Origin of the sequence: Kitasatospora sp. NPDC052868 (assembly GCF_044547105.1) — a bacterium.
Lineage (GTDB): Bacteria > Actinomycetota > Actinomycetes > Streptomycetales > Streptomycetaceae > Kitasatospora.
This window is the reverse complement of sequence record NZ_JBITZW010000004.1, coordinates 337,280-424,537: the sequence shown is the minus strand read 5'-3', so window position 1 is coordinate 424,537 and position 87,258 is coordinate 337,280. Positions and strand designations below refer to the sequence as shown.

74 protein-coding genes and 2 tRNA genes (1 of these 76 running past the window's edge) are annotated in these 87,258 nt (G+C 72.5%); 35 read left to right on the top strand and 41 right to left on the bottom strand.

All coding sequences use genetic code 11. The annotated features are described in order from the left end of the window. Positions 1-326 precede the first annotated feature (326 nt). The 3 genes from ACIGZJ_RS10585 to ACIGZJ_RS10575 form a co-directional block, all read right to left on the bottom strand. Positions 327-950, bottom strand: coding sequence for an HAD-IA family hydrolase (locus ACIGZJ_RS10585; RefSeq protein WP_396456856.1), 624 nt, complete (start codon positions 948-950; stop codon positions 327-329). A 226-nt stretch (positions 951-1,176) separates the two neighbouring features. Continuing rightward, the gene (locus ACIGZJ_RS10580) at positions 1,177-2,418 is read right to left on the bottom strand and encodes an MAB_1171c family putative transporter (protein ID WP_396456855.1); all 1,242 of its coding nucleotides are present in this window, start codon (positions 2,416-2,418) and stop codon (positions 1,177-1,179) included. A gap of 142 nt (positions 2,419-2,560) precedes the next feature. After that, positions 2,561-2,992 (bottom strand): hypothetical protein, encoded by a 432-nt coding sequence (locus ACIGZJ_RS10575; RefSeq protein ID WP_396456854.1) that lies wholly within the window; start codon positions 2,990-2,992, stop codon positions 2,561-2,563. A gap of 538 nt (positions 2,993-3,530) precedes the next feature. Here ACIGZJ_RS10575 and ACIGZJ_RS10570 point away from each other — a divergent pair. After that, positions 3,531-4,613 carry a helix-turn-helix domain-containing protein gene (locus ACIGZJ_RS10570; protein ID WP_396456853.1) on the top strand — a complete coding sequence of 361 codons (1,083 nt, stop codon included), beginning with the start codon at positions 3,531-3,533 and terminating at the stop codon, positions 4,611-4,613. A 20-nt stretch (positions 4,614-4,633) separates the two neighbouring features. Continuing rightward, on the top strand, positions 4,634-5,218 hold the full coding sequence (locus ACIGZJ_RS10565) for an HD family hydrolase (protein ID WP_396456852.1): 585 nt from the start codon (positions 4,634-4,636) through the stop codon (positions 5,216-5,218). A gap of 16 nt (positions 5,219-5,234) precedes the next feature. Here the strand turns inward: ACIGZJ_RS10565 and ACIGZJ_RS10560 are convergent, their stop codons facing one another. Together ACIGZJ_RS10560 and ACIGZJ_RS10555 are read right to left on the bottom strand one after the other, a co-directional pair. Beyond that, on the bottom strand, positions 5,235-5,735 hold the full coding sequence (locus ACIGZJ_RS10560; protein WP_396456851.1) for a GNAT family N-acetyltransferase: 501 nt from the start codon (positions 5,733-5,735) through the stop codon (positions 5,235-5,237). Further along, on the bottom strand, positions 5,732-7,168 hold the full coding sequence (locus ACIGZJ_RS10555) for a hypothetical protein (protein ID WP_396456869.1): 1,437 nt from the start codon (positions 7,166-7,168) through the stop codon (positions 5,732-5,734). Before ACIGZJ_RS10555 ends, ACIGZJ_RS10560 begins: the two co-directional genes overlap by 4 nt. A gap of 352 nt (positions 7,169-7,520) precedes the next feature. On the opposite strand from ACIGZJ_RS10555, the gene ACIGZJ_RS10550 reads away from it, so the two are divergent. The 11 genes from ACIGZJ_RS10550 to ACIGZJ_RS10500 all read left to right on the top strand — a co-directional run bounded on the left by ACIGZJ_RS10550 (position 7,521) and on the right by ACIGZJ_RS10500 (position 17,006). Next, positions 7,521-8,168, top strand: a complete 648-nt coding sequence (locus ACIGZJ_RS10550) for an rRNA adenine N-6-methyltransferase family protein (protein WP_396456850.1) — start codon at positions 7,521-7,523, stop codon at positions 8,166-8,168. A gap of 2 nt (positions 8,169-8,170) precedes the next feature. Continuing rightward, complete coding sequence (locus ACIGZJ_RS10545; RefSeq protein ID WP_396456849.1) at positions 8,171-9,373, top strand: metallophosphoesterase; 1,203 nt, start codon at positions 8,171-8,173, stop codon at positions 9,371-9,373. Continuing rightward, complete coding sequence (locus tag ACIGZJ_RS10540) at positions 9,370-10,173, top strand: TauD/TfdA family dioxygenase (protein ID WP_396456848.1); 804 nt, start codon at positions 9,370-9,372, stop codon at positions 10,171-10,173. Before ACIGZJ_RS10545 ends, ACIGZJ_RS10540 begins: the two co-directional genes overlap by 4 nt. Then, entirely contained in the window at positions 10,170-10,727 is a 558-nt protein-coding gene (locus ACIGZJ_RS10535; protein WP_396456847.1) for a dCTP deaminase domain-containing protein, read from the top strand. The genes ACIGZJ_RS10540 and ACIGZJ_RS10535 overlap by 4 nt, the downstream gene beginning before the upstream one ends. Next, positions 10,724-11,284: a dCTP deaminase domain-containing protein gene (locus ACIGZJ_RS10530; protein WP_396456846.1), complete on the top strand. Its 561-nt coding sequence runs from the start codon at positions 10,724-10,726 to the stop codon at positions 11,282-11,284. Before ACIGZJ_RS10535 ends, ACIGZJ_RS10530 begins: the two co-directional genes overlap by 4 nt. Next, the gene (locus ACIGZJ_RS10525; protein WP_396456845.1) at positions 11,268-11,966 is read left to right on the top strand and encodes a PIG-L deacetylase family protein; all 699 of its coding nucleotides are present in this window, start codon (positions 11,268-11,270) and stop codon (positions 11,964-11,966) included. The genes ACIGZJ_RS10530 and ACIGZJ_RS10525 overlap by 17 nt, the downstream gene beginning before the upstream one ends. Next, entirely contained in the window at positions 11,963-12,709 is a 747-nt protein-coding gene (locus ACIGZJ_RS10520) for a WbqC family protein (protein ID WP_396456844.1), read from the top strand. Before ACIGZJ_RS10525 ends, ACIGZJ_RS10520 begins: the two co-directional genes overlap by 4 nt. Further along, on the top strand, positions 12,706-13,818 hold the full coding sequence (locus ACIGZJ_RS10515; RefSeq protein ID WP_396456843.1) for a glycosyltransferase family 4 protein: 1,113 nt from the start codon (positions 12,706-12,708) through the stop codon (positions 13,816-13,818). Before ACIGZJ_RS10520 ends, ACIGZJ_RS10515 begins: the two co-directional genes overlap by 4 nt. Then, entirely contained in the window at positions 13,815-15,488 is a 1,674-nt protein-coding gene (locus tag ACIGZJ_RS10510) for a proline--tRNA ligase (RefSeq protein WP_396456842.1), read from the top strand. Before ACIGZJ_RS10515 ends, ACIGZJ_RS10510 begins: the two co-directional genes overlap by 4 nt. 140 nt (positions 15,489-15,628) lie before the next feature. Further along, positions 15,629-15,702: transfer RNA gene (locus ACIGZJ_RS10505), tRNA-Thr, on the top strand. A 209-nt stretch (positions 15,703-15,911) separates the two neighbouring features. Next, a complete protein-coding gene (locus ACIGZJ_RS10500; protein WP_396456841.1) occupies positions 15,912-17,006 on the top strand; it encodes a UDP-N-acetylglucosamine--N-acetylmuramyl-(pentapeptide) pyrophosphoryl-undecaprenol N-acetylglucosamine transferase in 1,095 nt (364 codons plus the stop codon). 12 nt (positions 17,007-17,018) lie between these two features. On the opposite strand, the gene ACIGZJ_RS10495 is transcribed toward ACIGZJ_RS10500, so the two are convergent. The 7 genes from ACIGZJ_RS10495 to ACIGZJ_RS10465 form a co-directional block, all read right to left on the bottom strand. Continuing rightward, positions 17,019-17,384, bottom strand: coding sequence for an HIT domain-containing protein (locus tag ACIGZJ_RS10495; protein WP_396456840.1), 366 nt, complete (start codon positions 17,382-17,384; stop codon positions 17,019-17,021). 181 nt (positions 17,385-17,565) lie between these two features. Then, a complete protein-coding gene (locus tag ACIGZJ_RS10490; RefSeq protein WP_396456839.1) occupies positions 17,566-18,285 on the bottom strand; it encodes a class I SAM-dependent methyltransferase in 720 nt (239 codons plus the stop codon). A 52-nt stretch (positions 18,286-18,337) separates the two neighbouring features. Beyond that, positions 18,338-19,168, bottom strand: coding sequence for a hypothetical protein (locus ACIGZJ_RS10485; protein ID WP_396456838.1), 831 nt, complete (start codon positions 19,166-19,168; stop codon positions 18,338-18,340). A 3-nt stretch (positions 19,169-19,171) separates the two neighbouring features. Beyond that, complete coding sequence (locus ACIGZJ_RS10480; protein WP_396456837.1) at positions 19,172-20,020, bottom strand: hypothetical protein; 849 nt, start codon at positions 20,018-20,020, stop codon at positions 19,172-19,174. Continuing rightward, positions 20,001-20,846 carry an aldo/keto reductase gene (locus ACIGZJ_RS10475; RefSeq protein ID WP_396456836.1) on the bottom strand — a complete coding sequence of 282 codons (846 nt, stop codon included), beginning with the start codon at positions 20,844-20,846 and terminating at the stop codon, positions 20,001-20,003. Before ACIGZJ_RS10475 ends, ACIGZJ_RS10480 begins: the two co-directional genes overlap by 20 nt. Further along, positions 20,843-22,033 carry a cupin domain-containing protein gene (locus ACIGZJ_RS10470; protein ID WP_396456835.1) on the bottom strand — a complete coding sequence of 397 codons (1,191 nt, stop codon included), beginning with the start codon at positions 22,031-22,033 and terminating at the stop codon, positions 20,843-20,845. The genes ACIGZJ_RS10475 and ACIGZJ_RS10470 overlap by 4 nt, the downstream gene beginning before the upstream one ends. A 13-nt stretch (positions 22,034-22,046) precedes the next feature. Beyond that, a complete protein-coding gene (locus tag ACIGZJ_RS10465) occupies positions 22,047-22,187 on the bottom strand; it encodes a hypothetical protein (RefSeq protein WP_199839802.1) in 141 nt (46 codons plus the stop codon). A gap of 253 nt (positions 22,188-22,440) precedes the next feature. Between ACIGZJ_RS10465 and ACIGZJ_RS10460 the strand changes: the two genes are divergently transcribed. Beyond that, positions 22,441-23,478, top strand: coding sequence for an NAD-dependent epimerase/dehydratase family protein (locus tag ACIGZJ_RS10460; RefSeq protein ID WP_396456834.1), 1,038 nt, complete (start codon positions 22,441-22,443; stop codon positions 23,476-23,478). Between the two features lie 59 nt (positions 23,479-23,537). Here ACIGZJ_RS10460 and ACIGZJ_RS10455 read toward each other — a convergent pair whose 3' ends face one another. Next, entirely contained in the window at positions 23,538-24,869 is a 1,332-nt protein-coding gene (locus tag ACIGZJ_RS10455) for a DNA-binding protein (RefSeq protein WP_396456833.1), read from the bottom strand. A 365-nt stretch (positions 24,870-25,234) separates the two neighbouring features. Here ACIGZJ_RS10455 and ACIGZJ_RS10450 point away from each other — a divergent pair, with 365 nt between their 5' ends. From ACIGZJ_RS10450 to ACIGZJ_RS10410, 9 genes are all read left to right on the top strand, one after another. Beyond that, complete coding sequence (locus ACIGZJ_RS10450; RefSeq protein WP_396456832.1) at positions 25,235-26,212, top strand: hypothetical protein; 978 nt, start codon at positions 25,235-25,237, stop codon at positions 26,210-26,212. 70 nt (positions 26,213-26,282) lie between these two features. Next, positions 26,283-27,776 carry an amino acid permease gene (locus ACIGZJ_RS10445; protein WP_396456831.1) on the top strand — a complete coding sequence of 498 codons (1,494 nt, stop codon included), beginning with the start codon at positions 26,283-26,285 and terminating at the stop codon, positions 27,774-27,776. Continuing rightward, positions 27,773-29,185 carry a glutamine synthetase family protein gene (locus tag ACIGZJ_RS10440; protein WP_396456830.1) on the top strand — a complete coding sequence of 471 codons (1,413 nt, stop codon included), beginning with the start codon at positions 27,773-27,775 and terminating at the stop codon, positions 29,183-29,185. The genes ACIGZJ_RS10445 and ACIGZJ_RS10440 overlap by 4 nt, the downstream gene beginning before the upstream one ends. Before the next feature lie 87 nt (positions 29,186-29,272). Then, positions 29,273-30,802 carry a Mur ligase domain-containing protein gene (locus ACIGZJ_RS10435; protein ID WP_396456829.1) on the top strand — a complete coding sequence of 510 codons (1,530 nt, stop codon included), beginning with the start codon at positions 29,273-29,275 and terminating at the stop codon, positions 30,800-30,802. Positions 30,803-30,834: 32 nt separating this feature from the next. After that, entirely contained in the window at positions 30,835-31,353 is a 519-nt protein-coding gene (locus tag ACIGZJ_RS10430; protein ID WP_396456828.1) for a LuxR C-terminal-related transcriptional regulator, read from the top strand. Further along, positions 31,350-31,592, top strand: coding sequence for a hypothetical protein (locus ACIGZJ_RS10425; protein ID WP_396456827.1), 243 nt, complete (start codon positions 31,350-31,352; stop codon positions 31,590-31,592). The genes ACIGZJ_RS10430 and ACIGZJ_RS10425 overlap by 4 nt, the downstream gene beginning before the upstream one ends. Positions 31,593-31,663: 71 nt before the next feature. After that, positions 31,664-32,197 (top strand): hypothetical protein, encoded by a 534-nt coding sequence (locus ACIGZJ_RS10420; protein WP_396456826.1) that lies wholly within the window; start codon positions 31,664-31,666, stop codon positions 32,195-32,197. A gap of 32 nt (positions 32,198-32,229) precedes the next feature. Next, entirely contained in the window at positions 32,230-34,122 is a 1,893-nt protein-coding gene (locus ACIGZJ_RS10415) for a glycoside hydrolase family 15 protein (protein ID WP_396456825.1), read from the top strand. Positions 34,123-34,136: 14 nt separating this feature from the next. Beyond that, complete coding sequence (locus ACIGZJ_RS10410; protein WP_396456824.1) at positions 34,137-36,248, top strand: hypothetical protein; 2,112 nt, start codon at positions 34,137-34,139, stop codon at positions 36,246-36,248. Positions 36,249-36,296: 48 nt separating this feature from the next. Here ACIGZJ_RS10410 and ACIGZJ_RS10405 read toward each other — a convergent pair whose 3' ends face one another. Then, positions 36,297-36,569: a hypothetical protein gene (locus ACIGZJ_RS10405; protein WP_396456823.1), complete on the bottom strand. Its 273-nt coding sequence runs from the start codon at positions 36,567-36,569 to the stop codon at positions 36,297-36,299. A 92-nt stretch (positions 36,570-36,661) separates the two neighbouring features. Between ACIGZJ_RS10405 and ACIGZJ_RS10400 the strand changes: the two genes are divergently transcribed. Both ACIGZJ_RS10400 and ACIGZJ_RS10395 read left to right on the top strand, forming a co-directional pair. After that, a complete protein-coding gene (locus ACIGZJ_RS10400) occupies positions 36,662-37,321 on the top strand; it encodes a helix-turn-helix domain-containing protein (protein ID WP_396456822.1) in 660 nt (219 codons plus the stop codon). Beyond that, a complete protein-coding gene (locus ACIGZJ_RS10395; protein WP_396456821.1) occupies positions 37,318-38,952 on the top strand; it encodes a tyrosine-type recombinase/integrase in 1,635 nt (544 codons plus the stop codon). The genes ACIGZJ_RS10400 and ACIGZJ_RS10395 overlap by 4 nt, the downstream gene beginning before the upstream one ends. Before the next feature lie 72 nt (positions 38,953-39,024). On the opposite strand, the gene ACIGZJ_RS10390 is transcribed toward ACIGZJ_RS10395, so the two are convergent. From ACIGZJ_RS10390 to bldG, 14 genes are all read right to left on the bottom strand, one after another. Beyond that, positions 39,025-41,619: a DEAD/DEAH box helicase gene (locus tag ACIGZJ_RS10390; RefSeq protein ID WP_396456820.1), complete on the bottom strand. Its 2,595-nt coding sequence runs from the start codon at positions 41,617-41,619 to the stop codon at positions 39,025-39,027. A gap of 333 nt (positions 41,620-41,952) precedes the next feature. Then, positions 41,953-42,026, bottom strand: a tRNA-Thr gene (locus ACIGZJ_RS10385). Positions 42,027-42,107: 81 nt separating this feature from the next. Next, complete coding sequence (gene leuE, locus ACIGZJ_RS10380; RefSeq protein WP_396456819.1) at positions 42,108-42,767, bottom strand: leucine efflux protein LeuE; 660 nt, start codon at positions 42,765-42,767, stop codon at positions 42,108-42,110. Positions 42,768-42,843: 76 nt separating this feature from the next. Then, positions 42,844-44,553: an alpha/beta hydrolase gene (locus ACIGZJ_RS10375; RefSeq protein WP_396456818.1), complete on the bottom strand. Its 1,710-nt coding sequence runs from the start codon at positions 44,551-44,553 to the stop codon at positions 42,844-42,846. Between the two features lie 85 nt (positions 44,554-44,638). Further along, on the bottom strand, positions 44,639-45,787 hold the full coding sequence (locus tag ACIGZJ_RS10370; protein ID WP_396456817.1) for a hypothetical protein: 1,149 nt from the start codon (positions 45,785-45,787) through the stop codon (positions 44,639-44,641). A gap of 210 nt (positions 45,788-45,997) precedes the next feature. After that, the gene (locus tag ACIGZJ_RS10365) at positions 45,998-47,209 is read right to left on the bottom strand and encodes a DNA polymerase III subunit delta' (protein ID WP_387949940.1); all 1,212 of its coding nucleotides are present in this window, start codon (positions 47,207-47,209) and stop codon (positions 45,998-46,000) included. A 286-nt stretch (positions 47,210-47,495) separates the two neighbouring features. Then, positions 47,496-50,873, bottom strand: a complete 3,378-nt coding sequence (tmk, locus tag ACIGZJ_RS10360) for a dTMP kinase (RefSeq protein WP_396456816.1) — start codon at positions 50,871-50,873, stop codon at positions 47,496-47,498. A 157-nt stretch (positions 50,874-51,030) separates the two neighbouring features. Further along, positions 51,031-53,889: a type I DNA topoisomerase gene (topA, locus tag ACIGZJ_RS10355; RefSeq protein WP_396456815.1), complete on the bottom strand. Its 2,859-nt coding sequence runs from the start codon at positions 53,887-53,889 to the stop codon at positions 51,031-51,033. A 467-nt stretch (positions 53,890-54,356) separates the two neighbouring features. Then, complete coding sequence (locus tag ACIGZJ_RS10350) at positions 54,357-54,818, bottom strand: DUF3592 domain-containing protein (protein ID WP_396456814.1); 462 nt, start codon at positions 54,816-54,818, stop codon at positions 54,357-54,359. A 194-nt stretch (positions 54,819-55,012) separates the two neighbouring features. Beyond that, entirely contained in the window at positions 55,013-56,545 is a 1,533-nt protein-coding gene (locus tag ACIGZJ_RS10345; protein WP_396456813.1) for a methyltransferase, read from the bottom strand. A 206-nt stretch (positions 56,546-56,751) separates the two neighbouring features. After that, positions 56,752-57,477 (bottom strand): small secreted protein, encoded by a 726-nt coding sequence (locus tag ACIGZJ_RS10340; protein WP_396456812.1) that lies wholly within the window; start codon positions 57,475-57,477, stop codon positions 56,752-56,754. A 142-nt stretch (positions 57,478-57,619) separates the two neighbouring features. Beyond that, positions 57,620-57,988: a cyclophilin-like fold protein gene (locus ACIGZJ_RS10335; protein ID WP_396456811.1), complete on the bottom strand. Its 369-nt coding sequence runs from the start codon at positions 57,986-57,988 to the stop codon at positions 57,620-57,622. 232 nt (positions 57,989-58,220) lie between these two features. Next, positions 58,221-58,640 (bottom strand): ATP-binding protein, encoded by a 420-nt coding sequence (locus ACIGZJ_RS10330; RefSeq protein WP_396456810.1) that lies wholly within the window; start codon positions 58,638-58,640, stop codon positions 58,221-58,223. Between the two features lie 159 nt (positions 58,641-58,799). Next, on the bottom strand, positions 58,800-59,141 hold the full coding sequence (gene bldG, locus ACIGZJ_RS10325) for an anti-sigma factor antagonist BldG (protein WP_387949816.1): 342 nt from the start codon (positions 59,139-59,141) through the stop codon (positions 58,800-58,802). Positions 59,142-59,363: 222 nt separating this feature from the next. On the opposite strand from bldG, the gene ACIGZJ_RS10320 reads away from it, so the two are divergent. After that, entirely contained in the window at positions 59,364-61,850 is a 2,487-nt protein-coding gene (locus ACIGZJ_RS10320; RefSeq protein WP_396456809.1) for a DEAD/DEAH box helicase, read from the top strand. Here ACIGZJ_RS10320 and ACIGZJ_RS10315 read toward each other — a convergent pair. The 7 genes from ACIGZJ_RS10315 to ssd form a co-directional block, all read right to left on the bottom strand. Further along, positions 61,845-62,327 (bottom strand): Rv3654c family TadE-like protein, encoded by a 483-nt coding sequence (locus ACIGZJ_RS10315; protein WP_396456808.1) that lies wholly within the window; start codon positions 62,325-62,327, stop codon positions 61,845-61,847. The two genes, ACIGZJ_RS10320 and ACIGZJ_RS10315, sit on opposite strands and share 6 nt — an antisense overlap. Beyond that, on the bottom strand, positions 62,315-62,776 hold the full coding sequence (locus ACIGZJ_RS10310; protein ID WP_396456807.1) for a TadE family type IV pilus minor pilin: 462 nt from the start codon (positions 62,774-62,776) through the stop codon (positions 62,315-62,317). The genes ACIGZJ_RS10315 and ACIGZJ_RS10310 overlap by 13 nt, the downstream gene beginning before the upstream one ends. Beyond that, entirely contained in the window at positions 62,766-63,038 is a 273-nt protein-coding gene (locus ACIGZJ_RS10305) for a DUF4244 domain-containing protein (RefSeq protein ID WP_396456806.1), read from the bottom strand. Before ACIGZJ_RS10305 ends, ACIGZJ_RS10310 begins: the two co-directional genes overlap by 11 nt. Positions 63,039-63,140: 102 nt before the next feature. Continuing rightward, a complete protein-coding gene (locus ACIGZJ_RS10300) occupies positions 63,141-63,728 on the bottom strand; it encodes a type II secretion system F family protein (RefSeq protein ID WP_396456805.1) in 588 nt (195 codons plus the stop codon). Between the two features lie 272 nt (positions 63,729-64,000). After that, positions 64,001-65,050, bottom strand: coding sequence for a type II secretion system F family protein (locus tag ACIGZJ_RS10295; protein ID WP_396456804.1), 1,050 nt, complete (start codon positions 65,048-65,050; stop codon positions 64,001-64,003). A 144-nt stretch (positions 65,051-65,194) separates the two neighbouring features. Beyond that, positions 65,195-66,529, bottom strand: a complete 1,335-nt coding sequence (locus tag ACIGZJ_RS10290) for a TadA family conjugal transfer-associated ATPase (RefSeq protein WP_396456803.1) — start codon at positions 66,527-66,529, stop codon at positions 65,195-65,197. Continuing rightward, on the bottom strand, positions 66,529-67,653 hold the full coding sequence (gene ssd / locus ACIGZJ_RS10285; protein ID WP_396456802.1) for a septum site-determining protein Ssd: 1,125 nt from the start codon (positions 67,651-67,653) through the stop codon (positions 66,529-66,531). The genes ACIGZJ_RS10290 and ssd overlap by 1 nt, the downstream gene beginning before the upstream one ends. Before the next feature lie 699 nt (positions 67,654-68,352). Between ssd and ACIGZJ_RS10280 the strand changes: the two genes are divergently transcribed. Further along, positions 68,353-69,354, top strand: coding sequence for an HAD-IB family hydrolase (locus ACIGZJ_RS10280; RefSeq protein ID WP_396456801.1), 1,002 nt, complete (start codon positions 68,353-68,355; stop codon positions 69,352-69,354). Positions 69,355-69,829: 475 nt separating this feature from the next. Here ACIGZJ_RS10280 and ACIGZJ_RS10275 read toward each other — a convergent pair whose 3' ends face one another. Next, positions 69,830-70,723, bottom strand: coding sequence for an oxidoreductase (locus ACIGZJ_RS10275; protein WP_396456800.1), 894 nt, complete (start codon positions 70,721-70,723; stop codon positions 69,830-69,832). A 240-nt stretch (positions 70,724-70,963) separates the two neighbouring features. Here ACIGZJ_RS10275 and ACIGZJ_RS10270 point away from each other — a divergent pair, with 240 nt between their 5' ends. From ACIGZJ_RS10270 to acs, 3 genes are all read left to right on the top strand, one after another. Further along, positions 70,964-71,956: an ATP-binding protein gene (locus ACIGZJ_RS10270; protein ID WP_396456799.1), complete on the top strand. Its 993-nt coding sequence runs from the start codon at positions 70,964-70,966 to the stop codon at positions 71,954-71,956. Positions 71,957-72,457: 501 nt separating this feature from the next. Continuing rightward, the gene (locus ACIGZJ_RS10265) at positions 72,458-74,908 is read left to right on the top strand and encodes a SulP family inorganic anion transporter (protein ID WP_396456798.1); all 2,451 of its coding nucleotides are present in this window, start codon (positions 72,458-72,460) and stop codon (positions 74,906-74,908) included. 211 nt (positions 74,909-75,119) lie between these two features. Beyond that, positions 75,120-77,075, top strand: a complete 1,956-nt coding sequence (acs, locus tag ACIGZJ_RS10260; RefSeq protein WP_396456797.1) for an acetate--CoA ligase — start codon at positions 75,120-75,122, stop codon at positions 77,073-77,075. A 107-nt stretch (positions 77,076-77,182) separates the two neighbouring features. On the opposite strand, the gene ACIGZJ_RS10255 is transcribed toward acs, so the two are convergent. Beyond that, positions 77,183-78,517 (bottom strand): serine hydrolase domain-containing protein, encoded by a 1,335-nt coding sequence (locus ACIGZJ_RS10255; RefSeq protein WP_396456796.1) that lies wholly within the window; start codon positions 78,515-78,517, stop codon positions 77,183-77,185. 413 nt (positions 78,518-78,930) lie between these two features. Between ACIGZJ_RS10255 and nhaA the strand changes: the two genes are divergently transcribed. The 4 genes from nhaA to ACIGZJ_RS10235 all read left to right on the top strand — a co-directional run bounded on the left by nhaA (position 78,931) and on the right by ACIGZJ_RS10235 (position 82,802). Beyond that, positions 78,931-80,418, top strand: a complete 1,488-nt coding sequence (gene nhaA / locus ACIGZJ_RS10250; RefSeq protein WP_396456795.1) for a Na+/H+ antiporter NhaA — start codon at positions 78,931-78,933, stop codon at positions 80,416-80,418. A gap of 280 nt (positions 80,419-80,698) precedes the next feature. Further along, a complete protein-coding gene (locus tag ACIGZJ_RS10245; protein ID WP_396456794.1) occupies positions 80,699-81,175 on the top strand; it encodes a phage holin family protein in 477 nt (158 codons plus the stop codon). Between the two features lie 168 nt (positions 81,176-81,343). Next, entirely contained in the window at positions 81,344-82,447 is a 1,104-nt protein-coding gene (locus ACIGZJ_RS10240; RefSeq protein ID WP_396456793.1) for an alpha/beta fold hydrolase, read from the top strand. A gap of 145 nt (positions 82,448-82,592) precedes the next feature. Beyond that, positions 82,593-82,802 (top strand): hypothetical protein, encoded by a 210-nt coding sequence (locus ACIGZJ_RS10235; protein WP_392930844.1) that lies wholly within the window; start codon positions 82,593-82,595, stop codon positions 82,800-82,802. Between the two features lie 46 nt (positions 82,803-82,848). Here the strand turns inward: ACIGZJ_RS10235 and ACIGZJ_RS10230 are convergent, their stop codons facing one another. The 4 genes from ACIGZJ_RS10230 to ACIGZJ_RS10215 all read right to left on the bottom strand — a co-directional run bounded on the left by ACIGZJ_RS10230 (position 82,849) and on the right by ACIGZJ_RS10215 (position 86,835). Next, positions 82,849-84,033, bottom strand: coding sequence for a MarP family serine protease (locus tag ACIGZJ_RS10230; protein WP_396456792.1), 1,185 nt, complete (start codon positions 84,031-84,033; stop codon positions 82,849-82,851). Between the two features lie 46 nt (positions 84,034-84,079). After that, positions 84,080-84,841 (bottom strand): NUDIX hydrolase, encoded by a 762-nt coding sequence (locus tag ACIGZJ_RS10225; protein WP_396456791.1) that lies wholly within the window; start codon positions 84,839-84,841, stop codon positions 84,080-84,082. Further along, positions 84,838-85,713 carry an endonuclease III gene (gene nth, locus ACIGZJ_RS10220; protein WP_396456790.1) on the bottom strand — a complete coding sequence of 292 codons (876 nt, stop codon included), beginning with the start codon at positions 85,711-85,713 and terminating at the stop codon, positions 84,838-84,840. The genes ACIGZJ_RS10225 and nth overlap by 4 nt, the downstream gene beginning before the upstream one ends. Before the next feature lie 285 nt (positions 85,714-85,998). After that, complete coding sequence (locus ACIGZJ_RS10215; protein WP_396456789.1) at positions 85,999-86,835, bottom strand: isocitrate lyase/phosphoenolpyruvate mutase family protein; 837 nt, start codon at positions 86,833-86,835, stop codon at positions 85,999-86,001. Positions 86,836-87,000: 165 nt separating this feature from the next. Between ACIGZJ_RS10215 and ACIGZJ_RS10210 the strand changes: the two genes are divergently transcribed. Then, positions 87,001-87,258 carry the 5' portion of a DUF5937 family protein gene (locus ACIGZJ_RS10210; RefSeq protein WP_396456788.1) on the top strand. 753 nt of this gene lie beyond the right edge of the window, so the window shows 258 of its 1,011 coding nt (coding positions 1-258); the start codon lies at positions 87,001-87,003; the stop codon falls past the right edge of the window.

The following is an 87,258-nucleotide window of genomic DNA, read 5'->3' as shown; positions in this document are numbered from 1 at the left end:
ACGCACCGCGCCCGGCGCCGCTCGGGAGCGGGTGGCACCAGCGGCGCCACCGCCACCCGCTCCCACAGGTCGTCAGGAACAAGATCAGCACGCACTTAGTCCCGGAGCGGGTTCCGCTCCACAGGTGCCGGTGTATGACTGCTGCCGACGGGCAACCGGGCTTCGAGCAGGCCGGAACGAACTTTCACCGCCAGGCCATGCTGGTAACACCGAAAGGGGCTGAGTCCCGCCCCGGTAAAGGGCGGGGACTCAGCCCCTTTCGGTGTTCATGGCCTCGGTGCACCAAGGTCGAGCCCTTGCTGCACCGAGATATCGGCTCCGGTCTGTTACGCGGCGAGGTCCACGCCGAGCAGCTCGGAGAGAGTGGCCACCGTCTGCTTCGGGTCCTGGTTGTGGACCCCCGCGAGCCCAAGCTGCTCTGCCGCCTGAACGTACGCCTCGGTGTCGTCGACGAAGATGCACTGCTCGGCCGGCAGATCCATGAGCTTGAGCGTGGCCTCGAACAGCGCCGGGTCGGGCTTGCGCATCAGGTGGTTCTCGGAGATCACCACGACGTCGTACAGGCGCTCAAGGTCGTAGCCGTCGTACAGGTCCCACGGAGCGAGGCCCACGCTGTTGGACAGGATGCCCACCTTGATGCCGGCTCGCCGCGCTGCGGCAGCCGCGTTGATCAGCAGGGGCTCAGGGCGAAGGTCACCGAAGATCCTGCCCATCAAGTTGTCAGGGGACACGCCCAGCATCTTGCCGGCGAACTCGTTCCACTCGGTCTGGCTCACCGCGCCGCGCTCCAGGTCGCTGGTGATCCGGACGCCCGTCTCGTCCTTGTACAGAGCCGTGAGGCAGGCACCCTGCGGGAGCCCCTCGCGCTGCTCGAACGCCAGCACTGCGGGCAGGAGCGGGGTGGTGAGCACGCCTCCGAAGTCGAGGATGAGGCCGGTGCGGTTGGACATGCGGAAACTCCATTGCTGAGATTTCGTACGCGCATCCAGATCGGACGGCGTTACGCACCCAGCCGCACAGAGAGCGGCAACAGTGGCTGTGCGTCACAGCCCCGGGTGCGCTTACGGGACAGGCAAGACCTATGAGTCCACATCACCCACGGTACCAGCCCAGTCCATAAACCGGATGGTGCTGAATCTCACTCGCCAATGACCATTCAAGATCGCACGAGGCCGATTACAGGCTATCCACCGGTTCGCCTTCCATCACTGCGGAGTGCAGAAGAAGATCTCGCGCCTGCTCTGCCGTGATTTCCGAATAGGCCGTACTGACTCGGGCTAGCCACGCCGCCTCACTGTCGGTGTCGACGAACGGCTTCTCTCTCAGAGGGGCAGTGGCCCTCTGGCTGGGCGGGGCGGTCTCAGCAGCGAGGAGCGCGGCCTTGATCCAGTATGCCTCTGCTGCCGGCTCGGGGTCGGGGTGCGAAGCGGTGAAATCCTCCGCCGCGAACATCAGATCTCGCGGTGCGTAATAGCGCAGCTTTTCGCAGGCGTCAGCAATATCCTGAGTCCATCTATCGAGCCGAACATCATTGGGGACGCGGATTTGCGCGAGTTCCGAAAGGCACCGCCCGGGTGGGTACAGACTCGTCCCCGGAAAAGCCTCCACCAGGTCGAACCAGATGGGATAAATCCTGTAGAGGGTCCGCCAATTGTTCCACTGGGCCGCCGCCGCACGGGTTGTGGGGATACTCGCGCCTACAGCAACGATCAGGAAGAGCAGGTCCATCCATATCGACGTGGCGTCTACGAGCAGCTGCACCATGGAGGGGCTCATAGGGAAGGCCACCGCAGACCAAAGGATGGCGATACGGGCCAACGTGTGAGCCAGCCCCATCCACATCGAGATGCCCATCAAGCTCAGCCCGATACGCATACTCGCGCACTCGGCCTGGCGCGCTGCCCGCGTCCACTGATATCCGCAGATAGCAGTCGTGACAAGCGGGAAGAAATAGAAAACGGTCATGTAGACCGCGACTCCCCACTGTCCGGCGTGGTCGATGAGGAAATTCTCACTCGGCCTGCGACGGTCCACCACGGTGAAAAAGAGAACCGTGAGCAGAATGACGCCTATCGCGCCGGCCTTGTAGGACGCGCGGGCGATCCAGCGGGAGACGGCCACGTGGCGGGGCACGACCGCCGCAGAGCTCTTCCCGTAGCTGGTAGCGACGTAGGTCAGGGCCGCGATGATCGCTGCCGTGCTAGCGAAGTGTCTGAGCAGGGCACTCAAATCCACCACGGGAACATGATCCATCGTATTCATTACTGCTGGCGTATAGAGCCACAGGGCTACGGCGAATCCGGCATACCCGCCCCAGAGCGCCCTGCGGTGGGAGTCGCCGTACCGGACGGCGGGAAATCTCCACACTACGATGACAGTCATCACTGCCGCAGTCAGGTATTGAAAGTAGTGGAACATCTAACCAATGACTATCTGCGCAGGCCGCGCGCTTTTTTCGCCACGAAAGGCGACCACTACGACCTTAATTACCGGTGGGAGACTGTTTGCTCGACGGAAGCCGTCGGAAAATTACATGTCTATAAGAGCCGTCCAACTGCGATTAACGGCGGCGCCGTGGCGGAGCCACCGGATGCACAAGCGAGGACTCCAGCAGGCTGACCATGTCGTCCCCGGTGAAAGCCTGGCGCCGCGCCAGACGCTTTATCAACGAGGCCGAAATCTCGGCCTGCTTCTCCTCGGGGCTGCCAAAGTCCACACGCCCCTGAACCAGAGCCGATGGAAAACGCTTCAGGACCTCTTGGCGGACTCGCTTTGGGACGTATCGCTCGATCTCGGCAGGCGTCAGCGAGGTCCCATGATCCAGCCATTCATGCGCAAGCTCATGGAGAATTACGTGCTCGGTGTTATTTCGACTTGAACGACGGCGGTAGAGAATGACCGTGAACTCTGGCGTTTTTACCCTAAGGCCGCAAGCTGTACCCAAGCCTCCGTCAGGGTCATCCAGTGGCAACAGCCGAATCTGGCGATCCAACGCAGTCTCCATGTTCCGCACCAGCGCCTCGGCGCTGAAAGGAGCAGGAATAGGAAGATCGGCGAGCAGCCTCTCGCACTCCTTGACAAGGGCACGCTGCGACGGATCCCTACGCCAATGCATACTCGCTCCAGTTCACTGCCAGCCCCACCCTGATGCTCGTACGCAAGGCGTTAGCAGCCGGGAGCCACTACTTTCCGTGTGCGACAGTCTCCCGCACATCTCATCCACAAACGATCGTACAAGGCGCAATGTGTGGTACGCGCAGGGTGGGCATGTAGCGAAGGTCACCCAACGCGGATAGTGGCGCTACCCGCCCACCAAGATCGAAATTGCGTAATGCCGCCATATTGAGCTTCGGAGCGAGGCTGGCCCACCACCTCCGCTCGAACAGCCCAGCCAGGCGGAACCACGGGCCGACCTGACGGCTCGCAGCGGAGGCTGGCGGCGTTGGGCGGTACGCCTTGGAGCCGGGTCACGACGGACAGTGTCCGTTCCACCGTAGGCTGAGGGGTCTTCAGTGCGAAGGAGGGGCTTCGTGGCCGCGAAAGCGCCGTCGGCCGGTCTGGTCTCCGGCTACCTGCTGCGTCTGGCACGCGAGAGCATCCCGCGAACGCAGGAGGGGCTGGCGGAGGACCTGGGTGTCGATGTCGGCACCGTGCAGGGCTGGGAGTCCGGCCGCCGCCCGCTGACGCACACCCGCGCCGGCGACTACCTGGACCTGCGCCGCCGAATGGCCCTGCTGGGGGCCGACCCGCTGCTGCTCGCGCACAGCGAGGCGGCGCTGGACGCCGACCGCGTCCTGGCCGCCGTCCTCGACCCGCCCGCCGAGGCCGGCCGCCACCCGCTGGCGGGGTGGGTCCAGCCCCGCGACTCCGCCCTCCTGGTCGCCTGGGCACTTCACGGCACTCCGCCGCCGACGCTGGCCAACCTCGCCTCGCGGCCCAGGCGCGGACCGGCCCGCCCCGGCCCGCTGCTGCCCGCGGACGACCGCGCCCGCTTCTTCGCCAACCTGCGGACCACCACCGAGCGAGCCACGACCGACGGGCACAGTAGCCTGCTGCACCGTCAGGCCCTCTACCTCGCCTCCTACGACACCGCGCCAGATGCCGCCGCCTGGTCGGAGCAGGCGCTGCGCGGTATGCGGCCCGCGCTCGGCCGGCGCGGCTACAGCGCCCGCTCGATCGAGGCCCGTACCGTCGCCACCGTCGCCGCCCGCCAGGGCGATCCGGACCAGTTACGGCACTTCATCTCCACCGCGCTGCTGGACGACGAGCACGGCGAACTCGCGAATTTGTCCTACTGGGCGCTGTGGCTGGGCGCGATGCCCGCCGACCAGACTGACGACACCTTCATGCACCACCCGGACCCGGCGTCCTGGGATCCGATCCGCCTCTTCCGCGCCCTCGTTTCTTCCTTCCACCTCGCCCCCGGCACCGTCGACTTGTACGTCCACTCGATCAGCACCCTGCTGAACCTGCACCCGTGGCTGCCGCACGCAGCGCCAGATGCCGCCCAGGCGTTCGACACGGTCACGGCCGAGCTCCTCGACGGAAGTCTCATCTCGGCGACGTCCCGGCGCGACCTGGACCGCCTGCGCTACGGTCGGGACGACGGGTGACATGCGATCAGGAGGACCCTGTGGTGCAGCTCGACGGTGAACAGGCAGCGGGCATCGCCCGCCTCCTCTTCGAGGCCGGCTCCCTTCGCGCGCTGCCCCGCACCGGCTGGCGGCAGGACGGCATTCCCCTGTCCGCCACCGAGAGCGTCGCCGAGCACAGCCACCGCACCGCCGTGACCGCCGCCACCCTCGCCGGCCTGGAGGGAGCCGACCCGGCCCGCACCACCCTGCTGGCAACCCTCCACGACGTACCCGAAGCCCGTACCGGCGACCTCACGCCCCTCACCCGCCGGTACGTCACCGCCGCAGACCCCCGCAAGGTCACGGCCGACCAGACCGCGGCGGCCCACCCGGCCGTCCAGGCCCTCTTCGCCGACGTGATCGCCGAGTTCGAGGACGGCACCACTCCCGAAGCGCGCTGCGCCAGGGACGCCGACAAACTGGACTGCCTGCTGCGCGCTGTCGAGTACCGGGCCGCCGGCGTCCCCGCGGTGCAGGGGAAGATCGACCGCTGCCGTGCCGCCCTCACCACCGCCTCGGCCCAGCGGATCGCCGACGCGGCGCTCGCGCTCGACCCCACCGACTGGCAGTCCGCACCGACCTGACGGGACCGCCCAGTGCCTACGCTGCAGTGAGCTGCTTGGCCATCGCGCGGTTCACGAGCGGGTCGCGGCCGGGAGCGTACGAGGGGATCGGCTGGTAGCCGAGGTGTTCGTACAGGGCGAGCGCGGCCAGATTGCGGCTGCCGGTCTCCAGGATGGCGCGTCGTGCGCCGAGCTCGTACGCCTGGCGTTCCAGGGCGCGCAGGATCCGGCTGCCGAGGGCGAGCCCGCGAGCCTCCGGGGCAACGTACATGCGTTTGATCTCGATCGTGGCCGGAGCGACGAGGTGCCAGCCACCGCAGGCGAGCGCCTCGTCATGGCCGTCTGAGTGGGCGATGAGGAAGAGGCCATTCGGCGGCGCGAAGAGCTCCGGCTCGGTGGCCGCCGGGTCGTCGGCGAACCCGTACATCGCGGTCTGCTCCGCATGGAGGGCAGTGGTGAGGCGGCGGGCTTCCGGGTGGTCGTAGGGGACGGCGGAGAGCGCGGCGGCAACGGGGCGGGCAAGACCAGTCGGCGTCATATGCCCGATAGTGCCCTGTCCACTCGGTTCAGCGCATCCTTGCCGCTCGCCGACTTGATCCGGGTTCCGGCGTGCCGGCGGATCCCGAGCAGCAGGTTGCGGCAGCGCACGGACTGGACTTCGGGCAGATGGGCGGTGAGTCGTCCGAAGGTGGCGAGGGTGGCCTCGGTGTCGTGGGCGAGAAGGTGAGCCCTGGCGAGGTGGACACCGTGCAGGAAGGCGGAACGGGTGTAGCCGGTGGTGGGCCCGTGCGCGGTGATCGGTGACAGGAGGCTGTGCGCCTCCTCCAGCAGTCGGCGGCCCTTGGCGCCGGGGTTGGCTGCGGCCAGATCCACCAGCCCCTGCCCGCTCTCAGCGGCCACCTGGTCGGCGGTGAAGTAGTAGAGCGCAGGCGGGTCGTCATCGCGACGGTGCTCGAGGAACGCGAGGCAGCGGTCGGTGGCCGATCGGAAGGCGTCGATGTCGCCGGCTGCGGCGTGGGCGGTGGCGAGCCGTCCCAGGGCGCGGGCCCGGACGGTGGGCAGGCTCCTGGCGGCTGTTTCGACGGCGGCCTCTGCGAAGCGGATCGCGGCCGTGGGGTTGCCGGCCGCCGCGTGCTGGTAGGCGAGCATCCCGAGCACGTTGGCGACGGTGTCGTGGTCGGCGCTGGCGCGGGCGAGGCGGATCGCGACCAGCTGGTAGCGCTGGCCCGAGGCCGAGAGATCGGCATCGAAGGCCATCCACCCGGCGAGCTGGGCGAGGCCCCCGGCGGTTCGCAGGAGCCGGGTACCGATGTCCGGCGTGTAGCGGCTGTTCTGCAGGAGCGAGAGCACGCCGTCGAGGGCGATGCGAACGTACCGCTGGGAGATGGCGCCCCCTCCGGCGGCGTCGTCGAGACGCCGTAGGTCGGCGAGGTGGGACTCCAGCAGGGTCATCATCGGCGGCAGTACGTGGTCGGTGCCGCTTTCGCGGCTGAGGCTGTGGGGCTGCTGCCGGTCGGCGTCCCAGACTGCGGTGAACAGGTCACCGGACGGACGGAGCGTTGCCTGGGATGCGGGGTCGGTCGCGTTCCAGGCGGTGGCTGTGGCCAGTACGGCGGCCAGCGAGCGACGCCCGACCAGGTCGTCGGTGACGGTCCGCTCGTCCCTGCGGGCGTCCGGCTCGGTAGTACCCCAGAGCATGGTCTGGGTGTAGGTCCGGCCGGTCCTCTCCGTCAGCACTGCGGCGGCCAGGCGGCGGACCGTCTCGGAGCGTGGCACCGAGCCGCGGCTCCAGGCGTGGGCGACGGTGAGGTCGAGTCGTCGTTCGCCAAGGCCCGCGAGCCTTCCGTTGATCTCGCGGACCAGCTCGCGCGGCGACCAGTTGGCGTATCCGAGGGCCTGCACCAGAACCGCTCCGGGGCGGTCGCCGGAGGGTGCCGTCTCGGCCCCTAGCTGGGAGTCTCCGAGCGTCATCACGCGGCGACGGTACGTCAACCGAGCTGTTGTGTGTGCGAATTCGCGGCTTTTCACGCCGACCGCGCGAAGTTCTCAACGATCGCGGCCTCCGCCTCTGCCGGTCAGCCGACCCAGGGTGTGTTCTTGTGCATCCGCGCGGCACCACCGGCGCGGAGGAGCACGAACCCGTACTGCCGGTGAGTGTTTCCCGACTTCGGTGATTCCTAGCGTAGTTGGCACTTCAGAAGCCCGACTTGGCACCGGAGCGATTCCGGCCTGCCCATCTGCCGAGCAACCGCAGTCGCGGCCCCGCTGCCGGCGAGCAGGCCCTCTGCGGACGCTCCGGCTCACATCTTGCGGAAGGAGAACCATGGCAACCTCTGTCAGGACGCGCAGCCCGGAGCTTGCGGCGGCGCCCTCGGCGGCCACGCTGCAGACGGCGGAGAGCGCGGTCGTCGCGGACCTGCGGGACAGCGACTTCCAGACCCGAACCGACCTGGGGCAGCACTTCCTGCGTTCCCCGGCAGTCGCGGAGCGGCTGCTGGAGCTGGCGGGCCTGCGCGTCGGCGACGCGGTGCTGGAGGTGGGCGCGGGCCTGGGCACGCTGTCCGCTGCGGTGGCGAAGGCCGGGCACCGGATCTGGGCGGTCGAGAAGGACCCGCGGATGGCCGAGGTGCTGTGCCCGGCTCTCGAACCGTACGGCGACCGGGCCCGGCCGCTGGTGGCCGACGTCCGCGAGGTCGACCTCGACGGCGAGCTGCCCGTCGGCACGGTGTTCCTGTCGATCCTCCCGTTCGACTGGACGCTGGCCTTCGGGATCACCGCCCACGTGTTCGCCTCCACCGCCAACGTGGCGCGGGGCCTGGCGGTACTCCCCGCCGTCACGGCCGACCGCAACGCCGCCGGGGCCTGGTTCGGGGCGGGCCTGCGGCTGGAGGAGGTCGACGGGATCTCGCGCGGCGAGTTCTGGCCCGAGGCCGCCGTGCCGCTGCGCGTCGTGTCGATCACGAGGTGCTGAGCATGGACAGGGAATTGGCCATCAACACCGTGACGGTGGCGGCGACGGGCTGCTTCCACTCGGCGGTGCCGGACGGCGCGGGGATGCTCGCCGCAGTCCAGGCGCTGCGCGAGCTGGGCGCGCTGGTCGTGGACGTCGGCGACTTCTTCGGCGGCAGTGCCTTCCACGAGTACTCCCGGGGGCGCACGGAGGAGCGGTTGCTGGCCGACCTCTACGACGCGGTGGTGCCCGGCAACCACGACCTGGCCGACCTGATGCGGCTGCACGAGCCGGAGCGGTTCCCCCCGGTGGTGTGCGCGAACCTGACACCGCCGCCGGCCTTCGCCGGGCGGTGGGAGCGGGGCCTGCTCCTGGAAGCGGCCGGCCGCTGCATCGGGATCGTGGGCGTGCTCGGGGCCCAGGCGTTCGGGGCGGTGCCGTCCGCCGAGCGCGCTGGGTTCGTGTTCGAGGAGCCGACCGCTGCCCTGCTGGCCGCCGAGCGGGACCGGCTGCTGGAGGCGGGCGCCGAGGTGGTGCTCGGCCTGAGCCACAGCGGCTTCGAGACGGACGTGGCGCTCCAACTCGCCGACGGCCCGCTGGAGGTCATGGTGGCCGGGCACTGCCACAGCCCCATGGGCCACTGGGCGCTCCGGCCCCGGTACGTGGCCAAGCCGCCCGAGTGTGGTGCCGGCCTGCTGCGGATCGACCTCGGCCCGGCAGGGCCCTCGTTCACCTTCGACTACACCGGCGGCCGGGAGGTCCCGCGCGGGTCGGTCCCGGGCTATGTGCGGGAAGCCGTCGGCGCGTTCCGGGCCTGGGGAAGCACGACGATTGGCCGACTCGCTGCCCCAGTGGACGACCGGAGCCAGCTCGCCGAGCTGCTGGCCGAGCGGGGCCGGTGCGTGGCGGGGTCCGACGCCTTCGTGCTCAACCTCGCCACCTTGCGCACCGGGCTCCCCGGGCACGTCGACCGGCAGGCGCTGGTGGCCGCCGCGCCCTTCGACGCCGAGCTGGTCGTTCTCGACGGCGCGCACACGGCCAGGGAGATCGCCGCCCTGGCCGATGGCCTGGGCGAGAGCCCCGTCACCGCCGGGGCGGCCGACTGCCGAGGCGCCGTCGCCACCACCGCGTACCTGGCTGACCGCCTCGGCCTGCCGGCCAGCCCGCTCGACCCGCCGCGCACGCTGCGCGGCTTGCTCACCGACTACGTCAAGGAGGGGTCATGACCCTGCAGTCGCTGCCCGCATCCGCGTTCCTCGACGGCCCCGTCGCACCGCACGGCTTCGCCGAGCACCTCGCCGGCGAGGGCGACGGGCGCGCCCTGGTCGCCTTCGACCCCGCCGATCACCGCCTGAACCAGGAACTCGCGCTCTCCTTGCTGTCCGCGCTCGGTCCCGTCCTGGCCGTCTACCCGGCCGACGGCTGCTGGAGCAGCCTCAAGGTCCGCACCGAGGCCGACCCGGGCCGCACCCACGGCACCGGGGAGAACCGGCTGCACGTCGATCTGGTCGACCGTGACCTCATCCCGCGCTACATCGCGCTGTACTGCGAGCGCGACGACCCGGCCGGCGGCGGGTCCTCGGCCCTGGCCGACCTGTGGGCCGCCACCACCGAACTGGGCGACGCCGAAAGGGCGCTGCTCCAGCAGCCGGTGTTCTCCTACTGGACCGACGAAGGCGTCCACGGCGTCGGCCAGGGACTGGAGCGCTTCGCGGTCCTGCCCGAGCAGCTGGAGCCGGGCCTGCCGGTGCGGTTCACCAGCAAGATGCACCCCCACCTGCTGCGCGGCGAGCTCGTCGACGGCACCGACGCCGCCCGCCAGGAGGCGGCGACCGCGTTCGGCACCCTCGCCGACGCCGCCCTGCGCCACCGCACCACGGTCCGGCTCCGCCCCGGGCAACTCCTGGTCTTCGACCAGCTGCGCTGGGCCCACGGCCGGATGCCGCTCGGCGAAGGCCAGGAGGCGATCGAGCCCGGCCAGCGGCGACTGCTGCGCCAGACCTACGTGCAGGGCGGCACCCGGTGATCCTCACCGGCCCCGCAATCCGCGAAGCGGTTGCGGCCGGCCACATCACCATCGACCCGTACCTTCCCCAGCAGTCGAACCCCAACAGCCACGGCTACCGGCTCGGCGACACGCTCAAGGTGTTCACCCGCACCCCCGTCGACCCGCACACCAGCCCGCCCACCCGGACGATCACGATCCCGCGCCGCGGCTTCCGGCTGCGGCCCGGCCGGGTCTACCTCGGCTCGACCGTGGAGCGCATCGGCTCCGACCGCTACGTCACCAGCCTGATCGGCCGCTCCTCCGTCGGCCGCCTCGGCCTGTTCACCCAGATCAGCGCCGATCTCGCCCAGCTCGGCGCGGTCCACTGCTGGACGCTGGAGATCGTCGTCACCCAGCCGCTCAGGGTGTACCCCGGCATGGTGATCGGCCAGGTGTCCTTCTGGGACGCGGTCGGCGACCACATGCCGTACTCCGGCTACTACGGCACCCTCAGCGACCCTTCCCCGTTCGCTCCCCACGCCCTGGCCGGCGGCGGTGCCGTCGGCCCCTCTGCGGAGGTGACCGCCGCGTGATCCTCACCGGCCACCAGATCAAGGACGAAGCCGAGGCGGGGCGGATCACCATCACCCCGTTCGACGCCTCGCTCCTGAGCCCCAACTCCTACGACTTCCACCTCAGTTCGGACATCGGTTGGTACCGACGAAGCTGGTGGGGAGGCCGGACCCTCGACTGCCGCCGGCCCAACCGGTTCACGCGCTCGACCATCCCCGAGGAGGGCATGGTCCTGCGCCCCGGCCGGATCTACCTCGCCTCCACCGCCGAGACGATCGGCTCCGAGCACTTCGTCCCGATCATCCGGGCCCGCTCCTCCACCGCCCGCACCGGCCTGTTCGTCCACTGCACCGCCGACCTGATCGACCTCGGCTCGCTCGGCCGCCTCACCCTGCAGTTCCACGCCGTGCAGCCGGTCCGGGTCTACCCCGGCCAGCGCATCGGTCAGGTCACCTTCTGGGTGCCCACTGGCCGCCGGGAGCTGTACCGCGGCAAGTACCAGGGCAGCACCCTGCCGGAGCCCTCGCAGATCTGGCGCGACTTCCGAGAGGAGGACGCCCGTGGCGTCGCCGCGTGAGCATGTCGTCGCGGTGGTCGCCCACCCCGACGACGCCGAGCTGATGTGCTACGGCACCCTGCGGCGCTACCGGCAGCAGGGCGCGGCCGTCACCGTGGTCGTCGTCACCACTGGGGTCAACGGCGTCTCCCTCGCCGACCGCGACCGAGGCATCAGCCTCACCGACCGGGACCGGGAGGCCGAATCGGCGGCCTCCTACGCCGGCCGCGGGATCGACCTGCTGGTCCTGGGCTTCACCGACGGCGCCCTGGTGCCCGACCGCCAGCTGGTCTCCGGCGTCGAGGCGGAACTCGTGCGCCTCGGCTGCACCGTCCTGATCACCCACAGCCTGCACGCCGGCCCCGACCACCAGGACCATCTCGCCGTCGCCCAGGCCGCCGTCAACGCCGCGACCCGCGTCGGCACCTGCACCACGATCCTGCACGGCCAACCCCACGCACCCCGGGGCGGCTTCCACCCCACCGTGCTGGTGGACATCACCGACCTGCTCCCCGACAAGGTCAAGGCCCTCGCCGCGCACCAGAGCCAGGCCGGCCGCTGGTACCTCGGCGAGGAGTACACCCGCCACCGCGCCGCCGACGCCGGCTGGACCCTCGCCCCGGTCCGCGCGGCCGACGGCCGCCGCTTCGAGGCGTTCGAGACCTCCCTCATCACCCTGCTCGCTCCCAAGGAGGACCGGTGAAGCACCGGCTCTACATCGAGCAGCCGCCGTTCGCGCCGTGGCTCGGCTTCTGCGAGGCCCTGTTCGCGTGCCGGACCGTCGCCCTGTACGACAACGTGCAGTACGAGGACGGCGGCTTCCAGAACCGCAACCGGATCAAGACCCCCAACGGCGTCCAGTGGCTGACCGTCCCGGTGGTCAAGAGTCACGGCCAGCTGATCAAGGACGTGCGGATCGCCGACACCTTCGACCCGCAGGGCCTGCTCCGCCGGATGCGGCTGGCCTACGGCCGCAGCAGCCACCTCGACGAGGTGCTGCAGGTGCTCGCCCCGGCGCTCACCGCCGGGCACCGGTGGCTGCTCGACCTCAACACCGAGTTGTCCACCGGCCTCGCCACCGCCCTCGGCGCACCCGCCGAACTCACCCTCACCTCCCAGCTCCCGGTCGAGCCGACGGCCGACCGCACCGGGCGGATCGTCCGGATCTGCCGCGCGGCCGGGGCCGACGAGCTGTGGGCCGGCTCCGGAACCCGCGGCTATCTGGACCCCGCCGACCTCGCCGCCGACGGCATCGCCGTCACCTGGAACGAGTACCTCGGTCGGCACCCGGCTTACGAACAGGCGTGGCCGCAGCAGGGGTTCACGCCGAACCTGTCCGTCCTCGACGCGGCCAGCGCGATCGGCTGGGCCGGGACCTCCGCCCTGCTGCGCTCCGGCCTCGCCGCCTACCTCGACTCCCTCCAGCAGGAAGGACAGCCCGCATGACCAGGGTGCAGATCACCACCGGTATCGACCTGCCGCTGGAACCCTCCTGCGGCTCCATGATCTTCTGCTCCGACCTGTACGGGGAGATGGCCGACCGCGCCCGCACCACGTTCCTCGCGCTCCCGCCCGCCGACCCGACCTGGCAGCACGGCTTCGAGGAGACCGTGCTCGCCACCGCCGCTAAGGCTCCCTACGGCCCCGGGTTCGGCGCCTACGTCGACGTCTTGACCACCGAGGTCCGCCGGCGCCTCGACCAGGCCCGCCCGGACGCCATCCACGCTCAGCACCTCGGCTTCGGTCTCGCCCTCGCCTTCGTCCGCGCCGCCCAGGGCACCCCGGTCGTCGCCATCGCCCATGGCACCGACGTCATCGCCGCCGCCTCCGACCCGCTCGCCCGCGACGTCCTCACCGAGATCGTCGCGGGCGCGACCACCGTCGTCGCCCCGAACACCGCCCTCGCCGAGAAGATCGGCGAGCTGACCGGCCACCGCTACCGCGACAAGACGGCCCTCGTTCCCTGGGGCATTCCCCTCGCCCGCGCCGCCCGGCCCCTGCGGCCCACCCACACCCACACGCTGCGGCTGCTGCACGCCGGCCGCCTGGACGCCAACAAGTGCACCCGCACCGCGATTGAGGCGATGGCGCTCACCGGCGACCGGCACGAACTGACCATCATCGGCAGCGGCCCCGAGCGGGACGCCCTCCAGCAGCTGACCCGGGAACTCGGCCTGAGCGAGCGCATCCGCTTCGCGCCGTTCCAGCCCCGCCAGGCACTGTGGGAGCGCTTCGCGGACTTCGACGCCTTCCTGTTCACCACCTCCGGCGTGGAGGCATTCGGCTTGGTCGCCATCGAGGCCCAGGCCCACGCGCTGCCCGTCGTCTACTCCGACGTCGCCGGCATGGCCCAGACCCTCGGCGCCGCCGGCCTTCCCTACAGCCCGGGCGACGCCGCCGAGCTCGCCCAGGCGATCGACAAGCTCGCCGCCGACCACACCCTGCGCACCGACCTGAGTACCGCGGGCCTGGCCAACGCCTCCTGTTACGACATCGCCCACAGCGCCCAGCGGCTCACCGCCGTCACCCGCGACGCGATCGGAGCCGCCGCGTGAGCCCCTCCACCTCCGCCCCGATCTACACCTCCCGGCTGTTCCCCGCGCCCCGTCCTCGCGCCACCGACCCCACCGCCCCGACGTGGGAGCTGCTCGAACACCTCGGCCTCGTCGGTCGGACCGACGCCGCCGGCGTGCACACCCTGCTCCCGCTCGGCCTGCGCGTGCGCGACCAGCTCGACCGGATCACCCGAGACGCCTTCGAGCACCACGGCTTCAACAGCGTCTCCCTGCCCACCCTGCAGAGCCGGGCCCTGTGGGAGGAGTCCGGCCGGTGGAAGGTCTACACCGACGAGGGTGCGCTGGTCACCACCCGCGTGAGCGGGACAGACATGTGCCTGGCGCCGACCTCCGAGGAGATGGCCGTCGCCACCGTCCGGCCCCACCTTCGCTCGCACCGCGACCTGCCGGTGCGCCTGGCCCTCAACACCAGGAAGTTCCGCGACGAGACCTCGCCCCGCGGTGGCCTTATGCGCGGACGCGAGTTCACCATGGCCGATGCCTACACCTTCGACGCCGACCGGGCGGGCATGCTGGAGTCGATCGGCCTGCTCAACCGGGCGTGCACCGACGCCCTCACCGGCATCGGCCTGCACGGCGTCTTCCAGGCCGCCGCCGACGGCGGGGCCATCTCCGCCGGCCCGACCACCGAGCACCTCGTCCTCGCCGACTTCGGCCAGAGCAGCATCCTCGCCTGCGACCACTGCGGCCACCGCGGCGACGGAGCCATCCTCAGCGCCACGTTCCCCTCGGCCTCCACCTCCGGCGAACCCGTCGTCAACGTGATCGTCTTCGCCGTCACCGGCCCGGACGGCACCACCAGGCCAACCGCAGTGTGCATCCGCTCCGACCTCACCATCAGCACCCGCAAGCTCGCCGCCGCCCTCGGCCCCGGCCAGCACATCGAACTCCTCGACCCCGAAGACCTGCCCGGCCTGCTCGGCAAGAGCGCCGGCACCCTCACCCCCTGGGACTGCGCCGGGATCGACGTCGTCCACGACCTCTCCGTCAGCGGCCTCGACCGCTTCACCATCGCCGACGGCCCCGACGACCTGCGCACCGGCGCATCGTGGTCCGGAGCCGCCAACCTGCCTCCGCTCGACCTCCACCCCGCCGACGTCCACACCGCCGCCGACGGCCTCGACTGCGGACGCTGCCCCGCCGGCCGCTACCGCGCCACCGAAGCCGTCGAGGTCGCCCACGTCTTCGAACTCGGCACCCAGTACTCCGCCAAGATGGGCCTGACCTTCACCGGCGACGACGGCACCCCGCACACCCCCCTCATGGGCTGCTCCGGCATCGGCCTCACCCGCTGCATCCAGACCCTGGCCGGCGTCCACCGCGACGCCGAGGGCCTGCGCTGGAAGCACGGCACCGGCCCTGCCGACGTCCACCTGGTCGTCCTGCGCTCCGACCTGACTGAGCAGCAGGAGCGCGCCGACCGCACCGTCCAGCAGCTCCACCGCCTCGGACTGCGGCTCCTCGTCGACGACCGCCCCCTGCCCGCCGGGGAGAAGTTCCGGTACGCCCAGGCGCTCGGCGTTCCCACCGCCCTCGTGCTCTCCCCCCGGCACGCCGAGGGCGAGCTGGAGACGGTGGACCGCTGGACCGGGCGCAACAGCCCCATCGCGACCGACAACCTCCACACCCTGCGGAGGACCAGCCCCTGACCTGACGCTCAGCTGAGGCGATTCCGGCATCGGATAAAGAAATGCCCGATGCCGGAATCGCCATGCCTAAATTCAATTCCCGACCCCGCAAATTCGGCATTGACCTGCGCCACACCAATGCGGTAGCTTTCTTTTCACCACGGGCTGGAGCTCAACGGAAGAGCACGGCATAAGTGTTGCCGAGGAGCTGGTTCGAATCCAGCCAGCCCGACCACTGCACGCCCCGCACCATCCACACCTGCTGAGCGGCACCGCGAGGCCCCTTACCAGGAGGCCACGCCGCCCCACCATGCCAGCCAGACAGGACCCATGCCCCACCGCCGATCCCACTCGGCACCCGGCCGGAAATTCAGCCACCAATGCAGAAGCCAGGATTTCCAAACGAGGGAAGAATTCCCCTCGAATCCTGTTACGCTCTACCGCGTGAAGCTGAAGATTGGAATCACCGGGGGCGCGAGCGCCGGCCATGTCGTTCCCGCTCTCGCGGTGGCCGCCGAGCTACGGCGCGCAGAATGCGAGCTGGTCTATTTCGGTCGCGCCGACAGCATCGAAGCAGACCTTGCGGCGAAGGCCGGGATCCGGCTCGCGGCCGTCCCCTCCGCAGGGCTGCAACGCTTCCGGTCCTGGAGCAACGTCACCATGCCGGTGACCGTCGCCCGCGGGGTGTTCGCCGCCTGGCGGGCGATGCGGCGCGAGCGGCCCGACGTCGTCTTCAGCAAGGGCAGCTACGTGTCGGTGCCGGTTGGCGTCGCCGCGTGGCTCAACGGCATCCCCCTGGCCATCCACGAGTCCGACCACACCCTCGGCCTGGCTAACCGGATCCTCGCCCGCTTCGCCACCACGGTCTTCCTCGCTGATGAGACACCCGGTCTGCCCCGTTGGCTCCAGCGCAAGGCGGTGGTCACGGGACTTCCCCTGCGCGACGACCTCGCCGACGGCCGGCCCGAGGACCTCCGCGCCCGGCTCGGCGTCCCGGCCGGACCGCCGGCCCTGCTCGTCTTCTGCGGCAGCAGCGGCTCCCGGCGTGTCAACGAGGCCGTCCGCCGCCAACTCGGAGCGCTGACGGCGCACTTCTCCGTCGTGCACATCTGCGGTCGCGGCAACCTCGACCCCGCGCTGGCCTCCGCGCCCGGCTACTGGCAGCTGGAGTACCTGCACGGCGACATGGTCGACGCCCTCTCGCTCGCCGACCTCGTCATCGGGCGCGCTGGCGCCACCACCCTCGCCGAGCTAGAGGCCCTGTCGAAGCCTGCCGTGCTCGTCCCGCTGCCGGCCTCCGTCAGTCGCGGCGACCAGCTCGACAACGCGAAGGCGTACGCGGGACGCGCCACCTGCGTCGTCGTGGCCGACGAGGAGATGGCCGACGGAACGCCCCTCCTGCGCGCCTGCGAGCAGCTGCTGCCCGCGCTAGGAGGCGACCGCCGTCGCCCCGACCCCGAGGCCGTCCGCCGCACGGCGCGGGACATCGCGACCAGGACGATCGCTCTCGCCCGCCCGCGCGGCCGGCACGCCCGCTGAGCCGCCCGAGTCTCAGGCCAGGCCCTCCGGAAGGTCGCCGCGGAACAGTACGTGCCAGTGCATGTGCTTCGACTCCTGGTACGCGCCTTCGTTCGTCACGACGCACACTGCGCCGTACTCCTCGCGCACCTTCGCCGCTACCTTCCGGACCACCCGGACAACGTCCGCGAGGTCTTCCTCGGTGCCGTCGCCGAGGTCCACCAGCGACGGGATGTGCTTCTTCGGGACGACCACGATGTGCACCGGGTAGGACGGCTTGGTGTGCTCGAACGCGAGCACGGTGTCGGTCTCCTCCACCACCTTCACCGGCGTACGGCCGTTCAATGCCTCGTTGCAGTAGAAGTCCGAAACCGTCGCCGGGGCCTCTGTAGTCGTCACGGTGCACCTGTCCTTGGTTCTGCGGCGAACCCGGGCAGGAAGTGCCGGCGGCACCGCAGTCATTGAAGTAGACCAACCAGCGATCCAGAGTACAGCCGAGACCTGATGATCACTCACTTTCCCTTGCCGGCAGGACAATCAGAAGAGTCCAACCAAGGGCTACTAATGCTGCTGCTGTTGCTCAAGCATTGGCCACCCACAATCCCTTGTACTGGATCTTGGGGTGCCGGTGGGCTCTTACGGTGGCGCCGGCCGGGGTGAAGCCGCAGGACCGCAGCAGGTCCTCCGTTGTGGCCTGGTCACGTTCCTCGTTGTAGACGCCGATGATCAATCGGCCGCCCGGGGCGACGACATGGTCCAGCAGGTGGGCCACGTACGCTCCCCGCAGGTCCGCTGGCACGTAGTCCAGGCCAGTACGGACGGCGTCGAAGCGACGTGGTGGCTTCCAGCCCATCGCGTTGGCCGTCCAGATCCGATGCGCCCACTTCGGGCAGCGGGTTCGGGCGAGGTCTGCGAGGGCTGGGGAGATCTCCACCCCGTAGGGCTCGATGGTGATCCCGACTTCGGCTGCCCAGTCGGTCAGGGTCTCCATGAGGTGGCCGTTGGCGCATCCGATGTCGAGGAACGTCCCACCGTGGGGCGGGAGCAGGTCGACGAGCAGGCTGCGGGCTTCGCGCCAGCGGGTATCGTCGCCGCTGTGGCCGGACTGGGCCCGCGGGTTGCCGCCGTTGAGGTAGGCCGGTTCGATGACGCCCAGGACGGCGGCGTGCCACTCGGTGGCCGTGATCTCGCCCGCCTGGTAGGCGTCGTCGACGGGTGCCAGATCGCTCCAGCCTCGCTCCTTCGCGCTCGCGATGTCCTCGGCGTCCTGGCCGGCCGGACCGCGCGTGGAGGGATCCATGCGTGTTCCTTCCCTGTTCGCTGACGTTGGTGCCTTGCCGGCAGGTAGACGTTCAGTCCCCCTGGAGAGCGCGGATCAGCCGGGCAGCATCCCGGTGCGCCAGCCCCGTTCGCGGGTCGTTCGGACCGGCGTGTGGTCCGACGATCTTCGCCAGCACGAACAGCTGCATCACCATCCCGTCGCGGCTCTCAAGGTCTGCCCGGCGCTCCTCGCGCACCCGGTCCGCGAGCGCCGGTACGGCGAGGGAGGCGGCGTACAGCGACGCCGAGTCGAGTCCGCGTGGCGCCATTCCCCAGTCCTCCCAGTCGAGCATGCAGAACTCACGAGGGCCGGTGATGTTCGCCCAGTTCAGGTCGGCGTGAGCAGGACACCACTGGTTCACCCGAGTGTCGTGCGCTCCAGGAAAGGCGGCCTTGATTGTGTCGTCGACCAGCTGCTGCGTGATCTGTTCGGTGTCCGGGGCCGCCACGCGGGCCGTTCGTTGAAGGGCCAGCTCTGCCAGCGAGGCGTTCAGCGAGCGCCACCAATCGTCCGGCAGCTCCGGGTCGACGTTCACCACCGCGGCTCCGACCGGGAGGTCGGGCAGCAGCGAGGTCTCGTCCACGTGCCAGATCGCCCGGTCGTCCGGGTCCTGCCATGTCGTCGACCCGTGCCAGCGGGGCATCGCCACGCCGGGCAACGCCGCTGCGGCTTCGTATCCGTCCCAGCCCTGTTCCCGCGCCCGCTCCCAGGGCCGGCGTTCGACCCGGGCCCAGGTGCCGCGGTCGGTGCCAGCTCCGACCGTCCGGCGCTTACGCACCACGCTTCGCCGGTCCAGCCTCGTGCCGAGGCTCTGCTCCACCTGGTCCAGGACGTGATCGACGGGCTCCTGCCGGAGGTCCACGGTCTACCGGACGAGGCCGGCGTCGGTGCCCTGCGGCGGGGCGACACCGGTCAGCTCACGTGCCCGCTCGGCGAGGAGCGGGGCGAGTTCCGGGTAGTACCCCCGGTCAACGGCCTGGAGCATCTCCGCAATTGCGATGAGCTGACCCACGCGCCCGGCCGAGGTGTCGAGGATGTCGGCGAACTCCGTACGGATACGGTCCGCGACGGCGGGCACGAGGAGGCTGCTGACCCACAGGACCGCCGGGTCGTAGCCCACCGGCACCTGACCCCAGCGCTCCCAGTCGAGGATCTTGAGCGGCTGGGCGGTCAGGTTGGCCCACTGGAGATCACCGTGCCCGGTGGTCCGCTCGATGTCGGCCGGGGCCGGGATGCCGAGGTACTTCGGGAAGACCTCGTCAACCCACGTCTGGCGCAGCGTGATCTTCGTGCCCGGTGCTTCCGCGATGCCGGCCAGTGCGTTCCGCAGCCCGGTCCACCAGCTGTCGCCCAGGCCGGGGTCGGCGCGGAGGTCCGGGGTCGAGGAGATCGCGGGACCGACCAGATCGAAGACGTCGGCCTGGTAGAACCAGTCGGCCTCCGTCCAGTCAACGGTCTCGTGGAGCCGGGGGCGCGGGACGGAGGCGGGTACGAGCTGTTCAGCTCCGAGGGCGCCCTGGCCGGTCGGCCGGGGCGCCCTGCGGCGGCTGCTTCTGGAGACACGGAGCCAGACGTTCTCGGCCGGGCGGCCGACGGTGATTCCGGAGGTGCCGAAGACCGCCGGTCCGGTGCACACCAGGCCGAGGAATCCGGCGGCCTTCTGGTGGGCTGCCGTCAGATCGTGCCGGGTGTCGTCATTCGGCTGAAAGGACATCGAGCACCGTCCTGAGTCGTGCGTCGCGGATCGGCCGGGCGAGAGCGTCCCGGGCATCCTCCCAGTGCTGGAGGGTGCTGGTCGAGGTCAGGACGACATCCAGCGCGGGGCAGGCACCGATGAGCTGGAATGCGGCGGTGTGCGAGGTCGATCCCGGTTGGATGAGGTTCACCAGTTCGGGTGTCATCAGACCTGGCAGTTCGCCTCCGTGCAGGGGTGCGGAGGCGAACGTCGTGATCCCGGCATCGCGCGCGTGAACGAGCGGCCCACCTCCGTCGAGGGCCTGAGTGATGGGCTCGGCCATGACGAGACTGACCGGCAGCTGGACGCCAGCGAGACGGTGGTTCGCCGACCCGGCCGCCTCCCCGGCCAGAACGAGCAGCTCGGCGACGGTGAACGCCTGGTTGGTGAAGCCGGCCCAGGTGGCGACGCCGTACCCCCCGATACGGCCGGCCTGCGCGAACTCCTCCAACACGGCGAACGCGGCGCGGAGGTTGTGGTGCAGCTGCTGCCGGTCGTGGGCAGACCGTTCGGGGTTGTGAACGAAGACGATGTCGGCACGACCGAGGGCGGCGAGCGATTCCTCGGTCTGAGCGCGGACGTCGGCGGGGGCGAGGCTGTGGCGGCCGTCCGGGTAGAAGCCGGTCTTCGTCGTCACCTTGACGGTCGGGTGCTCGGCGAGCACCGGGGCCAGATCGTGGTGTGCCCGGCCGTGGGCGTAGTTGGGGGCGGTGTCGATCCACTTCGCCCCGGCTGCGAGGGCGGTGCGCGCCGCTTCGCCGACGGCGCGCACCCGGTAGGTCCCCAGGCCGAGATCCGGGCTCACCGGCCGACCCCGACGACGGCGAGGGCCTGGCCCTGGACGAGGGCGGTCAGGACGCCGGCCACGTCCTTGACCTCCAGGTCGGCGATGTCGGCGAGGGCCCCGATGCTGACCGTGTCTCCGGTCAGCAGGGCTTGTAGGACGGGCGCGGCGCGCTCGGAGAAGTCCCACGCGGTTCCGGCTGCGGACAGGGTGACGGTCCCGGCGGCCGGGTTGCTGGCGAGGTCGGCGCGCGGGGCGGTGATCCGCACCGTGATTTCCCTGTCCGCGGGGAGAGACTCCACGTAGGGCAGGGATGGGGCCGGTCGGCCGAAGTGGGTGGTACCGGAGGACCAACCCCAACGGTCGATCAGGTCGGGGTCTGACAGCGCGGTGAGCACCGCGGTCCGCAGGTCGGCCAGGTAGGCAGCCTTCTCGTCCGCTGCGGCGTGGAGTGGGACGTCCGTCCTTACAGCGGGGCTCTCGTGCAGCTCGTCCACCAGCCAGCCGAGGAGCGTGGCGCCGGTCTGGGCGACCAGTCCGAAGGTGAGGTGCAGCGACTCGCTGCCCTGGTCGGCGGTGACGCTGTGCCACCAGCCGCGCGGCAGGTACAGGACGTCGCCCGGGTGGAGGACGAAGTCCGCGACCGGCTCGCCCTCGGGTTCCTCCGGGGAGTCCACGTCGCGGAAGGTCGGGGCCTGCCGGGTCGGCTGCCACAGCCGCCAGCGCTTCGCCCCGTACTGCTGGACGACGACCACGTCGTGGTCGTCCCAGTGCCGGCCGAAGCCCTCCTGCTCGGTCCAGGAGGCGTAGAGGTTGGTCTGCACGGGCGTGCCGATGAAGCGCTCCAGCGCTTCGGCGGCGGTACGGATCGGCGGGTGGATCTCGTCGATCGCGTCCACCACGAGCGAGGCGCCCTCGGCGAGCCTGGCGTGGAGCTGGGCCGGGTGCAGCCGATTCCAGGTCGCCCCGCGCCGGTTGGTGGCGGGGGTCGAGTACCGGCCGACGGGGACGGTCTCACCGTCCTGCGAGAGCCGCAGTCGGGGCGGGTCGATGCGGTGGGTGGCGAGGATGGTGTTGAGGTCGTCCCAGGACAAGAGGGGAGCGGTGTCGGCGCTCCCGGCGGGGATCACGGCGTAGGAGCGGTGGAGCGCCTGGGTGAGGAACTGGTCCCCACCCAGGCGCACCGCCCACGAGGCGGTCTCATGCATCGTGGGCGGTCTCTCAGGTGTCGTTCTGGTCGGACTTGCCGCCCGTGTTGTCGGACGGCACGTCGGCACGGGAACGCGCGGCCCGGATGCCACGGACGGCGACCAGCAGGCCGCCCTCCTCCTCCGGCTGGACCGCAGGTGCGGTGCTCTCCATCGGATCTCCTCTCCCCTTGGCGCTGCTCGGTCCTCCGGGAAGCCGGACGAAGTCGCAGCGGGTGAGCGGCCAAGTCTTCCGAGTAACGGATGGCAGGGCCATGGCGTCTGCCTGTCACCTGGCGAGCGAATTCGCACACGGGTGCCATCGGGGTGTCATCTTCGCCACGATCACGGCCCCGACCTGCCGCAACTTGGCCCGGGCGCTGCCACGGGGTGGCCAGCGGGCACCGGTTCTGGGCAGGATGCCGGGCATGGACATCTTGGTGGTCGGTGGAGGCTGGTTTCTGGGCAAGGCTGTGGTCGAGGAGGCGCTGGGGCGGGGCTGGAGTGTGACGACGTTCAACCGGGGGCGGTCGGGAGTTGCTCTGCCCGGCGTACGGCAGGTGCTGGGAGACCGGACGTCGGTCGAGGACTTGACCCGGCTGGCTGCGCAGGGTCCGTGGGACGCGGTGATCGACACCTCGGCCGGCGAGCAGCCGCCGAAGGTGGTGCTCGCGGGTGCACGGGCGCTGGAGAGCACCACCGACCGCTACGTCTACGTCTCGACGGTCTCGGTGTACGCGGGGTGGCCGGACCACCCGCTCAAGGTCGGTGACCCGTTGATGGACGGGCCCGCCGATGCCGGGAGCGACTACGGCCGGAACCCGGAGGGCTGGCTGGGCCCCGATCTCCACTACGGGCGGCAGAAGGCCGGCGGCGAGCGGGCCGTGGTCGAGACCTTCGGCGCCGACCGGTCCTGGCTGCTTCGACCTGGGGTGATCCTGGGTCCGGGTGAGTACGTCGGCCGCCTACCGTGGTGGCTCCGGCGGGCCGAGCAAGGCGGCGAGATCCTCGCGCCCGGCAGCGCGGGCAAGACCATCCAGCCGGTCGACGTGCGCGACGTCGCGCGCTTCGCCGTCGACGCCGCTGAGCGGCCAGGCGGCGGCGTCCACAACGTGACCGCGCCGATCGGGCGGGACACAATGGGCAGCTTCCTCCAGGCATGCCTGGACGTAACGGGCAACCGGGGTCAACTGCGCTGGGTGCCGGACGGGGCGCTGCTGGAGCACGGGGTGCGGCAGTGGACGGAGCTGCCGTTGTGGCGGACCAACGAGGGCGTCTGGCTGGTCGACTCCGAACCCGCCTACGCTGCCGGCTTCACCTGCCGCCCTCTGGAGGAGACGGTGCGGGACACCTGGGAGTGGCTCCGGGCTGGCAACTCACCGGTACCGCACCCCCGCGCGTCCGCCCACGGCATCGCCCCGGGTCGGGAACGGGAGATCCTGGCTGCCGTCGGTTCGCCGCGCTGACCGCAGTGGGGCGGACCGGCACGCTGCCGACCCGCCCCACCCCTACCGAACTGCGGTGCTTATTCGATAGCCAGTCGTGCGACGCTGCCACCGACGATCTGCCTCGGGGCGGCTACCCGGGTGTACTCCTCCAGCGCTTCCTTGAGCGCGATGGCGCCAGGTGAGGTCCTGACGGGCTCCGTGGAGAGAAGGCGGCCGACGTGGACGACTCGCTCGACCAGCCCTGCGGCGCGACGCTCGGGGGCGAGCGCCGCGATGGGCTCCAGCACCTCCGCGGCCTCGTCCAGTTCGTTGTCGAGGATCAGCGCCGCCGCAAGGTCGGCCCGCGCCTCCGCCTCGATCCGGGGAATCCGCTGCGCCTCGGGCAGCGCAGCCTGAAGCTCCAGCACACGCCGGGCGTGCTCCTGGGCACCCGCGCCGTCCCGCAGGAGCAGGAACGTGGTGCCGTGCGAGCGCGAGATCCGCTCCGGGCCGTGGAGGAACTCCCCGGCGACCTCGTCGTGGAGGTCATCCACTTCTGCGGGGTCGAGGTCGAGTGCACGCTCGACCGCAGTCGTCGCTCGTTGCCGGTCGCCGAGGTGACCGTAAGCCCTGGCCTCGATGGCGGCGATGCGGGTCCGGCCGGCCGCACCGACCCCTGTGAAGGAGTTGGCTTGGCGGATGAAGCGGATCGCCTCGCCGGGGCGGCCCTCCCAGTAGGCGAGCATGCCGAGCGTGCCTGCTGCGAACGCGGCCAGGGGGTTGAAGCGGGTGGCTTCCGCGTACATGCCGGCGGACCGGGCAAGCCGGGTGGCTTCGCCCAGGGAGCCGAGGTCGAATGCCGTCATGGCGAGCAAGGCCGTCGTCTGGCCGATCGCGATCAGCAGCTGCTGCCGCTGCTCGGGAATGTGGGTGCGATCCAGGAGCTCCTCGGCATCTGCCCGAAGCTGCCGGGCTTCGCGGAGCACGTCGAACGGCGGCCGATTGTTGTAGGTGCGGGCAAGTCGGCGCACGTCTTCCTGGACCTGTTCTATGGACAGGTCGGAGAGGAAGGCGGACGCAACGGAAGCGGCGTGGTCGGATGCTTCACGTGCGGTCATCGCGAGTTCTCTTTCAAGGTCTTGCCGGGATAGTGCAGTTGGATCTCCCTCGCGGGGTGGAGCGAGGAGTTCGGCGATCGGCCTGTCGTCGAACAGGTGCTGGATCGTCTGCAAGAACACCCCTGTCGGCCGGCTGACCGTCCCCGCGACCCAGCGCCGGTACGTCGCCTCCGACATGTCCAGGTTGCGAAACCGCGGGTCCTTGAGGTTGCGCGCCAGCTCGTTCCCGGCAGCCCTGAATTCCCTTTGAAAGTCGGGGAATTCCCATCCCTCCTTCTCGATCAGGGCACCCAGTAGCGTCTTGTTCGCCATTTCGCAGCCTCCGCCCCCGTGGTCTCAACCTGGCCCGGCCGCGACCTGCGCGGGGAGAGCCTGGTTCTAGCAGTACCCGACAAGAAGCCTCTCCACAGCGCGATCTGACGAGATGACGTCTCGATGACGTGTTGCTGACATCGCTATCCGACAGATGCCACCCGGCTGTCGTGGCGCTGCTCTGACCAAAACGAGACAGTGAGTCGCCGATCACTGAACCGCAGTCCGCGAGGTGATCCAGTCAGCTCCCGTCTGCCTGCTCGACCGAAGGTGCATCCGGCTTTCTGCCGCCTGTCCTGCCCACGTCTTCGGTTCACCGGCTGGTTGGGGACGGCACTCGACAGACCACGAAGGGGGAACAGGTCATGCCATCAGCACCCACAGCTGCCGATCAGCTCGTGCAACACCCCGCCGGTCACGACGGTGAACTGCGCGCGTCGGTAGAGGAGCTGCGACAAGGGCAGTGGTGGTCGACACGCGCGCTTCTGGCCAGCTCTTGGGGCAATCCCGGTTTGTGGGCGTCGCGCACCCAGGTCCTTGGGGCGGTGGCCGGCCACAACGATGTCCTGCGCCACTGGGGCGCCGAGGAGCCCGCCGCGTTCGGTCTGACGACGCTGCACGCCCGTGTTGCTGTCGACCAGGCGCTGCTGGCCGGCCAGCGGCAGCCGGACTCGCCGGACGCCGTGGCGCTCGAAGGCGGTGCGCGGCGGTGGTGCTGGCTGGCAGCTTCGGTGCTCGGGGGCGATCCCGTGCCGTGGCTCGGGCTACTCACCCTCGCGCAACTGGACCTCCGGCAGGCGCGGCTCGAACACAAGGTTTCGGCTCCGGACCAGATGCTCCCGCCCGGTCCGTGGGGGCTGTTCGACCAGGCCCGCCGGACCGACCCGTGGGGTCGGGAAGCGTTCCACCGGATGCTCCGCTTCTGGCTGGCCCGTAATGAGGTTGGCCCGGCGACCGAGTTTCTGGCCACCTACCTGCCCAGCGCCCCGGGCGGTTCCGCCCTCCACGCGCTGCCGCTGTACCTGTACGTCGACCGCTACCGCCGCGCCGAGCGCAAGGAGGCGGTCCAGCTGCAGTGGACGGACGACGAGACGGTCCGCGACACGGTGCTGCGTGCCTTCGGGAACTGGCGGGCCGCGCTCGCGCGGGGAGTGCGATGGCCGGTGGTGGACGAGAGTCACCTCGCGCACGCGCTCTGGGCGAGTCGCCAACGCCGGGAGGCGGCCGAGGTCTTCTCCGAGATGGACCCGTTCATCTCCTTGCAGCCCTGGCAGAGCCTGGCGGACCGACCGGGCGACCTGCTGCGGCAGGCGATGAACCAGTCCTACGCCGTCGCCGGCTGACCGCCACCGACCAGCCTTCCGCCCGGCCCCGCGCCGGGCCCGATCCCCCTCTTCCTCTGGAGGTTTCGCCATGTCCTGGCACCCGCGCACCGCGTCCGGACCCGAGGACCAACATCTTCGCTCTCTCGGCTACGAGCCCGAACTCGTCCGCAGGATGGGCGGGTTCGGCAACTTCGCGGTCAGCTTTTCCGTGATCAGCGTGCTCAGCGGCTGCATGACCCTGTTCGGGTTCGGGCTGGTGACGGGCGGCCCGGCCGTGATGATGTGGGGCTGGGTCGCCGTCGGTATGGCCGTCCTTCTGGTCGGCGCGGCGCTCGCCGAGGTCACCAGCGCCTACCCCACCTCCGGTGGTCTCTACTACATGGCCCAGCGGCTCGGCGGTCCGCGGTGGGGCTGGACGACCGGCTGGTTGAACCTGCTCGGGTTGTTGGGCGGGATCGCCGGCATCGACTACGGCGCCGCCAGCTTCATCGCCGCGTTCGCCGGGCTGCAGTGGGGGGTCGCCCCGACGCCGGGCCTGATCCTGACGATCTTCGCGGGGGTCCTGGTGCTGCACGCCCTGCTGAACGTCGTCGGGGTCCGCGTCGTGAGCCTGCTCAACTCCGTCTCGGTGTGGTGGCACCTGCTGGGCGTCGCGCTGATCGTCGGCGTGCTCACCGTCGTCCCCGCCAATCACCAGTCCGTGGGCTGGGTGTTCACGCACTTCGAGAACGGCACCGGCTGGTCCAACCCCATCTACGTGAGCGCCATCGGGCTGTTGTTGGGTGGGTACACGTTCTGCGGCTACGACGCCTCCGCGCACCTGTCGGAGGAGACCAAGGACGCCAGGCTCGCCGCACCGCGCGGCATCGTCCGCTCGATCTGGGTCTCCCTGCTGGCGGGCACGGTGTTGTTGGCCGGTTTGTTGTTCGCCGTCCAGGACTACGCCGGCGCGTCTGCCGCCGCCGTGCCGCCCGCACAGATCTTCCAGGACGCGGTCGGGGCGACCGGCGCGAAGCTGCTGCTGCTCGTCGTGATCGGGGCCCAGCTGTTCTGCGGCAGCGCGGAGACCACCGCCGCGTCGCGCATGATCTATGCCTTCTCGCGGGACGGTGCGCTGCCCGGCTCGGCGACGTGGCGGCGGGTCTCGGCGGGCGGTGTGCCGGTGCCAGCGGTGTGGCTGGCGGTCTCGGTCGCCTTCGTCCTGGCCGTCCCGTCGCTCTGGTCTCCGGTCGCCTACGGCGCGGTGACGGCCGTGAACGTCATCGGGATGAGCCCCTCCTACATCATCCCCGTCTACCTGCGGCTGCGGCAGGGCGACAGGTTCGCCCCCGGGCCGTGGAACCTGGGCCGGTGGAGCAGGCCGATCGGGATCGCCGCCGTGGTGTGGGTCGTGATCCTGACGGTGCTGGTGTGCCTGCCGCAGCGCGCCCCCGTGACCGTCGAGACGTTCAACTACGCGCCCATCACGTTGGCCGTGGTCCTCGTGCTGGCGTGGGTGTGGTGGAAGCTGGCCGGCCAAAAGTTCTCTGTCCCGGTGGTGGCCGACCCGCACCTGGCCCGGGTCGAGGCGCAGATCGTATGAGGGCGACGATGCGGGCCGCCCGCTCCCGCGCGGCCAAGCTCCCGAGGGCGGCGCTCTCGCCGACCGGGCCGCTGGAGCAGCTGGTGTCCGCCTTCGGCCTCGACACGGTGCTACTGGCGACGGTCGACGCGCAGGGCCGGCTCAAGGGCAAGGAGTACGGCGCGGCCCAGCTGGTGGAGCGGCTGCGGTCGGGGGTGCTGTCACCGGAGATGTGCGCGTACGTGCTCGGCACCGACCTGGGCATGACCCCGGCGGTCAGCGGGCCATTCTCCTGGCAGTCCGGGTTCGGCGACGTCGCTCTGCTGCCCTACACCGGGCGGGCCCGGCTGCTGCCGTGGCTGCCGGGCACCGCGCTGGTGCTCGCCGAACCGGTCAGCGGTGGGTACCCGCACCCGCTGGCCCCGGGCACGGTGCTGGCCGAGCAGCTGCACCGGCTCGCCGGGCTCGGCCTGGTGCCGGCAGTGGGGGTAGAGACGGAGTTCGTACTCTACGAGGGCACTGCCCGGGACGCGGCGGCCTCCGGCTGGCGGGGCCTTCGCCCCGCGGTCTGGGACAACCGCGACTACGCACTCGACCAGCCGGCCACGGTGCGGGAGTTCGGCCGCAGGCTCCGCCAGGTCCTGTCCGCCGCCGGCCTGCCGGTCGAAGCCGTCAAGGGCGAAGGCGCGCCCGGTCAGGTCGAGGTCACCTTCCCGTACGGGGAGGCGGTGGCGGCGTGCGAGCAGCACGTGCTGTTCAAGCACGCCGCCCCTACGGTCGCGGACGAGTCCGGGTTGACGGCGTCGTTCATGGCTGCCCCGTCCACCGGCATCGGATCGGGGATGCACCTGCACGTGTCGCTGGCCGATTTCGACGACCGCCCGGTGCTGGCCGCCAACCCGGTGGACGGGATCGAGCTGTCGGAGCTCGGCGGGCAGGCGGTGGCCGGGCTGCTGGCCGTGCTGCCCGAGGTTGCCCCGCTCTGGGCGCCGTACGTGAACAGCTACAAGCGCCTGCAGCCGCACTCCTTCGCACCGGCCCGGCTCACGTGGGGCCGGGACAACCGGACGTGCGCGGTTCGAGTGGTCGGCCACGGCCGCAGTCTGCGGCTGGAGGTGCGGCTGCCGGGTGCGGACGCCAATCCGATGCTCGCCCTGGCCGCGGTGTTCGCCGGCATCCGGCACGGCATCGAGGCCGGCCTCAAGCCCCCGCCCGCTGTCAGCGGCGACGCCTACGAGCAGCGCGATGTGCCGCGGGTGCCGCAGTCGCTGGAGGAGGCCGTCGCCGCTTTCGAGGCCAGCGCACTGGCCGGTGAGCTGCTGGAGGAACCGGTGGTCGCGCACCTGGCCCGGATCGCCCGCATGGACCTGGACCACCACGCCCGTGTGGTCACCACCGCCGAGGTCGAGCGCGGTCTCGTCCAGGCATGAGCCCCGGGCCGGTCGCGGGTCGAATCCCCCTCCCCGCGCCCGGCCCGGACCCAACCCCCACACCACGCTTCCCCGTTGGAGAACACCATGGACACCACCACCCGCCCCGAGACCGCTGCCGGAACCACCCCGCTTCCGGCCGTGCCCGGCCTGCTGGCGGCCGTGCACCTGGTCGACGTCGCCGCCCCCGGCATGGAGGGCCTGGCCCGGTGGCTGGCCGAGGCCGGCGCCGACGTCACCGGCAGCATCCCCGAGGCCGCCCGGAACAGCCCCGTCGTCGCTGCCCTCGAAGCGGCGGGCGTCCGGGTCCTCGTCGGATTCGACGCCGGGCACGTGCGCACCGACCGTACGGCGGTGGTGTGGTCGGGCGTCGTCGCCGGGCCGCACCCCGAGCTGGACCGCGCCCAGGTGCTGCGGCTGCCGGTCATCGGACGTGCCGTCGCTCTCAAGGCCCTCTCGGTTCAGTCCGGTGCCGGGGCGGTGGCCGTGGCGGGCAGCCACAGCACCGCGACTGCGGCAGCGGCCCTCGCGCACGTCCTCGACGACGGGCGGACGGGCTGGGTGCTGACCGCCCCGGCCCGCGACGGCGCCGCCGGACACGCGGGAGACGGCAGCCGGATCGTCGTGGACCTGTGCCCGGACGCCGGCACCCACGAGGCCGCTCCGCCCGGAGCCTGGCAGCACCGCCCCGCCCCGCACTTCCTGACGACCGAGCCCAAGTTCGCCGCCGCCCTGATCCTCGCCACCAGCGCCAACGCCCCGCACTTCGAGGACAACGTGGCCGGGCTCGACGCCACCGAGCGGCTCGCCCGCACCGCGAGCGTGGTCGTCCTGCCGACCTGGGACACCAGCGTGGTGAACCTGCGCGAACGCCTTGGCGACCGGCCCGTTCCCGGCCAGCGGGTGGTCACGGTGGGCACCGACCCCGCCTCCACCATCTGGATCATGACTCCGCGCTGGACCGGTACGGACTTCCGCGTCGTCCTGCGCTACCAGGAGACGGACCACGCCTTCGTCCTCCCGGTGGCCGGCCGCCACCACGCGCTCGCCGTGTGCGCCGCCATCGCCACCGCCTTGGTCCTCGGCGAGGACCCGCAGGCCGTCGCCGAACGCGCCGCCTCCTTCCACGGCGTTGAGCGCTCGCTCTCCACAGTCGGATCGCAGCGTGGCGTCGCGGTGGTCGACTCCCGGGCCCGGCATCCGCGCGAGGTCGCCCAGGACGTGGAGGCCGCCCGGATGCTCACCGAGGGCTCCCTGCTCGTCGTCCTGGAGCCGGACGGCATCGCCCGTACCAGCGAGCACGCGGCCGAACTCGGCGCCGCACTCGAAGGCGTCGACCACGCGCTGCTGCTGCCAGTCAGCACTCCACTGGTCCACCACGCCGTGCCCGACCCGCTGGACGCCATCGAGCAGGCTGCCCGTCGCAAGCTCGGCGACGACAAGGTCCAGCGCGCCCGCTCCGGCCCGTGCGAGCCCGGCCCCGAGCAGCGCATCAGCGCCCTGGCCGCCGAAGGCGACCTGGTCCTGGTCGTCGGCACCGGGCGGTCCGAGCAGCTCGGGGCCCGGCTGCTGCTCCACCTGGCGGCGCCGGGTGCGCCGATCCCGCAGCACCTGTGAACCGTCCGAACCGTTCTGTTGGAGACGCCGCTGTGTCCGTCGCCCCCTTGCCCGCTCTCGCCGCCGCCGAGCTTCGGCTGATCGTCCTGGCCTCCGCCGGCGCCAGCTTCGAGCAGATCGTCGCCGACCCCGAGACACGGCTACGCCTGGGCGACGTCCGCAGCGCGATCGAGGCGGTCCTCGTCACGACCGGCACCCGCACGGTGCTCCAGCTCGCGGGCTGGGCCACCGCCCAGCGGATCGTCACCCAGCCCGTGCACCCCAGCGGTGCCCTGACCGCCAAGCCCTCCCTCACCCCCCGGCTGTCGCAGGTCCTTCGCGGCTGGGCGGGCGGTCGCAGCACCCCGGAGCTGACCGCGGACTTCGGCATCTCCCCGACGACTATGCGCAGCTACACCAAGACCCTCCTCAACACGTTGAACGTCGACTCCCAGCCCCAGGCCGTCGTCGTCGGGGTGCTCGCCGAGTTGGTGTTGCTGAGCGACATCGACCCCGCATGGCCAGCTGAACCTCTCGCCCGCACTGCCGGGTCAAGGAGCGTGGCACCGTGAGCGCCCGGCCGAACCCCGGGCGGATCGCGCTCGGCCTGGTCTGCTTCCTGCTCGGCGTGGTCGTCGGCGGCTGCACCGTCTACCTGCTGGGGCACCTTGACACCCTTGGTCAGCCGGTCTACCTCGGCATCTTCGCCGCAGCGGCCTTGACCACGCTCGGCGTCGCCGACCGCCTGGTCAACCACCGCACGCCGCCCCCGAACGACCCCGGCCGCACCGGCACCCGCCGGTCCGGCTGAGCAGCACGACCCGCACCACCCATGGCGGCCGTTTCGGGCCAGGGCCGCACCCCTTCGAGCATAGAGACCAGATGACCACACCACCCACCCACCAGCGTGCCCCCGGCCGCCGCAACGGCGGACCGGAACGACTGCGCTACATCGAGGCGCCGGAGCCGTTCGAGCCGGACGGCCTGTCGTCGGTGTTCCTCGCCGGGGCGACCATCGGCTGCCCGGACTGGCAGTTGGAGGCGGTCGACCTGCTGGCGAGCGCCGGCTTCGAGGGCACCGTCCTCAACCCGCGCCCCTCCCGCAACCCCGCCACCGACCCCTACGCCGTGTGGGCCCCCTTCGGCTGGCAGGACACCAACATCCGCCGCGCCAGCGTCGTCCTGTTCTGGAACCCGCTCGGCCACGTGCGCGTGCACGACTGCTACGAGGCCGGCCTCTTCTCCCCGTACGGCGGAACAGTGGTCGTTGGGTGCGATCCGACCGACCCGGTTCAGAAGGCCAACCGCGTCCTGCTGGCGAATCTGATGCCGTGGCTGCCCGTCGCCGACACGCTCGCCAGCACCGTCACCGCCGCCCTCGCCGCGCTCGCCACCCCTGCCGCCGTCCGCGGCTGACCACCGCTTCTCCCGCTCACGTCAGGACGACCATGCTCCGCGCCCCTGCTCCGTTTCGGATCGAGGACCTCGCCCTCCTCGGCAACACGCGCTCCGCCGCCCTGGTCCGCCCGGACGGCGCCATCAACTGGGCCTGTATGCCCGACTTCGACTCCCCGGCCGTCTTCGCCTCGATGCTCGGCGGCGAAGAGTACGGCTTCTGGCGCGTCGGCCCGGCTGTCTACGACGGCTCGCCCCCGCCGGCTGCCGACCGACGCCAGTACCTGGGCGACACCATGGTCCTGCGCCAGGAGTGGGACACCGACACCGGCATCCTCGCGGTCACCGACTTCATGCCCGGCCCCGACGTCACCGACGACGCCGACCCGCAGATCATCCGGATCGTCGAGTGCGTCAGCGGCGTGGTGCGCGTCGCCTCCGTCTTCCGCCCCCGCACCGACTACGGCGCCACTGTGCCGACCATCCAGCGCTTCAACCACGGCACCCCGCGCCTGTCGGCGACCACCTACCCGAACGCGTACTGGCTCGACGGCCCCTCGCACACCGTCAACCGCGACGGGGTGTGCCGGGCCGACGTCACCCTCCACGCCCACCAGAGCATCGCGCTCTCGCTCACCTGGAAGGTCTCTTTCAGGCCCGCGCCCATCCCGCCGGACGCCTTCGCCGAGCTGGACGCGACCGTGGAGTACTGGGAGCAGTGGGCACGGGGGTGCACCTACCGGGGCCCGTACCGCGAGGCCGTGGTGCGCTCCGCCCTCACCATCAAGGCCATGTGCCACCCCGGCGGCGGCGTGATCGCAGCCCCCACCACCTCCCTGCCCGAACAGCTCGGCGGCGAGCGCCAGTGGGACTACCGGTTCGTGTGGCTGCGCGACAGCGCGCTGGCCATCGCCGCCCTGCTCCGGCTCGGACAACTGGAGGAGGCCCGGCGCTGGCGGCGCTGGATCGCCGACACGGTCACCCCCGAGCGCCTTCAGCCGATCTACCGCATCAACGGCGACACCGACCTGGACGAGGAGGTCCTGAGCCACCTGCCCGGGTACGAGGAGTCCCGGCCCGTGCGGATCGGCAACGGCGCGGTCGGCCAGCTCCAGCTCGACGTGTTCGGTGAACTCGCGGACACGCTGCTCCTCGCCGAGGACGCGGGCCTGCCACCCTCGCCGCAGGTCGACGCCCTGCTCCTTGCACTCGCCGCCCAGGTGGAGCAGCGCTGGCGGGAGCCGGACGAAGGCATCTGGGAAATCCGAGGCGAAGCACGCCACTTCACGCACTCCAAGGTCATGTGCTGGGTCGCCGTGGACCGGACCCTGCGGATGCTGGAGCGCCGCCCCGGCACCGATCCCGCCGTCCTGGTCCGCCTCGCCGAGCTGCGCGAGGAGATCCACCACGACGTCTGCGCCCACGGCGCCGACGAGCGCGGAGTGTTCACCCAGTACTACGCCGGCCAGACCCTCGACGCCTCCCTGCTGCTGATCCCCCAGGTCGGTTTCCTGCCAGCCGACGACAAGCGCGTCATCGCCACGATCGAGGCCGTCCAGCACGAACTCACCGACTACGGTCTGGTGCTGCGCTACGCCACCCACGAAGCGCCCGGGGCCAACGTGGACGGGCTAGCCGGCCACGAGGGTGCCTTCCTCGCCTGCTCGTTCTGGCTCGCCGAGAACCTCGCCGCCATCGGCCGCACCGACGAGGCTCGCGAGCTGGTCGACCGTCTCCTCGCCCTGCGCAGCGACCTCGGCCTGCTCGCCGAGGAGTACGACCCCCTCGCCCAGCGTCAACTCGGGAACTACCCGCAGGCGTTCTCGCACTGGAGCATGGTCGACGCCGCCGTCCGCCTCGCTCCCAGGTCCCGGACTCGACGGGCCGCACCGCCCCGCCCCCGGGCAGCTGTCGAGCAGGTGGCACCCGCCGCTGTGGTCGCGTAGTGGGCGGGGGCGAGGTGCGCAACACCGTCGACAGCTCCTCGGTCGTCACCGCCGTCCAGGCCGGCACCATCACCGGCGGCGTGCACCTCCACCCTGGCCCGCCCTCGCTCCCGACACTGGTGCCGCGACAACTCGCCTCCGTCCCAGCCGTGTTCACCGACCGGGAGGAGGCCCTGCTGTCCCTGGGCACCGTCCTCAGCCAGCCCCCCGCGGACGAAACGGCACCCGTCGTGGTGATCACCGGCCCGGACGGCGTCGGCAAGCGCGCCCTCGCCACGAAACTGGGCCACCAGATCGCCGACCGATACCCGGACGGCCAGCTGGTCGCCCGGCTGCGCGCGGACTCACCGGGCGGCCCCGCCACGGCGGCCGAGGCAGCGCGGTCACTGCTGCGCTCACTCGGCCTCGGCGACCACGCCCCGCTGCCCTGGGCCGAGCAGGACCTTCTCGGCCTGTGGCGCAGTGAGACCGCCCGGCGGCGCGTGCTGGTGGTGCTGGAGGACGCCGCCGACGCCGGGCAGGTGCTGCCGCTGATTCCGGCGACGCCGGACTGCCTGCTTGTGGTCACCAGCCGCGACCCACTGCCCGCGCTGCTGGCCCGCGGCGCCGTCCACCACCGCCTCGGGCCACTCGCGGCCGAGCACGGCCTGCGGCTGTTGTCGCGGATCGTCGGCGAGGAACGCACCGGGCGCGACCCGGACGGGGCGGCGGCCCTCGTCGGGTTCCACGGCGGGATGCCGCTGGCCATCGCCCTCGCCGCAGCCGACCTCGTCCTCCAGCCGGACCTGCCGCTGCGCGCCGGCCTACCCGCGCCCTCCCCATCAGGGGCAACCCGATCGGACAACCCCGTGCGCGACGCCGTCGACACCGCCCTCACCCACCTGTCGCCACGCGAAGCCGGCTTCCTGCGACGGCTCGCCCTGGTCCCAGCCCCGGACCTCGACCTCGCCTCCAGCGCCGCCGCGACCGGCACGACCCGCGACCAGGCCCGCGTGCTCCTCACCGAGCTGGCCGCCCGGGGCCTGCTCGACACCGCCCACCGTGCCGCCGTCCGAGGCGACCTCTACACGCTCCGCCCCGCCGTCCGCAGCGCCGCCATCGGCGTCGGAGCCCCGGCCAGGCTGGCTGCCGACGAAGCCTGCGCCGGCTACCTCACCCACCTGCTCCAGGCCGCCCGTGCCTGCGCCCAGTTCCTCACCCCGCACCACCGCGCCCTGCCCCGCCCATCCCTGGGGCGCCCCGTCGAGCCGGTCCGCTTCACCAACCGGCACGAGGCCCTCGCCTGGCTGGAGGCCATCGCTCCCGCCGTCGGCGCCGCCATGATCACCGCCGTCGACTGCGGCGACCCGACGATTGCCTGCGCCCTCGCCTCCGACCTGTGGCCCCTCTTCCACTACCACCGCGACGTCCCGTTGTGGATCATCGTGTACGAGGCCGGACTGCGTGCCGCACTCCGCTGGGGCGACCCGATGGCGATCCGCGAGATGTCCTCCACCCTCGCCCTCGGCCTGGTCGCCGCCGGACGCCACAAGGAGGCCGCCACCCACTACTCACGGGCTGCCGCGCTGGCCCACGTTGCGGGCGACCGCGCCGGCGTCGCCCAGTACACCTCCGGAATCGGGGCAGCCCTCCACGACGCCGAACTGTACGACGAGGCGCAGTCGTTCCTCGGAGAAGCCTTCAGCCTCTACAGCGACCTCGACGACCGCCGGGGCGCAGGGCTCGCCGGGATGCTCCTCGCCTCCGCAGCCGCTCGCCAAGGCCATGTCGACTTCGCCCTCCCGATTCTGCGCATGGCCCGCGCCGATCTCACCGGCCTTCAGCCGCCCGATCCTCTCAACGCCGCGAGGGCGCTGGCCTACCTTGGCGAGGGCTACTCGCTCGCCGGCCAGCACGATCTCGCCGCCGCCACGCTCGTCCAGACCCGGCGCGAGTTCGCCGACCTCGGCCACCGCCACTGGATCGCCCGCACCACCGAGTTCCTCGGGCAGGCCGCCGAACGCTCCGGACAGTCGGACGTCGCCCTCGCCTGGTACACCGCCAGCCTCAACCAGTACACCGCCCTCACCAGCGCGAGAGACGAAAGGCGCCTCAACGATCGCATCACCGCGGTGCTCGCCTCGTGACCCGATCCGCCCCGTGCTTCGGCCGGTCGAGCTGACGGTGCTGCGGGCCTACGCGCAGAGCCCGTGTTGGGGGGCGCTAGGCGCCGACGGGACCAAGTCAGCCCGACGTTCCATGCCGAGCAGCTTCAGCAGGTCAGACGTCACCACTCGGTAGGCGTTACCCAGCCGCAGAACCGTAACCGGGTACTGCCCGGCCTTCGCCAACCCGTAGCCCGTGGAGCGACCTATGCAGAGCGCCCGGTTCGCCGTGTCGAGGTCGATTGCCACCGGGAGGGCGAGCAGTTCGTCGACGGTCATGCCACCGGCGGAAGGTGCAGCCATGACGCTCTCCTTGTCGTTCTTCGTGCCGCTGTGATGCGAATCGTTGTATCACGGAGTTGCGGCGGCACTTTTCCCGATCGTAAAGTGCACCCATGAACTCAGACTCTTGGTCGGCACGGTTCACCGCCCAGGTCGTAGGCTCCCTGCGCAAGGCGCGCACGGATGCCCGCCTCACGATGCCGGCCGTCGCCGAGCGCTGTGCCGAACGCGGCCTACCAGAGATCAGCGATCAGACGATCAAGAACCTGGAATCGGGGCGCCGGACGAGCATTACGCTCACCGACTTCCTTGCCCTCGCGGACTCGCTCGGTGTGCCGCCCGTCGCCCTCCTCTTCCCCCTCGGCGCCACCGAGACCGTGGAGGTGCTTCCCGGCAGGGAAGTCTCGACGTGGGACGCGCTCGCATGGTTCACCGGGGAGACGCCAATCACGGAACCGGCTCCGCCGGGAAGCCCACGGGACGTGCTGGACACCTTCCGGGAGCACGGCGACCTCGTGACGGCAGCCAAGGCATCTGCTGCCTTGGCCACGGACCGACGCCGGGCCGCCAACACCGCACCGGCACCAGATCGCAGAGCCGCTCTGCTGGAGCTGGCCGCCGGATATGAGGAGTACGCGGACGCCGACCGCAAGGAGCTGGCCTCCTTCCGGAAGCGGATGCGTGAGCGGGGTCTCGTCCCGCCCGCACTCCCCGGTGACCTGACGGTCATCGACCAGGCAGAGGACGAAGCACACGTAGAGGACAGAGAGTGAAGAACGGCACGATCTCCCGCCGGTGCCGATGCGTTGATCCCGGCACCGACAAGGAGTACGGGGCCGCCTGCCCCAAGCTCAAGTCGTCCCGCCGCCACGGCGTCTGGACAGTCTTCCAGGAGCTGGAGCCCGACCAGGAAGGCCGCCGACGCCGCTTCCGCCGGGGTGGTTTCGAGAGTTCCACCAAGGCGCAGGAAGAACTCGACAAGGTCCGCGCGCTCCTCGCGATACCCGAGGACGACGATGCCTGGGCCAAACTCCAGCTGAGTGACCTGCTGGAGAACTGCCTCAAGGAGAAGGCGCCGGTCCCGGACTACGACGAGGTCCGCCGCCGGATCGCCACGGGCCAGCCGCTCAACGCCAAGATCACCGTCGCGGAGTGGCTCGACACCTGGCTCGACGGCCGCAAGCGGCTCAGCCGGGGCGGCTGGAAGCGCTACGACTGCGATATCCGCAACCACCTCAAGCCCCACCTCGGCCACCTCCGGCTCGACAAGCTCCGCGTCCACCACGTCAGCAAGATGTTCGACGACATCAACGAGCGAAACATCGAGGTCCAGGAGCAGAACGAGCAGCGCCGCACGGTCAAGGCGGAGCTAGACGCGACCCCGTGGAAGGGCGCGGAGAACCGGGCCCGGCGCAAGTGGCTCAAGGCTCAGCTCGACCAGATGCCGCCCTTCCGGCGTCCCACTGGCCTCAACACCCAGCCCCACATCCGGGACACCCTGCGCGCGGCGATCAACGTGGCCATCGCTCAGCAGGAGATGCCGCCCTTCAACCCGGCGGCACACGTCGAGCTGCTGCCCGGCACCAAGCCGAAGGCCCTCGTCTGGACCGCCGAACGGATCGCCCGGTGGAAGGAGACGGGCGAGAGGCCGAGCCCGGTCATGGTCTGGACCCCGGACCAGACCGCCGACTTCCTCGACTTCATCGCGGAGCACCGCTTCTACCTCTACTACCGCACCATCGCCTTCCGAGGCACCCGGCGAGGCGAGACCTGTGGCCTCCGCTGGGAGGACCGCAACAAGGCGGCGAAGGCCATCGCCGTCGCGACCCAGCTCATCCAGGACGGCTGGGACGTCTACGAAGGCGCCCCGAAGACCAGCTCCGGCGTCCGCTGGCTCGCACTCGACGACGAAACCGACCGGCTCCTCGACCTCCAGTGGGAACGTCAGCAGCAGGAGAAGCTGGAGTGGGGCGACGCCTGGCAGGACACGGGCCGCGTCTTCACCAACGAGGACGGCTCGATCATCCACCCGGGCAAGATGTCCGACCTGTTCGAGCGCCTCGTCGAAGCAGCCGGCCTGCCTCCGATCCGCCTGCACGACCTTCGCCACGTCGCCGCGACGCTCATGCTCGCTGCCGGTGTCGACATCAAGGTCGTCTCCGAGACGCTCGGCCACTCGGACACCCGGATCACCCGCGACACCTACCAGACCGTCCTCGACGACCTGGCGAAGGACGCCGCCGAGAAGGTCGTCGCGCTCGTCCCCCACGGCCGCCGCCCGCTCTCGGTGGTCACCGACGACGGCAAGCTGAAGCCCCGTCGCCTCCCAAGGCTCACGCCCCCTCGGAAACCCTCGGAGGCCGTCGACGATGCCGCCGACGACGAAGCTGAACAGTCGGCGTAAGCCTGGACGGCAGGGCCTCGGTCAGTTCGCTGACCGGAGCCCTGCCGTTCTGTGCGGTAGCGCTGCTCTTCATCACGTCGACGGGAAAATTGCGGCTACGTCGTCAGAAGTGATGAATCGCCCACGTGTGGGTGCTAGCAGCTTGCCCAGCCAGCCATCTTCTTGCGGCAGGAGTGCCTCGATCCTGGTACGAGCTTCGCCTCGCGCTTCGGCGTTGTTATCGCCACATAGCGCGTCGTACTGGCGGAGACGATCAGCCAGTAGGTCGTAGAGCCGTACAGCAGCTTCGTGATTGACCAACACGATCCTGTCGTGGGCTGCTTCGGCGGCGTCCGGGTTGGCAGCAGTCGCCGGCGTGAGCAGGCACCCGAAGAGGCGGGTCTTGGCAGTGCGCTTGGTCTCGACCTCGATCTGCCCGAGCAGTTGGTTGACGTCATCTCGGGCGAGGGGCTTCGGCTCGCCCTGCGGGACAGTCTTGACCTCCCAAACGCGGCGCTCGGCACGCTTAGCGGTGGACCACGTCCAGCGGCAGTCCGTTGCGCTCTGCTCAGCGCTAGGCGGACGCTCGCCGCTGGCGCCTACGAGGCGGGCGAGTCTAGTCAGCCCCTCACACTGTTGGTCGTGGCTCCCAGTGAGCAGGGCCCGTCCGTCTGAGAGGACGCGATTAAGCCGACCGCCGGCTTCGCGACGCCAGTCGTCCCAGGCGAGGAACAAGCGATCGGTGTCGTCGGCGGCGTGCTTGTAGCCTTCGAGATCAGCGACGGTTCGGGTCAGTCGGCGGAACCACGTGGTACGCGGTCCTCCCGCGATGGCCTCCTGCAATGCTGTGCGTGCGGCGACTCGGTCCTGGCTTCGTCCGCGGTTGAAGTAGGCGTGGGCCTCCACGTAGCGCCAGAACGCAGCGTGCTCGGTTTCGCCGGCCTGGGCGAGCTGGGTGGCTGCTTCTCGTGCCTTGTTGGCTGCGGCGTTGCAGTCGCCGAGCCAGAGCTCCGTAGCGGCTGAGACCTCGGCGTCGGCGCTGGACACATAGCCGCTTCCACCGGTGTTGCGCCCGGGCCGCGCCCTGCGACGAGGCGTCCTGACTGCTGCAGTTTCGGCGGCGTCGACGGGCTCAACGTCGCTCTGCCAGAAGGTGGCGCAGGCTCGCAGGGTGCCCTCCCAGCCCTCGTCGTAGACCTCTAGTGCTGCCCTGATCGTGGGCTCGGTCCCGGCGGGGATCGATCTGCGGACCGCCGGGTCGGCGAGGATCTCGGCGAAGCCGGGGTCGAGCCCGAGGTAGAGGGAGCGGTCGGTTGGCTCACGGTTCGCGCGGCCGAGCGCCTGGGTGACTCGCTGGCCGACTCGGTGACGCATGAAGCTGGCGTCGCCGAGGTAGGCGACGACGAACCGTTCGAACTCGCTGCTGGCCTGCGGGACCGTGGTGACGATGACCAGCTTGCACAGATCTCCGGCGAGGTCGAGCCCGTCATAGCGGCCTGCGGTAATCAGGTGTCCGGTCTCAGCGCGGCTCCAGGCATCGACCATTGAGTCGTCGCCGGGCTTAAGTCGGTAGACCTGCTGTCCGTACTCGGCGAGTGTCTCCTCAAGAGCATCAGCCTCGGCATGACTGGCACAAAGCCACGCCGCTCGGCCGCCGGCCGCCTCGGCTTGGGCTAGGGCCCACTCGAGGACACGCTCGTCAGTTGGACTTGCGGTCGTGGGGTTGAGGACCAGCTGTCGCTCGCCCGTCGCGCCCGTGGGAAGCGGCACAGCAGTGGTTAGCCGAGTGACTGGCTCGCCACCGATTCGCCGCTGAAGATCGTCCATCGAGCCGAGGGTGGCTGACAGGTAGATCCTCTGCCTGGCCCGCTTGTACTGGGCGTTGAGCATGGTCGGCGAGTGGTACGGGCGAATCTCGATCCCGGAGGGCCCGATAAGGACGCCGCACTGGGTGAGATGGTCGCGGACGCTGGGCCAGACGTAGCTCTGCTCGTGCTTGAGCGCGGGATCTGTGAGGGGCGACGCTTCGATCGCAGCCCGCGCTGGGGACTCGATTGCGCTCCAGTCGCTGAAGGACAACAACTCGGGTGGCGTGCCAAGCCGGGCGGTGCCGTCCAGCATCGCCCGAAGCCCCGGGTATGCGTCGGTCCGCGCCACCACGAGTTCGCAGAGCGTCCGATAGAGCTTCCCGGCGGGGCCGACCTTGTCTGGGATTCGGAGGGTCTGCAACCCGCTGAGGGGCTGCTCAGCAAGGTGGGCGTCATCGAAGATGACCAGGTCGGCAGGCTTTGGGACGGGATTGCTGTTGAAGTAGACCCAGTAGTTCATCACGCCGACAGCCTGGGCCTGGTGATAGTCGTCGAGTCTGGCGCCGCCGTACTCTCTCGCGGCGAAGCGGACCACCTCCAGCCCCAGTGCTTCGGCCTCCCTCTCCACGCGCTCGGCCAGCTGACGGGTGCCGGCCAGGTAGGCGACTGACCGTCCACGCGAGAGCGCTTCATCAGCAATCAGCAACGCCACCAGGGTCTTGCCGTCGCCAGTAGGCATCTCGATGGCCAGATCTGGGGAGTCGAGGTACTGCTCCCCGTAGGCAGTGAGGACCAGCTTCTGCCCTGGCCGAAGCTGGGAGAACTTCGCTGACTCGAAGTCCGCCAGGTTCTGCTCGAAGTCCGGCTTGGCCGCATCCACCACCGCTCGCTCCTCACTCCTAGGGTGCGAACTCTACGGCTCCGGGTGCTCGCCCAGCCGCGATATTTCCGTTCGGGTGACACTGCTTGGGGGCACCCGGCGGGTCGGCTGGCATGACGTCGAACTTATAGACCCTCCACAACAGGTCACACACCGCGCCAATGACGGAGGCGAGCCCCCTGTCCACCGGGTTGCACGCTCGCTGCACGAATGTCCACCGAACGTCCACCGGGAGCGATCATGAAGCCCTTTTCGCTCACGCAGGCCCCATACCAAAGGTCACAGAACGGCAAAAAGCCCAGGTCAGAGGCTATCTGACCTGGGCTTTTACTGAGCCGCCTATGGGATTCGAACCCATGACCTACGCATTACGAGTGCGTTGCTCTGGCCAACTGAGCTAAGGCGGCGCCGTTGCCGGATGTGCTGGCAACGGCGGCCAGTCTACACAGGTTTCGGCGGTGATCCGTACCGGCTTTCGGGCCCGGTGATCAGGCGGAGGAGACGGCGAGCTTGGCCGCGAAGCCGGCGAAGAGGACGGCTACGCCGCTGGTGAGGGTCGCGGACAGGCGCTTGCGGCGGCGGAAGGCGGTGGCGAGGGTGGTGCCCGCGAAGATCAGCATCGACAGGTACAGCAGGCTGAAGGTCTGCAGGACGCCGCCGAGCAGCACGAACGAGAGCACGGGCTTCCCGTAGGACGGGTCCACGAACTGGGTGAAGAAGGAGAGCAGGAAGAGGATCGCCTTGGGGTTCAGCAGGCTGATCACCAGGGCGCGGCGGAACGGGCGCTCGGTGTCCTCCGGGGCCTCGGCGGTGGCGGCCTCCGGGCCGGCGGCCGCGCTCCGGCGCTCCCGCCAGAGCTGGCGGGCCGCGCGGAGCATGCCGACGCCGATCCACAGCAGGTACGCGGCGCCGCCGAACTTCACCACGGCGAAGACGGCCGGGTTGGCCTCCAGCAGCGAGGCGGCGCCCAGCGAGGTGAGGCTGATCAGGGTGAAGTCGCCGACGAACACCCCGAGGGCGGCGGTGTAGCCGGTCCGGACGCCCTTGCGGGCGGCCACGGACAGCACGTACAGCGAGTTGGGGCCGGGGAGAAGGACGATGACCAGTGCGCCGAGGACGTACGTCGCCAGGTCGTTGACTCCGAGCACGGTGCGCTCCGGGGGTGTGGCAGGGGTGGCGGGGCGCTCATCGTAACGTCGGACCGGTCGATGGTTGAAGCGAAAATCACCTGCTGCAGCGCTTGCCCTGCTCGGGCGCCTCCCCGGCCAGCAGGTAGCGGTTGACCGCGCCGTCGACGCAGGCGTTGTGGCGGCCGTAGGCGGTGTGGCCGTCGCCGTCGTAGGTCAGCAGCCGGCCGGACTCCAGCTGGCCGGCCAGCGACTGCGCCCAGGCGTACGGGGTGGCCGGGTCGCGGGTGGTGCCGATCACCACGATCGGCGCGGCCCCGGCGGCCCGGACGGTGTGCGCCGCACCGGTGGCCCTGACCGGCCAGTACGTGCAGGTCAGCGCCATCCAGGCCATGTCGCGCCCGAAGCGCGGCGAGGTCCGCTCGAAGTCCGGGACGGCCTGGCGGACGGCCTCGGGGCCGGTGAACGGCGCGGGCAGGTCGAGGCAGTTCACGGCCATGTTGGCGAACATCAGATTGGGATACGAGCCGTCCGAACCGCGCTCGTAGTACGAGTCCGAGAGCTTCAGCAGACCGGTGCCGTCACCGGCCCGGGCGTCGGCCAGCGCGGTGCGCAGCCTGGGCCAGAGGAAGTCGGCGTACATCGCCTGGATGACGCCGGTGGTCGCCTGGGACTCGGTCAGCCGGCGGTCGGCGTCGGTGGTGGGCAGCGGCTGCGCGTCGATGGTCCGGAACAACGCGGCGAGCCGCTCCCCCGCCTCCTGCTCGGTCCCGCCCAGCGGGCAGTCCTCGCGCTTGACGCAGTCCTTGGCGAAGGCCGCCCAGGCGGTCTCGAAGCCGCCGGCCTGGGTGCGGTTGCCGCCGAGCGCGTCGAGCGAGGGGTCCATCGCGCCGTCCAGCACCAGCCGACCGACCCGGCCGGGGAAGAGGCCGGCGTAGGTGGCGCCGAGGAAGGTGCCGTAGGACTTGCCGACGTAGTTCAGCCGCTCGTCGCCGAGCAGCGCCCGCAGGACGTCCATGTCGCGGGCCGCCTCGACGGTGCCGAGGTGGCCGAGCACCGCCCCGGCGCGCTGGCGGCAGCCCTCCGCGAACTCCCGGTCGGCGGCCACCAGGGCGTCGATCTCGGCCTGGTCGTCGGGGGTGATGTCGGCGGCGGTGTACGCGTCCATCCGCTCGCCGGTCAGACAGGTCACCGGGCTGCTGCGCCCGACCCCGCGCGGGTCGACGCCGACCAGGTCGTACCGGGCCCGCACCCCGGCGTCGTAGCTCCCGGCGGCGGCCTCCAGGTACTCGATCGCCGAGCCGCCGGGGCCTCCGGGATTGAGCAGCAGCGAGCCGAGCCGCTCCCCGGCGGCGGAGGCCGACCCTGATCCGGCGGGGACGGCCGGGGCGCGGGCGGCCGCGAGGGTGAGTTCGCCGTCGGCCGGGTGGTCGTAGTCCAGCGGCACCTTGAAGGCGGTGCACTCGAAGCCGTCGTCGCAGGGCTGCCAGCTGAGCCGCTGCCCGTAGTAGGAGGCGAGCGCGGCCGGTACCGCGGCGGGCAGCGGCTCCAGCGGCACGGCACCCGGGCGGTCGGCGCCGGAACCGGTGCCCGGACCGGAGCCCGACCCGGAGCTCGGACCGGAGCCCGGGCCGCTGCCCGGTGCGAAGCCCTGCACCGCGGGCGGCGGCGTCCCGGGCGCCATGCTGTCCGAGGAGGCCGATCCCGGCGTGGGCGCCGGGGAGCCGCAGCCCCCGGCCAACAGCCCGGCGGCCACCAGCACGGCCGTCAGCGCCGCCCCGCCGCGCCGGTCCCGCTCTGCCCGCATCTGCTCCCCCTCGGGTGCTCGCGCCCGGCGGCGCCCTGTCCTGCCGCCCGGATCCCGGGAAGCGTAGTGCCCTCCGCGCCGGTGATCAGGACGCCTTGGCGAGCGTCTCGGCGAGGTACTGCGCCGCCTGCCGGACCAGCCGCAGCCGCTCCCGGTCCCGGGTGTAGTCCTGCACGTTGTCGGAGATCCGGACGTCGGCCCGGGCCGCCGAGCCGGTGCCGGCCCGCAGCGCGGCCTGCAGTTTGCGGGCCGCGTCCAGCCCGGCGCCGTCCGCCTTGGCGGCGGCCAGCAGCAGGTGCGGGGCGGCGTTGGCGGGGGCCTCGGCCCCGGTCTGGGCCAGCGCCGCGGTGTCGTACCGCCCTGAGACGGCGGCGGCCGCGCCGTACAGGTCCGGACGGGCCAGGCCGGCCGCCGCGGCGCAGGGCGCGCCGTCCTCGACGCCGAGCGCGCCCCAGGAGGCCGGGCCGGGCGGCAGGGTGCGGAAGGCGCCCGCGACGACGGCGCGCAGCGCGGCGTCGTCGGCGACGGCCTGCGGGGCGGCGGCGACCAGCTCACAGGGGTGCGCGGTGCCGTTCGGCGCCTCGGGGGCGACCAGGATGAACGGGCGGGCCTTGCCGGTCTGGACGGCCGAGCCGAGGCCTTCGAAGACGTCGGGGACTTCGGTGTCGGCGGTCTTGCGCGGGGTGGCGGCGTGCATCACGACCACCGGGAAGCGCGCGTTCGGGTCCTTGGCGTACTGGGCGGGCAGCCAGACCCGGACGTTGCGCGGGTGCCCGTCCGGGCCGGGTACGGCGGACTGCAGCAGCTCGCCGCCGCCGGGGTGCCCGACGCTGTCGAACCGGCTGGCCACCGGCGTTGCCGCCGGGCTCGTCGGGGCCGGGGCCGCCGGGGCGGCGGCGGGCACCGGGTCCGCCACCGGGGGCGCCGCCTGCCGCACCCCGCCGGGCACCGCCTCGCGCCCGTCGCCCACCGCGAGCTCGGCGCCGTCCACCCGGCCGCCGGAGCCGCCGAGGGCGCCGAAGGTCCCGAGCGCCGTCAGCACGGTCAGCGCCGTGACGCAGACCCCGCAGACCATCGCCCCGGCCGCCCGCAGCAGCATCGGCCGCTGGTCGCCGGCCAGCTCGTAGGTCGCGGCGGACCGCAGGTCCCGCCAGCGCAGCAGCGCGCCGCGCGCCAGCCAGACACCTCCCGCGGCGGCGGCCAGCAGGGGGACGACGAGGAGCGAACGGACCATGGGACGCACCACCTCGGGACGAGGGCCGGCGCCGGCGGGCCCGGTGCCGTGGGGAGGCGACGGCGCCGGCGGCCGGGAGGCGGCGGGGCACAGTCGGCCCCCAGCGTGCGGGACGACCCGGCGGTCACACGCGGGTGTGCCCGGCGCGTACCGCCCGTTCACTCGAAGGTGGGACAACCGGGTAGGACGGGAAGCCCTACCCGACGGGGCTCAGCCCGCCCGCAGCGCGACCGTCATCGCCTCGACGGCGAGCAGCGGGTCGACGTTGCGGTCCAGGGCCCGGCGGCAGGCGAGCACCGCCTCGATCCGCCGCAGCGTGCCCTCCGGCGGGCCCGCCTGGGCGACCCTGTTCAGGGCCTGCCGCTGGTCCTCGTTGGCCAGCGCGCCGGTCGAGCCCAGCTGGAGGGCGAGCACGTCGCGGTAGAAGCCCAGCAGGTCGAGCAGCGCGACGCCCAGGGTCTCCCGACGGGTGCGGGTGGCCCGGCTCTTCTGGCGCTTCTCCAGCTCCTTGACCGCACCGGCCATGCCGCGCGGGGCCTTGCTGCCCTCGGCGGCGCCGTACGCCGCCTTCAGGTCGTCGGTCTCCTTGGCGTCCTGGGTCTCGGCGAGCGACTCGGCGTCGGCCTTGGCCGTGTCGACCAGGCGCTGCGCGGCGGCCAGGCAGCCGCCGATGTCACCGACCTCCAGCGGGATCCGCAGCACCTCGGTGCGGCGGCTGCGCGCCTGGTCGTCGACGGCCAGCCGGCGGGAGCGCTCGATGTCGCCCTGTCCGGCGAGCGCGGCCAGCCGGGCCGTCTCCGGCTCGACGCCGTCGCGGCGGACCAGCATGTCGGCGACGGCCTCGGCGGCCGGGGTACGCAGCACCAGCAGGCGGCAGCGCGAGCGGATGGTCGGCAGCACGTCCTGCACGGAGGGCGCGCAGAGCAGCCAGACGGTACGCGGGGACGGCTCCTCGACCCCCTTGAGCAGGGCGTTGGCGGCGGACTCGGTGAGCCGGTGGGCGGCGTCGACCAGGATCACCGACCAGCGTCCGCCGGTCGGGTAGCTGGAGGCGCGCATGACCAGCTCGCGCATGTCGCCGACGCCGATGGAGAGGCCGTCGGTGCGCACGTACTTCACGTCCGCGTGGCTGCCCGCCAGCACCGTGTGGCAGCCGTCGCAGAACCCGCAGCCGGGCGTCCCGCCGAGCGCGAGGTCCGGGCTGGTGCACTGGAGGGCGGCCGCGAAGGCGCGGGCGGCGGTGGTCTGGCCCGCTCCGGGCGGGCCGGTGAACAGCCAGGCGTGCGTCATCAGCGAGGCGTTGCCGCCCGGCTCCGGGCCGGCCCCGCGCCCGGCGGCGGCCGTCGCCCCGGCCGCCCGGGCGGCGGCGGTCAGTTGCTCGACCACCCGGTCCTGGCCCACCAGGTCGTCCCAGACGGCCACTGCTGCTCCCAAGCTCGGTACGGACTGCCACGGTACGGGCTGCGCACGGTATGAACTGCCCACGCTACGAACTGCGCGCGCTACGGACCGCACGGGACACGGACCGTCCCGGCCGGGGCCGCCGCGGTGCGGACCGCCCCCGTTCGGGCCGTCCCGATCCGGGCGGCGCGGGTGCCACCGGCGCCGCGGCCTCCCCGCGGTCGAGCATACGTGTCCGGTACGACGACGGGCGGTGCGGCCGGGGCTGAGCTCCGGCCGCACCGCCCGTCGGTCGAACCGTCGGGGCTCAGCCCCGGCGCCAGCGGCGGCCCTTGCCCTTGCCGTCGCCCTGCTCCTCGGCCCGGGCGCCCGGCTGCGGCGCACGCGGGTCCTGCGGGCGCGGGTCGGCGGAGCCCTGCTGCAGGCGGGTCCACTCGTCGCGGGAGCCGAGCAGGGTGTCGGTCAGGCTCGGCAGGTCGTCCATCGGGGTCTCCTCGGCCCAGGACGGCCGGGGTCGCGGCTCGACGGCCGGCGGCTGCTCCTCGACCACCGGCAGCTCACGGGTGCCGCCGTCCGCCGCGGCCCGGTCCTCCCGCCAGAGGCCCGGCGGGACGCGGTCGGCGGGCGGCGCCGGGCGGTCGTCCTCGACCCGGGGCAGCACCGAGGTCCGGTCGGCGTCCGCCGAGGGCACCCGGGGCAGCACGGCCGTCTCGTCGGCGGGTACCCGGGGCAGCACGGCCGTCTCGTCCGCCGGCACCGCGGGGACGACCGGCAGCTTCGCCGTCGCGTCCGCCGGGGCGTGCGCCGGGGGCGCGGCCGGGGCCGGTCCGGCGGCCTGCGCCGCCCGCACGGCCGCCTGGCGGTCCCGCTCGGAGATCTCCTGGGTCGCGTCCTCGACGGGCCGAACCCGCAGCTCGGTCGTCACGTCATTGCCCGGAGCACCACCGGGAGCACCACCCGGAGCGGCATCCGCCCGGTCCGCAGCGCTCGCGGCGGCAGCCGCGGCCGCAGCCAGTGCCGCGGCCTGCGCCAGCCTGGCCTCCTCGGCCCGCTGCAGGGCCTCCTCGGCACGGCGGCGCTGCTCCTCGCGGGCCAGCTCCCGCTGCCGCTGGAGCTCCGCCTGGGCGGCCGCCTCCTCGGCGATCCGCCGGCGCTCGGCCTCCTCGCGGGCCAGCCGCTCCTCCTCGGCCGCGCGCCGCTTCGCCTCCTCCTCGGCGCGTCGGCGGGCCTCCTCCTCGGCCTTGCGCCGGGCCTCCTCGGCCGCCTTGCGCGCCGCCTCGGCGGCGATCCGCTCGGCCTCCTCCTTGGCGAGCCGCTCCTTCTCCGCCTGCTCGGCCCGGAGCTGCTCCAGCACCTCCTGCCGCTTGCGCTCGGCGGCCTCCTCCTCGGCCTTCCGGCGGGCCTCCTCGGCGGCGCGGCGCTCGGCCTCCTCGCGGGCCAGCCGCTCCTGCTCGGCCCGGGCGGCCTTCTCCTGCTCGGAGAGCGGCAGCTCGCGGTCGAGCCGGTGGCGGATCGCGGTGGTGACGAAGCCGGGCTGCCGGCTGCCGTCGACGACCAGGTAGCGCGCCGGGTCGGCCGCCGCCAGGGCGAGGAAGCCGGATCGCACCCGCTGGTGGAACTCGGTCGGCTCGGACTCCAGCCGGTCCAGCGCCTCGGTGAACCGCTCCCGCGCCTTGGTCGGGTCGACGTCCAGGACCACGGTGAGGTCGGGCACCAGCCCGCCGGTCGCCCAGCGCGAGATCCGGGCCACCTCGGTCGCTGCCAGGTCGCGGCCGGCGCCCTGGTAGGCGATGGAGGAGTCCATGTAGCGGTCGGTGATGACGACGGCGCCCCGGGCCAGCGCGGGCCGGATGACGTTCTCGACGTGCTCGGCGCGGTCCGCCGCGTAGATCAGCGCCTCGGCGCGGTGCGACAGGCCGGTGTTGCCGACGTCCAGGACCAGACCGCGCAGCCGCTGTCCGACCGGGCTGCCGCCGGGCTCGCGGGTGAGCACCACCTCGTGGCCCTTGCCGCGGATCCACTCGGCGAGCGCCTGGGACTGGGTGGACTTGCCGGCGCCGTCGCCGCCCTCCAGGGCGATGAAGAAGCCGGTACCGGTGGTGCGGTGCGCGGGGAGCCCGGTGCCGCCGCGGACGGCGTCCACCAGGTCGCGGCCGAACGGGGCGGTGCCGCGCCGGTCGTCGGTCCTGAGCAGCACGACGGCCGCGAGGACGAGGGTCAGCAGCCCCGCGGTGGCGACCGCCAGTGCCGCACCGCCGTGGATGAAGGTGAAGGAGCCCGGCTCGACGGTGCCGTACTCGACGTCCCCGTACCCGGCCGCGATCAGCGGCACGGCCACCAGCGCGGCACCCACCACGGCGCGCAGCACCGCGTACAGGTGCTCGACGACCTTCGGCAGCCGCTCCTCCTCGACCTCCTGGGCGAGCAGGGTGCGCCCGGCCGAGATGACGATCCCGGCGGCCAGCCCGGCCAGCACGGTGAGCAGCAGGACGAGGACGAAGTCCAGCACCAGGCCGGCCAGGATCAGCGCCACGCCCTCGGTCAGCAGGGCCAGGGCGAGCAGCCGGCGGCGGGACAGCGCGGGCAGTGTGGCCCGGGTCAGCCGGACGCCCAGCGCGGGCGCCCCGGCGGCGGCGAGCACCAGCAGGCCGTAGCCGATCGGACCGGCCCGGTGCTCGACGGCGGTCAGCAGCGCCAGTGCGGCGACCCCGGCCATCGAGGCGTACCCGGCGGCGACGGCGAAGGTGAAGTAGGGGGCGGAGCCGGTGCGGCCCTTGCCCAGCGCGGGGCCGGGGGTGGCGTCGACCGGCGCCCGCAGGCCCTGCAGCGGGGAGCGCGGGGCGGCGGACACCCGGCCGCCGGGCAGCGTCTGGAGGTACAGCCGGACGGCCGAGGCGGCGAACAGGCCGGCCGCGCCGAGGGCGGCGAAGGTCGTCTGGTGCAGCCGCAGCCAGTCCGAGCCGAGCGCCGCGAAGACGTTGTTGACCAGGGTCAGCCCGATCAGCGCGGCGGCGGCGAGCGGCACGGTGGCCCAGCCGGTGCGCAGGTCCAGCGTCCGGACGGTGTCCAGGTTCGCGGCGGACGGGCGCTGCTCGCCGGCCGGGGCGTAGGGGTTCGCGGGCGGCAGCAGACCGGGGACGGCGGCATCCTTGGCGATCGCCCAGACCCGCTCGGCGGCACCGGTCACGAAGACGGTGGCGAGCAGCACGTAGGCGGCGGCGCCGGAGGGCTTCGGGCCGGAGCCCAGCCAGACGATCCACCAGGGCGCGAGGCCGATCAGCACGGCGCGCAGCGCGTCCGCGCCGAGCATCGTCCAGCGGCGGTCCAGCGGGCCGCCGAGCAGCTGGTGCACGGGCCCGAGCAGGGCGGCGCCGAACAGCACGGTGGCGGCCAGCCGGGCCGCGAAGACGGCGGCGACCGCGAAGGCCAGGCTGCGCGGCAGGTCGCCGAACCTCCCGCCGAGCGCGGCGGCGATCACGGTCAGCGCGAGCAGGACCAGCAGGCCGAGCCGGTCGGCGGTGCCGCCGATCAGCTGGGTGGTCCAGAGCCGGCGGTACGGGCGCAGCCGCAGCAGCGCGCGGACCCGCTCCCCGGCGGTCCCGGCGGGCGCCACCTCGGGCAGATCGGGTGTGCCCGCTCTGGCGGCCGCGGCGGCGCTGGGGGTGGGCTGCTCCTCGCTCGTCATACCGTCAGCGTAGCGGTCGGCGGTTGCCGCAAAAGGGTGAGCGGCCCTCCGGATCGCCCTCATTGCAGGGTTGTGACGCTCCGCGCACAAGTACGTCCACAGACCACGGGCCCGCGCCTCCCGGAGGAGACGCGGGCCCGGTGCCACTGGCGGAGGGTCAGCCCTCGTCGGTGGCGGCGGCCTTGCTCGCGGCGGTCTTCTTGACGGCCGTCTTCTTGGCGGCCGCGGTCTTGGCCGTGGTCGTCTTCTTGGCCGCCGTCTTGGCGGTGGCCGTCTTCTTCGCCGCGGTCTTCTTGGCCGTGGCGGTGGCCTTCTTCGCCGGGGCCTTCTTCGCGGTCTTCTTCACCGGCCCGCGGGCCCGCTTCTCGGCGAGCAGCTCGTAGCCGCGCTCCGGCGTGATGGTCTCGACCTCGTCGTCCTTGCGCAGGGTCGCGTTGGTCTCACCGTCGGTCACGTACGGGCCGAAGCGGCCGTCCTTCACCACGACCGGGCGCTCGCTGACCGGGTCGGTGCCCAGCTCCTTGAGCGGCGGCGCGGCGGCGGCCCGGCCGCGCTGCTTGGGCTGGGCGTAGATGGCCAGGGCCTCCTCGAGGGTGACCGTGAACATCTGCTCCTCGCTGGTGAGCGAGCGGGAGTCGGTGCCGCGCTTGAGGTACGGGCCGTAGCGGCCGTTCTGCGCGGTGATCTCCACGCCCTCCGGGTCCGAGCCGACCACCCGCGGCAGCGAGAGCAGCTGGAGGGCGTCCGCCAGGGTGACGGTGTCCAGCGCCATCGACTTCAGCAGGGAGGCGGTGCGCGGCTTGACGGCGTTCTTGCCGGTCTTCGGCGTGCCCTCGGGCAGGATCTCGGTCACGTACGGGCCGTACCGGCCGTCCTTGGCGACCAGCATGTTCCCGCTGACCGGGTCCGGGCCGAGCTCGAAGTCGCCGCTGGGCTTGGCCAGCAGCTCCTCGGCCAGCTCGACGGTGAGCTCGTCCGGCGGCAGCTCGTCCGGGATGTCGGCGCGCTGGCCGGGCTCGCCCTCGACGGTGGAGGCGCGTTCGACGTAGGGGCCGTAGCGGCCGACCCGCAGGGTGAGGTCGTCGCTGATCCGGAACGAGCTGATCTCCCGGGCGTCGATCGCGCCGAGGTCGGTGACCAGTTCCTTCAGACCACCCAGGTGGTCGCCGTCGCCGTTGCCGGCCTCGGCGGCGCCGCCGGTGGCGTGGCCCTCGCCCTCACCGAAGTAGAAGCGCTTCAGCCACGGCACGGACTGCGCCTCGCCGGCCGCGATCCGGTCGAGGTCGTCCTCCATCTTCGCGGTGAAGTCGTAGTCGACCAGCCGGCCGAAGTGCTTCTCCAGCAGGTTGACCACGGCGAAGGAGAGGAACGACGGCACCAGCGCCGTCCCCTTCTTGAACACGTAGCGGCGGTTGATGATGGTGTCGATGATCGAGGCGTAGGTGGACGGGCGGCCGATCTCCCGGTCCTCCAGCTCCTTGACCAGCGAGGCCTCGGTGTAGCGGGCCGGCGGCTTGGTGGCGTGGCCCTCCGGGGTGAGCTGCTCGGCGGCCAGCGGGTCGCCCTCGGTGACCTGGGGCAGCCGGCGCTCGCGGTCGTCCAGCTCGGCGTTCGGGTCGTCGGCGCCCTCGACGTAGGCCTTGAGGAAGCCGTGGAAGGTGATGATCTTGCCGGAGGCGGAGAACTCGGCGTCCCGGCCGTCCGCGGCGCGGCCGCCGACCTTGACGGTGACGGACTGGCCGACCGCGTCCTTCATCTGGGAGGCGACGGTGCGCATCCAGATCAGTTCGTACAGCCGGAAGTCGTCGCCGCTCAGGCCGGTCTCGGCGGGGGTGCGGAAGCGGTCCCCGGAGGGGCGGACGGCCTCGTGCGCCTCCTGCGCGTTCTTGACCTTGCTGGCGTAGGTGCGCGGCGCGTCCGGCAGGTAGTCGGCCCCGTAGAGCTGGGTGACCTGCGCACGGGCGGCGTTGATCGCGGTGTCCGACAGCGTGGTGGAGTCGGTACGCATATAGGTGATGAAGCCGTTCTCGTACAGCTTCTGGGCCACCTGCATGGTCCGCTTGGCGCCGAAGCCCAGCTTGCGGCTGGCCTCCTGCTGGAGCGTGGTGGTGCGGAACGGCGCGTAGGGCGAGCGGCGGTACGGCTTGGACTCGACGCTGCGCACCGCGAACGCGGTCTGCTCCAGGGCGGCGACCAGCGTACGGGCGGCCTGCTCGTCCAGGTGCAGGGTGTTGGCGCTGCCGGCCTTCAGCTGACCGTTCGAGCCGAAGTCCCGGCCGCTGGCGATCCGCTTGCCGTCCACGGCGGACAGCCGGGCACCGAAGGTCTCCGGGTTGGCCGAGTCCGCCGGGGTGCGGCCGGTGCCGAAGGTGGCGACCAGGTCCCAGTAGGACGCGGACCGGAAGGCGATCCGCTCGCGCTCCTTCTCGACGACCAGGCGGGTCGCGACGGACTGCACGCGGCCCGCCGACAGCTTCGGCATGACCTTCTTCCACAGCACCGGCGAGACCTCGAAGCCGTAGAGGCGGTCGAGGATGCGGCGGGTCTCCTGGGCGTCGACCAGGCGCTGGTTCAGCTCGCGCGGGTTGGCCACGGCCTCCTGGATCGCCGACTTGGTGATCTCGTGGAAGACCATCCGGTGCACCGGCACCTTGGGCTTGAGCACCTGCTGGAGGTGCCACGCGATGGCCTCGCCCTCGCGGTCCTCATCGGTGGCGAGGAAGAGCTCGTCGGACTCCGCGAGCAGCGACTTCAACTTGCTGACCTGGGACTTCTTGTCCGCGTTGACCACGTAGATGGGAGCGAAGTCGTGGTCGACGTCGACGCCGAGGCGGCGTACCTCGCCGGTGTACTTGTCCGGCACCTCGGCCGCCGTGCTGGGCAGGTCGCGGATGTGTCCGACGCTCGCCTCGACGATGTAGCCGGGGCCAAGGTAGCCCTTGATCGTCTTCGCCTTGGCCGGCGACTCGACAATGACGAGTCGCTGTCCGTGCGCGGTCTCGCTGCTCGGGGACACCTTCGCTCTTCTCTCCCGGTCGTTATGTGAGCTGGTCGGCGCTGGCAGCACGGGCTGCGCTCCGCCCGACCCCTCCACCGTCCCGGGGCTGCCGCTGTACGACGACCCCACCAGCGGAGTGTGACCGTACCCCGGCCACCCTTGTCAAACGGACGGATCCCGCTTTTTCACCGGCAAGGCCGACCGACGCCACTCGAACGGTAACCCGATGATGGAGCTTCGCGCCCCGTGGAGGGGGGCTTCGGCGGGTTTCGAAGGATGGAATGACGGATTTCAAAATCTGTCAACGGAAAATCGTCAGCCTCGGACGGAGCTCCGACCGACCCGGGCGACCCGACCGACGACCGGGCGGCGGCCGGGCTGCAACTGGGGCGACGGCCTGTGGCCGAGGGGTGGCGGGCGGCGGGTCGGGCACCCGCGCCGGGCGAACCTCCCGGCTTTCCACCCGCCGACCGGATCGCAGCAGGTCAGCCGGTGAACCCGGCGGCCAGCAGACAGGCACCCGCGGCCAGGCAGCCCGCGCCGAGCGTCGTCCACAGCAGGTCCACCACCGCCGCGCGGGGCGTCTCGGCCGCCGCCAGCACCACCCGGCTCGGCCGAACCGGATCGTAGGCGATCCGTATCGACGCACCGGGCGCGAACCGGGCCGGCCGCCGCAGCGGGGTGTGGCCGCGCGGCCTGGCGAGCACCACCTCGGCGCACCGCTTCGCCCCCGGGCCGCCGACCGACGCCGGTGCGGCAAAGGAGAGCAGCGGCGCACTGTCGAGCTCGCCGTGGGCGTCGGCCTCGGCGACCACCTTGGCGACCGCAGAAACCCCTCGGCGGCGCAGAAGGTGGCGAAGGCGCACTTCGGCGGCGCACCAGAGCAGCAGGGCGCCGCCGAAGAGCGCGAGCACCACACCGCCCACCATCTCGGTCGTCGTCTCCACCGCTGGCCCCCCGCCTCGTTCACCGGCCCCGTCCGGCGGCTCTGTCCACCGCCTTTGTCCACAGCCTGTGGACAGAGAGCCTCACAGCAGCGGACCAACGAAGGACAGATGTTCGGCGACCGAGGGACGAATCAGGGGCTACGGCGAGGTGAACCAGGCGGTCGAGGCGACCGCCTGGTCGACAGGTCTGCCGGTCAGAGCACCGGCCGGATGAAGCCCTGCTCGGTCAGCAGCCGCAGTGACTCCGGCACCCGGTCCCGCAGCACCACCCGGTCCTCGCCGAGCAGCTGCGCGATCGCGTCCACGATCTCGCCGGCCGACAGCGTCCCGTCGCAGACCCCGACGAACCCCGCCCCCACCGTGTCCACCTTGGTGGCACGCCGCATGCCCCGGTTGTGACGCAGGATCACGTGCTCCGGGTCCTCCGCCCCCGGTGCCCCGACCTGCTCCTGGACCACGTCGTCGGCCAACAGGTACCGGGCCGCGAGCAGCCCCGCGTCGTCCTGCGTCCGCAGGAAGTCCTGCCGGGCGAACCACTCGTCGATGTGCGGGCCGAGCGGCTGCTCGACCGGGTGCGGCCACTCCTCCACCCGCACGGTCGGCTGCTCGGCGCCGCCGGCCCGCAGGGTGATCCAGCCGAAGCCGATGCCCTCCACGCCGCCCGCCTCGAAGGCGTCCAGCCACTCCCCGTACCGGGCCTGGTAGTCGCCGCCGGGGCCCCGGTGGTCACCGCCGTCACGCAGCCACAACTCGGCGTACTGGGCGATGTCCTGGACCTCCCGCTGGACGATCCAGGCGTCCAGGCCGGTGCCGGCGACCCAGCCGGCCAGCCGGTCGTGCCAGTCCTCGCCCTTGACGTGCTGCCAGTTGGCGAGCAGCTGGCAGTAGCCGCCCGGTTCCAGATGGGCGGCCGCGCCGCGGACCAGGCTGCGGCAGAGGTCGTCGCCGGCCATCCCGCCGTCCCGGTAGGTGAACCGGCCGCCGGGCGAGATCACGAACGGCGGGTTGGAGACGATCAGGTCGAACTTCCGCTCCCCGACCGGCTCGAAGAGGCTGCCGGCGGCGACCTCGGTGTTCTCGAAGCCGGACAGCGCGAGGGTCAGCTCGGTGAACCGCAGCGCGCGCGGGTTGAGGTCGGTGGCGGTGACCCGCTGGGCGTGCCGGGCGGCGTGCAGCGCCTGCACCCCGGAGCCCGACCCCAGGTCCAGGGCCGCCCGGACCGGCCGGCGCACGCTGATGTTGGCCAGCGTGGTGGACGCGCCGCCGACACCGAGGACGAGGTCCTTGCGGACCACGCCGTGCGCGGTCTCCCCGGAGCCGATCCCGCCCGCGCCGCCGACCGCGCAACCCAGGTCGGAGACCACCCAGGCGTCCGAACTCGGCAGTCCGGCGACCTCGTTGGCGTACGGGCGGACGTCCACGGTGGCCCGGACCAGCTCGCCGTCCGAGCGCAGCCAGCCGTCGGACAGGCAGTCCTCGACCGGCAGCGCGGCGGCCGCCGCCCGGTACGGCACCGGGTGCTGCAGAAGGAAGAGCCGCACCAGCGTCTCCAGCGGGCTCCCGCCGCGGGTCGCGCGCAGCGCCGGCACCGCCTCGCTGCGGGCCAGTGCCGCGTACCCGGTGGGCCCGAGCAGATCGAGACACCCGTCGGCGGTGTAGGAGGCGGCGAGCAGCGCCTCGCGGAACTTGGCGAGGCGGGTGGGGTCGAGAACGGGGCTACTGATCACCCCGCCATTGTCCCCCGCCCCACCACCCCCACCCACCCGAACCGGCCCGCCACCCCGCCTCGGGGCCGCGCCGGAGCCGCCTCGGTACCGCCTCGGTGCCGCTTCAGGAGCGCACCGGGGCAGCCCGAACGCCCCGGTCGGCCGGGAGGCCGCACCGGGGTGTGGTGGTCCGTGTCGTACCGGCCCGCCGGGTTGCCGCGCCCGGGTCAGCTCGCGGAGGGCGCCGGGGTGGCAGGTGCCGGAGCGGACGCGGACGGCGCGGAGGGCGCCGGCGTGGCGGCGGGGTCCGTGGCCGCGGGGCTCGCGGTGTCCGTCGCGCCCGGGGCGGGCGTGCCGGGGGCGGTCCCGGTCGCCGGGGCGCCGCTCGCGCCATCGGTCGGGGCGGCGGCGGCCGCACCCGGCTTGCAGCCCTCCTGCTTGGCCATGGCGGCACCGAGCTCGCCGCGCTGCAACTTGCCCTGCGCCTGGGTGGACAGCGAGGAGAGCTGCTGCACCTGGTCCGCCACGCTGCGCAGACCGTCCGCGAACTTCGCCTGGTCGCCGTTGGACAGCGCGTCCAGCTTCTTCTGGACCTCCAGGTAGCCGTCCGCCGCCTTGTTCAGCTCGGCCACGGTGTCCTTCTGGAGGTTCGCGCCCTCGTCGACCTTCGGCGCCCCGGCCGAGTTGATCGCATCCGCGATCTGCTGGTTGGTCTTGGCCAGCCGCCCGATGTCCGCCGAGAGCCGCTTCTGCAGATCGGCCGGGGACTCGCCGGTCTTCACCTGGCCGGTGTCCGTCAGGGCGGTCTGCGCCTGGGCGATCGGGTCCTTGGCCGCGCCGCAGACGTTCGCCGCCCAGGACTCCAGCTGCTTGCTGTTGTCGTCGCCGCAGCCGACGGCGCCGAACGCGAGCAGCGCGCCGAGCGCGGGTACGGCCAGCAGTCGCTTGTTCACCGGGAGAGCCCTTTCGGTTCGATCGTCGAACTGCGAACCTACACGGCCGCCCGACGCCCCCTGGTTCCCGCCCGCCTCGGCTGCACCGGCCGCCGGACCGCGCGACCGACCCGCGCGACCGGACCGCGCCGGCGCGTACTCATCAGGCGCGTTCGACCCGGATCGGATCCCCCGGCCGGACGGTGCGCAGCACTGCGGCGTCCCCGTCCAGCACGCCGAGAACGTTGCACGGACTGGCCAGTCGGCACTCGCCGTCCCGGGAGATCGGCGTCGGCCCGTAGGGCAGCGCCAGGCTGTCCCCGTCCGTCCAGAACGCCACCGTGCCGGGCTCCACGACCTGCTGGGCACCGGCCTCGCGGGGCACGCTGACCGGGGTCTCGAAGTAGACCTCCTCGCCCCAGGTGCTCGCCGAGGAGGCGATCGGGAGCACGGCCCAGAGCGCGTCGGCGGTGGGCGTGGGGTCGAGTGTGGCGGTCGCCTGCCCGGCAGGCCACAGAATGCGTATCCGCATGGGATGTCCCTCTTGTCCGACGAGGATCCGATCGTCCGGAGACGGATCGGGCCTGGTCGTGCCAAGAGCAGGGAATCGCCCGAATCAACAGTTTGTCAATGCCGAAGGCCGGGGGAACCGACCGCCACCGGCCTCGGAGCACCGGGAAACGCCGGACCGCCGGGAAACGCCCGGACCACCGGGAAGGCTCCAGGGCGTCGGGGCCTCTGGAGGCGTGCGAGCACCGGGTCGGTCAGACCGCCGCGGTGTCGGCCGAGACCGGCCAGCTCATCCGGATCAGACCGCCATCGGCCCCGTTGGTGACCTCCAGGTCCTCCACCAGGCCGGTGATGACGGCGAGGCCAAGGGTGTCCTCGTCCGGGTCCGCGGCCTCGGCGCTGCCGGAGGCCGGAACCGTGGCGGGGCCGGCCTCATCCTCGACCTCGATGAGGAAACGCTTCTCCTGATCGGTGAGCGCCACCCGGACCGCGCCGGTGATACCGCCGCGCTGGTGAAGCCCGACGGCACGGGAGCACGCCTCGCCCACGGCGAGCCGCACCTCGTCGAGCACCGACTCGTCCACCCCCGCGCGTCTGGCTACTGCCGCGGCGACCAGCCGGGCCGTTCGCACGTGCTCGGGAAGCGCGCTGAATCGAAGTTCGACGGTTGCCATCTCTCCCCCTCGGGGTCCCTCGACCGGGGCCGGACACGCGGCCCCCGCGGGCCGGTGGACACCGGCCCTGGAGCGGCCGGGACCAGCCGGGGCCCAAGGCCCCGGCCGCCCGGACGCATGAATTCGGGCGGGCCGACCGGTACGGCCGGCCCGGCCACGTCAGTCGGTCGAGTTGACCGCGTCCTCCACGGAGGTGTGGATCGGGAAGACCTTGGTCAGACCGGTGATCCGGAAGATCTTCAGAATGCGCTCCTGGTTGCAGACCAGGCGCAGCGAGCCCTCATGGGCGCGCACACGCTTGAGACCGCCCACCAGCACACCCAGGCCGGTCGAGTCGAGGAAGTCCACGCCCTCCATGTCGACGACGAGGTGGTAGTTACCGTCGTTGACGAGCTCGACCAGCTGCTCCCGCAGCTTCGGGGCGGTGTACACATCGATCTCGCCGCCAACCTCGACGACCGTGCGATCGCCGACTGTACGGGTCGACAGGGACAGGTCCACGGAACCTCCAGCACCTTGCCTTGCTACGTCATTGCGATCCTCGGCCGGACGGCCGCCACCGCATGGTCGCGAGCCCCGGGCACGCCCAGCCAACATGTGGCAAGCCTCAGCGCTGCGACCCCCGGCCGTACGGCCGTCACGGCCACATTCAACCACCTGCGACCATGACCGCACGATGGCTTACGACGATTCTCCGTCACGCCGGTGACACACTGGGTCCTCATGCCGCCCCGTCACAGCCTGCCCGAGGCACTGCTCGCGACCCTGTCCACCACCCGAGGGCGGTCAGACCGGCTCACCCATACGGAGCACCTTCCCGCCCGACCGGCCCGTTATTCGCCCTGGCCCGACTCGATCCGACCGGAGATCGTGGCATCCGCCCTGGCCCTGGGCGTGGAACAGCCCTGGGCCCACCAGGCGGAGGCCATGAAACTGGCCAAAACCGGCCATACTGTGGTGATCGCCACAGGTACCGCCTCGGGCAAGTCACTCGGCTACCTCGCCCCCGTGCTCAGCGACCTGTTGGACGGCACCGAGGCCAGGAACGGACGCGGCGCCACCGCGCTCTACCTCGCCCCCACCAAGGCGCTCGCCGCCGACCAGCGCCGCCGGGCCGCCGAACTCGCCCCGCCCCGGGTCCGGGCCGCCCTCTACGACGGCGACACCCCGCCCGAGGAGCGCGAGTGGGTCCGCCAGTACGCCTCGTACGTGCTGACCAACCCGGACATGCTGCACCGCGGCATCCTGCCCGCCCATCCGCGCTGGGCCTCCTTCCTCAAGACGCTCCGCTACGTGGTCGTCGACGAATGCCACAGCTACCGGGGCGTCTTCGGCTCGCACGTCGCCCAGGTGCTGCGACGGCTGCGCCGGATCTGCGCCCGGTACGGCTCCTCGCCCACCTTCATGCTGGCCTCGGCCACCACCGCGGACCCGGCCGCCACCGCCCGGCGCCTCACCGGGCTGCCGGCCGAGGCCGTCACCGAGGACGCCTCGCCGCGCGGCCCGATGGTGTTCGGGCTCTGGGAGCCGCCGCTCACCGAGAACGTCGGCGAGCACGGCGCGCCCGTCCGCCGGACCGCCACCGCCGAGGCCGCCCATCTGCTCACCGACCTGGTAGAACAGCAGATCCGTACCGTCGTCTTCGTCCGTTCCCGGCGCGCGGCCGAACTCGTCGCCCTGCAGACCCAGGACCAGCTCGGCCGACCGCTCGCCGACCGGGTGGCCGCCTACCGCGGCGGCTACCTCGCCGACGAGCGCCGCGCCCTCGAACGCGATCTGCACACCGGTCGGCTACTGGGCCTCGCCTCCACCTCCGCTCTTGAACTCGGCGTCGACATCTCCGGTCTGGACGCCGTCCTGATGGCCGGCTACCCCGGCACCCGGGCCTCGCTCTGGCAGCAGGCCGGGCGGGCCGGGCGCGAGGCCCAGGGGGCGCTGGCCGTCCTGATCGCCCGGGACGATCCGCTGGACACCTACCTGGTGCACCACCCGGAGGCCCTGTTCGCCACCCCTGTCGAGGCCACCGTGCTCGACCCCGACAATCCACACGTCCTCGCCCCGCACCTGTGCGCGGCCGCCGCCGAACTGCCCCTCACCGAAGCCGATCTGGAGCTGTTCGGCCCGTCGAGCGGCCCACTGCTACCGATACTGGAGCAGCGCGGACTGCTCCGCCGCCGGACCGACGGCTCCTGGTACTGGACCCGCCGCGAGCGGGCCGCCGACGCCGTCGACCTGCGCGGCGGCGGCGGCAACCCGGTGCAGATCGTCGAGTCCCCGACCGGCCGGCTGCTCGGCACGGTGGACGCCTCCGCCGCCCACACCACCGTCCACACCGGAGCCGTCCACCTCCACCGGGGGCGCAGCTACCTCGTCCGGGAGTTCGACCTGGACAACTCGGTCGCCCTGGTCGAACCGGCCGATCCGCCCTACACGACGGCCGCCCGCGACATCACCTCCATCTCCGTGCTCTCCACCGACACCACCGTCGAGTGGGGCGAGGGCCGGCTCTGCTTCGGCTCCGTCGAGGTGGTCAACCAGGTGGTCGGCTACCTGCGCAAGCGGATCTCCACCGGGGAGATCATGGGCGAGACCAAGCTCGACCTGCCGCCCCGCACCCTGCGTACCCGGGCGGTCTGGTGGTGCGTCACCGAGGACCAGCTGCTCGACGCGGACATCCTGCTCGACCAGCTGCCCGGCGCCGCCCACGCCGCCGAGCACGCGTCCATCGGCCTGCTGCCGCTGTTCGCCACCTGCGACCGCTGGGACATCGGCGGCGTCTCGGTGCCGCTGCACCCCGACACCCACCTGCCCACCGTGTTCGTCTACGACGGCCATCCCGGCGGGGCCGGCTTCGCCGAACGCGGCTTCCACCGGGCCCGGCAGTGGCTGACGGCCACCCGGGACGCGATCGCCTGCTGTGAGTGCGAACGCGGCTGCCCCTCCTGTGTGCAGTCGCCCAAGTGCGGCAATGGGAACGACCCGCTGGACAAGGCCGCCGCCGTCCGACTGCTGGAGGTGCTGCTGGCCGGCGCCCCGGCGGCGGAGTCACCGGGCGAGGCGGGAGCGGAGTCACCGGCCGAGACGGGGGCGGCGATCGAGACGAACCCCGGCCCGGCGAAACCGAGCGGACCCGAGCAGAACGGGCCAGGTGACCTTGCCGACCAGCAAGGCCCCGCCGACCCGCAGGGGCCGGCCACCGAAGGTTCATGAGCCACCCGCCGTCCCAAGCCGGTCGTCCGCCGCGGTGACCGCGCCCCGGATCGGTCCGGCCCGGGCCCGGGCGCGCGCCGGACCGACCACCAGGCGCACGGGCAGCGCCCCGACCGGCACTTCGGTCACCACCTCGACGGCGTCCGCCTCCCGGTCCACCGTGCAGGCCGCCACCGTGGCCGCCTGCGCGGCGGCGATCGCGGCCGCCCGACCGCAACCGCCGTCCGGGTCGATCAGCAACCGGCCTGCGGCGGCGAGCGCCGCCAGGTCCGCGGCGGACTCGGCCCGGTGCCGTGCCCCGATCACCGCGCCGACCGAGAGCGTCGCCGTGAACACCGCACAGCCGAGCACGGCGAACGCGACCAGCCAGACCGTCGCGGAGCCCGCGTCGGGCCCTCGCCCCGCCGCGGCGGTGCGGGCCGTGCGGGCACCCGTCGCCCGACGCAGCGCCTCCCTCACCGGGCTCAGGAGGGCCATGGCCCGCCACCTCCTCCGCCGCCCGCCAGGGTGTCCTCCCGGGCCGCCACGGCGGCCGCGCCCAGCCGCACCGAGAGGAGCGCGGCGAGCTGCCCGGGAGCCGGGCACGGCGCGTCGACGGTGACCCGGACGGTGTCGGCGTCCACCGCGACCCGTACGTCCGCTCCGGGCGGGGCGGCCGAGCGGGCGAGCGCAGCGGGATCCGCCTCCCCGCGCGCCGCCGCTCTGGCGCCGACCCGGGCCGCGTCCACGCAGCGGATCTGGGCGGCGGCCGCGAGCACCGCCCAGATCAGCATCGCGGCGAGCAGCACCAGCGCCGGCAGGGCCACCGCGGTCTCCGCCGTGGCGAACCCCGCATCGCCCCCGCGACGGCGCCTCGCCGCCCTGACCGCCCTGGCCGCCTTGGCCGCCTTGGCCGCCTTGGCCGCGCAAGGACCGTCACGTCGCATGAAGCGCCCGGTCCAACAGCTCGGTCAGCGCACCGGTGACGGCCGCGCTGGTCACCACCTTGTACAGGCCTGCGGCCAGGGCACACGCCCCGAGCGTGCCGACCGCGTACTCGGCCGTGGTCATCCCGGCATCCGACCTGCTCCTGCGGCGGGCCGCCCGCCGGATCCGGCCGGCCGCCAGGCGGCCCCGGCGGCGGCACAGCCCGAGCAGGTGCCGGGCCGGGCGCCCGGTGACGGGCGTGGGCGTGATCACTACAGCCATGGTCTCTTCTCCTCCGTGTTGGCGGCGCGGACTGCCGCGCCACTGCGATGTACGGCCCGGCCGACTCCGACCAGGCTTCACTGCAGATGGACTGATGCCACCTCACATCCCCTTCGCGAAGGCGGCGGTGAGGCCGATCACCACCGGGACGACGCTGATCAGGACGAACGCCGGGAGGAAGCAGAGGCCCAGCGGCGCCGTGGCGATCACTCCGGCACGGCGGATCCGGGTGTGCGCCGCCCGGCCGGCCGCAGCCCGCCTACCGTGTGCCAGCCCGGCCAGCGCCTCCGCCACCGGAGCCCCGCTGAGGCTCGTCCTGACCAGGCAGCGGGCCAGCGGCGCCAGCGCCGGGCGCTCCTCGCCGAGCCTGGTCCAGCAGACCTCCGGTGGGGCGCCCATGGCCAGTTCGGCCGAGATGGCCACCAGCCGCGGCCCCATGGGCGCTCCCACGCTCCGACCGACCGCCCCGACCGCCAGAGCCGGCGAGGCTGCGGACCCAAGGCAGGCCGCCAGCAACTCGGCGGTCAGCGGAAGCTGCCGGGTCAGCCGTTCCTCCTCCAGACCGGCCCGCCGCTGCTCCGGGGAGCGGGCCCCGGCGAGCCACCGGCACAGACCCGCGGCAAGCAGGGCGCCCACGGCCAGACCGCCTCCGCCGCCCAGCACCAGCGCCACCCCGAGCCCAGCGCCCACCGCGACCGCCACCCGACCCGAGCGCTCTGAGCGACCCGAGCGCCCAGCCGTCGCACCCAGCCCCCGGCGCCCGGGCGGCGGCCGCCCGGCAAGCCCTCCGGTCCACCCTGCCCGCCCCGACGGGCCCTCCGGCGGATCTTGTTCACCAGATGCCCGGCCGCCCCAGACCGCCGCCCGCCTACGCCGCGCCGCAGCCCTCGCCGCCCACTGCCGCAGGAGCAGCGCCCCGGCCGCCACCGCCAGCCCCGAAGCGGCCCATTCGGCTCCCGCGCTCACCTCGACATCACCTCCGACCGGAACGCACCGCTCGGCACACCGCCTCGAGCCCGTGTCCGCGAGATTCCGCATCGCCAGCCGCCGACGCCCAACCGGTCGCGCCCGCCGTCGACCGGACCCCCACCGTCCGCAGTGCCGCCCAGGGCACCCGCCGAGGCCGCTCGGACGATCCGCGCCATCCAGGCCAGGCCCACCGCCTCCAGGGCCACCCCGGCCGCCAGACAGCCGAGTCCGGCCGTCGTGTGCAGCAGGACGTCCACCGGCCGGGCCCCGAGGGCTACTCCGAGCACCAGCCCGGCCGCGGGCAGCACCGCCAGGACGGCGATCGTCGTACGCGGCCCCGCGAGCTCGCCCTCGATCTCCTCGGAGAGCGTGTGCTCGCCACGCAGGGCCTCGGCGACCCGGTCCAGGCCCGCCGCCAGACCGGATCCGCTGTCGGACGCGACCTGCCAGCACGCCGCGAGCGCGACCGCCCCGCTCCCGCCCGGCAGTTCGGCGAGAAGCAGGAACGCCGCGGGCACGTCCCCGCCGTACCGGCCGGCCGCGAGCCGCGCCACCGGCTCCTCCCCGAGCCTGCACAGCGTCTCCCGGTCCGCGGCAATCCGCGTGGTCACCAGGTGCAGCGCCTGTTCGGGCGTCGCCCCGCTCCGCAACTCCCCCGCCAGCGCGGCGCAGAGGTCGACCACCGCCGCACCGCGCAGGCGGGCCGACCGGGCCGCTCCACGGCGCAGCCGCCAGCCCCGCAGCGGGAGAACGGCCAGCGCGGCGGCGAGCACCGGAACCGGCGAGGCGGTCACCGCCCCCGCCGCCAATCCGGCCGGGAGGAGGAGCAGTTCGGGTACCAGCCAGGTCGGTCGACCACCCGCCACCCGGCCGGGCCGAGCCGCCGCCCGATCCCGGCTCACGCCCGGACCGCCGTCCTCGCCCACCAGCAGCATCCGGGATCGCCTCGCCCCGGACACCTGGCGCTGGAGTGCACACCACCCGGCCACCGCCGCGCCGCAGAGCACCAGTGCCCAGCACAGCGCCAGTTGGTCCCTCGCCATGTCACCCACCTCCTCGTCGTCGGCTCTTCCGGCCCCACGGCCCGAGCAGGGCCAGGGCGCCTGTCACGCATCCGCCCAGCAGCAGGACGAACACCACCTCCGCCTGGCGGGCGCTCGCCGCCGCCAGGGCCGCCACGGCCCCCGTCACGGCGGCCCGCCCGCGAGCGTCACCCCGCGCGCCGCAAGCAGCCGCACAAGCCGCTCCCATCCCGCTCCGGGCACCGTGGCACCGCCCGCCGTGAAGGCCACCGCCGGGACGGTGACGGCAAGGCCGTCGCGGTCGCCGGCCAGCGTGTGGATCTCGGACACCCGCCGCCGCCCGGTGCCGGGATCCCGGACGAGATGCACCACCAGGTCCAACGCGGCCCTGAGTTGGCTGTGCAGCGACGGGCGGTCGAGCCGCGCCAGCGATCCGAGCGCCTCCAGTCGGACCGGGACGTCGGCCGCCGTGTTCGCGTGCACGGTGCCGCAACCGCCCTCGTGCCCGGTGTTCAGAGCGGCCAGCAGGTCCGAGACCTCCGCCCCGCGGACCTCCCCGATGACCAGCCGGTCGGGCCGCATCCGCAGCGCCTGGCGGACCAGGTCCCGCAGTGTCAGCTCGCCGAGGCCCTCCTGGTTGGGGGGCCTGCTCTGCAGGCGGACCACATGCGGATGGGAGGGCCGCAACTCGGCGGAGTCCTCGGCGATGACGATCCGCTCGTCCGCCGGGACGAGACCGAGCATCGCGGCGAGGAGCGTGGTCTTCCCCGTGCCCGTCCCGCCACTGACCAGGAGCGACAGCCTCGCCCGCATGATGCCCGCCAGCACTTCGGCGCCCTCCGGGGGCAGTGCCCCACCGGCCACCAGTTCGTCGAGCGTGAACGGGCGAGGGCGGCAGACCCGCAGGGAGATGTGGGTGCAGCCGGCCGCGATCGGCGGCAGCACGGCGTGCAGTCTGGTGCCATCCGGCAGTCGGGCGTCCACCCAGGGCCGGGCGTCGTCGAGCCTTCGGCCGGCCGCCGTGGCGAGCCGGTGGGCCAGCCTGCGGACCGCTTCGGCGTCGGCGAACCGCACCCCGGTGGCCCGCCGCAGGCCGCCGCCCCGGTCGACCCAGACCTCCTCCGGGCCGTTGACCAGGACGTCCGTGACATCGGACGCCGCCAGCAGCCGGTCCAGCGGGCCCGCACCCACCAGTTCGGCGCGCAGCGAGCGCACGGTGTCCAGGACTTCGTCGCCGCCGAGCGGGGGCCGGGAGGCCCGCAGCGCGGCTGCGACGGACCCTGCCGTCGGGGCCGCACCGGACTCGGCCAACCGCAGCCGCACGGCGTCCACCAGCGCCGCCGCGCGCTCCTCCCGGGCCGTCCGCCCGTAGGGGTGCGGATCCTGGCCCGCACCAGGCTCCGGGGCTCGTCCCGCGACCGCGCAGCCCCCGGTCGCCAGGCTCCCCGACGCCCTGTCTCCAGCACTTTCCAGCATGCCGTTTCTGCGCAGACGGACCATCAGTACACACCTCCTCCGACCGCCGGAACCGGCGGCAGCACCTCGTCCAGGAAGGTCGCGCAGAAGCGCGCGAGCGGGCCGCTCTCGCGGATCCCGGGCGGCACGCCCCGCTCGGCGTCGAGAGCCAGCCCGGGCTCCGGCGGCAGCTCACCCGCGAGACGGAGCCGCAGCCCCTGAGCGATCACGTCCGCCCGGAGGCCTGCGGGCCGCACCGGGCGCACCACGGCCCGGACGTCGCCCAGCCGCATCCGCGCGGCCGCCGCGACCCGGTCGGCCGCCGCCACCGCCCGCAGCTCGGCCGGCACCACCAGGAGTGCCAGGTCGGACTGCTCCAGGGCCTGCCCGGCCGCCGGGTCGAGATGGCGTGCCACGTCGACCACGACCAGCCCGCCACGCCTGCGGGCGGCGGCCAGCACGCTGCGCATGGCCCCGGGCGGCACGGTCAGCGTGTCGCCCCGGTCCCACGAAAGGCAGGACAGCCCCGTGAGCCGTTTCATCGCGGGCAGCGCCTTGGCCAACTCGGCGCCGCTGACCCGACCCCTGGCGCCGGCCAGGCCGGGCCAGCGCAGTCCGCCCGCCGTCTCGCCGCCGAGCAGGATGTCCAGCCCTCCGCCCAACGGATCGCCGTCGATGAGTATGGTCCGCCGACCGGTCCTGGCCGCTGTGACCGCGAGCGCGCAGGCCAGCGTGGAGGCCCCGGCCCCGCCCCGACCGCCGAGCACCGCGACGGTGAGCGCCGCCGCCCCGACGCCCTCGGCCGCGTCGGCGATCCGGTCCAGCAGCCAGCCCTCGGCGTCGGGGAGGAACAGCACGTGCTCGGCGCCGAGTTGGACGGCCCTGACCCACACCTCGGGGTCGTCGAGATCCAGGCCGAGCAGCAGCACCCCGGTGCGGCGGGGCAGCCCCGCACACCTCCTGGCCTGGTCGTCGCCGACCAGGACGAGCGGCGCCGCCTCCCAGAGCCCGCGCGGCGGCGGGGCGCCCCGGATCAGCCGCGGTTCGGTGCCGGCCGCCGCGCAGATCCGCAACAGGTGCTCGGCGAGGCCCTCGTCCTCGGTGACGACGAGCGGGCCGGCGACCTGCGGGCCCTTGGCGGTGGTGTGGTCGGTGGTCGGTGTCGACATGGCGGCTCCCCTGCGAGGCGCCCGTCCGCGGGAGGCGGGACGGGTGCGGTCCGGACGGTTCCGGCGGGCGGTCACCCGGTGAGCCCCGCACGAGGGCCCGGCAACCGCCGCCGGACATCACGGTGGAGGTCGATCCGCATTCCGTCAGCCCCGTTCCGAATCCCTGTGGACAACTCGGGGGCTGTGGACAAGAACGTTCACCCGGGTGGGGGGCTATTGAACAAAGAATTGACGGAAGGGACTCACCGAGGAGAGTCGGCAGCCGATTCACCGCGGCCCGGACCACATCCGCCGCAGCCTCCCCACGCCCGGCACAGGGGCACCGGCGGGCCGCCCTCGGGGCAGCACAAAGCCGTCGGCCACCATGAGTAACCGACAACACAGAGTGACGAAAGTAAGAAGCGGGCGCTCGGGCCGACACCCCCTGTACGCCGGAACCCGGCCGGCGGCGGAACCCTCCGCGAGCGGCCTTCAACCCCTGAAAATGGCCCCGGACGTGCGACGACCCCCGCCGGGGGGGAGAGCGGGGGTCGTCTATCCACGGCCCGACTCGGGGGGGAGGAGCCGGACCGGGTTAGCACGGTCGCGAACGATCCGTGACTTCCATGGTGTACCCGAGCGGCCAGAAACACAAACCCGCACGCCCATGAGTACGCCGAATGGCGGGGTGTTTTGCACGGCCCTCTATCCTCGGTTCCCGTGGACACCACCGAGAACGCCGACGAGTACGCCGACGAGTCCCCGGACGGCACCGCCGAGTCCGGTGGAACCCCCTCGGCCGCCCCAGCGCCGGAAACCGCCGGCCCCGCACAGCCGCCCGCCGACGCAAGTCCGGACGCTGCCGAAGACCCTGCCGGGCCCGCCGCGACCCGGCCCGCCACGCCGCGCGCACGCCCGACCGGTCCCCGGACGGCCGCGTTCTTCGACCTGGACAAGACCATCATCGCCAAGTCGAGCGCGCTGGCCTTCAGCCGGCCGTTCTACCAGGGCGGCCTGATCAACCGTCGGGCCGTACTGCGCAGCGCGTACGCCCAGTTCGTCTTCCTGGTCGGCGGCGCGGACCACGACCAGATGGAGAAGATGCGCGAGTACCTCTCCGCGCTCACCCGGGGCTGGAACGTCCAGCAGGTCCGCGAGATCGTCGCCGAGACGCTGCACAACCTGATCGACCCGATCATCTACGACGAGGCCGCCTCCCTGATCGAGCAGCACCACGCGGCCGGCCGCGACGTGGTGATCGTCAGCAGCTCCGGCTCCGAGGTGGTCGAGCCGATCGGCGCGCTGCTCGGCGCGGACCACGTGATCGCCACCCGCCTGAAGATCGAGGACGGCTGCTACACCGGCGAGATCGAGTACTACGCCTACGCCGAGAACAAGGCGGCGGCCATCCGCGAGTTGGCCGAGCGGGAGGGCTACGACCTCGCCGACTGCTACGCCTACAGCGACTCGTCCACCGACCTGCCGCTGCTGGAGGCGGTCGGCCACCCGTCGGCGGTCAACCCGGATCGCGCCCTGCGCAAGGAGGCGGTGGCCCGTGAGTGGCCGGTGCTGGTCTTCGACCGCCCGGTGGAACTGCGGCGGCGGCTCCCGGAGTTCTCCGCGCCGAGCGGCTCGGTGTTGACGGCCGTGGCGATCGGCACGGCGCTCGTGACCGCCGGGGTGATCTGGTACGCGGCACGACGCCGCCGGCCGGCCGCCTAGGACCGGGCGGCCCCTGCCACGACGGGGCCGGCCGGTCGCCCTCCCGAGCTCACCAAAACGGACATAGCCCAGCGTTCGGGATGGAGCGGGCAAAAGCCAAAGACTTCTCGTTTCGGGTTCCCCTTTCGCCCGAAACGCGATACAAATGAAGCACGGCCCGCGAGACCCGGTCAGGACCGAAGAGGTCAAACCGACAACGCAGTTCAGGCCCCACGGACCGCACGTACAGATAGTCGAGCACCCACATGCAGCCGACCCGCTGTCGGGCCGCCGCACCAGACGAACGGGCAGGATCCCCGTCTGATGGGCACTTCCGGTGCATGCATGGTCACCCGGCACCTGTACCAGCGGCGGCACCCGGCAGGATCAGGTGCCGCCGCATCCGTGTGCCCGGGTCCGAACCCGGGCGTGCGCCACTGCAGCGCGAAGAGCCGCAGCCGCCGGCCGGAAGGGCGCCCGAGGCGCCCGGGCCGGCTCAGACCATGCCGCGCTGCATCGCCTCGCAGACCGCCGTGCTCTCCCGCGTACCCAGGCGCAACGCCCGTCCGCAGTGCCCGATCCAGGCCGCCAACCCCTCCGGGGTGCCGGCCAGATAGCCCGCCAGCGCCCGCCGGTAGGCATCCGTTCCGAGCTCCGCGAGACCGACCTCGGCCGGGCAGATCGACTTCGGGTCGAGCCCCTCCGCGATCAGCACGATCCGCTGCGCCGCACGCGCGATCACGCCGTTGTGCGAGGCGAACGGCCGCAGCGCCAGCAGCTCCCCGTGCACCACCGAGGCGACCACGAGGGCCGGCGTTCCCACCCCCTGCCCCTCGGCGCGGGCGACCAGCAGCCGGGACAGCTGGTCCAGCCGGGCCGCGACCTCCTCCGCCCCCGGGGCCGGCGGCAGCTCGGCCACCGGACCGTCGGGCGCGGCCTCGACCCCGATACCCTCCGCCGACGCGAGCTCCAGCGGGAAGAGCTCGTCGGCGGCCTCACCGGCCTGCCGGGGCCGCCCGGCCGCCGCGTCGGCGTCGCCGACCGCCAGCAGGTGCAGCCGCGCCAGCACCTGGAGCGGCGAGTGCCGCCACACGCTCAACAGCTGTCCGGCCTCGGCGGCGATCCGCAGAGCCGCACCGACCGTCCGGGACTCCTGGTCCGCGCTGAAGTCACTGCGGCGCCGGACCTCCTCCAGCGGCCAGTCGGCCCCGGCCAGCGCCGCCGAGGCGCGGGCCCCACGCAGGGCGGACTCGGAGGTGACCTCGGCCGCGCGGCGGCGCATCACCCGGTGCCCGTAGAGGCGGTCGACGGCCTTGCGCACCTCGGCCACCGCGTCGGGCACCCCGGGGAGCTGGGCCAGCGGGGCGAGGGGATCTGTTCCAGTGCTCACCTACCCGAGAGTAATGAACAGGAGGGCACTCCCGAAACAGCAACCCCGCATCACCCGTTAGAGGCAATCCTCACTTCCCTCCGGCAGCGAGCCCCAAACCGCGGATAGCATGAGCACTATCGGAGACGATAACGATTTCCAATTCTGGAGATCGTCAGCCTCGGCGCACTCGGCGCAGCGCAGGAGGCCCCGAGCAAGAGGCCCGACGCGAGGGCCCCAGAGCGAGAGCCGGAGTCCCAGATGAAGATCGCCTTCGTCGGCAAGGGCGGCAGCGGCAAGACCACGCTGTCCTCACTGTTCATCCGCCACCTGGCCGCCGCGGGGCGCCCGGTCATCGCCGTCGACGCCGACATCAACCAACATCTCGGCCCGGCGCTCGGCCTGACGGATGCTCAAGCCGCCGAGCTGCCCTCACTCGGTGCGCACCTGCCCGAGATCAAGGAGTATCTGCGCGGCGGCAATCCGCTCATCGGCTCAGCCGAGGAGATGATCAAGACCACGCCGCCCGGCCGGGGTTCACGCCTGCTGCGGATCGTCGAGGAGAACCCGGTGTACGCGGCCTGCGCCCGCCCGATCGCGCTCGACGAGGGGTCGGTGCGACTGCTGGCCACCGGCGCGTTCACCGAGGAGGACCTCGGCGTGGCCTGCTACCACTCCAAGGTCGGCGCGGTCGAGCTGCTGCTCAACCACCTGGTCGACGGCCGGGACGAGTACGTGGTCACCGACATGACGGCGGGCTCCGACTCCTTCGCCTCCGGCCTGTTCACCCGCTTCGACCTGACCTTCCTGGTTGCCGAGCCGACCCGCAAGGGCGTCTCGGTGTACCGCCAGTACAAGGACTACGCCCGCGACTTCGGCGTGCGGCTGCACGTGGTCGGCAACAAGGTGCAGGGCCCGGACGACCTGGACTTCCTCCGTCGCGAGGTGGGCGACGACCTCCTGGCCACGTTCGGGCACTCCGACTGGGTGCGCCGTCTGGAGCAGGGCGCCGAGCCGCCGCTGCGGGCACTGGAGGAGGGCAACCGCGAGGTGCTGGAGCGGCTGCGCGCGGAGGCCGACGCCGCGTACGAGCAGCGGGACCCGCACCGCTACACCGAGCAGGCCGTCCTCTTCCACCTCCGCAACGCCGAGAGCTGGGCCAACGCCAAGGTGGGCATCGACCTCGCGACCCAGGTGGACCGGGAGTTCGTGCTGGGCGGCGAGCACCCGGCCGCCGCGGGCGTGCCCGCCTGACCCGGCCACCACCCGGCCACCCACTCAGCCACCACCTGGCCGCCACCCGACCGGCCCCCGGCACCGAAGGCGGCACACCAGCACCACCGGACACCGGCACACCTCTGCCGAAAGCACGGGCCGCGGCCTCCCCACCCGGGGAGACCGCGGCCCTCGCACATCCGGCCCGGGTGCCGGCAGGCCCTGCCGACCGGTTTCGTCAGCAGATTCCCATCGGTTCGACTACCACCCAATGGGGTGAATCCAAGGCTCCGGACCTACCACCCCAAATGACGCTGTGCAAAGCTTTCATTACCCTCGGTTTACCGAGTCTTGATGGTCCTCTCTGCGGGGACCTCCTTGATGGTCCACGGTCCGGCCGGTGACACCCGCACTCCCCGCCGCGCCCACGCCATCCCGCCACACCGTCGCGACCCACGACAGCCGATCCGCCCCCGAGCCCCACAACCGGACTCACCACCGGACCTGACTGCGTTCGTTCCCCGGACAGACGGGAAGACAATGACCCTCGACATCTCCAGCGCCCCCATCGCCTCCGACACCACCGACCACGCACCGCCGGGCCCGCCCTCCCGCACCCGGTGGATGCAGGACCTCTCCGCCTCCCTGGTGGTCTTCCTGATCGCCGTGCCGTTCTCACTCGGCATCGCCATGGCGACCGGTGCCCCGCTCTCCGCCGGTCTCGCCGCAGCGGCCGTCGGCGGCCTCGTCGTCGGGCTCTTCGGCGGCACCCCCCTCCAGGTCAGCGGCCCCTCCGCCGCGCTGACCGTGATCACCGCAGGGCTGATCGGCCAGTACGGCTGGCAGGCCACCTGCGCCATCACCCTCGCCGCGGGCCTGCTCCAACTCCTGCTCGGCGTACGCCGGGTGGCCCGCACCGCGCTCGCCGTCTCACCCGCCATCGTGCACGGCATGCTGGCCGGCGTCGGCCTCACCATCGCCATCGCCCAGCTGCACGTCGTACTCGGCGGCTCCCCGCAGAGCTCGGCGCTCGCCAATCTGCTCGCCCTCCCCGACCAGCTGGCGGGCCCGCACCCCCCTGCGCTGATCGTCGGCACCCTCACCGCCGGCGTGCTGCTCGGCTGGCCCCGGCTGGGCCGGCTCCCGGGCCGAGCCGGGGAGTTCGGCGCCCTTCTGGGCAAGATCCCGGGCCCGCTCGCCGCGGTCGCCGCCGCCACCGCGCTGTCCCTCACCCTGGGCCTGCGGCTCGCCCGCGTCGACATGCCCGCCTGGCAGCCGCACGACCTCGTGCCCGAGCTGCCGCACGGACCGCTCGCCGGAGTCCTGGCCGCCGTGCTGACCGTCACCGCCGTGGCGAGCGTCGAGTCGCTGCTCTCCGCCGTCGCGGTCGACCGGATGTCCCGCCGCACCGGCGACCTCGACCGCGAGCTGCGCGGCCAGGGCCTCGCGAACATGATCAGCGGCGTGCTCGGCGGGCTGCCGATCGCCGGCGGCGCGGTGCGCAGCACCGCCAACGTCAGGGCCGGTGCGCAGAGCCGCTGGTCCTCGATCCTGCACGGCGTCTGGGTGCTCGCCGCCGCGCTGGCGCTGACCGGCGGCCTGCGCCGGATCCCGCTGGCCGCACTGGCCGCGCTGGTCCTGGTCGTCGGCCTGCAGATGGTGAGCTTCGCGCACATCCGCAAGGTGCACCGGCACCGTGAGTTCCCGGTCTACCTGGCCACCGTGCTCGGCGTGGTGCTGCTCGGCGCACTGTCCGGGGTGGCCCTGGGCGCCGCGACGGCCGTCCTCCTCGCGCTGTACCGGCTGACCCGGGCCCATGTGGACGTCCTGCCCGCCGACAACGGCACGGTCACCGTGCAGACGCACGGGCCGCTGACCTTCACCGCCGTACCCCGGCTGAGCCGGGCACTGGCCGGCATCCCCGCCACCGCCGCGGTGACGGTCGTCCACGACGGCTCCTTCCTGGACCACGCCGCGTACGAGACCCTGCACAGCTGGCGCGCGGGCCACCAGGCCGCCGGCGGCAGCGTCTCGATGGTGACGCGCCCCCGGGAGGACGAGGTGCTCGACCCCGACGGCACGGTCCGGGCCGGCAGTTCCCCGGGCCCGCACCGCTGCCGGGCCTGGACCCCCTGGGTCGGCCACCACTGCATCGAGCAGCAGGAGGACCCCCACAGCCGGCTGCTGGACGGCGTCCGGGTGTTCCAGCTGCACACCGCCCCGCTGGTCCGCCCCGAGCTGGCCCGGCTGGCGCGGGAGGGGCAGACGCCCTCCCAGCTCTTCCTGACCTGCGCGGACTCGCGCATGGTCACCAGCATGATCACCAACAGCGGCCCGGGCGACCTGTTCACGGTCCGCAACGTCGGCAACCTCGTCCCCGCGCCGTTCGAGCCGGGCGCCGCCGACGACTCGGTGGCCGCCGCCGTGCAGTACGCCGTCGAAGCCCTTGAGGTCCGCTCCATCACGATCTGCGGGCACTCCGGCTGCGGCGCGATGAAGGCACTGCTGGACGGCGTGCACGAGAGCCCCGGCCCGCCGACCCCGCTCACCCGCTGGCTGCGCAACGGCCGCGGTTCGCTCGACCGGCTGAGACGAGCCCCCGCCGGGTTCACCGCCCGCCCGGTGGTCGACCTGGTCGAACAGCTCTGCATCACCAACGTCGTGCAACAGCTGGACCAACTGCTGGCCAACCCCGCCGTGGAGCGCCGGGTGGCCGAGGGCACCCTGCGACTGGTCGGGATGTACTTCGACTTCGCCACCGCGCAGGCCTACGTGCTCGACCGCGAGAGCGGCCGGTTCAGCCCGATCGAGGCGCTGGGCGCCGGTACGGGCGGCACCGCCGAGGCCGTGACGGCCGCGTCCGACGGGTCCGCACCCCGCGACACGCCCGAACGTGTCAACGAATTCGAACACATCTCCGCCCCCACCGCAGAGGCCCCCGCGCCCACCACCGCGGCCATCCCGGGGGGTGACCCCCGACTGGCCGCCTGAGAGCCGGGCCCGCGCCCCGCCGGGCGGGCAGGGGCGCGGGCCCACCCCCAGCCGTTCGTCCAACTCTTCGACTATCGATCAAAGGTCTACACCAATTACCCGGAGCCTCTTGTCAACTGACCTCTTCGCCTGGTGAGCTGTGCGCTGGGACACACGGGACAATCCCCACGCACGGGAATGCCCCCGATCATGACTCGATGAGGAGTGCGCGTTGAGCAACGAGAGCCTGGCCAACCTGCTCAAGGAGGAGCGGCGATTCGCCCCGCCGACAGAGCTCGCCGCCGCCGCCAACGTCACCGCGGCCGCGTACGCGCAGGCCTCCGAGGACCGCCTCGGCTTCTGGGCCGAGCAGGCCCGCCGCCTCACCTGGGCCGTCGAGCCCACCGAGACCCTGGACTGGTCGAACCCCCCGTTCGCCAAGTGGTTCGCCGACGGCAAGCTCAACGTGGCGTACAACTGCGTCGACCGCCACGTCGAGGCCGGCAACGGCGACCGCGTCGCCATCCACTTCGAGGGCGAGCCCGGCGACAGCCGCTCCATCACCTACGCCCAGCTCAAGGACGAGGTCTCCCAGGCCGCCAACGCCCTGCTCGAACTCGGCGTCACCAAGGGCGACCGCGTCGCCGTCTACCTGCCGATGATCGCCGAGGCGGTGGTCGCGATCCTCGCCTGCGCCCGGATCGGCGCCACCCACTCCGTCGTCTTCGGCGGCTTCTCCGCCGACGCCGTGGCCTCCCGCATCCAGGACGCCCAGGCCAAGCTCGTCATCACCGCCGACGGCGGCTACCGCCGCGGCAAGCCGTCCGCGCTCAAGCCCGCCATCGACGAGGCGCTCACCAAGGTCGACGGCGTCGAGCACGTCCTGGTCGTCCGCCGCACCGGCCAGGACGTCTCCTGGACCGAGGGCCGCGACGTCTGGTGGCACGAGATCACCGCGCGCCAGTCCACCGAGCACGCGCCCGAGGCCCACGACGCCGAGCACCCGCTCTTCATCCTCTACACCTCCGGCACCACGGGTAAGCCCAAGGGCATCCTGCACACCTCCGGCGGCTACCTCACCCAGGCCAGCTACACCCACCACGCCGTCTTCGACCTCAAGCCCGCCACCGATGTCTACTGGTGCACCGCCGACATCGGCTGGGTCACCGGCCACTCCTACATCGTCTACGGCCCGCTCTCCAACGGCGCGACCCAGGTCATCTACGAGGGCACGCCCGACACCCCCCACCAGGGGCGCTTCTGGGAGATCGTCCAGAAGTACGGCGTCACCATCCTCTACACCGCCCCCACCGCGATCCGCACCTTCATGAAGTGGGGCGACGACATCCCCGCGAAGTTCGACCTCTCCTCGCTGCGGGTCCTGGGCAGCGTCGGCGAGCCGATCAACCCCGAGGCGTGGATCTGGTACCGCGAGCACATCGGCGCCGGCAAGACCCCCATCGTCGACACCTGGTGGCAGACCGAGACCGGCGCGATGATGATCAGCCCGCTCCCGGGCGTCACCGAGACCAAGCCCGGCTCCGCCCAGCGCGCCCTGCCCGGGATCGCCGCCACCGTCGTCGACGACGAGGCCAACGAGGTCCCCAACGGCTCCGGCGGCTACCTCGTCCTCACCGAGCCGTGGCCCTCGATGCTCCGCACCATCTGGGGCGACGACCAGCGCTACATCGACACCTACTGGTCGCGCTTCGCGGGCCGCTACTTCGCGGGTGACGGTGCCAAGAAGGACGAGGACGGCGACATCTGGCTGCTCGGCCGGGTCGACGACGTCATGCTCGTCTCGGGCCACAACATCTCCACCACCGAGGTCGAGTCGGCGCTGGTCGGCCACCCCGCGGTCGCCGAGTCCGCCGTCGTCGGTGCCACCGACGCCACCACCGGCCAGGCCATCGTCGCCTTCGTCATCCTGCGCGGCACCGCCACGGACAGCCCCGAGCTGGTCGAGGAACTGCGCGCCCACGTCGGCAGGACGCTCGGCCCGATCGCCAAGCCCAAGCAGATCAAGGTCGTCGGCGAGCTGCCGAAGACCCGCTCCGGCAAGATCATGCGCCGCCTGCTGCGCGACATCGCCGAGGGCCGCGAGGTCGGCGACACCACCACCCTCGCCGACAGCTCGGTGATGAGCCTGATCCAGTCCCAGCTCCCCGCCGCGGGCAGCGAGGGCTGAGCACCCTGAGCTGAACAGCGCTGTGCCCCGGGCGGTCGCGACCGCCCGGGGCACAGCCGTGTGCACGTCGGGCCCGGTCAAGGGCCGCACCGCGCACCGGACCGCCCTTACCGGGGCGGCTCCTCCCGACGCTCCGCCACCAGGGTGCGCAGCGTGTCAAAGGCGCCCTGGACGAAGCCCCGACTGCGCAGCTGCAGGGCGCCGGCCATCACCGCCAACCCGACCTGGGCCCGCGGGCTGAAGCCGACGAAGGTGGTGAACCCCCGGGTGGCACCCGCGTGGTAGACGACCTCGTCGATCTCCGAGAGCTCCGAGACCTCCGACAAGTCCGGAACCTCCGCAGCCCCCTCACCACCGAGGGCGTCGCCAAAACCGTCGCCGAAGCCGAGGCCGAGGCCGAAGCCGTCGCTCTCGCCACCGTCGCCGCGCCTGCGTCCCGCGCCCCCGCCGTTGTCGGGAGCGACCGGGCGCCGGTTCCAGCCCAGACAGATCCGCGCCCCGCTGCGGCGCCGACCGGCCCGCGGCCGGCGGACCTCACCCAGGGCCGTCCGCAGCGCCGCCGCGTCCGCCCGTTCGGGCAGCGGGACGGCGTCCAGGGCCAGGTGTGCCTGGAGGTAGCGGAGCATGTCGTCCGCCGTGGAGCGCAGCGCCGCCGCGCCGGGCAGGGCCGGCAGCCGGAAGGACGGGACCCGCCGACCGCGCCGGTAGCCGGCGGCCTCCTCCTGGCCGGGGCCGCAGGAGGTGTCCACCAGACCGAGCGGCCCGCAGACCCGGGCTTCCAGCAGGTCGTCATAGCGCTGTCCGGCCGCGTTGGCCAACAGCAGGCCGAGGAGACCACAGCCGAGGTTGGAGTAGCGCACCTGCGCGCCCGGGGTCCCGCGGACGGGGGTCCGGGGCAGCGCCCTGAGCAGGTGGGTCGGGCCGAAGGTCGCGTAGGGGCGGGTGAACCAGCGGGGGGCCGCCGTCGGAAGGAGTCCGACGGGCAGGCGGGGCAGTCCCGACGTGTGGGTGGCCAGGTGGAGCAGGGTGATCGGCCGCTCGTGCGGGTAGCCGGGGGCCGCGTCGGCCGGCAGATAGCGGTCGATCGGGTCGTCGTACCCCACCTCGCCCCGGGCCGCCATCTCGGCGAGCAGCAGCCCGGTGAAGGTCTTGGTGACGGAGCCGAGCTCGAACCTGGTGTCGGCCCGGACGGGCCGTTCGGCGGAGCGGTCGGAGTGGCCGCGGCAGGCGACCGTCCGCTCGTCCCCGCGGATCACCACGACGGCGACCCCGCCCCCAGGAGCCGCGGCGCGGAACAGCGGGCGGAGCAGATGGTCGAGATCCGGTCCGGGCTCCTGCCCTGTCCCGGAGTCGGAATCGGAGTCGGACGCCACGGCCGGGCCGCGCCCGGCAGTCGGGGCGAGGCCGCCGGCCAGGTCGAACCCAGCGGTCGGACCGGACACCGCGGCATGGTCACGGACGGCCTGGTCATGGGAAGCCTGATCACGGACGGCCCGGTCACGGGCGGCAGCCGGGCTGGGAAGCGGACCGTTCATCGGGCGGCCCGGTCAAGGGGCGATAAGAGGGGCGGTCTGGGCATCGTCGTGCCTCCAAAACGAACGGGGATCGCGCCACCCGATCGGGTCGGCGCCTGCGACCGACGATAGGGAGGCGTTCACCCGTCTGCATGCGGCCACGGCCATTCGAGTGCCCCACAGCAACGTCACGGGCTCGCACGACGCGAAGGATGCGCAGCACACACACAACAGGACATAACAACCTAGGTCCTGAAATATGACAATCAGGATGCCACCTTGCGGTTCCCGCTAGAATGTCAACGACGCATCAAGATCTCCGCCAGGAGGTCGACTGCGTCATGGGGCGCGCCGGGAAGTCTGGTCGGCACTGCACTACAGGTGCATCCGCATACCGTTCCCCCCGCCCCAGGAGGTCCCGCGTGACCAGCCCGCCCCCTGTCAACGAGCCGACGACCCGACGCCGCCAGCTCTTCGGCCGGCTGTCACTGCCCGAGCGCACCTTCATCACCGACGCCCTGCGCACCGAGACGGTCGGTGGCATCCTGCTGCTCAGCGCCGCCGTGGTCGCCCTCATCTGGGCGAACGTCTGGCCGAGCGCCTACGAGAGCGTCCTCGACTACACCATCGGCCCGTCCACCCCGCTCCACCTGAACCTAAGCCTGGACGCGTGGGCCAAGGACGGCCTGCTGACGATCTTCTTCTTCGTGGCCGGCATCGAGCTCAAGCGCGAGTTCGTGGCGGGCGAGCTGCGCACGCCGAGCGCCGCGGCCCTCCCCGTCATAGCGGCGGTCTGCGGTGTCGCGCTGCCGGCGATCGTCTTCGCCGTCGCCAACTCCGGCAGCGGCGGGCACCCGGGCGGCTGGGCGATCCCGACCGCCACCGACATCGCCTTCGCACTCGGGGTGCTGGCCGTGGTCGGCAGCCACCTGCCCTCCGCGCTGCGCGCCTTCCTGCTGACGCTCGCCGTCGTCGACGACCTGATCGCGATCCTGATCATCGCGATCTTCTACAGCTCCGGCATCAAGTTCTGGGCGCTCGGGCTGTCGTTCGCCGGCCTGGTGCTCTTCTGGTTCCTGCACCGGCGCGGGGTGCACGGCTGGTACCTGTTCGTTCCGCTGGCGTTCGTGATCTGGGCGCTGATGCACGAGAGCGGCGTGCACGCCACGGTGTCGGGCGTCGCGATGGGCCTGATCCTGCGCTGCCACCGGGTCGGTGACGAGAAGCAGTCCCCCGGTGAGCACATCGAGCACCAGGTCCGCCCGCTCTCGGCCGGACTGGCGGTGCCCGTCTTCGCGCTGTTCGCCGCCGGGGTGACGATCTCCGGGCCGGCCCTCGGCGAGGTGTTCACCCAGGCCACCCCACTCGGGATCGTCCTCGGTCTGCTGGTGGGCAAGACCGTGGGCATCTTCGGCGGCACCCGGCTGGCCGCCCGTTTCACCCGCGCCGAGCTGAACCCGCAGCTCACCTGGGCGGACATGTTCGCCGTCTCGGTAGTGGCCGGCATCGGATTCACGGTCTCACTGCTGATCAGCGAACTGGCCTTCCCGGACGATCCGGCGCTGGCCGACAAGTCCAAGGCGGCCGTCCTGGTGGGCTCGCTGCTCTGCGCCCTGATCGCCACCGTGCTGCTCAAGCTGCGCAACCGGCACTACCGCCAGCTGTGCGAGGAGGAGGAGCGCGACCTGGACGGCGACGGCATCCCCGACGTCTACCAGCAGGACGACCCGGCCTGGCAGGCGCGGATCGCCGAGCTGGGGAAGCGCCCGACGGAGCGCGGCCCCGACGGCGAGGCCGGCTCCGGCCCCGGATCCGCCGCACCGCGCTGAGACGCACCGAGAGAGCCACACCGAGACGCACCGAATCGCGCCAAGACAGGCCGAGATCGGCCCGCCACACCGGCGGGACCCGGACCCCGCCGCAGGGACACGTCCATCCGGCGGGGCCCCGGAGTGGTGTCCGACTGACCGGTAGGGGCATGATTCTGAACTGTCGACAGTCCACAGACGCCACCGGGCCCCGGCCGGTCCCGGAAACCGACCCGGGGGCCTCCCGGGAACCGCACCGCACGGCGGCGTCACGCCGCACAGCCGCAGAGGAGAACCGCTGATGCCCGCAGGAGCCGCAGACCCGTCCAGCAACGGCCGGGCGCCGTACGAGGGCGAGCGTTCGGTGGGACAGCTGTTCTCGGCGGCCACCGCCGACCTGTCCGCGCTGGTGCACGACGAGATCGCGCTCGCCAAGGCCGAGCTCCGGGCGGACGTCAAGCGCGGGGTCTCCGGCGGCGTCTCACTGGCCGTCGCGGGCGTGGTGGCGCTGGCCGCCGTCCCGATGCTGAGCGCCGCGGCGGCGTACGGGATCCACGCGCTGGGCCTGTCGCTCGGCTGGTCGTTCCTGATCGTGGCCGGCGCGTACCTGCTGCTGGCGGTCCTGCTCGGGCTGTTGGCGCTGCGCTCGTTCAAGCGGATCGAGAAGCCGCACCGCACCATCGAGGGCGCCCAGAAGACCGCGGACGTACTCAAGAACGCCCGGCCGCGTCCCGCCACCCAGGAGGAGATCGACCGGGGCCTGGGCCGCATCCCCTAACTCTCGGAAGCAGCCCTCGAAGCAGCCCTCGAAAGGCCCGGCCCGGAGTCCGAACCAGAGCCGAACCGCGGCCGGTCCGGGTGCCCCGCCCGCGCCCGTGCGGTATCGGGCGTACCGAGAGCGAGTGCCGGGCACGTGTCCGGCGCACGGATGTGACACGCTCTCGGTATGCCGCTCGACCAGAAGCCCCTGCCCTCGCAGCCGTCCGCCAGCTCCGGCCCCGACCGCGCAACCGGTCGGGACTCCGCCGCAGGAAGCACGGCGGGCACCGCCGGGGAGGCCGGCGAGACCGGGGAGGGCGCCGCGGACGGCGCCACCGGGACGACGGCGCAGAAGGCGGCCGGCACCGCACCGGAGCCGGCCCCCGAGGCCCCCTGGGACATCCGGCAGCCCGGCCCGTGGACGCACCGCGACCTCGCGGCCAACGGCGCCCGCTTCCACATCGCCGAACTGGGCCAGGGCCCGCTGGTCCTGCTGGTGCACGGCTGGCCCGAGTACTGGTGGGCCTGGCGCCACCAGCTGACCGCGCTCGCCGAGGCCGGCTACCGGGCCGTCGCGCTGGACCTGCGGGGCATCGGCGGCAGCGACCGCACCCCGCGCGGCTACGACCCGGGCAACCTCGCCCTGGACATCACCGGGGTGATCCGCTCGCTCGGCGAGCGCCGGGCACACCTGGTCGGGCACGCCTCCGGCGGCACCCTGGCCTGGGTGGCGGCCGTGATGCGCCCGTCGGTGATCCAGAGCCTCACCGCGGTCTCCGCCGCGCACCCCAGGGACCTGCGCCGCGCGCTGCTGACGGACCGCCGCCAGATGGCCGCCTTCGACCACGTGCTGGGCTTCCAGCGGCCGTGGATACCGGAGCGCCGACTGGTCGCCGACGACGCCGCACTGGTCGGCCGCTACCTGGACGCCTGGACCGGCCCCAACCAGTTGGACCGGACCACGGTGGCCGCGTACCGGCAGGCGATCCAGATCCCCAGCACCGCGCACTGCTCGATCGAGCCGTACCGCTGGCTGGTGCGCTCGATGGCCCGCCCGGACGGCATCCAGTTCGCCCGGCGGATGAAGAAGCCGATCACCGCGCCGACCCTGCACATCCAGGGCGCCGCGGATCCGGTGCTGCTGTCGCACACCGCGCTCGGCGGCGGCGAGTACGTGGCGGCGCCGTACCGCTGGCGGCTGCTGCCGGGGATCGGGCACTTCCCGCACGAGGAGGCGCCGGAGCAGTTCACGGCGGAGCTGCTGGACTGGATCGGCCGTCACAAGGACTGAGCGGTGGCGGTCCCGGCCGACGGGCCCCGAAAAGCAGCCGGGAATTCCAACTCCCTTTATGTTGTGCTCATATGACAAACGCATAGGCCATTTTGGAAGCCCCTCGGGCGGTTACTCCGACCGGCCCTGGGGCATCCATTGCGGTATGACCTGGATGCCCGATCGCGGCAGCGCCCCGCGCGGCCGACGCCACAACAGCTCGCAGAGGTCCGGCCACCGCTCCGACTGGGCGGACGACCTCGGATACGACGGCGTGGACCGCCGTCAGCGATCGGCGCAGCGGCAGCTCGGCATCCCGCACATCCTCGGCCGCCGCGCCCGCTGGGTGGGCGCGCGCCTGCGGCGCGAGAGCTGAGGCCCCGCGCCGGAGCTGCCCGGAGCGGGCCCGGCCGCGGAGTTGCTCAGAGCGCGCAGCCCTGGGTGTCCACCCGGGACGTGGCCGTACTGCCCTGCTCGGCGTCCTGGCGCACCTCGGCGGAGGTGAGCACGTACCCGGTGTCCGCGCTGTCCAGCGACTTGGCGAAGACCATGCCGAACACCTGTCCGTCCGGGGTGAGCAGCGGACCGCCGCTGTTGCCCTGGCGGACCAGCGAGCGCACCGAGTACACGTCGCGGACCACCTGGCCCCGGTGGTAGATGTCCGGGCCGTTGGCCTGGATCCGGCCGCGGATTCGGGCCGGCTGAACGTTGAAGGCGCCGTTCTCGGGGAAGCCGGCGACGATCGCGCTGTCGTTGGTCTTCGCCTCGCCCGCGAAGGTGAGCGGGGGCGCGTTCAGCTTGGGCACGTCCAGGATCGCGATGTCGCGCTGCCAGTCGTAGCGGACCACGGTCGCGTCGTACAGCGGTCCAACCCCGCCGATCTGCACGGTGGGCTCGTCGACGCCGCCGACCACGTGGGCGTTGGTCATCACCCGGTGCGGGGCGTAGACGAAGCCGCTGCCCTCCAGGGTCTTGCCGCAGGAGGTGGCGGTGCCGACCACCTTCACCAGGCTCTGCTTGGCCTTGGCCACGGCCGGGCCGCCGGCCAGTGCCGGGTCCGGGGTGTCGACCTGGGTGATCGGCTCGTGCTCGAAGGGGTTGAAGACCTGCGGGAAGCCGTTGCGGGCCAGCACCTTGGAGAAGTCGGAGAACCAGTTCGGCGCGTCGGAGGGCAGCGCGTCCTGGACGCCGCCGAGCACCGCGGAGCTGCGGACCTGCTTGGAGACGGTCGGCAGCGACGTTCCCGCCAGCGCCGACCCGATCAGCCAGGCCACCAGCAGCATCGAGAGGACGTTGACGACCGCGCCGCCGGCCGCGTCCAGCGCCTTGGCCGGGCGCTTGTCGATATGGCCGCGCAGCTTCCAGCCGAAGTGGGTGGTGACCGCCTGCCCGATCGCGGCGAACACGATCACCACCACGACCGCGATCACCGAGGCGGTGGTCCCCGGGCTGAGGTGGTCGAGGAGCAGCGGCAGCAGTTGGACGGCGAGCAGGCCGCCGCCAAGGAAGCCGAGGACCGACAGGATGCCGACCACGAAGCCCTGCCGGTAGCCGGACACGGCGAATCCCACGGCGGCGGCGATCAGCAGCAGATCCAGGACGTTCACCCGAACACCCTCCCATGGCGGGCGGCGGGGCCGCGCAGGCGGGCGCTCACGTGGTCCTGGCGTCGCCGCCCAGCAGCGCACGGGACCGGTCGCGGTCGCCCTGCACCAGAGCGAGCGCCTCGTCGGAGAGGTCGACGATCCGGGTGGTGTCCCAGGGCAGCTCCAGACCGCTGTAGTGCAGGACCCGGTCGATCACCCCCGCGGTGAAGCCCCAGACCAGTCGGCCGCCGACCGCGAACGCCGGGCCGAGGTGGCCCGAGGGGTGCCGCAGCCGGGCCCGGTTGGCCGGGTCGGTCAGCTCGGCGAGCGGCACCCGGAACACCGCCCCGGTCTCCCCGAGGTCCACCGGCCGGACGGGCGTCTCCTGCCGCCACCAGCCGAGCACCGGGGTCACCACGAAGCGGCTGACCGGGATGTAGAGGGCGGGCAGGGTCGCGAAGACCTGCACGCCGGCCGGGTCCAGCCCGGTCTCCTCCCAGGCCTCGCGCAGGGCCGCCGCGACCGGCCCGGAGCCGTCCGGGTCGCCGTCCTCCGGGTCCAGCGCACCGCCGGGGAAGGACGGCTGGCCGGCGTGCGAGCGCAGCGAGCGGGCCCGCTCGATCAGCAGCAGGTCGGGGCCGGCGGGGCCCTCGCCGAAGAGCATCAGCACGGCCGAGGCACGCCCGCCCTCGGCGGGCGGCAGGAAGCGGCTCAGCTGCTCGGGCAGCACCTGCTCGGCGGCCTCGCGCACCGGCAGCAGCCAGGACGGCAGGCCGTCCCGCTCGATCCTCCTGGCCGCCCCGCTCGGCGCTTCCTCGCGCGCCGTCACTCGGCCACCGCCAGGTCCGCGACCACGCCCTGGTGCGCGGCGGCGTCGGCCCGCGCCGCCGCCTCGCCCGGGTAGTCGGCGGGCGGCCGCAGCCGCTGGCCCGGCTGACCGCCCATCTCGTACTTGAGCAGCTTCTTCGCCTTCTCCGCATCGGTCTCGCCCTCCCCGTAGGACGGGCAGAGCGGCGCGATCGGGCAGGCCCCGCAGGCGGGCTTGCGGGAGTGGCAGATCCGCCTGCCGTGGAACACCACCCGGTGCGAGAGCATCGTCCACTCGGACTTCGGGAAGATCTCCGCGACGGCCGCCTCGACCTTCTCCGGCTCCTCCTCGGCCGTCCAGCCGAACCTCCGCGCCAACCGCCCGAAGTGGGTGTCCACGGTGATCCCCGGCACCCCGAAGGCGTTGCCCAGCACCACGTTCGCGGTCTTCCGGCCGACGCCGGGCAGCGTGACCAGGTCCTCCAGCCGTCCGGGGACCTCGCCGCCGAACTCGTCGCGCAGTCTGCCGGCCAGGCCGATCAGCGATCTGGCCTTGGCCCGGAAGAAGCCGGTCGGCCGGATGATCTCCTCCAGCACCTCGGGCTCCGCCGCCGCCATGTCCTCCGGCGTCGGGTACTTCGCGAACAGCGCGGGCGTCGTCTGGTTCACCCGCAGGTCGGTGGTCTGCGCCGACAGCACGGTGGCCACCAGCAGCTGGAAGGGATCCTCGAAATCCAGCTCCGGATGCGCGTACGGGTACAGCTCCGCCAGCTCCCGGTTGATCCTCCGTGCCCTTCGCACCATCGCCAGGTGCGACTCCGGCTTCCTCGGCCTCACGGTCGCCCTCACCGCCGCCGGCTTGGCCGCGGCCTTCCGGACCTTGCTCTCTGCCATGCCCGAAGGCTACGCCGGACGGACGGCCCTCCGCGGGCAAAGCAGGTCGGCGGCGTCCGGGCACCCTTGCCCGGATGGTCATCGCGCCAACGGTCGCGCCCTCGCCGTCCTGTTCCGGCCCTGGCGACGGCCCCGGAGCAGGGCGCGGGCACGGGCACGGGCAGCCGGCGGGTGCACCGGCGCCTCCCCTGTCGGCGCCGGTGTACCCGTCGGCTCGATGCCGGTCCGGGGACCGGCAGGCCCGGGCGGCCACCGCCAGGCTTCGGAGCGGCGGCGGCCGCCCGGTCAGCGCCGGTACAGCGCGTCCAGCTCGCCGAAGCCGAGCGCACCCTCCAGCTCCGTCAGGGTGCCCGCACCGAGCAGCTCGGCGGCGGCCCGGCGGGCGGCGGTGTAGGCGTGCTGGGCCAGGCCGGTGCCGACGCTGATCCGCCGCACGCCGGTGGCCGCGAGCTCCGCCACGCTCGGCCCGCCCGCCATCGCCATCGCGTTCACCGGCAGCGGGGAGGCGGCGCACAGCCGGGTCAGCGCGTCGAGGTCCAGCAGGCCGGGGACGAAGAGGCCGTCCGCACCGGCCTCCGCGTACGCCTGCGCCCGGACGAGCACGTCGTCGAGACCGCCCAGCCCGAACAGGAAGACGTCCGTCCGGGCGTTGACCACCAGCTCGGGCAGGCCCGCCTCGGCGGCCGCCTCCCGGGCCGCGCGCAGCCGCGCGGCCTGCTCGGCCACCGCGAAGAGCGGCCCGCCGACGGCCGTCGAGTCCTCCAGGTTCACCCCGGCCGCGCCGGCGCCGACCAGCGCCCGGACGGTTTCGGCGACATCGGAGGGCTTCGGGCCGTAGCCGCCCTCGGCGTCGACGGAGACCGGCAGGTCGACGGCGGCGGCGATCCGGCGGGCCGCCTCGACCATCTCCGCCCGGCCGAGCTGCTGGCCGTCGCCGCGCCCGAGCGACCAGGAGACTCCGCCGCTGGTGGTGGCGATCGCGCCCGCACCGGCCGAGGCGATCACGGCGGCGCTGCCCGCGTCCCAGGCGTTCGGCAGGACGAGCACCCCGTCGGCCACGAGCTCCCGCAGCCGCAGGGCCCGGTCGCGGAGCGGGGTGGTGGTGGGGGTGTCAGTGGACATCGGGGGTCACCGTCTTTCATGCGGTCGGGCCTGGGGCCGCTGGGGAGCAGGGTTCACCTCGGCTGCCGGACGGTCTCGCCGCCGGGCTGCCGAGACGAATCCTGCTCCCGGGCCGCCGCCGACTCCATTGATTAAGCTGGGACCGAATCCTGAGGGGGTGCCGTGATGAGGACCGAGCTGGCGTTCTCGGCGAACGACCTGGCCCAGACCCGGTTCGCCGTCTCGCCGATGTGGGAGGTCGTGACCGGCCTCCGGGCCCTGGCCACCTCACCCGTCCCGGCCCTGCACCGCCGCTGGGCCGAGCAGGTCCGCCCCCGGCTGAGCGCCGCCGGGCTGGACCGCGGACGGCTCGCGGCCATGGTCCCGCCCACCGGCCACCTCCCCGACTTCCTCAACCCCGCGCCGACCGGCCCCTCCCCCGCC

Excerpts from the sequence above, each read along its gene's own strand:
- ACIGZJ_RS10450 (WP_396456832.1), top strand. The coding sequence starts at position 25,235 with ATGCCATCAGCACCCACAGCTGCCGATCAGCTCGTGCAACACCCCGCC.
- ACIGZJ_RS10440 (WP_396456830.1), top strand. The coding sequence starts at position 27,773 with ATGAGGGCGACGATGCGGGCCGCCCGCTCCCGCGCGGCCAAGCTCCCG.
- ACIGZJ_RS10490 (WP_396456839.1), bottom strand. The coding sequence starts at position 18,285 with ATGGATCCCTCCACGCGCGGTCCGGCCGGCCAGGACGCCGAGGACATC.
- ssd (WP_396456802.1), bottom strand. The coding sequence starts at position 67,653 with ATGTCGACACCGACCACCGACCACACCACCGCCAAGGGCCCGCAGGTC.
- tmk (WP_396456816.1), bottom strand. The coding sequence starts at position 50,873 with ATGACGAGCGAGGAGCAGCCCACCCCCAGCGCCGCCGCGGCCGCCAGA.
- ACIGZJ_RS10370 (WP_396456817.1), bottom strand. The coding sequence starts at position 45,787 with ATGGTCCGTTCGCTCCTCGTCGTCCCCCTGCTGGCCGCCGCCGCGGGA.
- ACIGZJ_RS10470 (WP_396456835.1), bottom strand. The coding sequence starts at position 22,033 with ATGCATGAGACCGCCTCGTGGGCGGTGCGCCTGGGTGGGGACCAGTTC.
- ACIGZJ_RS10585 (WP_396456856.1), bottom strand. The coding sequence starts at position 950 with ATGTCCAACCGCACCGGCCTCATCCTCGACTTCGGAGGCGTGCTCACC.
- ACIGZJ_RS10445 (WP_396456831.1), top strand. The coding sequence starts at position 26,283 with ATGTCCTGGCACCCGCGCACCGCGTCCGGACCCGAGGACCAACATCTT.
- ACIGZJ_RS10305 (WP_396456806.1), bottom strand. The coding sequence starts at position 63,038 with ATGGCTGTAGTGATCACGCCCACGCCCGTCACCGGGCGCCCGGCCCGG.
- ACIGZJ_RS10265 (WP_396456798.1), top strand. The coding sequence starts at position 72,458 with ATGACCCTCGACATCTCCAGCGCCCCCATCGCCTCCGACACCACCGAC.
- ACIGZJ_RS10460 (WP_396456834.1), top strand. The coding sequence starts at position 22,441 with ATGGACATCTTGGTGGTCGGTGGAGGCTGGTTTCTGGGCAAGGCTGTG.
- ACIGZJ_RS10550 (WP_396456850.1), top strand. The coding sequence starts at position 7,521 with ATGGCAACCTCTGTCAGGACGCGCAGCCCGGAGCTTGCGGCGGCGCCC.
- ACIGZJ_RS10290 (WP_396456803.1), bottom strand. The coding sequence starts at position 66,529 with ATGGTCCGTCTGCGCAGAAACGGCATGCTGGAAAGTGCTGGAGACAGG.
- ACIGZJ_RS10465 (WP_199839802.1), bottom strand. The coding sequence starts at position 22,187 with ATGGAGAGCACCGCACCTGCGGTCCAGCCGGAGGAGGAGGGCGGCCTG.
- ACIGZJ_RS10540 (WP_396456848.1), top strand. The coding sequence starts at position 9,370 with ATGACCCTGCAGTCGCTGCCCGCATCCGCGTTCCTCGACGGCCCCGTC.
- ACIGZJ_RS10375 (WP_396456818.1), bottom strand. The coding sequence starts at position 44,553 with ATGCGGGCAGAGCGGGACCGGCGCGGCGGGGCGGCGCTGACGGCCGTG.
- ACIGZJ_RS10310 (WP_396456807.1), bottom strand. The coding sequence starts at position 62,776 with ATGCGACGTGACGGTCCTTGCGCGGCCAAGGCGGCCAAGGCGGCCAAG.
- ACIGZJ_RS10580 (WP_396456855.1), bottom strand. The coding sequence starts at position 2,418 with ATGTTCCACTACTTTCAATACCTGACTGCGGCAGTGATGACTGTCATC.
- ACIGZJ_RS10420 (WP_396456826.1), top strand. The coding sequence starts at position 31,664 with ATGACCACACCACCCACCCACCAGCGTGCCCCCGGCCGCCGCAACGGC.
- ACIGZJ_RS10415 (WP_396456825.1), top strand. The coding sequence starts at position 32,230 with ATGCTCCGCGCCCCTGCTCCGTTTCGGATCGAGGACCTCGCCCTCCTC.
- ACIGZJ_RS10555 (WP_396456869.1), bottom strand. The coding sequence starts at position 7,168 with ATGACGCTCGGAGACTCCCAGCTAGGGGCCGAGACGGCACCCTCCGGC.
- ACIGZJ_RS10330 (WP_396456810.1), bottom strand. The coding sequence starts at position 58,640 with ATGGCAACCGTCGAACTTCGATTCAGCGCGCTTCCCGAGCACGTGCGA.
- ACIGZJ_RS10295 (WP_396456804.1), bottom strand. The coding sequence starts at position 65,050 with ATGGCGAGGGACCAACTGGCGCTGTGCTGGGCACTGGTGCTCTGCGGC.
- ACIGZJ_RS10480 (WP_396456837.1), bottom strand. The coding sequence starts at position 20,020 with ATGTCCTTTCAGCCGAATGACGACACCCGGCACGATCTGACGGCAGCC.
- ACIGZJ_RS10270 (WP_396456799.1), top strand. The coding sequence starts at position 70,964 with ATGAAGATCGCCTTCGTCGGCAAGGGCGGCAGCGGCAAGACCACGCTG.
- ACIGZJ_RS10235 (WP_392930844.1), top strand. The coding sequence starts at position 82,593 with ATGACCTGGATGCCCGATCGCGGCAGCGCCCCGCGCGGCCGACGCCAC.
- ACIGZJ_RS10320 (WP_396456809.1), top strand. The coding sequence starts at position 59,364 with ATGCCGCCCCGTCACAGCCTGCCCGAGGCACTGCTCGCGACCCTGTCC.
- ACIGZJ_RS10545 (WP_396456849.1), top strand. The coding sequence starts at position 8,171 with ATGGACAGGGAATTGGCCATCAACACCGTGACGGTGGCGGCGACGGGC.
- ACIGZJ_RS10335 (WP_396456811.1), bottom strand. The coding sequence starts at position 57,988 with ATGCGGATACGCATTCTGTGGCCTGCCGGGCAGGCGACCGCCACACTC.
- ACIGZJ_RS10245 (WP_396456794.1), top strand. The coding sequence starts at position 80,699 with ATGCCCGCAGGAGCCGCAGACCCGTCCAGCAACGGCCGGGCGCCGTAC.
- ACIGZJ_RS10455 (WP_396456833.1), bottom strand. The coding sequence starts at position 24,869 with ATGGCGAACAAGACGCTACTGGGTGCCCTGATCGAGAAGGAGGGATGG.
- nhaA (WP_396456795.1), top strand. The coding sequence starts at position 78,931 with ATGGGGCGCGCCGGGAAGTCTGGTCGGCACTGCACTACAGGTGCATCC.
- ACIGZJ_RS10215 (WP_396456789.1), bottom strand. The coding sequence starts at position 86,835 with ATGTCCACTGACACCCCCACCACCACCCCGCTCCGCGACCGGGCCCTG.
- ACIGZJ_RS10405 (WP_396456823.1), bottom strand. The coding sequence starts at position 36,569 with ATGGCTGCACCTTCCGCCGGTGGCATGACCGTCGACGAACTGCTCGCC.
- ACIGZJ_RS10240 (WP_396456793.1), top strand. The coding sequence starts at position 81,344 with ATGCCGCTCGACCAGAAGCCCCTGCCCTCGCAGCCGTCCGCCAGCTCC.
- nth (WP_396456790.1), bottom strand. The coding sequence starts at position 85,713 with ATGGCAGAGAGCAAGGTCCGGAAGGCCGCGGCCAAGCCGGCGGCGGTG.
- ACIGZJ_RS10515 (WP_396456843.1), top strand. The coding sequence starts at position 12,706 with ATGACCAGGGTGCAGATCACCACCGGTATCGACCTGCCGCTGGAACCC.
- ACIGZJ_RS10400 (WP_396456822.1), top strand. The coding sequence starts at position 36,662 with ATGAACTCAGACTCTTGGTCGGCACGGTTCACCGCCCAGGTCGTAGGC.
- ACIGZJ_RS10315 (WP_396456808.1), bottom strand. The coding sequence starts at position 62,327 with ATGGCCCTCCTGAGCCCGGTGAGGGAGGCGCTGCGTCGGGCGACGGGT.
- ACIGZJ_RS10435 (WP_396456829.1), top strand. The coding sequence starts at position 29,273 with ATGGACACCACCACCCGCCCCGAGACCGCTGCCGGAACCACCCCGCTT.
- ACIGZJ_RS10560 (WP_396456851.1), bottom strand. The coding sequence starts at position 5,735 with ATGACGCCGACTGGTCTTGCCCGCCCCGTTGCCGCCGCGCTCTCCGCC.